The organism is Kitasatospora sp. NPDC048715 (assembly GCF_043198905.1).
Taxonomy (GTDB): Bacteria; Actinomycetota; Actinomycetes; order Streptomycetales; family Streptomycetaceae; genus Kitasatospora; species Kitasatospora lactacystinica.
This window is the reverse complement of sequence record NZ_JBICVH010000004.1, coordinates 341,658-457,000: the sequence shown is the minus strand read 5'-3', so window position 1 is coordinate 457,000 and position 115,343 is coordinate 341,658. Positions and strand designations below refer to the sequence as shown.

Genomic DNA, 115,343 nt, shown 5'->3' with positions numbered 1-115,343 from the left:
CGGCATCTCTGAGCGCCTCGAACATCACCTGAGCGCCTCGAACATCCCGGTCAGCCCCTGGTTCGCGGCCTCGACCAGCGCCTCGGCCGCGTCCAGCGCCTCGGCGTCCGGCCCGGCGAGGGCGAGGCCGACGACGGGCTCCGGGTCGTGGCAGGCGGTCGGGATCAGCGGCAGCAGGGTGACGCCGAGCCGGGCGCAGCGCGGGCGCAGCCGTTCCAGGTGGTCGTGCAGCGCGGCCGGGGCGAGCCGGGCGCCGAGCGGCATCCCGTCCAGGGTGCGCACCAGGTGGCCGGGGCCGCGCACCCGGTCGAGGCGGGCGGCCAGCACGAAGGCGACGGCCGGGCCGGTGAGCCGCAGGTTGATCTCGGTGGGGGCGAGCCGGCGCTCCCGGTCGGTGACGAAGTCGACGTCGTACCAGCCGCGGTAGCCCTCAGCGGCCAGCCGCTCCCCCACCGCCAGGGCGAACCGGCGGGCGGTGTCGGCGGCTTCCTTCGGCAGCACGCCGGGGCCGACGGTGACGCCCTGGTAGCGGGTGCCGGCCACGTCCATGGCACCGGCGCCGACCGGGTGGACGGTGCCGTCCTGGCCGACCAGGGCGTCGTAGGTGAGGTCGCGCAGCCGGGCCGCCGGGCCCGGATCGACGTACTCCTCCAGCAGCAACTCACCCTCGGGCGGCAGGACTTCGGTACGCACCAGGTGCCGCAGCAGCGCCCTGCCGCCGCCCGCCGCGAACAGCTCGGCGGGCTCCACCACCACGGTGCCGTAGCCGCCGACGCCGTACGGGCTCTTCAGTACGGTGGTCCGCCCGCGGACGGCGCGGGCGGTGAGCCGACGGGCGGCCCGGCGGCGGCCGGCCGGGCGCTCCTGGTCCGGGACCACGATCCCCGGGTGCCCGGGGGCGAGGGCGGCGAACAGCTCGTGGGCGGCGGCCTTGGACTCGTAGCGGCGCACGGCGGCCAGCTCGGGCCCCTCGCCGTGCGCGGCGTTCCGCCCCCAACTCACCACCGGGCGGCCGGAGTCGGCGATCCGGGCAGCCAGGGCGGGGCGGGCGGCGAGCGCCTCGGCCACCGTCCGGTCCGGCGCCACACCGCTGTGCACCTCGACCGGGCCCCAGGCCAACTCCCGGGCCAGCCAGTCGGTCCACTCGGGAGCGACCTCGGCGGGCAGGACCAGCAGGGCCGGTTCGGGGCTGTAGCAGACGGCCAGGCAGGCGTAGTGGTGCGCCTGCCGCAGCCGACGCAGGCGCTGGGCCTCGTCCATGCCGGGTGCGAGGAACTGCGCGTTGAAGTCCGCCACGTCGCCCACGTGGACCGCCGCCCGGCCACCGGTCCAGGCCCCCACCCATCCGTCCATGGGACGGAAGCCTAGGGCGTGTGGTCAGAGCGCCAACAGCCCCGCGTCGGTGGGGCGCAGGCCGCAGGCGTCGAGGTAGAAGGGGCGCAGGTGGGGCTCGTAGTCGACGTGCAGCCAGGTACAGCCGGCCGCGCGGGCGCCGTCGGCGGCCTCGGCGACCAGCCGGGTGGCGATGCCCTGCCGCCGGGCGTCCGGGGCGACCACGGTGTCGAGCAGGAAGGCGTGGGCGCCGCCGTCCCAGGCGAGGTTGACGAAGCCGACCAGGGCGTCGTCGGCGGTGCGCCGGGCGGTGACCCAGCCGAGGCTGTGCCGCTCCAGGCGGGCGATCCGGTCGCCCGGTTCCCCGGGGTGGCCGAAGCCTTCGGCGTGCAGGGTGTCGAGTTCGGGGTCGGTGAGCGGGCCGCGCCACAGGTAGTCGATCGTCACGACGGCACTGTAGACCCCTTGTTAAGTTCTGATCATTTTTTATCGACCAAGGACACGACTTGGCAAAGTTATGACCTTCCCCCTAGCTGAATCTGACTGACCCCGGTCAATCTCTGACGCAGCTCCTTTCCCTGCACAGCTACCCCCACTGGAGTCAGAGTGACCCCCACGCCTTCCTCCCGCCGTGCCCGCGTGGCCGGAGCCGTCGCGGTCGTCGCCGCCCTCGCCGGCGCCACCGTCCCGGCCGCCACGGCCTCCGCCGCCACCGCCCCGCGCGAGGCCGCGATATCCCAGGCCCGCGCCAACGTCACCCACAACGCGGGGGTGTTCGGCTTCGGCGCCGGCCAGGGCCTCGTGCTCAAGGACGTCGTGCTGGACGCCGACGGCGCCTCGCACGTCCGCTTCGACCGCACCTTCCAGGGCCTGCCGGTGGTCGGCGGCGACCTGGTCGTCCACCAGGACGCCAAGGGAAGGCTCAAGGACTCCTCCCGCGCGGCCGCCCACGACGCCGCCGTCAAGTCGACCGTCCCGAAGGTGACCGCGCAGTCCGGCGCGGCCGGCGCGCTCGCCGCCGCCCCGGGCGTCCAGGACGCCGTCAGCACCCCCGAGCTGGTCGTCTGGGCCGCCGACGGCACGCCCCGGCTGGCCTGGCGCACCACCGTCGAGGGCACCGGCGCGCACGGCGAGCCGGCCGGCAAGGTCGTCGTCACCGACGCCACCACCGGCGAGCAGATCGAGTCCTACGACGCCGAGCACCAGGCGACCGGCACCGGGAACTCCGAGTACACCGGCAGGATCAGCATCGACACCACCGCCAAGTCCGGCGGCGGCTACACCCTGACCGACCCGGTCCGCGGCCACGTCACCAAGGACGCCAACAACCTCTCCGCGAGTTCGATCAAGGCGACCTCCGGCACCGCGTTCACCAGCACCACCAACGTCTGGGGCGACGGGAAGAAGTTCTCCACCGACCGCTCCACCGCCGCCGTCGACGCCCACGCCAACACCGCCTGGACGTACGACTACTACAAGAACGTCCACGGCCGCAGCGGCATCAAGAACGACGGCAAGGGCGCCACCGTCTTCGTCCACGTCGGCACCAACTGGGACAACGCCCAGTGGTCCGACAGCTGCTTCTGCATGATGACCGGCGACGGCAACGGCAGCAGCGACCCGGAGCAGGTCGACCTCGACACCATGGGCCACGAGATGACCCACGGCGTCACCAGCGCCACCGCCAACCTGCGCTACAGCGGCGAGTCCGGCGGCCTCAACGAGTCCACCAGCGACATCTTCGGCACCATGGTCGAGTGGTACGCCAACAACAGCGTCGACACCGGCGACTACCTGTTCAGCGACCAGTCCACCCCGCCGTGGCTGCGCCGCTTCGACAAGCCCTCGCTGGACGGCTCCTCGGCCGACTGCTGGAGCAGCAGCGTCGGCAGGCTCGACGTGCACTACTCCTCGGGCGTCGGCAACCACTGGTTCTACCTGGCCAGCGAGGGCAGCGGCAGCAAGACCATCAACGGCGTCACCTACAACAGCCCGACCTGCAACGGCTCCACGGTGACCGGCATCGGCCACGACAAGATCGCCAAGATCTGGTACCGCGCGCTGACCGTCTACATGACCTCCACCACCAACTACAAGGGCGCCCGCGCCGCCTCCCTGAACGCGGCCCGCGACCTGTACGGCGCCTCCAGCACCGAGTACAACGCGGTCGCGGCGGCCTGGAGCGGGGTCAACGTCAGCTGAATGCCTAGTGGTTGAACCCCACGTGGCAGTGGTCGTGGTGGGTGTCGTCGGTGAAGAACCGGTTGCCGGCGCCCGGGATCGCCACCGGCCCGCCCACGTTGTACGAACCGGCGGCGGCCGCGTCCCGCATGAAGGACTCGACCAGCTGCCGGGACGTACCCGGGTCGACCACGGCCAGCCCGTCGATCCGCCAGACGTCGAAGGCCCGGCCCAGCGGATGGTCGCTGGGCCGGGTCGTCCCGAAGACGTCCAGCGGGTGGCCGGTCCGCACCACGCTCACCGAGAGCGTGTACGGGCCGGCCAGCCGCAGCATCGCCTCCAGCACGCTGTCGTGCACGGTGCCGCTGCGCAGGTCGGCGGCGGCCTCGGGCGGCAGCTCGATCCGGGGCTCGGCCAGCACCCGGGCCACCGCGGGCGGCGGTGCGGCGGCCGCCGGGCCCGCCGCTCCCGGGTGCAGCTCGGTGACCGTCCAGCGCGGCTCGGCCCGGCTCAGCCGGACGTCCACCGTGGTGCCGCCCTCGGCCACCGAACCGTCCGGACCGCGCGTCCACTGACGGCAGACCACGAGCACGCTCGCCGAGTCGTCGAGGATGCCGCCGTACTGGGCGACGATCACCTCCAGGCTCGCCTCGGCCGCCGCCGGGGCGAGCGGACCCGCGGCGTCGGCCAGCGCGGGCGGCAGGCCGAGCGCCGCCACCCGGGCACGGGCCGCCTCCGTGCCCTGCCCGCCGGGCGGCCAGGCGCCGAGCGCGGCGACCAGCTCGACGGCGCGGCGCTTGACGTCGGGCTGGATCTCGCCGGGGCCGGGCTGCCAGAGGGGCGGCCGGGGCAGCGGGGTCGGTGTCCGCGCGGGCGTTCCGGCGCTACTCGTGGCGGCGGGCGTCGTAGCGGCGGGCGTCGTAGCTACGGGCGTCGTAGCTACGGGCGTCGTAGCGGCCGGGCCGGTGCTCGCGGCCCGCGGCCTGCTCCCGCCCGTACACCCCGCCGCACCCAGCACCAGCGCCGCCGCGCCCGCCCGCAGCACCCCGCGCCGGCCCGCGGCCCGGCCGCCGTCTCCACCCGTCATGCCGTCAGTATGCGGCGGAGGAGCCCCTGGCGCAGGAGGCGTCAGCCCAGCCGACGGATCGGTTCGCCCGCCAGGAACACCGCGATGTCCTCCACCGCCTCCTCGTAGTAGCGCCGGTAGTTGTCCTGCGACACGTACCCCAGGTGCGGGGTGGCCAGCAGCCGGGGAGCGGTGCGCATCGGATGGTCGGCGGGCAGCGGTTCGATGTCGAAGACGTCGACGCCCGCGCCCGCGATCCGGCCGCCGGTGAGCGCGGTGAGCAGCGCGTCCTGGTCGACGATCGCCGCCCGGGAGGTGTTGACCAGGTACGCCCCGGGCTTCATCAGGTCCAGCTCGGCCGCGCCGATCAGCCCCCGGGTGCCCGGGTTGAGGGCGAGGTGGATCGAGACGAAGTCGCTCTCGCGGAGCAGCTCCTCCTTGTCGGCCGCGCGCCGCACGCCCGCCCCGGCGGCCCGCTCGTCGGTCAGGCTCCGGCTCCAGGCCACCACGTCCATGCCGAAGGCCAGGCCGACCCGGGCCACCCGGCCGCCGATCCGGCCGAGGCCGAGCAGCCCGAGCGTGCGGCCGTGCAGGTCGGCGCCGACGGTGCTCTGCCAGGGGCCGCCCTCGCGCAGCGCGGTGTTCTCCTGGACGATGCCGCGGGCCAGTCCGAGCAGCAGCGCCCACGTCAGCTCGACCGGCGGGGTGCCAGAGCTGGCGGTGCCGCAGACCGTCACCCCGTGCGCCTGCGCGGCCGCGAGGTCGATCGCCGCGTTGCGCATCCCGGAGGCGACCAGCAGCCGGAGCCGCGGCAGCCGGGCGAACAGCGAGGCCGGGAAGGGCACCCGCTCGCGCAGGGTGACCACGATGTCGAACCCGGCGAGCGCGGCGGCCAGCTCGTCCTCCGAGCCGAAGTGCTCGCGGAAGGCCGTCACCGAGACCCGGCCCGCCACCGGGGACCAGTCGGCGCTGCTGGTGGCGACGCCCTGGTAGTCGTCCAGGACGGCGCAGCTGAGGATCGGAGGCGTCATGCCCGCACTCTCGCAGAGGCCTCCGCCACCCGGCGCGGCGGGTCGGGCTTCGATGACGGTCCCCGTCCGGCTACGGCAGCTCGGGGGGCCGCAGGCCGTAGCCCTCCTCGGTCCGCACGATCCAGGAGGGCTCGCCGAGTTTCCACCTCAGCCGCGTCATCGGGAACGTCAGCTCGTGGGGGTGGAACGGTGCGTTGTAGACCTTCCACATGATCGAGTACGCCTGGTGCACGCCCTCGCCCAGCTCGATCAGGCCGCGCAGCAGCTTGACGTCGGCACGGTCGAGCCGCACCTCGCGGCCGTCCATGGTGACGAGCCGGGTGTCCAGGTCGACGACGAGGCGACCGTCGAAGGCGGTCAGCGAGCCCTGCGGCTCCGGGACCAGGCCGAAGTGCCTGCGGACCCACTCCTCGGCGGCCCGGTCGTCCGTCGGCCGAGCGCCCGCCCCGTTCTCCTGCTCCACGCCGGGCAGCCTAACCGGCGGCGCCCGACGCCGACCAGGCCGCGGCCCAACCGGCCAGCTCCGCCGGGCGGTTGGTGATGATCCCGTCCACGCCCGCCGTCGTGAGGGCCCTCCAGCGGGCGGGCAGGTCGACCGTCCAGACGTTGACCGCCACCCCGGCGGCATGCAGTTCCCCGACCGCGCCGGGGCGGGCGGAGAGCGCCTCGTCCGAGGGGTGGTAGGCGGCCAGGCCGAGGTCCCGGGCGGTGGCGACCGGGTCGGCGTCCAGCGTGGAGCGGAGCAGTGCGAGCGGCAGCTCGGGGGCCAGTTCGCGGGTGTGGCGCAGGGCGTCGACCTCGAAGCTCTGGACCATGACCCGGTCGGCCATGCCGTGGTCGCGCACCTCCCGGACGATCCGGGCGACCTCGTCGCGGCTGTGCGGCCCCTTGATCTCCAGCAGCAGCCGGCCACCGCGGGTGCGCAGGTCCTCCAACTGGGCGACCAGGGTCGGCAGGCGGGTGCCCGCGTAGGCCGGGGCGAACCAGGAGCCGGCGTCCAGCGCGTCCAGTTGGGCGGCGGTCAGCTCGCGGATCCGGCCGGTGCCGTCGGTGGTGCGGTCCACGGTGTCGTCGTGCAGCACGTACGGGACGCCGTCCCTGCTGGGCTGGACGTCGTTCTCGACCCACTCGGCGCCCGCCCGGCGGGCCACCTCGTCCGACACCAGGGTGTTCTCCGGCGCTGCGGAGGAGGCGCCGCGGTGCGCGTACACGGTCGGCGGTGCGCCGGCCGGGCGGAGCCGGGTGTCGGCGGCGGGTGCGGCGGAGGCCGGGGCGGCGGCGGGTGCGGCGGCCGACCGCACCGGTGCCCCGGCGAGCGCGACGGCGCCGACGGCGGCCCCGAGCAGCGCGGCGACGAGAACGGTCCGACGGCGGCGCCGCCGGGGGCGCCGGGGATGCCGGGGGCCTTGCCGGGGACCTCGATTGGGTGTCATGTCCCGCACATTACGGCCGTCCGGCGCCTGCGGCCCGACGACACCGGCATCCGGGGCGACATGCCGGCGCACGGAGCAACACCCGCTCACTCCTCCGCCGACGCCGCCCGCGCGTGCAGCGCCGACCGCCCGGCCCGGTGGGCGAGCTCACCCCCGTGGATTCACACATGGTCGAATCGTTGGCGCTCAGGCCGGTGCAGCAGTGATCATCATGGGCATGACTTCGAGCGCAGTTGCGAACACCCCCGTCACCCCCGCCGCCCCCGTCACGGCCACCACCCCCGTCACGGCCGCCGCCTCCGGTACCTGGAAGCTCGGCGACCGCACCGTCCACCGGATCGGCTTCGGCACCATGCGCCTGCCCCAGACCGGCCCGGCACTCGTCCCGCACGCCGTCCCCCGCGACCGCGAGCAGGCGCTGCGGGTGCTGCGCCGCGCGGTCGAGCTGGGCGTCAACCACATCGACACCGCCGCCTTCTACTTCTCCCCGCTGCGCTCCGCCAACGAGCTGATCAACCGGGCGCTCGCGCCGTACGCCGACGACCTGGTGATCGCCACCAAGGTCGGCCCCGGCCGCGGCCTCGACGGCGAGTGGGTCGAGCACGCCCGCACCCCCGAGCGGCTGCGCGCCCAGGTGGAGCAGAACCTGCGTCAGCTCGGCCGCGACCACCTCGACCTGGTGAACCTGCGCGTCCTCGGCACCGACTCGGTCGCCGAACGCTTCGGCGCGCTGGCCGAGTTGTGCCGGGCCGGGCTGATCCGCCGGCTGGGCCTGTCCAACATCCACCCGCACCAGCTCGCCGAGGCGCAGACCATCGCGCCGGTGGTCTGCGTGCAGAACCCGTACGGCATCGGAGCCACGCCGGCGCAGGACGAGGTGCTGCGGACCTGCGGGGAGCAGGGCATCGCCTTCGTCCCCTTCTACGCGATCGCCGGGGCCGGGCGGGAGGGCGGCGCCGGCGAGGCCGAGGCCACCCAGGTCCGGGCGGTGGCCGAGGCGCGCGGGGTGAGCACCGCGCAGGTGCGGCTGGCCTGGACCCTGCACCGCGGCCCGCACGTGCTGGCCATCCCGGGCACCGGCGACGTGGCGCACCTGGAGGACAACATCGCCGCCGGGGCGCTGCGGCTGTCGGCCGAGGAGCTGGCGCTGCTGGACGAGGCCCACGCGGGCTGAGCCAGAACCGGGCACCGGCTGAGCCGGAACGGGCGCCGCCCGAGCCGGAACGGGCACGGCCCGAGCCGGAACCGGGCACGGCCCACGTCGCGTCACTCCGGGGCGAATCGATCTTCGTCCACCGTGAGGAGCCCCCGAGCATGACCGACCGCGCCACCCGCTACCTCTACCTGGCCCGCCACGGCGAGGCCGCGTCCGAAGGCGACGGCAACGGGCTCACCGCCGCCGGACGCCGACAGGCCGCCCTGCTGGGCCGGCGGCTGGCCGGCCGTCCGGTCTCGGCGCTGCACCACGGCCCGCTACCCCGGGCCGCCGAGACCGCGCGGCTGGTCGCGGAGCAGCTGACCGGCGTGCGGCCGCAGCAGTGCGAGGAGGCCGGGGACTTCGTGCCGCACGTGCCCGAGCGGGACGAACTCCCCGAGGACAGCGCCAAGTTCCTGCTGAACTACCTCTCGTCCACCACGGCGCAGGAGCGGGAGCAGGGCGCCGCGCTGGCGCGGCGGGCCGTCGAGCGGTTCACCGGGCCGGTGCCGGGCCGGGAGGAGCGGCACGAGCTGGTCGTCACCCACGCCTTCCTGGTCGGCTGGCTGGTCCGGCACGCCCTGGACGCCCCGGCCTGGCGCTGGCTCGGTGTCAACGCAGCCAACGCGGCGCTGACCGTCCTGCGCTACACCCCCGGCCGGCCGCCCGCCGTGCTGCTGCTGAACGACCAGGGCCATCTGCCGCAGGAGCTGCACTGGACCGGCTACCCTCCCCAACTCCGGTTCTGACAAGGGCCCGAGCGCCTCTCCGAGGGGCCCCCGAGGGGCCCCCGAGGGATCGCCGGACGACGGTCGGAGCACCGCCGGAGCGGCCCCGACGGCCCGTCGACAAAAATATGCAGACCGGTCTACTATCGCCGCATGGGAGTCAAGGGCGAGGAGACCCGGGCCCGGCTGATCGCCGGCACCAGGGAACTGATCGAGGCGCAGGGCTACTTCGGGACCGGACTCAACCGGATCGTGGCCGCCACCGGCGCCCCGCGCGGCTCGCTCTACTTCCACTTCCCGGGCGGCAAGGACCAGTTGGTGGCCGCCGCGCTCACCCAGGCCGGCCAGGAGGTCGAGGCGCTGCTCACGGCCCTGGCCGGCGAGGGCGCCGACACCGCCACCCTCGCCGAGCAGCTGATCGAGGCCTTCGCCGAGCGCCTGGAGCGCTCGGACTACACCAGCGGCTGCCCGATCGCCACCGTCGCCCTGGAGGTGGCCGGCACCAACGAGACCCTGCGGACGGTCTGCGCCGGGCTGTACGCGGGCTGGCAGCAGGTCCTGGCCGACCGTCTGGAGCGCGAAGGCTTCGGCCCGGCGCAGGCCGGGGCCGCCGCCGGGCAGGCGCTCGCCCTGCTGGAGGGGGCCGTCCTGCTCGCCTCCGTCCGGCGCAGCCGCGAGCCACTGGACCACGCCCGGCACGCCGTCCGGCACCTGCTCGGCAGCCGGTAGACGGAGCGCGGGCGGCGGGCCGTTCCCGCGCCGCCGCCCGCCCGTGCCCAAAAAATATGCAGACCGGTCTACTGATTCTGGATCCCTGGAGTTCACCGTGACCCACGCCCCACCGCCCCGGACCCTCGTCCTCGGCGCCACCGGCTTCCTCGGCCGCTGGCTCGTCCTCGAACTCCTCGGCCGCGGCGAGCCGGTGGCCGCCGCCGTCCGCGACACCGCCGGCGCGGACACCCTGCGCCGGTGGCTGCACGACCACGGCGCGGACGGCACCGCGCCGACCACCGTCACCGCCGACCTCACCCGCCCAGGCCTCGGGCTCTCCCCCGCGGACGACGCCCGGCTCGGCGAGGTCCGCGACGTCCACAACCTCGCCGCCCGCTACGCCTTCGGCCTCACCCGCGCCCAGGCCGAACCCGCCAACCTCCACGGCGCGCTGCACGCCCTGCACTGGTCCGCCACCCGGCCCGGGCTGCGCCGCCTGGTCCACCTCTCCGGCTACCGCGTCGGCCGCGACCCGCGGCCGCGGTACCCCCTCGACCCCTCCGCCACCGCCACCCTCTACAGCCGCCTCGGCGCCTACGAGGCCTCCAAGCACCTCGGCGACGCCGCCGTCCGGGTCACCGCACCCCGCCTCGGCGTCCCGCTCACCACCGTCAACCCCAGCAGCGTCATCGGCCACTCCCGGACCGGCGAGGCCGGCCAGTACCTGGGCCCGGCCCAGCTCGTCCGCCAGCTCCACCGCGGGCGCCTCCCCCTGCTGCCCGGCACCCGGCGCACCTTCCTCCCCGTCGTCACCGTCGACCACCTGGCCCGCTTCCTCGCCGCCGTGCCCGAGCACGACCGCGACCCGCTCGCGGCCCACACCGTCCTCGACCCCACCACCCCCTGCCTCCCCGAGCTGATCGCCCTCCTCGCCCGCCACCTCGGCGTCCGCCCGCCCCGCGCCCTGATCCCCGTCCCCCTGGTCCGCCGCCTCCCCCGCGCCCTCACCGGCGCCGACCCGGAGACCCTCACCTTCCTCTCCGAGGACCGCTACGACACCGGCTCCGCCGATCGCCTCGCCGCCGACGCCGGCCTCACCCACCCGCCCCTCGCCCCGGCCCTGACCCGCTGGGCCACCCGCCTGATCGAGGAGGGATTCGGCGCACCGTGACACCGGCGCGGGAAGTCGGCCCGGCCGACTTCCCACGCGCCACGACGCACCCACAACTCCAACAGCCATCGATGCCACGCCGATGCGCGGCCGTCACACTGTCCCGCGCACGTCCCGTCCGGTTCCGCGCAGGGGCCACGGAGGCAGGTAGGCACGGCGATCACTCGTCCGCCGGCTGTCGGCCCTCACCCGGTGCACCCGCTGCGGGCTCCGCGCCAAAGGGGCGTCAGCTTTCCATGAGAAGGATTTCCTTCAATTCGCTCAGGCTGTCGATCCGGTAAGTTGCCCGGGAGAAGTCGTCCGCCTTCGTGAACTCGTTGTGGACGACGGCGCAGTCGATGCCGGCGGCCACCGCCGAGGCCAGTCCCCTGGCTGAATCCTCCACGACCAGGGTCTCCTGCGTGGAGGCGCCGAAGCGCTTCAGCCCGGCCAGGTACGGTTCCGGGTTCGGCTTGGCGAGTTCGTAGTCCTCGCGCACAAGGACGAAGTCCATGAACTGCCTGATCCGACGCTTCTCGTGGATGATGTCGAAGTCGGCCCGCTTCGAGGTCGTCACGATGGCCATCCGGGCAAACCTCGACAGTTCGGCGAGAGTGTCGACGACGCGGTCGATCTCGATGGCCTCGGTCCGCAAGTACTCCTGGTAGTAGCCGTCACGGGCCTCGCGAACCCGGGTGAGGGTCAGGTCGTCGATGCCGGCCGCCCTGGCCTGGACCCAAGAGCCCGCCCCCAGGGCCATGTCCCGGAGGTACTGATCCTTGTCCAGCGTGAAACCGGCCTCCGCCAGGGCGCGTTCCGCGGATCTGAAATACCAGAACTCGGTGTCGACCAGGACACCGTCATGATCGAAGAGGATGAATTTCTTCACGGCATCATTCCTTTCCGGCGGCCGCGACGGACCGGTACATCCCCGCGGATCGTACCGCCACCAGCTGGCACCGATCAGCTCGAACCGTTCGTCGGACAGCTGCATTCCTGCTCCTGCCCGGATGTGCCGGGCCCTCACCCGTGCGTGACGGGACGGCCGACATCGCCGCACTGCCCGGACCGAAGCTGTCGGGCGCTGCCGAGCGTGACGCGGCCCCGAGAAGACATCTCATGTGGGCCTGCAGGCTGCTCTCGTGACGATCGTGGAGCGGCTCGTCCCGGACGAGTTGTGGGAGCTGATCCAGTTGGTGGTGCCGGAGGCGCCGACTCGGCCGCAGGGCGGTGGCCGGCGCCGCTACGGCGACCGGGAGCCGCTGGCGGCGACCGTGCTCGCTCGCCCCTCGTGACCACCCTGGGGCGCCGCCTGGTCGCGGAGGAGTGCAGCGCGTACAGCTCCGGCCCCGGCCCGCAGTGGACCGGGGCCGACCACCGGTCGTACACGAAATGGCGGCGCAGGTGCGGCTGCAGCGGCAGCGCTGCGGACGGCATCCCCGGCCAGGGGGCGGTTGCTTGCCTCCCGCTCGTGCGGGGCGGCGGTCCCAGGGTCTGGGCATGGTCCCGCCGCCCCGAGCGCCGTCGTCGGTGCCCGGGGCGGCGGTGCGTCCCGCGCCCGGTCAGGAGACCTGGACGGTGACCTTCCAGTTGATGACCCACGGCGGGCAGACCGCGCCGCGGTCCGGCACGCAGCGGCCGATCGCGGTGATGGCGGCCGTCCCGGCGGCCGTCACCGAGAAGGTGCCGTGGGAGTCGCCGTTGGCCTCGGCGCTACCCGCCGTCTGCGAGAGCAGGGCGGGCGTCGGGGTGCCCAGGGCGTACCAGTACCAGGTCACCGTGTAGTCGCGCAGCGCGAGGAGTTCCACCTGCACGGTGTCCCCCACGTGCGCCTGGACGGTCGATCCGCCGTCCGCCCGGGAGATGGTGACGGTGCCGGGCGCGGGGTCGGGGGCCGCGGCGGCCCCGGACGCCGCAGGTGCGGCGGGTGCGGCAGTCGCGGCGCTCAGTGTCAGGGCGAGGGCGGCGGCGGGCACGGCGAGCAGTCTCAGGGCGTTCACGGCACTCCCGGTACTCGGAGGATCGGCGCTCGGAGCCTCCCGTCTACCGGTCACCCGTGCCGCCTGACAACGGTCTCCGGCCACCGCCGGACGAAGCTGCGCCGAACGGACGCCCCCGCCGACCGTCGATCGCCGTAGCGACCCTCCTCCACCGCCGGGGAACACGCCCCGGGCCGACCGCGAAACGGTCCGCCGGGCCGGTACCTGCCGGCCGTACGGGACGGGGCCGAGCCACCCGAGGCGTCGGCGCACCTCACCGAGGAGGGGTCTCCCGCCCACCGCCACTGCCGACCCGGACCGAGCGGCTACGCCTCCCGTTCGAAGAGCAGCAGCGTCCAGTGGACCTCGCCCCGGCCGTGCAGGTCCGCGCGGGTGGCGCGGTGGAGGAGGCGCAGCCCGCAGTCGGCGGCGAGGGTGACGGTGGTCTCGTCCGGGAGGTCGAACATGTGGCGGCCCGGCGGGACGGGGCCGTGGCGGACGGTGAGGGCGAGCCGGCCCGCGGGGGCGAGGAGGCGGGTGAGGGCGGCCATCGCGGGTGGGCGCTCGGCGGGGGCGAGGTGCATCCAGACGGCGGTGAGCAGGACGAGGTCGTAGCTCGCGCCCTCGGCGACGAGCGCGGGCAGTTCGGGCAGCGCGTCGGCGACCCAGCGCACGTCCGAGCCGGCGTGCAACCGCTCTCCGACGGCCCGGAGTTCGGGGGTCGGCTCGGCCGCGACCACCCGGTGGCCGAGGGCGGCGAGGGCGGCGGCGTCGCGGCCGGTGCCGGCGCCGACGTCCAGGACGGACGCGGGCGGGGCCGGGTACAGGTGGTGCAGCTCGCGGTGCACCTCGGTGAAGCTCACGCTCTCGTACTGGACGGCGAGTTGCTCGGCCGCCGCGCCGTACCCGGCGGTCCCCGCGGGCGTGTTCACTCCGCCTCCCGGACGGCTACCGCGTCCCCGGCGGCGGCCGCGCGGGCGAAGAAGTCCCGCAGCTCGCGCAGGTCGTGGACGACGAGCGTCGCCCAGGCCTCGGACCACGGCGTCGGGTAGCCGAGGTGCACGGCCGTACGGGCGAGCACGCTGTTCTGCTGGCGGACGAGTTCGCCGAGCGCCGAGTCGCGCAGGAACGCGGAGGCCGCCGCGACCTGTTCGGGGCGCAGCACGGGCACGGCACCGTCCGGCAGTGCGCCGTCCGGCTGGTGCCGGCCGCCGCCGTAGACGGGCAGTCGGGCGGCCGGGTCGGGATGCAGGCCGTTCTCGGTGAGCGCGAGTTCCATCAGGACGGCGGTGCGCCGCACGCCGAGGGCGAGGCCGGCGGCGGCCAGCCGGTCGTACCGGACGTCGCGGTCGCGGGGCACGAGTTCGCCGAGTTGCTCCGGCGAGCAGGTGCCCGCGGCCCGGCCCGGCAGGCGGTGCCAGAAGTGATCCACTCTCACCCGCTCAGCGTAACGAAGGAACGGGGCCGTCACTCCTGCACCGGGCGGTTCGGGTCGCACCGCACCGCGCCACATCCGTTCAGGCCGGGACATACCGGACCCCTCCGGACCGCCCGGAACCCGCCCGGGAACCCGCCCGGCTCGCCCGACCCGTGCGTTCGGGCGGTGCGTTCAGGCTTCGCCCGGGTGCCAGGCGGGCCACTCCCAGGGACGGTCGGCCCAGTGGACCCGTTGCGGGTCGCGCGGGTCGAGGTCCGGGAAGAGCTGGTGGACGCGCGGCTCGAACTCCTCCTGTGCGAGCGGTTCCCAGCCGTGGCCCTCGAAGTGGATGAGGCGGTAGCGGCTGTCGGTCCGGAACTCGGCCACTTCGACGAGGGGTTTGGACGTGCTGTTGGTCTCCATGCCCCCCAGCATGTGGCGCGGTGGCAATCAACGCCCGTCCAGACCCCTCTTCCGGGTCATGTCCCGGCGTCGGCGCGCTCGTTGAGCACGGAAAGGTTCTGAGGGGGGCCGCTGGAAGGACGAGCACATGACTGGGCAGCCCACCGGAGGACAGTGGCAGTGGCCGCAGAACGCTTGGCAGCCGCCGCCGGTCCCGACGGATCCGCTACCGCCGTGGTCCACCGCCACGCCGCCGCCGAGGCGTCTGTCACGCAGGGCCTGGACGGCCGCGATGGTCGGGACGGGCGCCGTGCTGGCCTCCGTCCTGGTGATGTGCGGGCCGGGGGCGGGTGACGAGCTGAGCGTGGCGGCGCTGCCGGACGCCTCGCCCTCCGTCTCGGACCCGGCGGCGCAGTTGCTGCCGGTCTCCCCGTCACCGGCCGTGCCGGCACCGTCCCCGCTGCCGCCGCCCACCCCGGGCACGGTGATCGCGGTGGGCGGGCCGGGTACGACGGCGGCCGCGCCCGGGCCGGGGGCCGGTGCGACGACGGACGCCGCGCACGCCTCGGCGAGCGCGCACCCCAAGCCGGGGCACAGCCCGCACGCCCCGGCTCCGGCCCGCGGCCAGTCGGCCGCGCCCACCCCGGCGGGTGCCGGGGCGGGCGGGGGCCGGAACAGCATCTGCGACCAGGCCGAGCGGGCGGGCCACTGGCCGGCCGGGTCGGAGTCGGCCCGGCTCTGCCACAGCATCTACGGCTGAATCCGCGGCTGAGCCGAGGGCGGCCCCGGAGCCGTGGACGCGGCCGAACCGGTCGGGCCGGTCGGAACAACCGAACCGGTCGGGCCGGCCTACCCGGTGGGGCCGGTCGACGCGGTCGATCCGGTCGGCACGGCAGAACCGGCCGGTGCGCCCGGGGCTCCCGCCGTCCCCAGCAGTCCCTTGTCCAGCCGGGGCGCCAGTACCCGCGCCAGGGTGTCGGTGATGTGCCCGGTGTCCCGGTACAGCACCACGCCCTCCAGCACCGCCGGGCAGGAGGGCCCGGCGCCGGGGCAGAGCAGCGGGCCGAGGTCGAGGGTCCGCACCCCGTACCGGGCGGCGAGCCCGCCGTCCAGCACCGGGTCGGGCTCGAAGGCGGTGTCGCGGGGGAAGAAGCAGGCGTCCGAGCGCCCGTCGGAGGCGGCCAGGCAGGTCGGGATGTCCTTGCCGGGCATCGGGGTGTCGCCGAGGTAGGCGAGCGGGGCGCCGAGCGCGGTGAGCCGGTCCAGGGTGCGGGTCCAGCCCTCGGCGCGCTCCTCCTGGCTGCCGTACCGGTTGAGCCCCGCCATCAGGACCAGGCGCGGCTTGGGGCCGGAGGTCAGCCGGGTGAGGGTGTTCTCGCGCCAGCGGTCGCACTCGTCGAAGGTGCGGCCGAGCACGTTGTTGCGCACGGTGAGGGTGGCCAGCGGGCAGCCGGGCTTGACCAGGACCTCCAGGGCCCAGTGCCGCTGCTCGGCCAGGGCGAGGCCGGCGGAGATCCACTGCCCGGCGTGGGAGTCGCCGAGCAGCACGATCCGGTCGGGGCTGTCCTCGGCGCCGAAGAGGCAGCGCGGGCTGCTGTCGGCGTTGAGCGGGATCTCGCAGCCCTTGCCGGGCGGGAAGTCCTCCCGGGCCCGGGCCAGCGACGGCGTCAGGGTGAGCACCCGGGCGCCGGGGGCGAGCAGGCTCGGGCCGTCGGCGGCTCCGGCGGGGGCCGCCACGGGCCCGGCGGAGGGGTCGCCGAGAGCCCGCACGGTGCCGCCGCCGAGGGTGAGCGCGGCGATCAGCGGGATGACCAGGGCGCTGGCGCCGACCGCGAGCCCGCGCCGGGGGGCGGGGCTGCTGCCGTAGCGCAGCGGCTGTTCGACCAGCCGCAGGGTGAGCCAGGCGGGCAGCGCGGCGGCGGCGGTGAGCGCGAGCAGGGTGGTCCAGGGCAGCGGGCCGTAGCGGGCCTGGGCGATGGTCAGCACCGGCCAGTGCCAGAGGTACCAGGCGTACGAGAGCCGTCCGGCGGCGCGCAGCGGGCGGGCGGCGAGCAGCCGTCCGGCGTCGGCGGCGCCGGGGGTGCCGTGCCCGGCGAGCAGGACGGCGGCGGTGCCGAGGACGGGCAGCAGCGCGGCGGTGCCGGGGAAGGGTGTGTTGCGGTCGTACAGGAACACCGGCGTGAGCACGGCGGCGAGGCCGAGCCAACCGAGCACCCGCAGCGTCCGCACCACCGGACGGCGCTCGGCGCGGGCGGCCAGCGCCGGGCCCGCCAGCGCCGCGCAGGCGCCGGCCGCGAACTCCCAGAGCCGGCTGCCGGTGGAGAAGTAGGCGAGCGGCGCGGAGGTGGCCGTCCAGCGCAGGCAGAGCGCGAGCGAGACCCCGCCGACGGCCACCGTGGCGAGGGTGATCGCCAGGGTGCGGCGGCGCCCGTGGAGGTAGCGGGCGAGGCCGAGCAGCAGCACGCCCCAGAGCAGGTAGAACTGGTTCTCCACGCCCAGCGACCAGAAGTGCTGCAGCGGGCTGGGGTCGCGTTCGGCGGCCAGGTAGTCGGTCTGCTCGCCGACGAAGCGCCAGTTGGCGAACTGGCCGGCGGAGGCGATCAGGTCGCGGGCGAGGTCGGTGCCGCGCAGCGGGTCGAGCAGGGCGCCGCCGGCGACGGCGGTGGCGACGAGCACGGTGGCGGCGGCGGGCAGGATGCGCCGGGCGCGGCGGGCGGCGAAGTCCCACAGGCCGAGCGGGCGTCCGACGAGCAGGCCGGTGATCAGGAAGCCGGAGACGACGAAGAAGACGTCGACGCCGACGAAACCGCCGGTCAGGCCCGGGACGGCGGAGTGGAAGGCGAGGACGGAGAGCACGGCGACGCCGCGCAGCCCCTCGATGTCGGGGCGGAAGGCGGTGCGCCGGCGGGTCTGCCCGCTCTCGGCGACGGCGGCGCCCTGCGGGGCGGCGGGTTCCCGGCCCACCCGGACGACGCCGGGCAGCAGGTCGGTGGGTGTGTCGGTCGCGGCGGGCGCGGCCGGCGGCGACGAGGCCGAGGCGGATGAGGCCGAGGCTGAGGCGGATGAGGAGGACGAGGCTGAGGCGGATGGTACGGCCGTTGACACGGCGGTGCTCCTTGCAGGGCTGGCAGCGGTTTGTCGGGCCCGCCGGGCCGATGGGGCGGCCGGGCGGTGTCCGCGCCGGTGGGGCGACGCGCAAGGAAACTCGGTGGGACAGCGGTGATGTGACGGTCTGTCAGAAGATCAGCGGGTCGGCCCAGCCGGAGGCCAGCAGCCCGCACAGCAGCAGCACGGCGGTGACGGCGACGGCCTCGGCCCGTCCGAACCCGAGGTCGGAGCGGCCCGGTGCGGGCGCGGCGACCTCGCCGACGGCGGCTCCCTTGCCGCCGCCGGTACCGTTGAGCAGCGGCCGCAGCTCCCGGATCAGCGGGATCATGGTGTAGGCGGTGAGTGCGAGCAGCCCGGCGAGCGCCCAGTACGGCCGCCAGCCGTGCAGCAGCGCGGCCCGGACCAGTCCGGCGGCGCCCGCGAGGACGACGAAGCCGAGCCAGCCGACCCCGATCCGGGCGACGGCACGGGCGAGCGAGCTGCCGCCGGACACGGCGCCGGTGGGCACCCAGTCGGCGGAGCGGCGGCGCAGCGCGTGCACGATGGCGACCACGTGGCAGAGCCCGCCGAGGAGTTGGACCCGGGTGACCTCGAAGCGCCAGCGGGTGCGGGACATCGCGGGCAGCAGCACCAGGGCGACCCAGATCGGCGGCAGGAACGGCAGCACCTGCCAGGGCTGGATCTCCTCGGGCCGGAAGAACAGCATGATCAGGGCGGGCAGCGGCACGGCGAAGACGTTCACGGCGCTGGTGACGTAGCCGAGGATGCCGTTCCAGAAGCAGAGCCGGGCGGACCGCGGGAGCGGCCCCTTGCGGAAGTCCGGGTCGCGGACCAGGGCCAGGGAGCCGAGGCACCAGCGGTACTGCTGGCTGATGAAGGCGGGCAGGCCGGTGGGCGACATGCCCTTGGCGACCAGCGCGGGGACGTAGCGGGTGGCCCATCCGGCGCGGGCGAGGGCGAGGCCGGTGTAGAGGTCCTCGCTGTGGTCGATCTCGGCGAAGCCGCCGATCCGCTTCAGCGCGGCGCGGCGGTAGAGGGCGTTGGTGCCGCAGCAGACGGTGCCGTCCTGCGCGTCCCGGGAGGGCTGGATCCAGCGGTAGAAGATCTCCTGGGTGGCTCCCGCGGCGCGTTCGAGCCAGGACATGTCGGCGTCCGTGTCGAAGCACTGCGGGCTCTGCACGATGCCGACCTCGGGGTTGTCGAGGTAGGGCACCAGGTGGTGCAGGAAGTCGGGGCGGGGGCAGAAGTCGGCGTCCAGGACGGCGACGATCTCGCCGGTGCCCTCGGCCAGGCCGTGGTTGAGGTTGCCGGCCTTCTTGAACCGGCCCCGGTCGGGCCGGGCGTGGTACCGGAAGCCGTAGGACTCGGCGAGTCGGCGCACCTCGGGGCGGCCGGCGTCGTCGAGGACCAGCACGGTCAGCTCGCCGGGCCACTGGACGGCCGCGGTGTGCCGGTAGGCGTTGTCGAGGACGGCCAGTGGTTCACCGGCGGTCGGCAGCAGCAGGTCGACGCTCGGGGCCCGGTCGGGGTTCCAGGCGCGCAGCAGCAGGTCGTGGGAGTCGCGGGTGAAGCGCCGGGCGCGCTGGCCGTCGGTGAGCGAGAGCAGCCAGGTGGCCGCGTTGAGCACGGTGAGCACCAGGAAGGGCCAGAGCAGCGGCTTGCTGAGGGCGAACAGGCCGAGCGTGGCGGTGGCTCCCGCGTAGGAGAGGGTGGCGCAGAGCAGCACCCAGCGGCGCTGCGGACCGAAGTACCAGTAGAGCTCCTCGTCGTCGGGCGGGCTGGGCAGGCGGTGGTCGTCCGGGTCCGCGGGTGTCCGGCGCGGACCGGTGTCGGATGCGGGCATGGCGGTGCCATGGAGTACGGGCATGCGGAAATGGCCCCCCTGGGCAGCGGACGGAGCGTGGCCGTTCGCGCTCAGCTTCTCACATTGGCCTAGACCAATAATGAACGAGGTATGACATCTCCGCATCGCCCCAGCTCAGTGACTTGACCGTGCGTCACCTGCGGAGATCCGGTCCAGCGGAACTGAACCGGACCCCGAGCCGGAGCCGTTCCGGGGGTCGTCAACTCCCCGGCCGGTCACGGCTCCAGCACCGCCGCAGCCGTCAACTTCCGTACACGGACGTCCATTCCGTCAGGAATCCGCCTTCAAGTCCTTGACGAGGTGGGCGAACCGGAGGTCCGGCCGGAGCGGGATGCCGAAGCGCTCGTCACCGTACGGGAACGGGCTGAAATCCCCGGTGCGCCGGTAGCCGCGCCGCTCGTACCAGGCGATCAGTTCGGCGCGCTGCTCGATCACCGTCATCTCCATCGCGCCGACGCCCCACCGCTCGACGGCCAGCCGCTCCGCCTCGGCCAGCACGGCCCGGCCGATCCCGCCGCCCTGGAGACCCGGGCGCACCGAGAACATCCCGAAGTACGCCCGCTCGCCGCGCTGTTCCAGCTGGCAGCAGGCGAGCAGCTCGCCGTCCCGCTCGGCCAGCAGCACCAGGCCATCGGAGTGGCCCACGGCCTCCGTGACGGCCTCCGGATTGGTGCGCCGGCCGTCCAGCAGGTCCGCCTCGGTGGTCCAGCCGGCCCGGCTGGAGTCGCCCCGGTAGGCGGACTCGACCAGGGCGACCAGCGCCGGGACGTCGGCGGGCGTGGCGGGCCGGAACACGGGCTCCCCGTCGGGCCGGGCGGAATCGGTGGCGGTCTCGGTCATGGCTGGTCCTCTCCTCACGTGCGGGGCCGCCCGTGGTGGCCGGCCCGCGGGCATCGTGCCACAGCGCGCCGGGCGCACCCGGAGCCGCCCCGGAGCCCCTCCGGCGCCGACCGCGGCCCGTTCCCCTCCCCGGTTCCACCCCCGCTCCCCGGCCGACCGGACCGGCAGAACCGGCAACGCCGGTTGCCGGTCGCGGTGTTCCGGCACATCCGACGTGCGTTCACCATGTGAAAAAAGCTGCCTGGTGGCGGTGCCAGGTACATGGCTACTCTGCGGTACGGCCGGTCAGGCCCCGGCCGAACCGGGTCATTTCGACCCTCCCCATGCTCGGACCAGAGGAGTGCCCATGCCCCGCTCTTCCCGCTCCGCCCGCACCACCGGCACCGACAGACCGGCCCGCCGCCGTCTGCCCGCGCTCGCCGCCCTCGCCGCCGCGACCGCCCTGGTCGCCGGGGTGGCCGCCCCCGCGTACGCGGCCGAACCCGCCCCTGTCGCCCCCGTCGCCGAAGGCCGCCCCGGCTTCCACCCCGAGCAGGACTTCGCCGGCTCCACCGTCGCCGCCCGCGAGGGCCGCGGCGCCGCCGCCCCGCTCGCCTCCCTCGCCGCCACCCAGACCCCGGGGCTGGACGTCTCCAGCTACCAGGGCAACGTCAACTGGTCCTCGGTGGCCGCCAACGGCGCCAGGTTCGCCTACGTCAAGGCCACCGAGGGCACCGGCTACACCAACCCGTCCTTCGCCCAGCAGTACAACGGCTCCTACAACGCCGGGCTGGTCCGCGGCGCCTACCACTTCGCGCTGCCGAACGCCTCCTCCGGCGCCACCCAGGCCAACTACTTCGTCAGCCACGGGGGCGGCTGGTCCGCCGACGGCAAGACCCTGCCGCCCGCGCTGGACATCGAGTACAACCCCTACGGCGCCACCTGCTACGGCCTCAGCCAGAGCGCCATGGTCAGCTGGATCCGGGACTTCAGCAACACCGTGCACTCCCGCACCGGCCGCTACCCCACCATCTACACCACCACCAACTGGTGGAGCCAGTGCACCGGCAACAACGGCGGCTTCGGCACCACCAACCCGCTCTGGATAGCCCGCTACGCCTCCTCCGTCGGCACCCTGCCGAACGGCTGGGGCTACCAGACCTTCTGGCAGTTCGCCGACTCCGGCACCTTCCCCGGTGACCAGAACTACTTCAACGGCGCGGCCGACCGCCTCCGCGCCCTCGCCCTGGGCTGACGGCCGACGGCTGGCGGCCGACAGCTTGACGGCTTGACGGCTTGACCGCCGGCGCACCCGCGCCGGTGCGGGGCGCCGCAGCGCGTCCCGCACCGGCCGGTGTCGGACCGACGGGGGTTCACAGGGCCTTGAGGCCGTCCAGCAGCCGCTGGCCGCCCGGGCTGCCGAGGCCGGTGCACGGGTCCCAGCCGGGCCCGGAGGGGTACGCCCCGTTGCTGCCGACGGTGATGTCCCGCAGGACGCCGGTCGCGAAGTGCGCGTACAGCAGCGGGTTGAGGAAGCCGACCCGGTGGCCGAGCCCCTGGTTGATCCGGGCCAACAGGGCGGCCCACATCGGGGCCGACGCGCTGGTGCCGCCGACCAGGTCGACGTGCACGCCGTCCACGTTCGGGACGACCACGCCGGTGTTCCGGGAGGCGACCGCGGCCACGTCGGGCACGCCCCGGCCCTGCACGTGCGGCGGGTTCGCGGCGACCGGCATGGCGAGGCCGACCTGGTACGGGGGCACCGGGAACATCCTGCTGATGCCGCCCCCGGTCCGCGCTCCCGGTCCGTCGTCCCAGACGATCTCCTGGTCGACCGCGCCGCCCTGGACCACCAGGTGGGTGCCGCCGACGCCGAGCACGTGCGGGCTGGACGCGGGGAAGTCGGCGTGGGCGCGCTCGCCGAAGTGGACGTCCCGGGAGCCGTCGTCGCCCGAGGCGCAGCAGATGCTGATGTCCTTGGTACCGGCGCTGATGAAGACGCCGTCGACGTTGGCGACGCCCGCGGGGGTCCAACGCGGGCCCCCGTCCTCGGTGTTGCCGTAGCTGCTGGAGATCACCGTGGGCCGGTTGACGGTGTCGGTCGCGATCTGGTTGACCAGATCGGTCCAGCCCTGTTCGGTGAACTTGCTGAAGTAGACGACGATCTTCGCCCCGGGTGCGAGGGAGCCGACCACCGCGAGGTCGAGCATGATCTCGTCGGTGCTGTCGAACGGGTCCGCGGTGGCGTCGCCCGGGCCCGGGTCGTTGCCGGGGGATCCGACGTTCTGGATCACCACGTTGGTGATGTCCGGCACGGGCAGCCCCAGTGCGGTGAAGTACGTGCTCAGCGCGTCCGGCGAGTAGCCGCCGGAGGGCACACCGGGCGAGGTCTCGCCGTTGAAGGCGAGGACGGCGACGCACTGGCCGGTGCCGTCGAGACCGGCCGGGTAGGTGTACGGCTTCGCGAGCTGGTGCGGGAAGAAGACGCCCGTCGGCAGGGCCGGTACGGCCTTCGCCGTGATCGGGAGGCTGACGTCCGTCCGGTGGATCAGCAGGTTGGCGCCGATCGGCCGGTCGTCCAGGCCGAACACGCCGGTGATGACGCCGCTAAGCTCCTCGGGGACGTGGACGGCGCCCTCGCGGCCGCGGTAGACGCGGGGGTTGTCGCGGGCGTCCTGGTAGCGGTAGCGGGCCAGGGTGACCCGGAAGGCGTCCGCGACGTCCCCGGTGGTGCCGGTCAGCTGGACGCTGCGGGCCAGCGGGTTCTCGTTGGAGACGGCGAGGCGGTGCTCGGCGGCGAAGGTCTCGACGGCCTTCAGGTCGGTGTCGCGCCAGCGGTGGACGGCGGCGTACTCGTCGTCGGTGGGGACGGTCCGGCGGGTCGGCGGCTGGAGCGCCAGCTCGTACAGGTCCGGCCGCGGGGGCGCGTCGGGGTCGCGCCGCAGGTAGACGGTGACGGTCAGGGGTGCCCGTGGGTCGGCCGGTCCGATGACCCGCGCTCCGTCGAGCGGAACGCGGGAGCTGTCCGGCAGCGCCACGTAGTGGTTGGTCGACATGATCGCTCCAGCGGTCGGGTCAGCGCCGGGAGCCTCGCGACTCTTGGTCGTGTGCTTTCGACTGTCCGTGTACGGCACACGCTTATGTCGTACACGTACAGCGTCCTCCCGGCCCCCGGCGCCGTCAAGGGATGCCGAGGGGACGCCGGGAGCCGCCGGGGGACGCGACGTGGACGCGAACAGGAACGCGACAGGACGCCGACGGGCGCCGCCCCCGGCCGGAGCCGGGGGCGGCGCCACGGGCTGCCCGGGCTCAGCCGTCGATGCGGTGCTGGCTCCAGAAGGAGGTCAGGTCCACGGTGGTGGCGGCCTGGGCCGCGGCCTTGAACTCCGCGGTGGTGGAGACGCCGTTCCAGTGCGCCTGCGCGTAGTTGCGCAGCAGCGTGGTCATCGCGGTGTCGCCGATCGTCCGGCGCAGGTCGTGCAGGGCGCACTTGCCGTAGCCGTAGACGACCGTGGAGTAGCGCGAGGAGTTGGCGTCCCAGTACGCCATCGAGTTGGTGATCCTCTCCGCCGAGGAGGCCCAGGAGACGCTGTTCCAGCAGCCGTTGCCGGTCTTGCCGAGGGCGAGGTCGGTGGCGTAGTCGGTGAAGGCCTCGTCCAGCCAGGGGGCGTTGTACTCGTCGTCGCCCACGATGCCGTACCACCACTGGTGGCCGATCTCGTGGGTGAGCGCCGTGGTGCTGACCAGGTCGAGGACGAAGCCCGGGTACTCCATGCCGCCGAACCAGAAGTTGTTGTCGATCACCGCGTCCAGTTCGCCGTACGGGTAGGCGCCGAAGCGCTGGGCGTGGGCGTCGACCGCCGAGGTCGCGGTGGAGAGCATCGACTTGGAGTCGGCCGCGCTGATCCCCGCCACCGAGTAGACGTTGACCTTCACCCCGGCCGCCGAGGTGCCGGAGATCCTGGTGAACGGTCCGGCGCCCCAGGCGAAGTCGCGCACCTTGCTCGCGGTCGCCTTGGTGACGGTCCGGCCGGTCGTGCCGGGGGTGTCCACCGAGGTGCCGGTCGCGGGCACCAGCAGGCCGGTCGGGTGGTCCAGGGTGACGGTGAAGTCCGAGGCCATCGAGTAGAAGGACTCGCCGTTGTTGGTGTACGGGTCGAGGTGCCAGCCGGCCGCGTCCCGTATCGCCAGGACGGGCAGGGCGTTGCCGAGGAAGTTGTACGCGCCGTCGTGGCCGAAGCGGTCCGCGCCGCTCGGCACGGTGATGCCGAGGTCGAAGCCGACGGTGCCGCTCTGGCCCTGGGCGAGCGGGGCCGGCAGGGTGATCTTGAGCGCGGTGCAGTTCACCGTGAGCGGGGAGGGCGTGCCGCCGGTCACGTTGGTGACCGTGATCGGGGTGCTGGGGCAGCTGCCGTGGGCGTTGTCCCACAGCCGCAGGTACACCTCGTTCAGCGCGGTGGGCGAGGCGTTGCTGAAGGTCACGCTCTCGTGTCCGGTCCAACTGCCGCCGGAGGCGTCACTGCTGAGGTCGACGGTGTACGCCGGCGCGGCCGGGGTGCGGGTCGGGTCGCCGGGCTGGGGGGTGGTCCCGCCGCCGGAGACGTCCAGGGTGACGTCGTCCAGCACGAAGCTGGTCTGCAGGCTGGCGTCCTCGACGCCGGTGAAGGCGAGCGTCGCGGTCTGGCCGGCGAAGGCGGAGACGTCGACGGTCTTGTGCACGTACCCGCTCAGGGCGTCCAGGTTGGAGTACGTGGCCACCGTGGTGGAGCCGAGTTTGACGGCGAGCTTGTCGTAGGCCGTGCCGGCGGTCGTCTCGGCGGTGTCGACGTGCAGCCAGAAGCCGAGCGTCGCGGTGCCGCACCCGGCGGGGAGGGTGACGGACTGCGAGAGGGTGTCGGTGTGGCTGGAGCCATAGCCGTCGAGCCAGGCGTAGGAGCTGCCGGAGTGCGCGCTCTGGCCGCTGTCGGCGGTGATCGCGCCGCTCGGCGCTGTCCAGGACGAACTGCCGGACTCGAAGCCGCCGTTGGCCACGACCTGGGCGGGTGTGCAGTCCGCGGCGCTCGCCACGGTGGGGGTGGCGAGCGCCGCGAGGCCGGTCGCCGCGAACAGCGCGGCGCCGGTCAGGGCAGGCAGGAGTCTTTTCATCGGAGCCTCTCGTGGGGATCGGGCCGGGAGCAGCAGAGTGACAGCAAACCCGCACCTTTGAAAGGCTCATGACATGAGACGCATACGCCTCACCGTCGGCCGGCCCCTCGGGGACCGGCCCGGCGCCCTACCGGACCACCGGCAGCACCGCCGCCGCGCCGCGGCCGGTCGCCGCCTCGATGAAGTCCACCGGGTCGGCGACCCGCGCCAGCAGCGCACGGGTGAAGTCCAGCGCCCCCTCGGCGGGCGGCGGGCCGCCGACGGCCGCGATCAGGTCGAGCAGGTGGACGGTCGCCTCCATCAGCGCCACCTCGCCGAGCGCGCCGACCGTCACGCTGCCGAGCAACGGGTGCGCCACCGCGGTGCCCGGCGGAAGGTCCGCGAGGCCGTCCAGCGCGGCCGGCCCCTCGACGCCGAACCGGGCGATCAGCACGGCGGGTTCGGCCACCTCGGCGACCTGCTTCGCCGCCTCGGCGACCTGGTCGGCGGCGGTGTGGGCGATGCCGCCGGGCCGGTTGTAGACACGCAGGATGCCGGCCCCGTCCACCACCTCGGGCCGCCCGTCCAGGACGGCCGCGCGCAGCCCGGTGAACATCTCCGGCACCGGCGCCACGTGCGCGTACAACTCCCGTACGGTCCACCCGGGCAGCCGGGTGGACCGCTCCCAGTCCTCGGCGGCCAGGGACGCGCCCCGCTCCGCCCAGGACACCCAGGCCTCCGCCAACAGCGCTCGCACCGGGTCGTTCTGACTGCTCATCGGCTCTCCTCAGGACGGTGATCACGGGGCTCCCCACGCTATCCCGGGCTCCCGGAAAACCGTTTGCCGCCCCCTCCCCCGAGCCGTCACCATCGGCCCATGACCGACTCCGCCGCCCGCCCGCTGCCCGCGCCCGCCGCCCACCCGGCCCCGGGCCGACAGCAGCCCGGCCGTCCCCGGAGGCCCGACGCCGCCCGCCCATGAGGGCCGCGCTGGTCGCCGGGCTGCTCGCCGGGCTCGGCGTGGCCGTCCCGGTGGGGGCCGTCGGGGCCTACCTGGTGTCGCTCACCGCGCGCACCTCGCTGCGCACCGGCGCCTGCGCCGCGCTCGGGGTGGCCACCGCGGACGGGCTCTACGCGCTGCTCGCCGCGGCCGGCGGCACCGGCCTCGCGCCGCTGCTCGAACCGGTCGCCCGGCCGCTGCGGATCGTCTCCGCCCTGGTGCTGCTGGCCCTGGCCGCCCGGACGGCCTTCACCGCGGTGCGCGGCCGTCCCGGCACCACCGCCGGACCGCGGGCCGCGCCGCCCACCCCCGCCCGGGCCTTCCTCGCCCTGCTGGGCATCACCCTGCTGAACCCGCTCACCGTGCTCTACTTCGCCGCCCTGGTGCTCGGCGGCGGCAGCCAGGAGGGCGCGCCGGCCCGGGCCGCCTTCACCGTCGGCGCCTTCACGGCCTCCGCCTGCTGGCAGCTGCTGCTGGCCTCCGGCGGCGCACTGCTCGGCCGGGCGCTGACCGGCCCGCGCGGCCGGCTGCTCACCGCGCTCGGCTCGGCCGCCCTCGTCGCCGCCCTCGCCGTCCGGCTGCTGCTCGACTGAGTCCCGGGGCTGAATCCGGCGCTGAGACCGGAGCTGAAACCGGGGCTGAATCCGGGGTGCGGGTCCCGGGGCGGCGGCCGGCACCCCGCCCCACCCGCCACCGCGCGCCCGGCACCACTCCCCCACCGGCCGCCACCCGCCTCCCGACTACGCACCGCACCCGGCTCGGCCGTCCTGGTCACCGGGCCGCCACCCGATGCCCCGCCCCATGCCTGGTCACCGCCGTTCACCGAACTCCGCGGGGCCGGTCCGCCGCCGCCGCGTCGGCCACCCTCCGCAACCGGCCCCGCCGCCCCGGTCGCCGCGCCGGTCGCCACCCCCGCTCCGCCACCCGTCGGCTGACCAGCGGGATCGGCGAACCGACCGGCAAATCCCGTTGACCCGTTTACGTCTGATTCCTACCTTGTATCCTGGTTCTGTATCCGCTGAGTGACATCCGCCGAAAACGCCGAACCCCCAGCCCAGGCAGCGGGCCCCGCGCCACGGCCGGTCCGCCGAACCGTCCGAACCGTCCGAACGGCCCGGGCGCGACCGGGAACGCTGCCACCGACCCGGAGGAGCGCGGAGATGGCCGAGCAGGACGCCCCCGAGAAGCGGGGCCGGCTGAGCCGCCCGCTGGTGCTGGGCGCCGCCGTGGCCCTGGTCGACCGCGAGGGCCTGGCCGCGCTGACCATGCGCAGGCTCGCGGCCGAGCTCGGCGTGGAGTCGATGGCCCTGTACCGCTACACCCCGGGCAAGGAGGCCCTGATCGACGGCCTGGTCGAGGCCTACTTCGACGAGATCAACGCCCGGCTGCGGGCCGGCTCCGCCGGCGGTTCCCACCCGGACGGCTGGCGCGCCGAACTGCGCCGGATCGCCCGGGCGTTCGCCGCCACCGCGCACGCCCACCCCGAGATCCTGCCGCTGGTCGCGACCCGCCCGCTGGCCGTCCCGGTGGCCCGCCGCCCGGCCTCGGTGCTGGACCTCACCGAGCACATCCTGGCCGTGCTCGGCCGGGCCGGCTTCGACGACGCCGGCGCGCTGACCGTCTACCGCACCTTCGTCGCCTGGAACCTCGGCTGCCTGCTGGTGGACAAGCGCCAGGTGGTCGACAACCCGAGCGAGCCGGACCCGGCCCTGCGGCTCGGCCTGCACCGGCTGCCCGCCGCCGACTACCCCAGGCTGCGCGCCCTGGTGCCCCGGTTCGCCGACTTCGACCACGAGGCCGAGATGCTGAGCGGCCTGGACAGCCTGCTCGACGGGATGCCCGAGCCGCCCCTTGACGACTTCTACCGTGACGGCGGATCCTGAGGATACGAGGTACACGTCGGACATATCCGCTCCTATCGGCGCCGCCGCGCCGCCCGGCACCACCGCGGCAGCGCGCTGACGGCGCCCGGAAGAAGTCCCCATGTCCTCCGCACCCGACACATCACCCCCTGACGACATCCTGCGCCTCCGCGTCACCGCCAAGGACCCGGAGACCCTGCGCGCGCTGCTGCGCGACACCCGCCCCGACGTCGGCGGACGCCCGCACGTCGAGGAGGACGGCCGCATCGGCATCGACGTCTACGTCCCGGCCGACCGGATCCCGGCCCTCGAACGCGAGGGCGTCACGGTCACCATGACCGGCAACGCCAGCGAGGCCGGGCGCGCCGCCCAGGCCGAGGTCGGCAGCGGCGACCGCTTCGCCCCCGCCGACGCCGTCCCGCGCGGCCTGGCCGCCAAGCTCTCCGGCTGACCCGGGAGGCCCCCCATGCCGTACCTGAACGTCACCGAGGTCGAGTCCGCCGTGACCAGCCTGGCCACCGCCTTCCCCGACCTGACCCAACTCGTCACCCTGCCCGAGCCCTCGTTCGAGGGCCGCACCGCCCACGCCCTGCTGATCAGCGAACCCGCGGCGGCCCCCAAGCCGTGCGTCATGATGATCGGGGGTGTCCACGCCCGTGAATGGGGCAGCTGCGAGATCCTCGTCCACCTCGCCGCCGACCTGCTGGAAGCCCACCGGGACGGCACCGGCCTCGGCTACGGCGGCACCGCCTTCACCGCCGGTCAGGTCAGCGGCCTGCTCCAGCGGCTCGACCTGGTGCTCTACCCGCTGGTCAACCCCGACGGCCGGCACTACAGCCAGACCGTCAGGCCCATGTGGCGCAAGAACCGCAACCCGGCGAACGCCGGCGGCAACCCGGCCCCGGACTGCGTCGGCGTCGACCTCAACCGCAACTACGACTTCCTCTTCGACTTCGTCACCGCCTTCGCCCCGGGCGCCAACCCCCAGGTGTCGAACGACCCGTGCGACCAGCAGGTCTACGCCGGCCCGAGCCCGTTCTCCGAGCCGGAGACCCGCAACGTCCAGTGGCTGCTGGACCAGCTCCCGCTGACCCGGTGGTTCGTCGACGTGCACAGCTACTCGCAGGACATGCTCTACAACTGGGGCGACGACGAGAACCAGTCGGTCGACCCCGACATGAACTTCCGCAACTCCGACTACGACGGCAAGCGCGGCCTGCCCGGCGACCTCACGTACGCCGAGTACATCCCCAAGGACGACGAGGACACCGCCGTGCTGCTCGCCGAGGCGTTCTGCAAGGGCGTCAACGGCGTGCGCGGCCTGTCGTACAAGCCGATGAGCGGCTTCCACCTGTACCCGACCAGCGGGACCAGCGACGACTACGTCTACTCCCGCAACTTCGCCGACCCCGACCAGGGCAAGGTGCTCGGCTTCACCGTCGAGTGGGGCACCGAGTTCCACCCGCGGTGGGCGGAGATGGAACAGATCATCCGCGACGTGGACGCCGGGCTGGTGCAGCTCTGCCTGGCCACCGCCTGAACAACCCCCGAACCACAGTGCCCGACAGCGGGGCGCCCGCCACGACCCTTCGTGGCGGGCGCTCCGGGTGCGCGCTCGGGCGGCCCGGTGGAACGTTCAGGCGGCCCGGTGGAAGAAGAACGGGTCGATGGACGGCGGCACCCGGGTCACGCCGTCGGTGCTGAGCAGCTGGTGGACGGTGAAGTTGGCGTTGCGCTGGTACGTCACGCCCACCGGGAAGTTGGCCCGGTCCGGCGTGTTGTTGCCGGCGAAGACGCCGTAGAAGTCCTTCCCGACCGCGAGCATCCGGATGTAGTCACCGAGGAAGGGCAGTCCCGCGGCACGGGGCACGTTCGCGGGTGCCTGGTGCAGGACGTCGGACTCCGGCGCGGTGCTCCAGTTGTCGGCGGTGACCTCCAGGATCGTCGTCCACTGATTGGCGGCGAACCGCTGGTAGACCAAGCCCACCAGACCGTCCTCGTTGACGGCCAGCGACGGGTTCTTGGCGTCGGTGACGTCGTCGCGCACCTTCCGCCAGGTCTGGCCGCGGTCCTGCGAGTGCCGGACGTGCAGGGTGTTGTCGACACCGCCCGGGCCGCCCACGCGGTCGCACCAGGCGATCCAGACGCGGTCGGCGTCGGTCGGGTCCACCGCGATCGTCAGGTCGCCGCCGAGCCGTTCCTGCCCCATGGTCGAGTTGAACGCGACGAAGCGGTCGGTCGCGACCCGCTGCCCGGGGACGCTGTCGGTGGCGTCCTTGAGGTCCTGGAACGGGTGGGCGCCGACGCCCCCGTCGTCGTCCCGGCTCACCACGACGTCGAAGGTGACGTTGGTGATCGGGTCGCCCTGGTCATTGGTCCGCCAGCTCTCGAACGCCGCGTAGACGGTGCCGTCGGGGTGCACGGCGAGGCGCACCGGCGGCCCGTCCTGACTCGCCGGGTCACGGTTCTCGATCACCGTGGGCACGAATCCGGCCGGTGCGGGCGCCGTCCGCGCGTCGCCCGAGACGTCCACGACGGCGGTCCGCGGGCCCGGACCGTTGTTGCCGACGTAGACCCGGTCCCGGTCGGCGCCGCCGGCCGTCACGGTGTCGGCGACGACCCACGGCTGGTCCTCCTGGTCCCGGCTCACCAGGATCTCCATGGGCGCGGTCGAGGCGATGCCCGGCGTTCGAAGGATCTGCATCCTGGTGATCGGCCTGGGCCGGTGCAGTGCGGCCAGGCCGTTCAGTATGCCCGCGTACAGGGCACCGCCCCGGGCCGCGAAGGCCACCGTGATGTCGGCGGTACCGAGATCCGGCGCGGCGCCGGGGACGACGGCGTGCAGCACCCAGCTGTCGCCGCCGTCCGTGGACACGTAGACCGGGGCGAGCGGACCGCCCATCGGGTCGGGGGTGAAGGCGGTCGCGACCATCTCGGTGGGCGTCTCGGGGTTGACCGCGAGAAACGGCTCGGAGTCCTGGGTCGCGGTGCCGCTCAGCGCCTTCGGGGTGATGTTGACGACCTTGAGGGTGGGCATGTCGGCTCACCTCCGTTCGCGCAGCACGGCGAGCGTGTGCACGGGCTGGTAGTCCTCGGGGTGGATCAGTTCGTACGGGGCGAGCTCGCGCTGGTCGTCCTGGGTGGCGTGCAGGAGCCACAGCCCCTCCTGGCCGGCCTTGGGCTTGGGCACCCGGTAGTAGTGGGCGTCGCGGCTGTTGGGGTACAGCACGGCGAGGGTCGCGTCGTTCACCCGGCCGCTCTCGACCCGGGTGACGGCGATCGCCGCCCGCCACCAGTCCGGCGAGTGCTCGGACCGGCGGTCGGCGCGGTCGGCACCGCTGGCCCGTTCCAGGCCGACCACCGTGCCGACGACCACGGCGTCCGCCTCCGCGGCGTGCGCGGCCAGATCCTGGTGGCGGATCTCCCGCTGCACCGAGCTGAACGGCTGTTCGTCGGCCGTGGTGGCGGCGAGCGACACGTGGTGCTGGACGGCCTCGGCGGGCAGCCGGCCCACCTCGGTGACGCCCAGGCCCTCCCCGTACACCATGCCCTGGGTGAAGAACGCGGCCCGGTCGCCGACGCCCATCGGACCCGCGTCGGGCGACAGTTGGACGGTGACCTCATTTCCCGCGAGCTGCCGGAACGCTTCCGGCGCGTGCAGCACCTGGTCCACTCTGACCACGGCCGTCCGGTCGTTCCTGGCCTCGGCCGGAACGGCCGCGAGCGAGGTGCCGCCGACCCGGGTGACCGTGCCGACGAAGCTCAGCGGCGCCCGCCGGACGAGTTCGGTGAGCTCCTCGTGCGCGACGGGTGGCATGTCGGTCATGACGGTCCTCCTCTCCGCTCACCGCACCGCGCGGGCCGAGGAAGGGTGCGCCCGACGCCACTCGATCCGCGCGCCGAGCAGGCAGGCGGCGGTGACGGCGGCCGCCAGTGCGACCACGAGCCACTCCGCCGCACCGCTGCCGGCGTCCGGGTCGATGCCGAGGAGCGTCTCGATCCACTGCGGCCACACCAGGGTGAGCAGGAACAGTAGTCCGGACAGTCCGCCGAGGGCCGTCTCCAGCCAGAAGCGGGGCCGGACCGGATTCGTTTGCCGGAAGGGCATCACTGCGCCTCCCCTTCTCCAACCGCCCGGGCCGCGCCGCGACGCGGCGCGCGCCGTTCCCGTGCCGCCGCGCGTGGCGGCGGCACGACCCGGCCGGGCCGGCCCGGGTCGGGGTCTGGTCTGCTCCCTTCGGCACCGCCGGTCGGGGGCGGGATCGCCGCGGGAGGTGATCTGCTTCGATCCGCAGTGTCGGAGCTGCGGTGGGAGTGCGGCCGGGAGGGGATCGCGGGTCGTCCGCATCCCGTCCCTGCGCTGTACGCCTACGAGGCACACGTACTTCGTATACGAGTCTGCTCGCACTCCGTGAGCAGGTCAAGGGCGGACCGGGCCGCCTCCCCCGTCAGACCCGGGCGCCGAGCATCCGCAGCACCAACTCGCCGTAGCGGCGCCCGAGTTCCTCCGGCGTCTCGGTCGAGTTGTCGGTGTACCAGCGGGAGACGTCGATGCCCAGCGAGGTGACCGCGCGAGCCGCCGTGCGCACCTCCGCCACCTGGAAGTCCCCCGCCGCCACGCCGGCCCCGATCAGCGCGCTGACCTCGCGCTCGATGTCCAGGCGCAGCGCCGCGACCACCGCGTAGGCGTCCTCGGGCAGCGCGTGCAGCTCGTAGTTGACCACCCGGCCGACCGTCCGGGCCCGGGCGTGCCAGGCGGTGAACTGCTCGACCAGCCGCCGCATCCGTTCGGCCGGGCCGCCCTCGCCGGCCGCCGCGTTCCGGACCAGGGTCAGCGTGGCGGCGTGCCCGGCCCGGCTGATCTCGGCCAGCAGTGCGGCCTTCGACTGGTAGTGGATGTACAGCGCCGCCGGGCTCATCCCCGCCGCGGTGGCGATGTCCCGGGTCGTGGTGGCGTGGAAGCCGCGCTCCGCGAACGACTCGACGGCGGCCTGGAGCAGCCGGTACGCCGCTTCGGGGCGGGCGTCGGCGCCGGGCAGGGTCGGCCAGAGGTCGGCGAGCGGGGTGCTGGTCATGGCGTCATCCTCCCAGAGAACTCGTACACGCTTTCCCTCCGACCGCCCGCCCGGGCCGACCGTCGGCCACCGTTCGGGCCGGGGGTGGGCGGTCGCCGGAGTGTTGACAGGCTCCCGCACCGACAGCATGCTGAGCAAGCGCTTAGTCAGGTGGTGGCAGAGATCCTCGCACGAAAGGCAGGACGCTCCGTGGTGCACTCCTTCAAGGGCCGGGTGGCCGTCGTCACCGGGTCGAGCCGGGGCATCGGCCTCGGCATCGCCCGCGAGCTGGTCGACCGCGGGGCCAAGGTCTGCCTCACCGCCCGCAACCCGGAACCGCTCGCCGAGGCCGTCCGCGAGCTGGGCGGCCCGGACAACGCGATCGCCGTCGCGGGCAGGGCCGACGACCCGGCGCACCAGGAGGAGGCCGTCACCCGCACCCTGGAGGCCTTCGGGCGGCTCGACCACCTGGTCAACAACACCGGCATCAACCCGGTGTACGGGCCGGTCCTGGACACCGACGAGGCCGCCGCCGCCAAGATCCTCGCCGTCAACGTGCTCGCCCCGCTGGCCTGGACCCGCCGCGCGCACGCCGCCTGGATGGGCGAGCACGGCGGCTCCGTCGTCAACCTCGCCTCCATCGCCGGCATCCGCTCCTCGCTCGGGATCGGCATGTACGGCGTCAGCAAGGCCGCGCTGATCCGGCTCACCACCGAACTCGCCGCCGAACTGGGCCCGCAGGGCATCCGGGTCAACGCCGTCGCCCCCGCCGTGGTCAAGACCAGATTCGCCGAGGCCCTGTACGAGGGCCGCGAGGAGAAGGTCGCCAGGGCCTACCCGCTCGGCCGCCTCGGCGTCCCCGAGGACATCGCCGGCGCCGTCGCCTTCCTGCTCTCCCCGGACGCCGGCTGGATCACCGGCCAGACCCTGGTCGTGGACGGCGGGGTCACCCTCGGCGGTGGGATGTGACCCCCGGGGACGTCGACGGCCGGACATCCGACAGCGGGACGTCCGACAGCCGGGCGTTCGACGGCCGGGGCGTGGTGGTGACCGGCGGCGGCCGGGGCATCGGCGCCGCGCTGGCCCGGGCCTTCGCCGCGGCCGGCGCCCGGGTGGCAGTCAACGACCTGGACGCCGGGGCCGCCCACGCCGTCGCGAAGGAGTGCGCGGGCACCGCACTGCCCGGGGACGCCGCCTCCGCCGAGGGGATCGCCGACCTGGTCGGCCGGGCCCGCGCCGAACTCGGCGAGATCGACGTGTGGTGCGCCAACGCGGGCGTCGCCCCGGTGGGCGGCGCGGACGCGCCCGCCGCGGCCTGGACGAGCGCCTGGGAGGTCAACGTCATGGCCCACGTCCGGGCCGCCGAACTGCTGCTCCCCCGCTGGCTGGAGCGCGGCGAGGGCCGGTTCCTGGCCACCGTCTCCGCCGCCGGGCTGCTCACCATGCTGGGCTCGGCCCCGTACTCGGTGACCAAGCACGGCGCGCTGGCCTTCGCCGAGTGGCTCTCCGCGACCTACCGCCACCGGGGCCTGCGGGTGCACGCGCTCTGCCCGCAGGGCGTGCGCACCGATCTGCTCGCCTCCACCGGCGCGGTCGGCGAGGCGCTGCTGGCCCCGACCGCGCTCGACCCGGCGGACGTCGCCGAGGCGGCCCTGGACGGGATGCGCGCGGAGCGCTTCCTGCTCCTGCCGCACCCCGAGGTCGCCGACTACTGCCGCGCCCGGGCCACCGCGCCGGACCGCTGGCTCACCGGGATGAACCGGCTCCAGCAGGGGCTGGAGAGGAGTGAACTGCTGTGAGGGCCTGGCAGGTCGACGAGCTCGGTGAGCCCGGCGAGGTGATGCGGCTGGTCGAGGACCTCGCGCGGCCGGTACCCGGCCCGGGGCAGCTGCTGGTGCGGGTACGGGCGGCGGCCGTCAACTTCCCGGACGCGCTGATGGTGCGCGGGCAGTACCAGGTCCGCCCGCCGCTGCCGTTCACGCCCGGCGTGGAACTGTGCGGCGAGGTGGTGGACGGCGCCCGGCGGGGCGAGCGGCTGATCGGCAACCCGGTGCTGCCGCACGGCGCCTTCGCCGAGTACGCGCTGCTGGACGCCGCCGCCGCGTTCCCGGCGCCCGAGGTGCTGGACGACGCCGAGGCCGCCGCCCTGCACATCGGCTACCAGACCGCCTGGTTCGCGCTGCACCGCCGGGCCCGGCTGCGGGCCGGCGAGACCCTGCTGGTGCACGCGGCCGCCGGCGGCGTCGGCAGCGCGGCGGTCCAGCTCGGCCGGGCCGCCGGGGCACGGGTGATCGCCGTGGTCGGCGGGCCGTCGAAGGCGGAGGCGGCGCGGGCGCTCGGCGCGGACCTGGTGGTGGACCGCCGGGAGCGGGACTTCGTCGCCGCCGTCAAGGAGGCCACCGGCGGACGCGGCGCGGACGTGGTCTTCGACCCGGTCGGCGGCGAGGCCTACACCGGCTCCACCCGGTGCATCGCCTTCGAGGGCCGGATCGTGGTCGTCGGCTTCGCCGCCGGGCAGATCCCCGCCCCGGCGCTCAACCACGCCCTGGTGAAGAACTACTCGATCCTGGGCCTGCACTGGGGCCTCTACAACACCCACGACCCGCGCGCCGTCCGCGCCGCCCACGACGAGCTCGGCAGGCTCGCCGAGCAGGGCGCCGTCCGCCCCCTGGTGAGCGCCCGGGTGCCGCTGGCCGCCGCCCCGGACGCCGTCCGGCTCGTCGCCTCCGGGCACAGCACCGGCCGGATCGCCGTCCTCGGCGACTGACCCGCCGCGCGGCCCGGACCGCGACACGGGGCGAGGCCACAACCCGTTGGCTGTGGCCTCGCCCCGCTCGACGCCGCGCGCTCCTAGCTGTTGCCCCCGCTGCTGCCGCCGCCGTTGTTGCCGCCCCCGCCGCCGTTGTTGCCGCCGCCGTTGTTGCCACCGCCGTTGTTGCCGCCGCCCCCGCCGCCGCCCGCCGGGTTGAGCAGGCCGACGACGTCGATGGAGTTGCCGCAGACGTTGGCCTCGAGGTTGACGGGGATCTGGATCAGGTTGCCGGACAGCACACCCGGCGATGCCGCGGCGATGCCGTCGGCGTCGGCGTCGCCGTGCGCGTTGAAGCACGCGCCCGAGGGCAGGGTGTATCCGGACTCGCCGTGTTCGGCCCCCTCGTCGTGGCCCGCGGCCGCGGGACCCGTGGAGAGGACGGCCAGCGCGACCGTGAGGCCGCCGGCGAGCAGGTACTTGCTGGTGTTGGTCATGGCGGAAGGGGTAGCCGGTCGGCCCGGGCGTCACGGGGCAGCCCCGCCCGCGCGGTCACCCGGTTGCAGGCCCGATCTACCACCGATGCAGGAGCCCCACCCCGATCGGACCGGAACCGGACGGTCCCCGCGGTCCGAACCGGGTGAGACCGGCGCCCCGGGAGCACGGCCCGCCTGCGGGACCTCGGCCGGAGAGGTGACGTACGGCAACCGATCAGGTGCCTTTCGGGCGTTTCACGGTGCCGCGCGGCACTGCCCGGGGCGATAACCGGCCTTGCATGTCCGCTGCCGAGGCGGCAGGCGTGCGGTGACATGGTGCGCAGTCGTTCGACCGGGTCGGCCCGGGTGCCTCCGGCGAACGGATGCGCGGCTCGCGTTTCACACCGTCAAAGCCGTCCCACCCGCCGCGCCAGTGTTCGGGCGCCGGTGCCCGAGTCGACCTGGGAGTACCCGCATGAGAGTCCGCACAACCCGGCCGCCGCACGACTCGGGGGAGTCCGGACCGCCTTCGGGGGCGCCGAGGGCCCGGCGGGTCCTCCGCCGGACCCTGATGGCGTTGACGACCGCGGCGGCCGTGGCGACCGTGTCCGTCACCGGCTTCCCCCTGGCCGGGAAGGCCGCGGCGCAGTCGCCCTCGCTGTCGCTCTCCCAGTCGGTCTCCCCGACGACCGTCAACACGGTCGGCGAGAACGCGACCTTCTCCTTCGTGGTCACGAACAACGGTGACGAGCCGCTCACCGGAGTCACGGTCACCACCACGTCCTTCAGCGGCACCGCGGGCCCGCTGGTGGTCTCGTGCCAGGGGACCGACCTCGCCCCCGGCTCCGCGACGACCTGCACCGCCCCGTACACCGTGACCCAGGCGGACATCGACGCGGGCGGCGTCACGAGCATCGGCACCGCCACCGGTCGGACGTCCACCGGATCCACGGTCACCGCGCCCGGCGCCACCGCCACCCTGGCCGCCATCCAGAGCGCGGCGATCTCCCTGCAGAAGGCCGGGGCACCGTCCGGAGGCAACGGCGGGGGCGGGAACAACGGCGGCGGCGGGAACAACGGGGGTGGGAACAACGGCGGCGGCACCAACAGCCGACGCTCGACCTCCGTGACCACGTTGACGGTCGGTCAGACGATCTCCTACACGTACGACGTGATGAACACCGGGAACGTCACGCTGACGGGGGTGTCGGTGACGGACACCTCCTTCTCCGGCACGGGCACCCCGCCCGCGATCTCCTGCCCGGCGACCACGCTGCCGCCGGGCGAGTCGATGACCTGCACCGGCTCGTACACGGTGACGCAGGCCGACGTGGCCGCCGGGTCGATCACCAACACCGCCACCGCGACCGGCACCCCGCCCTCCGGGCCCCCGGTCACGTCAGGGCCCGCCACAGCGACGGTGACCTCGCCGCAGAACCAGGCCGGCCTGGCCCTCGACAAGATCGCCATCACCTCCGGCGGGGGCGGCAGCGGCGGCAACAGCCGGCGCAACACCCTGATGACCACCATCGCCGTCGGCGAGCCCCTCATCTACTACTTCACGGTGACCAACACCGGGAACGTCGACCTGACGGACATCAACGTCACCGACACCTCGTTCTCCGGCACGGGAACCCCGCCCGCGATCTCCTGCCCGTCGGCCATCCTGCCCGTCGGCGCGAGTTTCACCTGCTCGGCCACCTACACCGTCACCCAGGCCGACGTCACCGCCGGGACGATCACCAACACCGCCACCGCGACCGGCACCCCGCCCTACGGGCCCCCGGTCACCTCACCGCCCGCCACCGCCACCGTGACCGGCCCTCCGGCCGCGCTCACCCTCGACAAGATCGTGTCCGTCGCCGGCGGCGGCGGGGGCGGGGGCCACAACGGCGGGGGCAACAACGGCGGCGGCGGCAACAACCGGCGCAACACCGTGGTCGCCACCCTCACCCCCGGCCAGGTCCTCGACTACTCCTACGTCGTGACCAACACCGGCAACGTCACCCTGACGGGCCTGTCGGTGACGGACACCTCCTTCTCCGGCAAGGGCACCCCGCCCGTGATCACCTGCCCGTCGACGCCCCTGGAGCCGGGAGCGTCGATCACCTGCACGGCCACCTACACCGTCACCCAGGCCGACATCGACGCCGGGACGATCACCAACACCGCCACCGCGACCGGCACCCCGCCCTCCGGGCCCCCGGTCACCTCGCCCCCCGCCACCGCCACCGTGACGCTGACCCGGTCCCCGGCCCTCACCCTCGCCAAGTCCGCGTCCCCGGCCACGGTGACCGCCGCCGGCCAGACCGTCACCTACACCCTGGTGGCCACCAACAGCGGCAACGTCACCCTCACCGGCATCACCGTCGCCGACACCGCGTTCTCCGGCTCCGGCACCGCCCCCACCATCAGCTGCCCCACCGGGCCGCTGGCGCCCGGCGGGTCGACGACCTGCACGGGCACCTACACCGTCACCGCGGCCGACCTGCGCCAGGGGCACATCGACAACACCGCGGTGGCCACCGCCACCGGGCCCGGCTCCACCACGGTCACGTCGGGCCCCGCCACGGCGCGGGTCGCGGCCACGCCGCCCCAGTCGGCCCCGTCCCCGTCCCCCTCGCCCTCCCCCTCGCACATTCCTTCTCCGTCGCCCTCGCACCACCCCTCCGGCCAGCCCCACCCGCCGCACGGCCAACTGCCCGAGACCGGTGCCGGAAACCTGACCCTCATCGGCGCGGCGGGCGCGCTCCTGCTCGCCGCGGGCGTCCCCGTGCTCCTCACCGCCAACCGCAGACGCCGCCCGCAGGCCGGCAGCGCGGACCAGGGCACCCGGCCCATGGAGTGACACAGCACCCCCCGGATGACGGCACCGGCCCGCGCGGAGCGCGCGGGCCGGTGTCGTGCGTCGGGGCTCGCACAACCGGCGGTCACCCGCGCCGTGGTCACCGCCCCTCGGTGATGACCTCCAGGGCCGGACGGGGCTCGCGGCCGAGCAGGGCCGCGAGATCACCCGGTCCGCCCGGGCCCGCGAGGAAGCCGTGGGCGATCGCCGAGTAGGTGCCGACCACCATCGGCACCTGGAAGTCCCGCGCGTCCGAGGCCGCCACCGCCGCCCGGGCCTCGGTCAGCCGTCCCGGGCGGTACTCGGCGCCGAGCGCCTCGGCCACCTCCGCGCCGCCCACCGCCCGCTCCCCCACCAGCTCGTAGGTGCGGCCCGCGTGCCGGGCCGGCGCCAGGGCGACGTTCACCGCCACCTCCGCGAGGTCCGCCCGGGCCACCGCCGCGAGCTTCCCGTCCCCGAGCGGAGCGCCGATCACCCCGTCCGGGCCGGGCGCGGTGATCGCCCCCAGCAACTCGGCGTACAGGCCGTTGCGCAGCACCGTCCAGCGCAGCGTGGCGGACGCGCGCAGCCGCCGCTCCGTCCAGCGGTGGGCGAGGGCGTAGGGCAGGTGGTCGCCGTCGCCGGAGAGGCTGGTGTAGACGAGGTGCTCGACGCCCGCCCGCTCCGCCGCCTCGATCGCGGCGCCGTGCCGGGCGATCACCACGTCATCCTCGGCGGCGCCGGCCGAGATCAGCAGCAGGGTCCGCACCCCGGCGAAGGCCTCCGCCAGGGTGTCCGGCCGGTCGAAGTCCACCAGCCGGGCCGGGACGCCGTGCGGCACCTCCCCGGGCGTGCGCGAGCCGGCGACGACGCCCTCCCGGCCGGCGAGCCGCGCCAGGACGAGCGCGCCCAGGCCTCCGTTGACTCCGGTGACGAGCAGCATGGGTTCCTCCAGGGGTGATCGGTCGTCGGCTGCACGACCATCCTCGATAGCCTGGGCGTCCGGCGTAAGGAGGCACATTCATGTCAGCAGGGCACACCGCGGTAACCACGTCCCGCCCGGTGGTCTGGTGCGAGGACGGCGTGGACTGCGGGATCCGCGACCTGCTGGACCGCCTGGGCGACAAGTGGTCGGTCCTCACCGTCGTCGAACTCGCCCAGGGCGTACGGCGGTTCCGCGAACTGCAGCGCGCCCTGCCGGGCATCTCGCAGCGGATGCTCACCCTGACCGTGCGCCGCCTGGAGCGCGACGGCCTGGTCTCGCGGACCGTCCACCCGACCGTCCCGCCGCAGGTGGAGTACGAGCTGACGCCGCTCGGGCACAGCCTGACCCACCTGGTGCGGGCGATGGCGGACTGGTCGTACGGCCACCACGACGCGATCGTCGACTCCCGGCGGCAGTGGGACGAGGCCAACCCCGGCTCGGAGATCCGCTAGGGGTCGGGTCTCACCCGGTGACCTCGACGGTGACGTCGTAGCCGCGCTGCTCGGGCGGGCAGTTGAGGGCCTCGCCGCAGCTGGTGCGGGTCGCGGTGAGGCGGGCGGTGCCGGGGGCGCGGGCGGTGAAGGAGGCGGTGACGGTGCCGCAGCCGCCGCCGGGGCGGCAGGACGGGGACGGGGCGGTGGTCGGGGAGCCTTCCGGCGCGAGGACGTCGGGGGCGGAACTGGTCGCGGCCGACCAGTAGGTGCTGTGGAGGGCGAGCGTGACGGTCGTGCCGACGGCGGCCTTCAGGGTGGTGCGGTCGGCGTGCTCGTCCACCGTGACCGTCGCCGGGCTCGGCGCGGTCGACGCGGTCGACGCGGCGGTGGGCGTCGACGGGCCCGTTCCGGTGGAGGCGCAGCCGGCCAGGGCGAGCAGGGCGGCGGCGAGTACCGGGGCGGCGGATCTTCTCGGGTTCACGGCGGTTCCTCCTGCTGTTGTTCCGGGGGTACCGGTTCGACGCCCCGGCGGCCGGTTCGGATCCCGCCGGACGGCGCTCGGACCGGAAACGGCACCGGGGCGGGCGCTGGGCCCACCCCGGTGCGTTCGGCGCGGCGGTCGTCAGGAGACGGTCACGTCGTCGTAGTAGGTGTAGGTCGGGTCACCCGGGTAGTTGTCGTCGTGGTTGCTCAGGGTGAGGGTGTAGGAGTGGCCCGGGGTGACGGTCGCCGCCTTGTTGGTCCAGGTGCCGGTGGTGGTGCAGGTCTTGGCCAGGACCGTGGTCGTCGTGCCGGTGGTGTTGTCCTTCAGGGTGGCGGTGGCCCAGTCGTAGGTGACGGTGTCGTCACAGGTGTTGCTGTACCAGAAGGACAGCTTGCTGGAGCCGGTCGGCGCGGTGAAGGTCTGGGCGATCGAGGAGTCCCCGGTCGGGCCGGTGGAGCCGACCATGGCGCCGTAGCCGCCGCTGTGGGCGGCGGAGGCGGTGGCGGAGGTGCTGCCGGCGGTGGTCCAGCCGGTCAGGCTGCCGGTCTCCAGTCCACCGTTGGTGACGGCGTTGCCACCGCCCCCGCCGGTGGACTCGGTCCAGGTGAAGGTGGTGCTGCCGGCGGCGCCGGTGGTGTCGGTGGCGGTGACCGTGACGCTGGAGGTGCCGGCGGCGGTCGGGGTGCCGGAGATCAGGCCGGTCGAGGCGTTGATCGACAGGCCGGCCGGCAGGCCGGTGGCCGAGTAGCCCAGGGTCTGGCCGGTGGCCGAGTCGGTGGCGTTGATCTGCAGGCCGACCGCGGTGCCGACGGTGCCGCTCTGGTTGCCCGGGTTGGTGACGGTGACCGAGTTGCCGTGGGTCAGGATGGCGTGCGAGATCGCGCAGGAGTTGGTGTCGTTGGACCAGCTGGCCTGCTCGGCGTAGCTGCCGAATGCCCCGAAGGAGATGTTGGCGGCGCCGCCGGTGCTGCCGGGCTGGATCCAGGCGCACTCGTCGGAGTTCTCCTGGCCGTTGTAGCTGCTGCCGGAGACGTGGTTGGTCCAGCCTCCGGCCGGGTTCTGGTCGGACATCATCTCGTGCCACTCGTGGCCGAGGGTCATCGTCCAGCCGTCCAGCGTGCCGGGCGAGTTGACGAAGCCGACGCCGCAGTTGGAGCCCGCGTCGATGTTGTACGGCTGGTTGGAGAAGGCGATGTCGCCGTAGGGCGAGCTCGCCGCACCGCCGGTGAGGGTGGTGTCACCGTTCCAGTCGTGCCAGGCGCAGTACCCGGTGGTCGGGTTCTGGTAGTCGTCCGGGTTGGTGCCGTGCGGCGACAGGACGATGTAGTACGCGTCCCGGTTGGCGGCGGCGGTGGTGTTGCCGAAGTGTCCGGCGGCCTTGACGGCCTCCTGGGCGAGCTGGTTGCCGCTGGCCTGGCTCGGCGAGGCGGCCGCGTTGTCGTACCAGACGCCGGACAGGACGCCGCCGCTCTGGTACGGGATGAAGTTGGCGCCGGACGGGCAGCTCACGGCACCGGTGGCGACGGTGGGGCCGTCGCACCACTGGGTCAGGTCGGCCGACCAGGTCTCGCCGTTGGTGCCGATGCCCTTGAACATCTGCTGGGTGGCACCGGCGGCACCGGCCGAGTCGTTGGAGAACTTCGCGTTGCCGCCGGCGTCGGTGGTCTGGGTGCCCCACTGGTTGCCGTAGAAGACCAGGTAGACCTTGGAGTGCCCGCTCTGCACGCCGATCCCGTCGACGCCGCCGCCGTACGACAGCGTCTGCTGACCGGTCGCCGCGGCCTGGTCGTGGGCGGCGAGCCACTTCTTGTAGTTCTCGTGCTGGGACATGCCGGGGACCGCGCCGTGCCGGTAGGGGTGGCCGTTCTGCGGGCTCCAGGGGTTGAACTCGTTGGTGGTGCTGCCCTGCGAGCCGGAGATGTCCTGCGCGGAGGCCGGACCGGCCGCGCCGGCCAAGCCGGCGGCGGCGAGCGCGAGCGACGCTATTCCGGTGAGCGCCGCGTACCTCGCGCGTCCTGTCCTGGGGGAGTGACCCATGGGTGAGGGTGCCTCTCTTCTGCCGATCGTCCGCGGCCTCGGGAGCCGGGAACGATCCCTTTGTGGGGGAAGGGCCGGCGGCGGATTCCGTCGGGCCGGGTTCCGGTCGAATTCATTCGCACACCCGGAATTGACGGTCCGTCGGCATTTGCCGCCTGCGTGGCAAGAAGGAAAGCAGAGCTGATGAACACCGGTCAACGGCGCGGGGTAAGGATCGATTAAGAAGCGCGTCCAAGCAGGTCAAGCAACGTTGATGAAAGGGGATCAACGCGCGTAGTCATTCACTGAATAGGACAGGAAATACCGTTTCGAAATCCGCGAGCGGCCGTGCGGCGAGGCCCCCTGACGGCAATTCGGCGCCGTGCGGAACCTCCCCCTCGGCCCCTCCGGAAGGGGGCGGCGCGGGAATCCGCCCGCCGCCCCGGCCCGCTACCGCTCGTACGCCACCTCGGGGAAGCGCGCCGAGGGCCCGTCCAGCAGGTGGTCGTCCTGGCCGCGCAGCCAGCGGTCGAAGAAGGACGCCACGTAGGAGCGGGTGGCGAGTTCGGCGCGGCCGGGGCGGATGTCGCCGACGTCCTTGCGCAGCCGCTCGGCGCTGAGCACGCCCTGGCGGGCGAGCTGCGGCAGCAGCGGCTGGGCGTCGGTGTACGAGCCGTGGCGGGAGCCGGTGAGGGTGACGTCGGCGTGCCAGCCGGTGCTGTGCTGCCACAGGGCGTTCCAGCCGGGCTGGTCGCGGTAGCCGCCGGAGTCCTCGCCGCCGGTGCCCATCAGCAGGAACGGCCGGTTCAGGCCGTCCTCGGCGACGCTGGGCAGGAGGACGCCGGTGTGGCCGTCGGGGCCGGGGAAGTGCATCTGCCCGTCCATGTTGATCCCGGCCGCGATCCGCGGGTCGTCGTGCATGGCCTGGAGCGCGGTGAAGCCGCCCGCCGACTGGCCGACCATGCCGATCCGGCCGAGGTCGAGGGCCCCGGCCACCCCGGCGGGCAGGCCCGACCGCGTGCCCAGGCCGGCGAGCCGGTCCAGGACGAAGCGGGTGTCGGCGACCCGGGTGTCCATCGCTTTGCGCAGCACCGCGCCGATGTCCAGGCCGGGCCGACCGAGCATGCCGGGGAGCACCGAGGTGGCCAGGTCGCCGCCGGGGAAGGCGACTTCGGAGGCCTCGTAGGTGTGGTCGACGGTGACCACCACGTAGCCGCGCGAGGCGAGGTCCTCGACCAGCGCCGTCCCCCAGGTGCGCGGGTCGCCGAGGCCGGGCGAGTACAGCACGACCGGGCGCGGGCCGCCGGGCAGCGCCGGGGCGTCCTTGCGCGCGTGGGTGCGGATGGCCGACCAGTCGGTGCGGCCGGGCTCGGTGCCGTAGTTGAGCAGGCCGACACCGTCCGGGCCGTCGAAGTGCCGGCCGGCGGCGGGCTCCATGTACGGGGCCCGCTCGTCGCCGGAGGCCGGGTGGGAGGTCGGGTACCAGAGGCTGATCATCAGCTCGCGCCGCTGCCCGGGGTGCCAGGGGTCCTCCCGTCCGGTGTCGGTGAGGTGCAGCGCGGTGGTCCCGATCGGGTACGGCCCGCTGGGCTCGGGCAGCCAGGCCCGGGCCTGCCGCCCGGGGCCCGCGTCCCCCGGCGCGACCGCCCCCACGGCCGTACCGATCGTGCCCACCGCCGTTGCCGCCGCCAGCACCACCGCCGCCACGGCCCGTCCCGGAATGCCCATGATGTCCTCCGTGCTCCGATCGATCGAACACGCAGGACACTACGGTCGGGGACGGGCCGCGGCCGTCATACCAGAGGGCCAACACGTCCCTGAATACCCGGGTATGACACCCCTACGGGTCAGCGCCGGTACTTGCGCAGTTCCCTCCGGGCCAGCGAGCGCTTGTGCACCTCGTCGGGGCCGTCCGCCAGCCGCAGGGTGCGGTTGCCGGCCCACAGCTGGGCGAGCGGGGTGTCCTGGCTGACGCCGGCGGCGCCGTGGGCCTGGACGGCCTTGTCGAGGATCCACTCGACGGTGCGCGGGGTGGCGATCTTGATCGCCTGGATCTCGGTGTGCGCACCGCGGTTGCCGACGGTGTCCATCAGCCAGGCGGTCTTCAGCACCAGCAGCCGCAACTGCTCGATCCGCACCCGGGACTCGGCGATCCAGTCCTGCACCACGCCCTGCTCGGCCAGCGGTTTCCCGAACGCCACCCGCTCGTCGGCCCGGCGGCACATCAGTTCCAGCGCCCGCTCGGCGATGCCGATGGCGCGCATGCAGTGGTGGATGCGGCCGGGGCCGAGCCGGGCCTGGGCGATGGCGAAGCCCGTGCCCTCCTCGCCGATCAGGTTCTCCACCGGGACGCGGACGTCCTCGAACAGCACCTCGGCGTGGCCGCCGTGATCGGCGTCGTCGTACCCGAAGACCGTCATGCCGCGCCGCACGGTCACGCCCGGGGTGTCGCGCGGGACGAGCACCATGCTCTGCTGCCGGTGGGGTTCGGCGGCCGGGTCGGTCCTGCCCATCACGATGAGGATCCGGCAGTCGGGGTTCATCGCCCCGGTGATGTACCACTTGCGGCCGTTGACGACGTACTCCTCGCCGTCCCGCTCGATCCGGGTGGCGATGTTGGTGGCGTCCGAGGAGGCCACCTCGGGCTCGGTCATCGCGAAGGCCGAACGGATCGCGCCGTCCAGCAGCGGGCGCAGCCAGCGCTCGCGCTGCTCGGCGCTGCCGAACTGGGCGAGCAGCTCCATGTTGCCGGTGTCGGGCGCCGCGCAGTTGAGCGCGGGTGGGGCCAACTGGATGCTGCGGCCGGTGATTTCGGCGAGCGGGGCGTACTGGAGGTTGGTCAGGCCGGCACCGGGCTCGCCGGGGAGGCTGTGCTTGTCCACAAAGAAGAGATTCCAGAGCCCCTGCTTGCGGGCCTCGGTCTGGAGGTCGGCGACGACCGGGGGGACGGCCCACCGGTCGCGGGCCGGGTCGGCGGGTCGGGCCGCGAGCTGGGCGGCGAGGACGGGCTCGGCGGGGTACACGTGCTCGTCCATGAACGCGAGCAGCTGCTCGCGGAGCTCGTTCGTCCGGGCGTCGTAGGCGAAGTCCATCGGGTTCTCGGCTCTCCTTGAGGGTGCTCAGGCCTTGAGGGTGCTCAGGCCGTGCCGGGCGAGGATCGGGGCCATCTCGCCGGCGCGCTCGAAGCCGGCGCCCAGGGTGCGGCCCTGCCGGAAGCGGAAGTGGATGCCCTCGGCGACGGCGGCGAGCTTGAACGAGGCGAAGGCGACGTACCAGTCGAGGTCCTCCGCCCGGCGCCCGGTCGCGTCGGCGTAGGAGGAGACGATCTCGTCGGGCTTCGGGAAGCCGGGGGCGGTCATGGCGGAGGGGATGATGCCGCCGCCGACGCCGGCGAGTTCGGTGTACATCACCAGCAGGCCGACATCGGTGAGCGGGTCGCCGAGGGTGGACATCTCCCAGTCCAGGACGGCGGCGATGGTGTCGTCCGCGTCGACCAGGACGTTGTCGAGCCGGTAGTCGCCGTGCACCAGCGCGGGCGCGGGCGAGACCGGCAGCCGCTCGGCGAGCCCGGCGCGCAGGCGGTCGAGGTCCGGCAGGTCGCGGCTGCGGGAGGCTTCCAGCTGCTTCGACCAGCGGCGCAGCTGGCGCTCCAGGTAGCCCTCCGGGCGGCCGAAGTCGGCGAGGCCGACGGCGGCCGGGTCGATCCCGTGCAGGGTGGCGAGGGTGTCGACCAGCCTGCGCCCGAGCGCGTGCACCCGCTGTTCGCCGAGGGCGGCCAGCGGGGCGGCGTCCCGGTGGGCGGTGCCGGGGACGTACTCCATCAGGTACCAGGGGGCGCCGAGGGTGTCGGTGTCCGGGTCGAGCAGCAGGGTGCGGGGGACGGGGACCCCGGTGTCGCGCAGCGCGGTCATCACCCGGTACTCGCGGCCCATGTCGTGCGCGGTGGCGAGGACGTGCCCGAGCGGCGGTCGCCGGAGGACCGCGCGGGAGGCGCCGTCGCTCAGCACGTACGTGAGGTTCGAGCGGCCGCCTTCGATGAGGTCGGCCCGCAACGGCCCCCGCCCCCGGCCCTCTCCCTGGCCCTGGCCCTGGCCCTGGAGGATGCCGGGCAGCTCGCGGTCCAGGTGGGCCCGGAGGCGGGCCAGGTCCAGGCCTGGCGGGTCGACGGGGGTCTCGGCCATCGGGCGGCTCCTCGGGGAAGCGGATCATTGACTAAGCGCTTGCTTAGCATTCAACCGCAGGAGGCCCCCTGTCAATGCCGCGAACCCCCGCGCCGCACGGCTCGGGGGTTCGATCGATGCGGGGGCCGCCGGCGAGGCCTGCTCATCACGCCATCCGCCGTGCGACACAAGGGAGTTGCTTGCCGACCCCGCCCCCACCGCGGTCGCACCGGCCCCGCCTCGACAGAGGTCGATCAAAAGTGTTCTGATGATCACTTCCATCGATCGTCTTCTGAACACCGCCTGATCGAAGATCAGAGAAATGGGGTCCGGTGAGGACTGCTCGCGGCTCGGCCATCCTGCTGGCGATGGGGGTCCTCGGGACCTCCGCCCTGGCGACGGGATGCTCCGGCACGCAGAGCAGACCCACGGCCGCCACCGGCACCACCCCGTCCACCCCGGCCCCGAGTGCCACGACCGACACCCCCGCCCCGCCACCCCCCGCCCCCACGCCCACCCCCACCTGGGACGGCCAGGTCAAGGTGCTCGGCGACGGCTCCACCTCCTACACCGGCCCGCAGCCCAAGCAGCCCACGCCCGAGAAGCTCAAGCCCGGCGAGAAGCCGCCGCAGTTCGTCGTCTTCTCCTGGGACGGCGCGCTGGAGGGCGACGATCGCATGTTCTCCCGCTTCCGCAAACTCGGCGTCGAGAACAACGCCCAGATGACCTTCTTCCTGAGCGGCCTCTACACCCTCCCCAAGTCCAGGAGCACGCTCTACAAGCCACCGCAGCACAAGCCCGGCGACGCCTCCATCGACTACGCCACCGACCCCCACATCAAGGACACCCTGGAACAGCTGCGCCTCGCCTGGCAGGACGGCAACGAGGTCGGCACCCACTTCAACGGGCACTTCTGCAACGCCAAGGGCGGCGGCGAGTGGAGCACCGAGGAGTGGAAGAGCGAGCTCGACCAGGCCGTCTCCTTCGTCACCAACTGGAAGACCAACACCGGCTTCAAGGACGTCCCGCCCCTCCCCTTCGACTACACCAAGGAACTGGTCGGCGGCCGCGCCCCCTGCCTGGAGGGCCAGAAGAACCTGCTGCCGGCCGAGAAGGCGGCGGGCTTCCGCTACGACGCCAGCTCCCCGGGCGAGTTCCAGGTCTGGCCGGTGAAGAAGGAGGGCATCTGGAACTTCCCGCTCCAGATGCTCCCCTACCCCGGCAGGTCGACCCAGAGCCTCTCGATGGACTTCAACTTCCTGGCCAACCAGTCCGGGAACACCACCACCGGCGATCCCAAGAAGTACGACACCTGGGAGAAGGAGACCCGCGAGAGCTACCTGGCCGGCTTCGAACGCGTCTACAACGGCAGCCGCGCCCCGCTCTTCATCGGCAACCACTTCGAGTCCTGGAACGGCGGCATCTACATGCAGGCCATCGAGGACGTGATGAAGAACGTCTGCAAGCGCGAGGGCGTCCGCTGCGTCTCCTTCCGCCAGGTCGCCGACTGGCTCGACGCCCAGGACCCGAAGGTCCTCGACCAGCTCCGCCAACTCGACCCCGCCCAACCGGCCGACTGGTCCCGCCTGGTCAGGTGACCGGACGGGACCGCCGGGCCTCAGACAGGAGGAGGCGCACCCCCGCCGTTCGGGGCGTCGGGGCGGGGGCCGGGTGCGTGTCAGCTTCGCCGGATGGGGCGGCGCGGGGCGGCGGGTCGGGCGGGGCGGAGGCGTCAGCCCCAGTTGCCCACCAGCGGGACGTCGCCCGGGTTGCCGAACTTCTTGCTGTAGATCACCAGGTCGGAGTTCTCGGCGGCCCCGTAGAAGCTCTGGTCGCCGGGCCGGTAGACGCCGATGGTCTCCTTGCCGGTGCCGTCCCAGTCGCCCTTGATCGGGCGGTCGCCGGGGTTGCCGAACCTGACGCCCGGGCGCGGGTGCTCCGTCCGGTTGGAGTCGTTCAGGTAGAAGGTCTGGGTCTGCGGGTCGTAGACGGCGACGGTGGTGGTGCCGTTGCCGTCCCAGTCGCCGACCAGCGGCTTCCAGCCCTCGTTGCCCAGCTTGATCCGGTACGTGATGGTGGAGTTGTCGTCGGACAGGTAGAAGTACTGGTCGCTGGGCCGGTAGACGCCGACCGTCGTCCGTCCCTGTCCGCTCCAGTCGCCGACCAGCGGGATGTCGCCGGGGACGCCGAACGGGAAGGTGGCGGCCACGGTGGCGTTGTCGTTCGACAGCTGGAAGGTCGAGGTGTCGGGGTGGTAGACGCCGATGGTGTCGGTGCCGGGACCGTTCCAGTGGCCGGTCAGCGGGACGGCGTCGCCGCCGCCGCCGAACCCGGTCCGGCCGGTGTACCAGCCGTTGTGGGCGGCCTCGGCGAAGCCGGCGTCCGACGGCCGGTACACGCCCACCGAAGCGGGTGCCGGTGTGGGCGTGGCGTTGACCACGGCGCTGCCGATCCGCTGCTGGGCCGCGACGGTCAGCGGCACCTTGGTCGGCTGGTCCGGGCCGAGCCAGCGGAAGTTCTGCAGGTAGACGACCCGGGGGTCCTGCGCGGCGATCGCGCGGTACTCGTCGTTGTACGCCGCGACGTCCGCGTCGGTCTTACCGGAGTAGCAGCCGTCGGCGACGCCCTGCTCGTTGGTGGACTCCGGGAAGAGCATCAGGTGCTGGTCGGGCGAGGAGAGGAAGGTCTTCAGGTTCGCCAGCCGCCACTGGATCTCGCCGCGGCCCACGCAGTAGTAGTCGAAGCCGACGATGTCGACCTCGGGCGGGATCGGCGCGGTCTGCTCGGCGTTCCAGCGGTCGAGGCTCATGATCAGCGTCTTGTCCGGGAACGCGGCCCTGATCTGCTGGGCCTGCGCCTTGACCTGGTCGCCGTTCAGGCCGTGGGAGTAGGCCTCGTCCGTCATGTCGACGGCGCCGATCTTGTCGATGTTCGGTCCGATGCGCCGCACCAGATCGAGCAGGTTCTGCGCGGCGTTCGGGTTCGGGGTGACCTGCCAGTCACCCGGCGAGCGCGGGATCACCGTCTCCTGGTTGAGGTCGATCACGCAGGAGGCCGGCAGGCACTGGTCCAGGAACTCCAGGCGGGGGTCCTGGTCGCGCAGGTAGTTGTTGAAGTTGGTCCACTGCGCCACCTCCGGCGCGTGGTTGGCGCCGTAGTTCGGCTCGTTCGGGTCCCGGATGTCGAAGAACCCGTAGTAGCCGAGCCCGCCCAGCGTGGAGACCCGCAGGTCGTCCACCGTGGTGACCCGGCCGGCCGCCGAGTGGTGGGCGCCGAGCGAGACGTAGCCGTCGCGGGGCAGCCGGGCGTCGGTGCGGCCGGAGAAGACCGTCGCGCCGTTGACCCGCACGGTCGCCTGCTGCTTGTCGCCGGTCGCCAGCGCGACCGACACCTCGTAGGAGCCCGCAGCGGGTACGGCGGTCAGGGCGGTCGGCGTGCCGCCCTGGAAGAGCGTCAGCCCGCCGTCGGCCTGGACGCGCAGGCCGAGCGCGACGTCCTCGGCGTCCACGGCGCCCGTGCCGCCCGAGGCGTTACTGACGGCGAGGGAGGCCCAGTCCTGGCCGGTGGTGGCGCCGACGACCGGGGTCAGGACGGCGTGCACCGTGTAGGCGCCGCTCTGGACGTCCGAGGTGGCCGGCTTGTTCAGGCGCACCGCCGAGGTGCCCTTGGGGAACGACAGCACGTTCGGCTGGGCCGGGCTGTTGACCTGCACCGAGCCCGCCGGCGGGTCGAGCGCCAGGCCCTTGACGCCGGAGACCGCGGTGTAGTCGGCGGAGATCAGGCTCGGCTGGCGGGCGCCGAGGTCCTGGTTGAGCCCGAAGTCGGCGGTGGCGTTGGGCGCGCCGTCGAAGGTGTCGACGAGCGGCTTGGCGCTGCGGGTGGCGCTGGTGTCGATCCGGCTGACGTTCAGGCCGTGGCCGGCGCCGTCGCCGAAGGTGGTGACGCGGTTCGGGTCGGAGAGGTAGGCGCCGAGGTAGAGGAACTCGCTGCCCGGCCAGCGGGTCACCCCGGCCGGCGCGGAGACGGTGAACGGGGTGCCGTTCACCGTCAGGGTGACGGCGCGGTCGGCGCCGGTGGAGACGGTGAGCGCGACGGCGTACTGCGCCGTGGGCGCGACCGAACCGGTCCAGAAGGGCGTCTCGCCGCCCCCGCCGTGGAAGAGGGCGAGCTCGCCGCGCGAGTTGACGGTCAGGCCGAGGTCGACGTCGCCGCCGGTGACGTAGCCGTTGCCGCGGTGGCTGCGGCTCAGCACGATCGAGCCCCAGTCCTTGCCGGTGGTGTCGCCGACGACCGGGTCGATCACCGTCGAGACGGTGTAGTGGCCGGTGCCGTCCGCGACGGCCGGCGCGCCCAGCATGACCGCGGAGACGCCCTTGGCGAACAGCAGCTTGTTCGGGTGGTCCGGGTGGCTGGTCTGGACGAACCACTGGTCGGGCGCGACCGAGGTGTCCCAGCGGCCGGAGACCCGGGTGTAGGAGATGCCGTGCTGCTTCTCCGGGGGCGACTGCCGGGCGTCGATCCCGACGTTCAGCCCGTACATCGGGTCGGTGTCCTGGGACGGGTCCAGCCGGAAGGTGTCCGCGAAGGCGCGCGTGGTGTTGAGGTCCACCGGCGTCGGCCCGGACCCGTCACCGGCCGGTGCGGCAGCGGCCGGTGCGGCAGCGGCCGTGGTGGCGTCCGCCGTGGTGGCGCCTGCCGTGGTGGGGGCGAGGCCCGCGGGCAGCAGCGCCAGCGCGAGCGCCGAGGCGCCGGCCAGCAGCCCGCGGCGCAGGCGTTGAGTGAGTATCACCGAGTCTTCGTCTCCCGGTCGTCGAATCGGCGGCGCGGGCGTGCGTCGCCGAAGGGAGCGGACACGGCTGTGTCGCACCAGCTCGGCGTACTTCCCCCCGGGCTGGGATCATAGGGGGTGGATACGAACGGCCGTGCCACAACCCCGCGCCGGCGGGCGGTCGTTCGCCCCCGACGTCACGGGAGGACGGCGGCGGCCGGCGGCAGGTGGCCGGCGGGCAGGCGGGGGTCGGCGCGCAGCCAGTGCGGGCCCGTCGTCCAGCCGAGGAGCACCCGGCCCGCCCCCTCGTCCGCCGAGCCCCCGGCGGCGGCCTGGCGCAGGCCGGTCAGGGCCGGGGCGAGGCGGGCGGCGACGTGTGCGGGATGGCGGGCGGCCTCCGCGTCCAGGCCGGCGATGGTCCGGGCCCGCTCCTCCGGTGCGCACAGCGAGAGGTGGAGGACCATCTGCCGCCACGCGTACGCCGCGTCCTTGATCGCGGCGAGCGGGCGCGGGTTGCCGTGGACGCGGGCCGTCCGGCGGCAGACGGTGGTGAAGGCGCGGCGGGCGAGGTCGTCCCAGCCGGGGCTCGGGCGGATGCCGACGCGGGCCACCAGGACGGCGAGGTTGTGGGTGGTGAGGATCTGGGCCTGCTCGACGACCTTGCCGTTGGCGGCGACCGACCGGGCCGGACCCGGCCCGGCGCGCCCGGTGCACAGCTCGGCGAACCGCGCCGTCCCCGCGTCCGTCCCCGTGTCCGCCGTCGCGTCCGCCGTCGCGAGCCCGCGCAGCGCCGCGTAGTCGATGCCGTAGTAGCGCTCGTACAGCGTGCCGCCGAGCAGTTCCGCGGCGACGCCCGCCGCCGCGAGGAACTTCGGGGTGAACCTGCCGACGAAGATGTCCGCCGCCAACTCCTCCACCAGCGGCGCGTCGAGCCCCGACTGGCGGGCGAGCACCGCGAGTTCGCGGACCAGCGCGTTGGGCAGCAGCGTGCCGGGGAACGCCTGGACAGCCAGTTCGCCGAGCCGGCGCAGGGCGGTGAGCGCGGGCCCGCGGCCGTCCTCGTCGGAGCGGTGCGCCGCCACCGCCCGTACCCAGGGCAGTTCCTCGACCCGCACCTGTGCGGCGAGGTTCAGCAGGAGCAGCGAGCGGCGGTTGCGGAACGCCCGGTAGTTCGCGGCGGCGAGGGTGCGCAACGCCGCGTCCGGACAGGCCTCGACGCCGGTGGCGGCGACGAGTTGCGGGACGAGTTCGGCCAGGACTTCGGCCGAGGGCACGACGCCGCGCTCCACCAGGGTGCCGATCGGGGCGCTCAGGGTGGCTTCCACGAGGTGGCGGACCGGCGCGGGCACCGGGGTGCCCGCGGGCAGTCCGGTCTCCGCCGCCTCGGCGGCGGAGACGTCGGCGACCAGCGGTCCGACCTCGGCGGCGCCCGTCTCCTGGGGCTGTACGGCGAGCCGGCGCAGCACGAGCTGGGCGAGGTCGTGGTACGAGGGCCGCGCCGCCTGGACGGCCTGACGGGCGCGCAGTTCGGTGTGCGCGGCCGATCCCGGCCGGCCGCGGCGGCGCACCATGGAGTCCACCGCGTGCCGCAGCAGTCCCAGCCGGCGGGCGTCCAGCGGCCGGCCGGCGACGGCCTCCTCCAGGGCGCCGCGCAGGATGCCGAGGTTCTCCTTCAGGTCGCGGTGCTTGGTGCAGCGGGTGTGGGCCGCGGCGAGTTCCCGGTACTGGCGCAGCAGCAGCGCGCCGCGCTCCCGCCAGGGGCCGTCGGGTACGCCCGCCGGTATCCGTCCGGCATCGCCGGTGGTCTTCCGGTCGACGGCCTCCGGTTCGACTGCCTGCGGATCGACGGCCTCCACGCCGGTGGCCTCCGGGCCGACGGCCTCCAGCCAGTGGGCGAGCAGCCGGTCGCCGAAGGGCTGCCAGACGGCGAGGGCCTCGCGCTGCGCCTCCACGGCGGCGTTCGGCCGGCGGCCGACGAGGGAGTCGACGGCGTCGCCGACGGTGTGCCGGTGCACCGCCTCGGGGTCCGGTGCGGGCAGCGCGGAGGGCCGGGGCGTGAAGCGCAGCCGGGAGGCGAACGGTTCGAGGGTGTCGACGAGGTCGAGCGCGGCGGCCGTGTCCCCGGCCCGGACCAGCCAGGCGACCGTCAGCAGCGCCGCCTCCTCGGGCACCGCGACCTCGTAGCGGCCGCTGTCGAGCAGCTCGTACAGCCGCGCCAGGCCGGGCTCGGTGAGGCAGTGGGCGAAGAGGGCCCGGCGGTCGGCCGGTACCCCGGCGAGGGCCGCGGCCTCGCGCTCGTACGGCTGGAGCGGCCCCTCGGCGCTCGCGGCGGAGGTGGCGAAGCCGCCGCGGACGACCTCGGGCGTCACCCAGGCGGGAAGCCCGGGGAGCGGGGTGCGCGAGCCGACGGCCGACCGCCCGGCGGCGGCACCGTCGAGCACGGCGCGCCAGCGGTCGGCGCGGGCCGCGGCACGGCGGCGGGTCTCGCCGTCGGAGTGGGTCAGCGCGGTGAGCAGCGCACGGGCCAACTGGTGCTGCGGGTACGGCACGGACACCCCGGCCCCGGTGGAGTGCTGCTGATCAGCGTCGTCGTCCATAAGCCGACGTGGCAGGTTCCGCCCCTGCGCCCTCCGGGTCTCAAGCCCGGTGCTCTCCTGCTGAGCTACACGCCGTCGGGCGTGACACTAGACGCTCGGCCCGCGCGGACACAACGCGCTTTCCGTCACCGCCGACACGTCCACCGCCGGCACGTCCACCGCCTCCGACGCCAGTGCTTCGTGGACATGATTGTTCACGGCTGCATCACGACTTGACCACGGGACCGGTATCCCTCGGAGCCGATCGCTACGGTTCCCCTGCCACAACTGTCACGTCATGGGGGGACCATGCGTCGTACCGTCACTGCCCTGCTGGCCATCACGGCCGCTCTCGGCCTCACCGCCTGCGACCCGAAGGACTCCACCGGGAGCGGCGCCGGCGCCACGGCGGGCCCGTCGGCGGCCGGCGCCCCTTCGCAGACCGCATCCGCAGCTGCACCCACAGCCGCGCCCACAGCCGATGCACCCGCAGCCCCCGCACCCGCTCCCGCAACGGGCGCACCTGCGGCCGCCGCCGCCGGAACGGCCGTGCTCCCGAACTTCGTCGGCATGGGGCTGCAGTCCGCCCAGGACACCGCGCAGAGCGCCGGGTTCTTCCTCCTGACCAGTCACGACGCGCTCGGTCGCGACCGCAACCAGATCCTGGACCGCAACTGGAAGGTCTGCGCGCAGAACCCGGCCCCGGGCAGCCACCCCACCGGCACAAAAATCGACATGGCGGCGGTGAAGCTGGAGGAGAACTGCCCCGCCCAGGACCAGGGCGCCAACGGGCCCGCCAAGGCCGGATCCACCATGCCCGACTTCAAGGGCAAGGCCGTCTCGGTGGTACGGGATTCACTGCCGGGCAACACGTCCCTCAGCACCAAGGACGCCGGCCCGAAGAACCGCGCCGTCCTGGTTCAGTCGAACTGGCAGGTGTGCGGCCAGGATCCGGCTCCGGGCGCCGCCCTCACCGGTCAGCCGGTCAGTGTGACGGCCGTGAAGTTCGGCGAGACCTGCCCGTAGCGGCCGGGCCCACCGGAATGCGATCGATCGTTTTCGGTCAGGTACAGAAATCCACCGATGAGGATCTATCAGCGGCCTGATCACCGCCACTAGGGTGCGGCGCATCCCCGTTGTTACGCCCTCCCGCGCCGTGCCCACGGCGGGGAGACGACCGATCGGAACGGTGTCGCCGTGACCAGGATCCTCCGCAAGCTGATGACCCGCACGGGACGGGCCGCCGCCACGGTCGCCGTCCTCGCGGCCGCGCTCACCGGCACGACGGCCGCCGGCACGGCCTCCGCGGCCGGCGGCTGGAGCTGCTCCGGGGCGCCCGTCCCGGCCGGCTACGTCATCACCATGTACAACGCCGGCGGCTGCAACAACCACGGCTCGTGGTACCAGCAGCCCGCCCAGAACCGGCTGTGGACCTGCTCCGGCTCGCCCATCGTCTCCGGCTACGTGCTGACGAACTACGACGTCAAGGGCTGCAGCGGCGTCGGCGCCTGGTTCCACGAGCAGGTCCGCAACGGCATCTGGACCTGCCCGTACTCGCCGATCCCGGCCGGCTACCGCAGCACCACCTACGACGCCCGCGGCTGCAGCGGCCTCGGCGCCTGGCTCACCGTCAAGATCTGAGCACACCCGTACGGCGGCGCCCCCTCCACCGCGAGGGGGCGCCGCCGCACGAAGCCGCCGTACGAAGCCGCCGTACGAACCCGTCGGCGGCCGAGGAGTCCGCCGGCTCCGGCCCGCACCAGCGAGTGCAGGCCGAAGCAGGCCGAACACGCCTTCAGGTCCGGGGTGCGACGCGGTCTCGGCCGACGACGCCGCGCAGCCTCGACCGTCAGGCGGCGAAGGCGGCGAGGAGCTTGTCGGTGAGGCGGTCGAGGTAGTCGGGGGCGGTCGCCGTGCGGACGACCGCGAGGCGCCAGTACAGCGGGCCGGCGAGGAAGTCGAGTGCGAGCTCGCGGTCCACATCGGCGGGGAGTTCGCCGCGGTCGACCGCCCGTTCCAGCAGGCCGGTGGCCTTTCCGCGGCGGGTGTCGCGGACGGCGGTCATCAGCACCTGCGCCAGCTCGGGGTTGCGACCGCTTTCGGCGAGCAGATCGGGGATGATCTTCGACGGGAGCCGGTGACGCAGCGCCCCGTCGATCTCGGTGAGGAAGGCGAGGACGTCGCCGCGCAGGGTGCCGGTGTCCTCGATCTCGGAGGCGTCCACGGCCACGGCCCGGATCAGGGCGACGGTCATGTCGAGCTTCGACGGCCAGCGGCGATAGATGGCGGCCTTGCCCGCCCCGGCGCGCTTGGCGACCGCCTCCAGGGAGAGCCGGGCGTAGCCGACGTCTGCCAGTTCCTCGAAGAAGGCGGCCGCGATCGCCTCGGTCACGGAGTCCTGGAGCACCGGCCCGCCGGGTGTCCGGCGCACGGGCTGCTCGGAGGGGCCGGGGGTCGCGGGCCGGGGCGCGGGCGTGTTGGGCATTCCCCGAACCTACACCAGGCGGAACGCTTGCGTCTCGACTAGGCGGGGGCTAGCGTTTAGACGAGACGGAACCGTTCCGTCTCAGCAATGTCGGGAGCACCCATGCGATTCCTCTTCGAGGACGAGTCGTTCTCCTTCGAAACACTCCGGGCGGCCGGATTCGCCAACTACGGCGGCGCCGACCTGGGCGAGGTCGTGGCCACCGCCCGGAACATCGGCGAAGGCGACGAGGCGGCCTGGCTGCGCGCGTGGAAGGCCACCGCCGAGCGCGTCCACGACATCGGCGACCGCGCCCTGGCGGCCGGGCACCGGGTCAGCGCCCGCGAAGCCCTGCTTCGCGCGTCGAACTACTACCGCACCGCCGAGTTCTACCGCCGCGACGACCCCGCGAACGACCCCGAGGCCAAGAGCCTCTCCGCGCTCTCCCGGGAGACCTTCGCCGCCGCGGCGGCCCTGATGGACACCCCCGTCGAGGCCGTGACCATCCCCTACCAGGACACCGGCCTGCCCGGCTACCTGTTCCTCGTCGACGACTCCGGCGCCCGGCGCCCCACCGTCCTGTTCACCAGCGGCTTCGACTCCACGCTGGAGGAGGCGTACTTCGCCGTCGCCGCGGCCGCGCTGCGCCGCGGCTACAACGTCCTCGCCTACGACGGTCCGGGCCAGGGCGCGGCGCTGCGCGAACAGCGGCTCGCCTTCCGCCCGGACTGGGAGGCCGTGGTGACCCCGGTGGTCGACTACGCGCTGACCCGCCCCGAGATCGCCGCCGACGGGCTGGTCCTGTTCGGCTACAGCCTCGGCGGCTACCTGGCCGCCCGCGCCGCCGCCCACGAACACCGCCCGGCCGCCCTGGTGCTGGACGACGGCCTGTACAGCTTCGGGGAGGCCCACGACCGGTTCATGCCGCCGTTCCTGCGCGAGTGGATCGAGGCCGGCCGGGACGACCTCGTGGAGCCGGTCATGGCTCTGCTCATGCAGGCGAGCACCCAGTTGCGGTGGGCCCTGCGCAACGGGGTGTGGACGTTCGGCGCCGCATCGGTGGCGGACTACATCCGCCGCACCGCCGACTACACCCTCGACGGCGTCGCCCGGCTCATCGACTGCCCCACCCTCGTCCTGGACGCCGAGAACGACCAGTTCTTCCGCGGCCAGCCCCAGCGGGTCCGGGCCGCGCTGACCTGCCCCCACACGCTCGTCACCCTGACCGAGGCCGAGGGCGCGGGCGAACACTGCCACATGGGCGCCATGTTCCGCTTCCACCAGACGGTCTTCGACTGGCTGGACACCACCCTGGCGCGGGCGGCCGGGCCCGCGAGCTGACGGGCGCGCCCGCCGGCCGACCACTCCGCGCCGGCCCGACCTTCGCCGGCCCGACCACGCCCGCGGGACACCCCCGCGGATGCGCCTCCGGCCGGGTCCGTCCCCTGCGCGAACCCGACCGGCTGCCCGTGCGGCGCGTACGGGACGGGCGCGTCGACCAGGCCTGCGGCCGGATACGGGTGCGTCTGTCCTGTACGTGGAGATCGATCGTAGGCAACCGGGCCTTACCGATCGCTTACCGATCCCTGGCCGCTCGCCATCGCCGCCCCGCACCGCCTCGCGCCTCCCCGTGCTGCCCCCTGCTGCCCCCTGCTGCCCCGGGCCGCCCCACGCCGCCTACCGGATGTCGCTCAGCTCCCGCGCCTCCTCCAGCACCCGCGCGGCCGACTCCGGCAGCCCGGCCGCCTGGTACGCCCGGCCGAGCGCGCGCAGCGCCTCCGCCAGGAAGGAGCGCCAACCGCGGGCCCGCCACACCAGCACCGACTCCTCCAGGTGCGCGACCGCCGAGGCGTGGTCGCCCGCCGCCAGGTCCAGCTCCCCCAGGATGCCGAGGGCCTGGGCGAGGTGGTGCCCCAGGTCGAACCGGCGGGCGATGGCCAGTGCGGCCTCCGCCGTCTCCCGGGCGCGGCCGTCGCCGGTGGCCGCGTACAGCATGGCCAGGTAGAGCAGCGAGAACGCCTCCACGTAGCGGTCCTTGAGGCAGCGGGCCATGGCGAGCGAGTGGAGGAGCAGCTCGCCGGCCCGCTCCACCTGGCCGGCCCGGCCGTGGGCGGCTCCGAGGAACTGGATGGCGGTCGCCTCGAAGCGGGTGTTGCCGATCAGCCGGGCCAGCCGCAGCGTCTCGGTGAGGTGCTCGATCGTGCGGTCGAGGTCCGTCTCCCCGTGGGCGATGGCGATGATCTGGTGCGCCCGGGCCTCGCCGCCCGGGTGGTCGTGGGCGGTGGCGAGGTCCAGGGCGCGGTGGCCGGCCTCCAGCGCCTCCTGTTCGCGGCCCTGGGCCACCAGGCTCCAGGCCGTCAGGACGAGGGCGTCGGCGGTCCCGCGTTCCTCCCCGACCTGCTCGAACAGCCGCTGCAGGTGCCGGGCGCGGTCCTCCAGCGCGACCATCGTCTCGGTGCCGTCCGCCAGGTCGACGGTCGTCCCGGAGCCGTCCGCCGGGGTGGTCCAGGTCGTCACCTCGATCAGGCCGCGGGTGAGCACGGCCGTGCCCAGCGCGTCGCCGGCGGTCCGGCAGGTCTGGAGGACGGTCAGGTGGGTGGTGCGCCAGTCGTCGTACAGGCCCCGCACGTCGCAGTACTTCTCCTGGCAGGCGGCGAGGTCCCACGCCACCGACACCATGCGCAGCGCGGCGGCCTGCCGGGCGCTCGTGTTCAGGGCCGGCTGCTCGGCGTCGAACCAGGCCATCGGGTCGTCCAGCAGTGCCGCCGCGACGCCGGACGGCATCGGGTGGCGGGGTGCGGTGCCGTGGATCGGCGCGAAGCACGGCCCGGGCACCTGGTCGGCCGCCTGCTCGGCCAGCCAGAGCCAGGCGCCGAAGGCCCGTTCGAGCGCGGCGGTGCGCGCGGCCGGTTCGTCCGCGGCCTCGGCGTGCTCGCGCGCGTACAGCCGGACGAGGTCGTGGAAGCGGTAGCGCAGATGCGGCTCCGTGCCGGTCTCCTGCAGGAGTTGGGCGTCGATCAGCTCCTCCAGCTGCCGCTCGGCCTGCTCCGGCGGGATGTCGGCCATCGCCGCCGCGGCCCACGGCGCGAAGTCGGGCGCGTCGAGCAGTCCGAGCAGCCGGAACGTGCGTCGGGTCGGCTCCGACAGCCTGGCATAGCCGACGGCGAAGCCCGCCCGTACGGCCAGGTTCCCCGCGGCCAGCTCGTCGAGCCGTCGCCGTTCGTCGCGCAGCAGGTGGGCGAGCCGGGCCAGGGTCCAGCGCGGCCGGGCGGCGAGGCGGGCCCCGGCGATGCGGACCGCCAGCGGCATGCCGCCGCACAGCTCGACGATCTGGGCGGCGGCCACCGGTTCGGCGGCGACCCGCTCGTCCCCGAGGATGCGGCGCAGCAGCGTCCGGGCGTGGGGGGCGTCGAGTTCGTGGAGGTCGACGAGCCGGGAGCCGGGCAGGGCGGTGAGCGCGGCGCGGCTGGTGACGAGGACGGCCGGTCGGGCACCGGGCCGGTTGCCGGTTCGGCCGCCTGACCCGTCGCCCGGCCGTTCGCCGGACCCGTCGCCCGGCGGTTCGTCCGCGGCCGCCGGTGTGCCCGGGAGCAGCGGGACGATCTGCTGCTCCCCCGCGGCGTTGTCGAGGAGGACGAGCGTGCGGCGGCCGGCGAGCAGGGTGCGGTACAGCGCGGAACGCTCCTCCAGGGAGGCCGGGATCTCCCGGGGGTCGGCGCCGAGGGCGCGCAGGAACGCGGCCAGGACGCCGGCCGGGTCGGCGGGCGTCTCGTCGGCCCCGCGCAGGTCCGCGTAGAGCCGGCCGTCCGGGTAGTCGACGGCGGCGAGGTGGGCGGTGCGGACGGCCAGCGCGGTCTTGCCGATGCCGCCCATGCCCGCGATCACCGGCACCCGGCCGGTCGCCAGGGCGTCCAGCACGATCCGCACCTGCTCGTCGCGTCCGGTGAAGTCCGGGACGTCCCGGGGGAGTTGGGAGGGCACGCGGGCGGGACCGCGGTCCGGCCGGGCACCCTCCCGGTCCTGCGCCAGCAGCGCCAGGAAGACGTTCCGCACCTGCTCGCCCGGCTCGATCCCGAGCTCCTCGGACAGCCGCCGGCGCAGCGCCTGGAAGCGGCGCAGCGCCTCGGCCGCCCGACCGTCCGCCGCCAGCAGCTCCAGCAGGGCGGCCTGCAGGGGCTCGTCGAACGGGTACTCCTCGGCGAGCGCCGTCAGGGCGGGGACGGCGGTCCGGGACGCTCCGGCGGCCGTCGCGGCCCGGGCCAGCGCCAGGGCGGTGGCGCGCACTTCGTGCTCCACGGTCGTGACCAGCGGGTCCTCGCGGTTCACCCGTTCCAGCCCGGCCAGCACCGGGCCGCGCCGAAGGCCGATCGCCCCGGCCGGGTCCCCGTCGGCGGCGAGCCTGCGGAACCGTCCGAGGTCCACCGCGTCCGGCCCGGTCACCAGCCGGTAGCCCTGCCCGTCGGACTCCAGCGCCACCGCCTCGTCCCCGAACCGCCCGAGCCAGGTGCGCAGCCGCGACATCCCGGTGTGCACCGCGCCCCGGCCGACCCGGTCCGACTGCTCCGCCCACACGAGGTCCAGCAGCCGCCCCACGGGCAGCCGTTCCCCCTCCGCGAGCAGCAGGGCCCCCAGCAGCCCCCGCAGCACGGTGGCCCGCGGCAGCGCCTGCGGCACGGCGTCCACATCGACCGTCAGGGGCCCCAGCAGCCCGAACGTCATCTTCATCCGCTTCAGTCCCTCGATGCTCACGACCGCACCGAGGCCCGCCCGGCCGCCCGATCGGGTGGCGCCCGCCGACCTCGGCACGACCCTGACACTAGTCCGGGCACTGATCAACAGCGGCCACCGGCCCTGCGGTCCGCCGCCCGGCACCGCACCCCGGCGGTACCGCAGCTCGTCAGTACCGCACCTCGACGGTCGCTCCGGCGGCCCGCAGCTCGGCCGCCACGGCCTCGGCGAGGTCCGAGGTCACGTCATCGAGGACAACCGCGGGCAGCCGACCGAGCAGGGCCTTGCCGTGCCACAGGCTGAGCCCGGTCCGACGCCTGACGGCCTTCGCGACCTCCAGCACGCGCGGCCCCGCACCGGTCACCACGACGCGGATGGGCCCCCCGTCACAGACCAACTCGAAGTACCCGTCCGCCGCCACCACTCCCCCACCCCCAGCCGTTGCCCGGAGGACAGACACTGCCGCAACGCCCGGTCGACCGAGAAACACACCCGGCCCGGGGGCCCGCCCGACCGGACGTCGGTTGCGGGGACCGTGCAGCACGGTCCCCGCGGCGGCCCGGCCTACTGTCCGGTGGCCGTCTTCATGTAGGCGGTCCAGATCCGGGCCGGCACGGTGGCGTCGGAGGTGTCCGGGGTGGCGCCGCCCAGGCCTTCGAGGGAGAGGAGCTTCATGTCCTTCAGGTCCGCGCGGAACACGGTGACCGCCGTCGACAACTGCCCGTTGTAGCCGACGAACCAGCCCGCCGTGCGGTCCGCGGTGGTGCCGGGTTTGGCGGCCAGGTTCGGGCCGGCCTCCGCCGCCGGCTTGGCGGCCCCGTCGCGGACGGAGCCCTTGAGTGCCGCGTCCACCTCGCCCGCGACCGCCGGGGTGAGCGCCTGGGTGGCGGCGGGCAGGCGCAGGGGGAGCTGGACGCCGTTGCGGGAGATCCTGAGCACCGAGTACGGGTCGGTGTGGGAGCCGCCGGCCGCGAAGGCGGCGTACGCGTCGGCGGTGCGCAGGGCACTGGGGGTGGAGTTGCCGACGCCGAGGGCCGGGACGAGTTCGCCGAGGCTGTTGGGGAGCAGGCCGAGGTCGGTGGCGGTCTTCTGCACCTTGTCCAGGCCGACGTCCATGCCGAGCTGCATCAGCGGCCCGTTGACGGACTGCTCGACCGCGTTCCGCAGGGTGACGCTGCCCCAGTTCCGCTTGCCGTCGTTGGCGGTCTTGACGATCTTCCCGTCCCGTCCCCAGTACGGTCCTTCCGGGGTCATCACGTTCACCCCGTCGTCGCCGTTGTAGGTGGTGGTGGGCGCGACCGGGGTGCGGTCGCCGCCGCGCCGGCGCTGCACTCCCTCGCCGAGCCCGGCGGCGTACACCACCGGGGTGAAGGCCGAACCGATCGGCACCGTCGTGGTGTTGGCGTTGTTGAAGCCCTGCTTCAGGTAGTCGGGGCCGCCGTAGAGCGCGACGACCCGGCCGTCCGGGGCCAGCGAGGCGGCGCCGACCTTCAGGAGCTTGTCGGACTCCCGGTTGTCCGGGTCGATCCCCGCGGTGCCCTGCTGGACGGCGGCGACCAGGGCGTCGACCTTCGGCTTCTCGAAGGTGGTGCGGATCTGGTGGCCGCCGAGGTCGAACTGGGCCGGGGTGATGTCGCTGTGGCTCTCCACGTAGGCGCGGGCCGTGTCCACCAGGTACCCGATCTGGCCGCTCAGCCCCGCCGACTTCGGCTGCGGCTTGGGCTCGGGGAACACCGTGTACCGGGCGCGCTCGGCGGCGGACAGCTTGCCCACCTCCACCATCCGGTCCAGGATCCAGGACCAGCGCTCCTCGGCCCGTTCCCGGTTCCCCGCGCTGATCGCCGGGTCGTACTGCCCGGCGCCCTTCAACAGGGCGGCCAGGAAGGCGCCTTCGCTCGGGTCGAGCTGGGAGACGTCCTTGCCGTAGTAGGCGGCCGCGGCGCGCTCGATGCCGTAACTGCCGCGCCCGAACCAGCTGGTGTTCAGGTAGCCGGCCAGGATGTCCTGCTTGCTCATCCGGTCGTCCAGCTTGATCGCGATGGCGATCTCGCTGAGTTTGCGGGACATGTCCTGACGCTGGTTCAGGTAGATGTTCTTGACGTACTGCTGGGTGATGGTGGAGCCGCCCTGGGTGTCGCCGCCGGTGACCATCTGGACGACGGCACGGCCGATGCCGGTCACGGAGATGCCCGGGTCGGTGTAGAAGGTCTCGTTCTCGGCGGCCAGCACCGCCCACTGCACCGGCTCCGGCACCTGGGCGAGCGGCACCTCCTGCCGGTTGGTCGGGCCGATCCGCGCCATCTCGGTGCCGTCCGCCCAGTAGTAGACGTTGTTCTGCTGGGTGGCGAAGGAGTTGAGGTCCTCCGGGACGGCGGTGTTCGTGTAGAACCAGGCCAGCCAGCCCGTCAGTGCCGCCGCCCCGGTCCCGGCCACCAGCATGTGCTGCCGCCAGGAGGGGAGCCAGCGGCGGACTCCGCGCCGTGCGCGGCGCGGGTAGTCGATCCGCAGGAACCGGCGCAGGGGTGAGCGCGGGGAGGCGCCCGGGTCCGGGGACCGGCACGGGTCCGTTGACGGGCTCGGGGACGGGCTCGGGGACGGGCTCGGGGAGGCATCCGTTGGCGGGCTCGGGGACGGACCCGGGGACGGGCGCCGACCCCGGAGCGGGCGCCACGCCCGTAACGGCCTCCGACGCGGTGGGAAGCGCCACCGTCGCCGCCCGGGCTTCTCCTCTTCGGCGGCGCTGTCTTGCTGGGCACGCACAGTCCGGTCTCCGATTCGCTCGTGGGCGTGATCCTCCGTACACATAGACGCGGTGGGAACATCAGTACGTATGCCTCGCCTTGGTGTGATCATGGTCATACTCGGTGCGGTGAACCGGGGCGCCCCGGCCACGGACGGCGGGCGGACGGCAGGTGGACGGACGGCCGACGGCCGACCCGCGCGGGCACCGGTCCGCGACAGCCCCGGCGTACCGCCAGAATGACGCCATGAGGATGATCCAGACCGCCCTCGGCGCGATGCTGCTCCTGCTGATCGTCGGCAGCATCCTGCGCACGCTGGTCGTTCCGCGCGGGCTCTACTCGTCGCTGGTGATGCGGCTCTGGCGGATGCTGCGCGGGCTGCTGCGGCTGGCCGCCGGACCGGGCCGCGGCTACCACGCGCAGGACCGGGCGCTCACCTGGCTGGCGCCGCTGGTGCTGCTGGGCATGCTCGGGGTGTGGCTCAGCTGCATGCTCACCGCCTACACCCTGCTGCTGCACGGCACCTCGGAGCTCAGCTGGTCGGTGGCCGTGCGCGAGGCCGGGTCCAGTCTGTTCACCCTCGGCTTCGCCAGCGGCGACCGGCTGCACCTCTCCGCGATCGACTTCCTGGCCGCCGCCAGCGGCCCGCTGGTGATCGCCCTCCAGATCTCCTACCTGCCGACCCTCTACGCCGCCTACCAGCGCCGCGAGACAGAGGTGACGCTGCTGCAGTCCCGGGCCGGCGAGCCCGCCTGGGGCCCCGAGCTGCTGGCCCGCCAGTCCCTGGTGGACACCGAGACCGCGCTCCCCCAGCTCTACCGGGACTGGGAGCGGCTGGCCGCCGACATCGGCGAGAGCCACTCCAACTACCCGGTGCTGCTCTCCTTCCGCTCCCCGCAGCCCAACCGCAGCTGGGTGGTCGGACTGATCGCCGTGATGGACGCCGCCGCCCTGCACCTGGCGCTCTGCCCGCGTTCGGCCCCGCCCGAGGCCCGGCTGGTGCTCCGGGCCGGCTTCACCGCGCTGCGCGACATCGCCCGCTCGCTGCGGATCGACTTCGACACGGACCCGGACCCGGACGTCCCGATCCGGCTGACCTACGCCGAGTACCTGGGCGCCGTCGCGATGATCACCGCGGCCGGCTTCCCGCGCGAGCGCCCGGTCGAGGAGGCCTGGGCGCACTTCCACGGCTGGCGGGTCAACTACGAGGCCCTGGCGTACGAACTGGCCCGCCGCAGCGACGCCGTCCCCGCGCTGTGGACCGGCCCGCGCGACTTCCGCGCCCCGGTCATCCCGCCGGCCCGCCCCGCCGACCGCCGGCCGTCCTCGGCCCCGCCGCCGGCCGGGCCGTCGCTGCCGCCGGTGCCGCCGGTCTGAGCGGTCCACTGCGCGCCGACGCCTCCTGGATCGAGGGCCTGTCCCTCGTCGCCGCCGACGAGCACGGCACCGCCGTCGGCCACGCCCTGCTGACCCGCTGCCACATCGGCGACGTCCCGGCCCTGTGCCTGGCCCCGTGCGCCGTGCTCCCCGCGTACCAGCGCACCGGCGCCGGCTCCGCCGCCGTCCGCGCCGCCCTCGACGCGGCACGGGGCCTGGGCGAACGCCACGTCGTCGTCCTGGGCCACCCGGACTACTACCCGCGGTTCGGCTTCACCCGCGCCGGCGCCCACGGCATCGGCCTGACCATCGACGTCCCGGACGAGGCGCTGATGGCCCTCTCCCTGGACGCCGACCACCCGCTGCCCGCGGGCACCGTCCGCTACGCCGCGCCGTTCGGCATCTGACGGACGGCGCCGGGCGGGGCACCCACGTGCCCCGCCCGGCGCCCTTTCGAACCATCGGTCCGTACCCGACGTCCGTCCGAACCGCCGGGCCCTACCCGGCGTCCGTCCGAACCGCCGGGCCCCGCCCGGGCCCGGCCGCGTCGACCGCTCAGACCTCCACCGGGCCGCCGCTCGCCAGCGAACGCTCGGCGCCGACCAGGATCTCGACCACCCGCAGCCCGAAGTCCGCCCCGCAGGGGTGCGGCTCGCCGGAGGCGGCCGAGGCCCGCAGCGCGTCCAGCGCCCGGTGCAGCGCCGCGACCGGGCCCTCGCCGCGCGGGGGCAGCTGCACCACGCCGTGCTCACCGCGCAGCTCCATGCCCGTCCCGCCCGCCGCGAGCGGCGCGGTCAGGCTGAGCGCGAGCGTGCTGGAGGCGCCGCCGGCGTGCCGCACCACCAGGTGCACGGTGTCCAGCGGGCCGGCCGCCGCCGTCACCTGCGTCGCGTCGCCCAGCACCGGCAGCAGCACGGACAGCGCGTGCGGGCCGACGTCCCACAGCGCGCCCTTCTCCACCCGCCACGGCGAGGCAGCGTACGGGCTGGTGCTGCCGGGCGCGAACACCGAGCCGAGCCAGTCCGAGCGGCCGGTGAACCAGCCGCCCAGCTCCGCCTGCCGCTCGATCCACGGGATCTGCTCGCCGCCGAAGCGCACGGTGAAGAAGACCACCGAGGCGACCTTGTGCTCGCGCACCGCCTCGGCCACGGCCCGGGCGTCCGGCACGGTCAGCGCGACCGGCTTGTCCAGCAGCAGGTGGCAGCCGGCCTCGGCGGCCCGTACCGCGAGACCCGCCTGCACGGTCGGGGGCAGCGCGATGGAGACCGCGTCCACTTCGGCCAGCAGCCGGTCGAGGTCCGCGTACCCGGGCACGCCGTGGGCGGCGCCCAGTGCCTCGGCCGCCTCCGGTCGGCGGCCCCAGACGCCGGTGAACTCCAGCCCGGGGTGCTCGGCCAGGACGGGCGCGTGCACCCGCTCCGCCCAGGGGCCGGTTCCCAGCAGTCCGATCCGCACGATGTCTCCGTTCTCCGGTCAGCGCGGGTGAGCGCGCGTGGTACAGGTGGGTGTGAGTGGTACAGGTGGGTGTGAGTGGTACAGGTGGGCGCGAACGGGCGCCGGTGGTACGGGTGGGCCCGCGGACGCCCTGGCGGCGCGGGTCTCGGCCCTGGACTTTCGGCCCCGGACGTTCGGCCCCGGACTTTCAGCGCTGGACTTTCAGCCCTGGACGCGGGCCAGGGTGAAGCCGTCGTAGCCCTTGCTGCCGACCGTCTGCACCGAGGTCGCGGTGACGCTCGGCTCGGCCGCGATCAGGTCGTGCAGCGCCCGGGTGCCGACCACCGCCGGGTCGGTGCCGGCCGGGTCGGCGACCGCGCCGCCGCGCACCACGTTGTCGACGATGATCAGCGAGCCCGGTCGGGTCAGTTGGAGCGCCCGGCGGAAGTACTCCGGGTTGCTCGGCTTGTCGGCGTCGATGAAGACCAGGTCGAAGGGGTCCGCGCCCTGCTCCACCAGTTCGGCCAGCGAGTCCGCGGCCCGGCCCACCCGCACCTCGGCGACCCCCGCCAGCCCGGCGGCCGCCAGGTTCCCCCGGGCGACCTCGGCGTGCCGGGGGTCGAGCTCCAGGGTGATCAGGGTGCCGTCCGCGGGCAGCGCCCGGGCCAGCCAGATGGCGCTGTAGCCGCCGAGCGTGCCGACCTCCAGGATCCGCTTCGCACCCAGGGTCAGCGCCAGCAGGTGCAGCAGCTTGCCCTGGTTGGGGGCCACCGCGATGTTCGGCAGTCCGGCCGCGCGGGCGGCGGCCGTGGCCTGCTCCAGCACCGGGTCGTGTCCGACCAGCCGCTCGGAGAAGTAGGCGTCCACGGCGTCCCAGGTCGGCTGCGAAGACATCGGGCCCTCCGGAGTGCAAGATCGGCAGTACCCGACCGATGCTACTCCGAGGGCCCGAGGGCACCACGACGGTGGTGGTGGACGACCGGTCCGGGACCGGTCGGACGATCGACCGGGACCCTGCCGGGGGGCCGACCGGGGGGCCGGTCGGCGGGGTGGTCAGTCGGCGACCGGCTCCTTCGCCGCGGCGGCGGCCTTGGCCGCCTCCTCCGCCTCGATCCTGGCGTGCGTCTTGGCGGCGCGGCGCTTCATGATCCAGGCCGACAGCAGGCCGATCACCAGCGCCGCCCCCAGGCCCGCCCACGAGAACCGGGCCAGCCAGGGCTCGATGCTCTTGCCGACCTTGTAGACCAGCAGCGTCGTACCGCCGGCCCAGACCACGCCGCCCAGCACGTTGGCGATCAGGAACTTCCAGTACGGCATCTTCAGCGCGCCCGCGAGCGGACCGGCGAAGATGCGCAGCAGGGCGATGAAGCGGCCGAAGAAGACCGCCCACATGCCCCACTTCTGGAACGAGCGCTCGGCGGTGGCCAGGTGGGAGGGCCCGAAGTGCTTGGGGAACCTGCGTCCCAGCTTCTCGAAGAGCGGCTTGCCGCCCTTGCGCCCGATCGAGTAGCCGATCGAGTCGCCGATGATCGCGCCGGCGATCGCGCAGATGGCGACGCCCCACGGGCTCACCACACCCTTGACCGCCATGAGGGACGCCGTGACCAGGGCGATCTCGCCGGGCAGCGGAATGCCCAGCGACTCCAGCCCGATGATCAGACCGACAACGGCGTACACCGCCGTCGGCGGAATCCCCTCGATCCAGGCGTCGATGTGCAAGGCCAGTCCCTCCGTGGCAGGACGGGACCGGCCGCCCTCCCCCTGGAGCAGCGTGCCCGTCCCGGCAAATTCGTCCGATGGCGGCACCCAGGCCGCTCCCCCAGAGCGAGCCTAACGTGCCGGGCGGCCTGTCCCCCCGGCCGATCACCCGTGGTTACGACGTACGCCCCGACACCATGGTTCCAGGTTGACCAGCGTTTCTTCAAGATTAGGCAAAACGCAGCGCGACCACGGACGGACGCTGCTTGATCCGGCGCACGAGCGGCAGCAGGGTGCTCAGCGGCGGGCGCCCGCCCTCCGGGTACACCTCCCGCACGTCGACGACCCCCGGGTGCGCGGTGGCCAGCAGGCCGCACTCGTCCGCGTCCATCCCGAACGGCATCGGCGGCGCCTGGTAGTACCGGTCCCGCAGCTTGCCCTCGACGGCCCGCCGGCTGAACCAGCGCGGCACCGCGTCCAGCACCATGGCCCCGCCGGGGAAGCGCTCGGCGCAGGCCGCGATCAGGCCGCGGACCTCCTGCGGCCGCAGGTACATCAGCACCCCCTCGGCGCTGATCAGCACCCCGTTCGCCGGGTCCACCGCGTCCATCCAGCCCGGGTCGGTGGCCGAGTGGGCCACGATCCGGTGCCGCTCGTCCGGCGGCAGCAGCTGCCGACGCAGCGCGGCGGTCTCCGCCAGGTCCACCGACAGCCAGTCCGCCCGGCCGTTGTCGACCCGCCAGGCCTGGGTCTCCAGGCCGTCCCCGAGCCCGACCACGGTGCCGCGCGGGCAGCGGGTCAGGAAGTCGGACACCTCGCGGTCGAAGCAGGCCGCCCGCAGCGCCTGGAGCTGGCTCACCAAGGCGTTCTCCCCGAACCGCGTCGCGAACGGGTAGTCGATCCGGCCCACCAGCTCGACCGCCTTCGGGTCCGGCAGCACGGTGTCCGGCCGCCGCGCCTCCACCGCCCGGTGCCACAGCGTCCACAGCGCCGTCTCCGACACCTGTCCCAGCTCCGGCCGCACCCCGCCACTCATCGCTCGCTCCTTCGGACCTGGTCCCGTCGCGTCTCCGCCGTGGTCCCGCCGCGTTCCGGCCGGTGTTCCGGCCGCGTTCCCGTCATGGGCATGAACCCGCCGATTCTGACACCCCGTCCGTCCCTCCCGTCCCGTCGACGCGCCGACGCAACGGCGCAACGGCGCAACGGCGCAACGGACCGGGACGGGACGGTCGAGGCCCGGGTACGGTCCGCCTCCGTGCTCAACCTCGTCGGCCCGGGCGAACAGCCGGGAGCGGGCGCCGGAGCGACCGGCGGCGGCGCGGGCAGGGCGGGCGGTCCACCGCCGGGGTGGGCGGTCCGCGGGATCGCCCCGGGCAGCCACCGGTCCACCGTGGAGGCCGAGTTGTTCCACGCGGGGTACAGGCCGCGGAGCGGGCCCGGCCGCCGAAGAGGCGGCCGTACGGCTGGCAGCCGAGGTCCCGGCAGAGCATGATTGAATCATGTTCAGCTCGAAGCCAAACAGGAACCGGCATGAGCTACAAACCGATTGAGAGTTACGGGCTGATCGGGGACATGCACACGGCGGCCCTGGTCGGTACGGACGGTTCCATCGACTGGTGCTGCCTTCCCAGATTCGATTCACCGAGCGTGTTCGCCCGCCTGGTCGACGACCGGCGGGGAGGATATTTCAAAATATCGCCGACACTGCCGGGGCGTCGCCAGCAGATGTACATGCCCGACACCGCCGTCCTGATCACGCGTTTCCTGAGCACGGAAGGCGTGGGCGAATTGGTCGACTTCATGCCGGTCAAACGCTCGGATTCCGACGTGAAGTCTCATCAGATCGTCCGCATAGCCAAGGCGGTGCGCGGCAGCATGTCCTTCCGCCTCGATTGCCTGCCTGCCTTCGATTTCGCCCGAAAGGGACATGAAATCACCCAGGAGGGACGCGGAGCCGTTTTCCACGGCGGCGATTTCTCCATCGCCCTCACCAGCAGGTTCCCGCTCGCCACCGTGGACGACGGGGTCTGCGTCGAGTTCACCCTGCACGAGGGCGAGGAGGCCACCTTCCTCCTGCGCCAGGTGGAGGGCGCCGGCGGTGCGGGCGACCTGCTCGAAGCGCGGCTGACGGGGCAGGACCTCCTGCACCGCACCATCGACTACTGGAAGGCCTGGCTCGGCCAGTGCACCTACACCGGCCGGTGGCGGGAGATGGTGTGGCGCTCCGCCCTCACCTTGAAGCTCCTGACCCACGACCCGACCGGCGCGATCGTCGCGGCCCCGACCACCAGCATTCCCGAGGAGGTGGGAGGGGACCGGAACTGGGACTACCGCTTCACCTGGATACGGGACGCGGCCCTGACCCTCTCGGCGTTCATGCAACTCGGGTTCACCGAGGAGACCATCCGTTTCATGGGGTGGCTGGAGGAACGCGCGAAGGAGACCGGGGAGGGAAGTCCGCTGAAACTCATGTACCGGGTCGACGGGAGTTCCCGGCTCGACGAAATCGTCCTCGACCACCTTCAGGGATACCGGGATTCGCGGCCGGTGCGCATCGGGAACGGGGCGTCGCAGCAGCTCCAGCTGGACATCTACGGCGAGTTGCTCACGGCGATCGAGATCTTCGACGCACGCGTCTGCCACATCTCCTACGATCTGTGGCGGCACCTGGAACGCATGGCCGAGTGGGTCGCGTCCAACTGGCACCGGCCTGACGAAGGAATATGGGAGATCCGGGGCCGGAAACAGCACTTCGTCCATTCGAAGCTGCAGTGCTGGGCGGCCCTGGACCGGACCTTGCGGATTTCCACGCGCCGCGGTTTCCCGCTGGACAGCGGTCGCATGACGGCCGCTCGCGACGAGATCTTCAGGACGATCATGCGGGAGGGCTACGACGCCGAACGCGGCACCTTCGTGCAGTGCTTCGGGGCGAGCGCCCTGGACGCCAGCATCCTCACCATGCCGATGGTCGGCTTCATTTCACCGAAGGACCCGAGAATGCTGGGCACCCTGAGCAGCATCGTGGAGGACCTCTCGTCGGACAGCCTGGTGTACCGGTACGAGGTGAGCACGGCCGCGGGTGACGGCCTTCAGGGGAACGAAGGGACGTTCAACATCTGCACGTTCTGGCTCGTCGAAGCGATGGCTCTCGCCGGCCAGGTCGAACAGGCGAGGTTCCTGTTCGAGAAGATGCTCACCCACGCCAATCACCTCGGCCTCTTCGCGGAGGAGACCTCGGAAACCGGAGAGGGCGCCGGCAACTATCCACAGGCACTCACCCACCTGAGCCTGATCAGCGCCGCCTGCACCCTCGACCGGGCCCTGGGCGGAGGCACGGTATGAACGGGGACGAGCGTTCGGGGAGCGGCGAGTACCTGGGCCGGCCGACCGCCTCCTGGGCGGCCCTCGCCCGGAGCGACGATCCGACCGAACGTCGGCTGGGCGTGTACGCGTTGGGAGAGACCGGTTCGGCCGACGCGGTGCCCCTGCTGGAGGCGGCACTGGGCGACCCGCTCAGCTTCGTCCGGGTGTGGGCGGCGGCGGCTCTCGCGCGGGCGGATCCCGAACGGGAGGAGGACGTCGTCCGCGCCCTTTCGGCGGAGAGCTCCGACCCCGCCGGCTTCGTTCGCAGCCTGGTGGCCTGGTCCCTGGGCCGCCTCGACTATCAGCGGGCGGACAGCTCGGCAGCCGTTCGGACCCTTCGGCTCCTGCTCGACGATCCGGATGCCAGCGTCCGCGCCGAGGCCGAGCTCGCCCTGCACCATCTCGTCCGAAGTGCCGGCCGAGCGGATTCGGCCGACTGACGGCCGTCCGTCCCCCTCGCCCCGGGAACACCGAACCGGCCCGAACCGGCCAGGCCCACCGGCTCTGGCTTTGCGGAGGATTTCCGCAACAATGGTGATGGCAGGTTCATTTCGCACGACGACGAAACGGAACCGCCATCCGGCACCCGAGCCGCGCGGCGGATCGCAGGGCCTGCGATTCAGCGAAACGAGCACGGTGGCGGGCTATTGACCGGGCACTCGTACGCCCGGATCCTGCGGGGTGCCGAAATCCTTGCAGGGAGGCTTCGACATGAAATTTGACCAGCCATGCGTCCTGGTGGTGGACGACGATCCCGTCAACCGGATGCTCCTCACCAGGCTCGTCGAAATGGAAGGGTATCTGGCGATCACCGCGGAGGACGGCCAGGCGGCCTGCGACCTCCTGTCGACGAAAGACGTGGATGCCGTTCTGCTGGACATCGAAATGCCCGGGATGGACGGTTTCAGTGTGCTGGAGCACGTCCAGAAGGACGTCGCGACGCGCGATATTCCGGTCATCATGATTTCGGGGGTCGAAGACATGGACAGCATCGTCAAGGCGATCAGCCTCGGTGCGGCCGACTACATTCCGAAACCGGCCAACAAGGTCCTTCTCCGAGCGCGCATCGACGCGAGCCTCAACCGGAAGCGGCTGCACGACCTGGAGCAGGACCGGATCCGCGGGATGTTCGCCCGGTTCATCCCCCCGCCCATCGTCGACAAGGTCCTCCTGCAGGTCGACGAGGACCTCAGGCTGAAGGGGGAAAAGCGCACCGCGACGATCATGTTCGCCGACCTCCGCGGCTTCACCTCCTGGGCCGAGGACAGCGCTCCGGACCTGGTCATCAGCACCCTCAACCAGTACCTCGGCTCGATGAGCGACGTCATTCTCGACCACGGCGGAACCCTGGTGTCCTATCTGGGCGACGGGATCATGGCCGCCTTCGGGGCACCGATCGAGCAGGAGTTCCACGCCGACCTCGCCCTGGCGGCGGCCAGGACGATGGACCGGGACGCCCTGCCCGCCTTCAACGCGTGGCTGCGGCAGGAGGGACTGGGCACGGGGTTCCGCATCGGGATCGGCCTGAACAGCGGGCCGGTGATGTCCGGCACGGTCGGATCCGCCCGCCGCCTGGAGTACGCGGCGGTCGGCGACACCACGAACACGGCCTCGCGTCTCGAACAGATGACGAAGGATGCCTCGCACGCGATTCTGCTGTCCGGCGAGACCTACTCGATGCTGAGCAGCCCTCCGGACGACCTCGTCTTCGTCGGGGACCTGCCGCTCCGCGGGAAGCGGTCGACCGTCGGGGTCTGGGGCTGCCGCCGGAAAGAGGATTTCGGCCAGGACTCCTGAGGCACGGCGCCCCAGAACGGCCGCCGGATGACAGAAGGAGAACACCTCCCCCCCCTGGCCCGCCGCGAGCAACCCCGAATGATCGTGTATTTTTCATCCATAAAACTTTCCATCAACCCCGGGCCCGGAACTTCTTGCACCGACAGATCAGGCGTGCTGTACTTGTGACATATCGAGCAGTTTCCGAAGATTTGGTGCGTCAGCAGAACGCAAAATCATGACCGAGGGTATCCACCGAGCCCGACCGGGCCCGGGAAACCCGGTCGGAGAACCTGGAGCGATAACTCTTCGCAATCACTCGCCCTTGTCGGTCCAACATCCAGGGTGGCCACAGAATGTCCATGCGAATTCATGTCACAGATTCCGGCGGAGCCGAGCGCGACGTCGTCCTGGAAGGGCGGCCGGAGATCCTGCCCAACGCCTCGTCAGATCATTCGACGGCCATGTCCGGCGCCCAGGTGGTCGTGACCCGTTACGGGCAGCACCACCACTTCGAGCAGAACGGCGGAACCGAGTACGTCGACGGCCGGCTGCTGCCGGTGTTCAGCTGGACCTACAGCACGTCGATAGCCGAGTAGCACACCGACCGTCACACCGCGGCCGCGCGCCCGGGATCGACCCGTGCGGCATCCGTCGACCGCGGCACCCGTCGGCCCGATCCGGTGCGCCCCGGTGCGACCCGATGCGCCGCGGGTGGAGGAGCGTGATGTCCGTGGACGACAGAATCGCCGTCGTCGGGATGAGCTGCCGTTTCCCCTCGGCACCCGATGTCCGGTCCTACTGGTCCCTCCTGACCGTTGGCGCCAGTGCGATCTCCGCACCGCCCGACGATTCCCGGGCGCGGCTCCCGAACCGCCCCCGCTCCGGTGGATTCATCGAGAATCCGGCGGAGTTCGATGCCGACTTCTTCGGGATCTCGCCGAAGGAGGCGGCCGCGCTCGATCCGCAGCAGCGGCTGGCCCTCGAAGTGGCCTGGGAGAGCATCGAGGACGCCGGAATCCGGCCGTCCGCACTGAGCGGGCTCGACACCGGCGTCTACTTCGGGGCCATGCGCGACGACTACGCCGTGATCACACGGCGTCAGGGCGCGGGCGGCTACGGTCTGCACACCTTCACGGGGCTCCAGCGCAGCATGATCGCCAACCGGGTGTCCTACGCGCTGCGGCTCGGCGGTCCGAGCATGACGGTGGACACCGGGCAGTCGTCGTCCCTGGTGGCCCTTCACCTGGCCTGCGAGTCCCTCCTGAACGGAGACTCCGAAGCCGCCCTGGCGGGCGGCGTCAGTCTGCTGCTCGATCAGGACGGGGCAGCGGGAGCCGGGCAGTTCGGCGCCCTCTCACCCGACGGCCGCTGCCGGCCGTTGGACAAGGATGCCAACGGTTTCGTGCCCGGCGAGGGCGCGGGGGTCGTCCTGCTCAAACCCCTGTCCGCGGCACTGGCGGACGGAGACCGGATCTACTGCGTCGTCCGGGGCAGCGGCGTCAACAACGACGGCGGCGGGCCGGGTCTGACGCACCCCAGCGTCGTGGCGCAGCAGGAGCTGCTGCGCCGGGTGAACGACCGCGCCGGGACCCTCGACTCGGTGCAGTTCGTGGAACTCCACGCCACCGGGACGCCGACCGGCGACGTGGTGGAGGCGCGGTCCGTGGGCGGCACGCTGGGCGCCGCCCACGACAGCGGACACCCGGTGGCGGTCGGCTCGGTCAAGGCCGCCATCGGTCACCTGGAGGCCGCGGCGGGGATCGCGGGCTTCATCAAGGCCGCTCTCTCGGTCTGGCACCGGGCGATCGTCCCGCAGCCGAACTACCGGGAGCCGTCCCGGCTCATCCGGCTGGGGGACCTGAACCTGCGGGTTCCGCTCGCCCTGGAGGACTGGTCGCCCCGGCGGGTGCCGCTGGTCGCCGCCGTCGACTCCTTCGGGCTCGGCGGCACCAACTGCCACGTGGTGGTGTCCGAGGCCCCGGGGACGGACGGAACGGAGCCGCGGGCGGACCGGGTGCGCTCGGAGCACGTCCATGTGCTGTCCGGGCGGACGCGGGAGGCCCTGCAGGCCCAGGCCCGCACGCTGCTCGGCCAGTTGACCTCGGCGGTCCGGGCCACCGAGGGCGTCGAGGCCACCGACGGCGTCAAGGGCGTCAAGGGCGTCGAGGATCCGGCCCCGGCTGCTCCGGGCGCCTTGTGGGGCACGCCGCCGGAATCGCTCGACGTCGCGTACTCGCTGGCGACGACCCGGACCCACTTCGACTGGCGCGCGGCCGTCGTCGCCGATGGGCAGGACGCGCTGCGGGAGGGACTGTCCCACGTCGCCGCGGGGAGCCCCTCGCCCCTCGTCCGCACCGGCGAGACGTGCGGTCGGCAGGGCGTCGCCTTCGTCTTCACGGGACAGGGCAGCCAGCGTCCCGCGATGGGCCGCGGACTGCACCGGCACCAGCCGGTGTTCGCGGCGGCCTTCGACGAGGTGGCCGCGGCGTTGGACGCTCACCTCCCCCGCCCGCTGGCGTCCGTGGTGTTCGCCGACCCGGGTGGCGACGAGGCGGCGCTGCTGGACGACACCGCCTACACCCAGCCAGCGCTCTTCGCGTTCGAGGTCGCGCTCCACCGGCTGCTGACCAGCTGGGGGATCCACCCGGACGTCCTGCTCGGCCACTCGATCGGGGAGCTGTCCGCGGCGTTCGTCGCGGGCGTGTTCTCCCTGCCGGACGCGGCGTTGCTGGTGGCGCAGCGCGGTCGGTTGATGAGCGCGCTCCCGGAGGGGGCGATGGCGGCGATCGAGGCCACCGAGGAGGAGATCGCCCCGCTGCTGGACGAGTGGAGCGGTCGGGTTTCGCTCGCCGCCGTGAACGGCCCCCGGGCCGTCGTCGTGTCGGGGGAGGCGAGCGGTGTGCGCGCGACGGCCGAGGCGTTCGGGCGCCGCGGAGCGCGCACCAGGATCCTCCGGGTGGCCAAGGGCTTCCACTCGCCCCAGGTCGACGAGGTGCTGGACGAGTTCGCGGAGGTCGTCGCGTCGATCCGGTTCCGGCCGCCGGAGGTGCCGGTGGTCTCCTCGCTGACCGGCGCCCCGGCGCGCGGGGAGGACCTGTGCACGGCCGGGTACTGGGTCGATCAACTGCGGGGAACCGTACGGTTCTGCGACGCCGTCCGCGCCGCCGCCCGGAGCGGGGCCGCCCACTTCCTGGAGCTCGGACCCGACGCCACCCTGACCACGATGGCGGGGCGCTGCCTGGAGGCGGAGGGAGCGGACCACCGCGGCACGATCGCGCTGCTCAGCGACACGGTCCCGGAACCGGCCGCGCTGTCGGGGGCGTTGGCGGAGCTGTACGTCCACGGGGTCCCGGTCGACTGGTCCGCGGTCTTCGGGCACCTGCCCGCACGGCGGATCGCGTTGCCGACGTACGCCTTCCAGCGCAGGGAGCACTGGCTGACGCCCGAGGGGGCCGCGGACGCCGCCGTTCCCGCGGAGACCGGCCGCCCGCCCGCCGCAGCACCGACCGCACCGACCGCACCGACCGCACCGACCGAGCCTGCGGCCTCGCCCACGGACCCGACGCACCTGTCACCGGGCCTCGCCGCCCTCGCCGGCCCGGATCCCGAACGGGCCGTCCTGGACCTGCTCCTGAGCCGCACCGGCGCCCTGCTCGGCTACCCGGCCGGCGAACGGATCGATCCGCGCCGCTCCTTCGCGGACCTCGGGATGAACTCCCTCACCGCCGTGCAGCTTTCCGTGGAACTCGGTACGGCCGTCGGGCGGACGCTACCGGACACCCTGACGTACGACCACCCGACCCCGCGCGCCGCGGCGACCGAGGTGGTCCGGCTGCTGGCCGCCGGGGACGGGCGGACCTCCCGGGCCGAGGATCCGTCCGCCGGTCTCCCGGAGCAGGGCCGTGATCCGGTGGCCGTCGTCGCGCTCGGCTGCCGGCTGCCCGGCGGCGTCGGGTCCCCGCAGGAGCTGTGGGACCTGGTGCGCGAGGGCCGGGACGCCGTCGCGGACTTCCCCCGTGACCGGGGCTGGGACCTCGACGGGCTGTTCTCCGACGACCCCGACGCGTCCGGGAGGACGTACGTGCGCCAGGGCTGCTTCCTGTACGACGCCGCGCAGTTCGACGCCGGCCTGTTCGGCATCTCCCCGCGCGAGGCGCTGGCGATGGACCCCCAGCAGCGCCTGCTGCTGGAGACCGCCTGGGAGACGTTCGAGCGCGCCGGCATCCCCGCCGATTCGCTGCGGGGCAGCGACACCGGCGTGTTCATCGGTGCGACCGCCCAGGAGTACGGCCCGCGGATGCAGCAGGCGTCCGGCGAGGGCGCCGGCTACGCCCTGACCGGGACCACCACCAGCGTGGCCTCCGGTCGGCTGGCGTACGCCTTCGGTCTCCACGGGCCCGCGCTGACCGTCGACACCGCGTGCTCCTCCTCGCTCGCGGCCGTCCACCTGGCCTGCCGGTCGCTGCGCTCCGGCGAGTGCGGGCTGGCGCTGGCCGGTGGGGTGGCCGTGCTCTCCTCGCCGGGCATGTGGATCGAGTTCTCCCGCCAACGCGGGCTGGCGCCCGACGGCCGGTGCAAGCCGTTCGCCGACGCGGCCGACGGCACGGCGTGGAGCGAGGGCGCGGCCCTGGTCCTGCTGGAACGGCTCTCCGACGCGCGCCGCCACGGCCATCCGGTCCTGGGGGTCCTGCTCGGCAGCGCCGTCAACCAGGACGGTGCGAGCAGCGGTCTCAGTGCTCCCAGCGGGCCCGCGCAGGAGCGGGTCGTCCGGCGCGCGCTCGCGCAGGCGGGTGTGGGTCCCGCCTCCGTGGACGCGGTCGAGGCCCACGGCACCGGGACGACGCTCGGCGACCCGATCGAGGCCCAGGCGCTGGGCCGGGCCTACGGCGAGGGCCGGGACGCCGGCCGCCCCCTGCTGCTGGGCTCGCTCAAGTCGAACATCGGCCATGCGCAGGCCGCCGCCGGAGTCGCCGGTCTGGTGAAGATGGTGCTCGCGCTCCAGCACGAGGAGTTGCCCGCCAGCCTGCACATCGACGCGCCCTCGACCCGCGTCGACTGGGAGGCGGCGCGGGTGCGGCTGCTGACCGAGCGCGTCCGCTGGCCGCGGGGGCCGGTCCCCCGGCGGGCGGGCGTCTCCTCCTTCGGGATCAGCGGCACCAACGTCCACGTCGTCCTCGAAGAGGCTCCGGACGGCGTTCCGGCGGCACCCGACGACCGCTCCGACGACCACCGCCCCGACGGCCGCCCCGACAACGGCCCCGGCGACCGCCCTGGCGACCGCCCCGGCGCGAAGTGGGGCGCGTCCGCCCTCCCGTGGGCGCTCAGCGCCGCCGATCCGCGGGCGCTGCGCGCCCAGGCCGGGCGGCTGGCCGAGTTCCTGCGGGACGACCCGGGGGCGGACCCCCGGGACATCGGCTGGTCCCTGCTCACCACCCGGACCGCGCTCGACCACCGGGCGGCCGTGGTCGGCGACGACGCGCAGGCCCTGTCTGCGGCCCTGGACGCCCTGGCCCGCTCGGCCGACGCCGACGGCGCCGCCTCCCGGGAGGCCGTCGAGGCCGAGGCCCGGCCCGGTCACCGGACGGTCTTCGTCTTCCCCGGCCAGGGTTCGCAGTGGGCCGGCATGGCGCGCGGCCTGCTGGCCGCCTCGCCGGTGTTCCGCGCGCACGTCGACGCCTGCGACCGGGCCCTGTCCGCGCACTGCGACTGGTCGCTGCGGTCGGTGCTGGCACAGGAGCCGACGGCCCCGTCCCTGGAGCGCGACGACGTGGTGCAGCCCGCCCTGTTCACCGTCATGACCGGGCTCGCCGAGGTCTGGCGCGCGCACGGGGTGGCTCCGGACGCCGTGGTCGGGCACTCCCAGGGCGAGCTGGCCGCCGCCTGGGTGGCCGGTGCGCTGACCCTGGAGGACGCCGTCCTGGCCACCGTGACCCGGAGCCGGCTGGTCGGCACGCTGGCCACCGACGGGGCGATGGCCTCCCTGAGGCTGTCGGCCGCCGAGGTCGAGGAGCGGCTGCGGGACGGCTGTCCCGGCCTCGGCATCGCGGTGTACAACGGCCCCACGTCCACCGTGGTCTCCGGACCGCGCGACGAGCTGGAGCGCCTCCTCGCCCGGTGCGACGAGGAGGGCGTGCGCATCGCCCGGATCGCGGTCGACTACGCCTCGCACTGCGCCGACGTCGACGTCCTGCACGAGCCCCTGACCAGGGCCCTGGCCGCGATCGTCCCGCGGCCCGCGCGGATCCCGTTCTACTCGACCGTCACCGCGGACACGGACCCGGCCCGCCTGCTGGACGCCGCGTACTGGTTCACCAACCTGCGCAGCCCGGTCCGCTTCGAGTCCACCGTCCGGGCCCTGCTCGCCGCGGGGCACGACACCTTCGTCGAAATGAGTCCGCACCCCCTGCTGGCGGTCGGCGTCCAGGAGACCGCCGACAGCGCCGAGCCGCCGCCGGACGTCACCGTGCTCCCCTCGCTGCACCGGGACGCCGGGGAACCCGCCGACCTGCTGCTGGCCCTCGCACGGGCCTGGTGCCACGGCCTGCCGGTGGACTGGGCTCCGGTGCTCGGCGGGGCCCGACGGGTCGCGCTGCCCACCTACGCCTTCCAGCGGGAGCGCTACTGGCTGCCCGCCGTGCCGGAGGCCGCCGACGGCGCCCGGCCGGACGGGGACGGGGAGGAACGGTCGCTGTGGGAGGCCGTGGAGCGCCGGGACACCACCGCGGTGGCCGCCCTGCTGGGGCTGGCCGACGAGGCCCCGGTCCACGACGTCCTCCCGGCGCTCGCCGCCTGGCACGGCTCCCGGAACTCCCGGGCCCGCCTGGGCGATTCGTGCTTCACCGGCTCCTGGGTGCCGATGGCCGCCCAGCCCGCGTCGACCGCCCGGGGCGACTGGCTGCTGGTCACCCCGGGCCCGGACGCGGGGCCCTGGCCGCGGGCCCTGGCCACCGCCCTGGCCTCCGACGGCGCCGACATCCGCACCGTGGTGCTGCCGCCGGGCACCGACCGCGCCGGGGCGGCCCGCCTGCTGGACGGCGGGGCGGACGCCCCGCGGCCGGGCACCGTCGTCTCGTTCCTCTCCCACCGGCCGCCCGAACAGTCGCGACCGAGCCGTCTGCTGGCCGACACCGCCGCCCTGCTCCAGGCCCTGGACGACCTGGGCGCGGAAGCCCCCGTGTGGTGCGCCACCCGCGAGGCCGTCCGCGTCGACGAGTGCGACCGCGTGGTCGACCCCGCCCAGGCGGCGCTCTGGGGGTTCGGCCGCGCCGCCGCCCAGGAGTATCCCGACCGCTGGGCCGGCCTGCTGGACCTCCCGCTCGGACCGGATCCGGAGAGCCTGCGCCGGGCCTGCGCCGTCCTGGCCGTGGCGGGCCCGGAGGACCAGGTCGCGGTCCGGTCCCGGGGCGGCTGCGTCTGGCGGCTGCGGCAGGCCGCACTCCCGCCGGGCCCCGGCTGGCAGCCCCGGGGAACGGTCCTCATCACCGGCGGGACGGGCTTCCTCGGCTCCCACGCGGCCCGGGCCCTGGCCGCCGCCGGCGCCCCGCACCTGCTGCTGCTCAGCCGGCACGGCGCGGACGCCGCGGGCGCGGGCGAGCTCACGGCCGAACTGACCGCCCTGGGAAGCCGGGTGAGCGTGACCGCCTGCGACGTCCGCGACCGGGACGCGCTCGCCGCCGTCCTCGACGCCGTCCCACCGGACGAGCCGTTGACGGGCGTCGTGCACACCTCGGGCGTGCTGTCGACCGCCATGATCGACCAACTGACGCAGGATCACCTGGAGCAGGTGCTGGCCGTCAAGGCCCAGGGGGCGCAGCACCTGCACGACCTCACCGAAGGCCTCGACCTCGATGCCTTCGTCCTCTACTCCTCGGTCCTCGGCACCGTCGGCATGGGCGGCCACAGCGGGTACGGCGCGGCCAACGCGTACCTCGACGCGCTCGCCGAGGCCCGTCGGGCCCAGGGCCTGGCGGCCACCTCCATCGCCTGGGGCTACGCCCCCGGCGGCCTCGGTGCCGGACACGGCGACTGGATGACCGAGCGCGGGCTGCTCTCGCTCACCCCCGAGTCGACCGCCGCCGAGCTGACCGCCCTGGCCGCCGGACGCGAACCACGGATCACCCTGGCCCGCTTCGACTGGCCGGTGTTCCTGGCCGCCCGGGCGGCCGACCGTCCCAACCCGTTCCTGGACGACCTCGCACCCGTCCAGCGGGCCCGGCAGGAGCGGAGCGAGGACTCCGGCCGCGCCGCCGCGGGGCTGCCCGCCGACTATCCGCAGCTGCCGTCCGCCCGTCAGCGGCAGGTGCTGGCCGACCTCGTGCGCTCCACCACCGCGGCCGTCCTCGGCCACCGCACGCCCGACTCGATCGCCCCGAACCGGCCGTTCAAGGAGCTCGGCCTGGACTCCCTGGCCGCCGTCCAGCTGCGCAACCGCCTGGCCCGCTCGACCGGCCTGCGCCTGCCGACCGGCCTGGCGTTCAGCCATCCGACGCCCGCCGCCCTGGCCTCCCACCTGCACGCCCGGCTGGACGGTGGCGAGGCACCGGGGAAGGCCGCGGACCGGACGGCCCGGCAGGTCCCGGTGGCGGTCACCGAGCCCCGCTCCGCCGTCGAGCCGATCGCCGTCATCGGCATGGCCTGCCGGCTGCCCGGCGGGGTCGACACCCCGCAGGAGCTGTGGACGCTGCTGGAGGCCGGCACCGACGCCATCTCCTCGTTCCCCGACGACCGCGGCTGGGACCTCGCCGGACTGTACGACGCCGACCCCGCCGCGCACGGCAAGAGCTACGTCACCACGGGCGGGTTCCTCACCGGCGCGGCCGACTTCGACGCCGAGTTCTTCGGCGTTTCGCCCCGCGAGGCCCTCTCCATGGACCCCCAGCAGCGGCTGCTGCTCGAAACGTCCTGGGAGGCGCTGGAGCGGGCCGGGATCGATCCCTGGTCGCTGCGCGGAAGCTCCACCGGGGTGTTCGCCGGCGCCGTCTACCAGGACTACGGCTCCCGCTCGCACGAGGCGCCCAAGGAGATGCAGGGCTACCTCACCACCGGCAAACCGCTGAGCGTGATCTCGGGGCGGGTCGCCTACGTCCTCGGGCTCGAAGGGCCCGCCGTCTCGGTCGACACCGCCTGCTCCTCGTCCCTGGTGGCCGTGCACCTGGCCTGCCAGTCGCTGCTCCTGGGCGACAGCGCCCTGGCCCTGGCCGGCGGGGTCACCGTGATCGCCTCGCCCGGGCTGTTCATCGAGTTCTCCCGGCAGCGGGCGCTGTCCCCCGACGGTCGCTGCCGCTCCTTCGCGGCCGAGGCCGACGGCACCGGGTTCGCCGAGGGCGCGGGAACGGTCGTCCTGGAACGGCTCTCCGACGCCCGCCGCAACGGCCACCCGGTCCTGGCGGTGATCCGCGCGGGTGCCGTCAACCAGGACGGCGCCAGCAACGGCCTGACCGCGCCCAACGGGAAGTCCCAGGAGCGCGTCATCCGCCAGGCCCTGGAACGGGCCGGGCTGAGCAGCGGGGACGTCGACCTGATCGAGGCCCACGGCACCGGCACCACCCTGGGCGACCCGATCGAGGCCGAGGCCCTGCTGGCCACCTACGGTCGCGACCGCGCCGCCGACCGGCCGGCCCACCTGGGCTCCCTCAAGTCCAACGTCGGCCACACCCAGGCCGCCGCCGGCGTCGCCGGGCTGATCAAGAGCGTCCTGGCGCTGCAGCACGCCGTCCTGCCCAGGACCCTGCACGCCGCGACCCCGACCCCGCACGTCGACTGGGGCACCGGCGCCGTGCGGATCCTCTCCGAGAGCGTTCCCTGGCCGGACACCGGCCGACCGCGCCGCGCCGCCGTCTCGGCCTTCGGGGTGAGCGGCACCAACGCCCACCTGATCGTCGAACAGGCCCCGGCGGAACCGGAACCGGCCGCCGTCCCGACCGCCGCCCCGACCGTCCGGCCGCCCGTCCTGGCGCCACCCGTCTGGCTGGTCAGCGGGCACAGCGAAGCCGCCCTCAGGGCCCAGGCGGAGAAGCTGCGCCGCCACCTCGACGCCTTCCCGCCCTCCTCCGCCGAAGCCGTCGGCCACGCCCTGGCCACCGGCCGCGCCCGCCTGGCCCACCGGGCCGCGATCACCGCCCCCGACCTGGACGGCTGCCTGCGGGCGCTCGGCGCGCTCGCGAGCGGGGACACCGACCCGGACCTGGTCACCGGACGGGCCGCCGAGGGCCGGACGGTGTTCGTGTTCGCCGGCCAGGGCTCGCAGTGGCCCGGCATGGCGGCCCGGCTGATCGAGGAGAGCCAGGTCTTCGCCGACAGCATCGCCCAGTGCGCCGACGCCCTGGCTCCGTACACCGACTGGTCGCTGCGGCACGCGCTCTCGCCGGGGGCCGGCGCCGAACTGCTGGACCGGGTGGACGTGGTCCAGCCCGCGCTCTTCGCCGTCCAGCTCTCCCTCGCCCGGCTCTGGCACGCCGCCGGGGTCAGGCCGAACGCCGTGGTCGGGCACTCCCAGGGCGAGATCGCCGCCGCCTGCTTCGCCGGTGTCCTCTCGCCGACCGACGCCGCCCGGGTGGTCGCCCAGCGCAGCAGCGCCCTGACCCGTCTGGAGGGCGACCACGGCCTGCTCGCCCTCCAGCTCTCCCACGAGGAGGCGCTGCAGCGGCTGGAACCGTACCCCGGGCTCACCGTCGCCACGGTCAACAGCCCCCGGGCCGTGGTGGTCGCGGGCCCGGCGGACGAGCTGGAGGCCCTGCGGGAGGAGTGCGCCGCCGACCGGGTCAGGGCGCGCCGGATCCCGGTCAGCTACGCCGCCCACTCCCCCCAGGTCGACGAACTGCGCACCGAGCTGGTGGAGTTGCTGGCCCCGGTGGCCCCCGCCGCCGGGGAGCTGGACTTCTACTCCTCGGTCACCGGCGCCGCGGTGGACGCGGCCGAACTGGACGCCGCCTACTGGTACCGCAACCTCCGCGAACCGGTCCGGTTCGACCTGGCCGCCCGGGCCCTCCTCCAGGACGGCTACCGGTTCTTCGTCGAACCCAGCGCCCACCCGCTGCTGTCCAGCGCGGTGCTGGAGATCGCGGACGAGGCGGACCGGCCGGCCACGGCCCTGCCCACTCTGCACCGCGGCGAGGGCACGCTGCGCCACGTCACGGCGGCCGTCGCCCGAGCCCACGTCGAGGGGGTCGCCGTCGAGACCGCCGCGCTCAACCCGCACCACCCCGGGCAGCCGTCGGACCTGCCGACCTACGCCTTCCAGCGGCGGCGCTTCTGGGTCGACACCTCGGGCGGCGACACCCGGCAGGAACGCGCGGCCACCCTCGGCGCGGCCTCCACCGACCACCCGGTCCTGGACATCAGCCTGCCCGACCCGGAGAACGACGGCCTGGTCCTGACCGGCCGGGCCGGCCCGGCCACCCACCCCTGGCTGCGCGACCACGCCCTCCACGGCGCCCCGATCCTGCCCGGCACGGCCTTCGTCGACCTCGCCCTGCACGCGGGCCGGGAGTCCGGCTGCCCGCACCTGACCGAACTGACCCTCCTCGCCCCGCTCCACCTGGGCGAGGAGGACGGCACTCAGCTCCACCTCACCGTCGGCGGCCCGGACCCCACCGGCCGGCGGAGCGTCACCGTCCACTCCCGGCCGCACACCGCCGTCACCGGCGAACCCTGGACCCTGCACGCGCGAGGCGTCCTCGCCGCCTCCGCTTCGCCGCCCGACGCGCCGGCGCCCGAGTCCTGGCCCCCCGACCACAGCGTTCCGCTGGACGTGGACGAGTTCTACGCCGGCGTCGGCCTGCGCGGCTACGACTACGGCCCGGCCTTCCGGGCGCTGACCGGGATCTGGCGGCGCGGCCAGGACATCTTCACCGAGGCCCGGCTCCCCGACGCCCTGGCCGCCGAGGACCCCGCCTTCGCCCTGCACCCGGCCCTGCTCGACGCGGCCCTCCAGGGCCTGCTGGTCCGCCGCCCGGCCGGCGTCGAACTCCCCTTCCACTGGGGCGGTGTCCAGCTCCACCGGCCCGGCGCGCGAACACTGCGCACCCGCATCCGGCCGCTGGACGAGCGGAGCGTCACCGTCGACATCCGCGACGGTGACGGCAACCCGGTGCTGCGGATCGAACGCCTGGTCATGCGGCCGGCCGGCGCCCGGGCTCCGCGCCGACGTCTCGGCGGCGAGGGGCTGTACCGCCTCTCCTGGAAGCCCGTGGCCTCCGCCACCCCGTCCGGCCGGCAGCCGGGCGCGGTGTGGCTCGGCGCCGCTCCCGGGCCCCGGCCGGACGGCGGCTGGCCCCCGCCGCTCCACCCGGACCCGGCGGCCCTCGTGGCGGACCTCGGCTCCGCCCGGCCCGCCCCCGACCTGGTGCTGCACCCCCTGCCGACCGGCGACCCGGGGCCGGAGGGCCTCGCCCCCGCCGTCCACGCCGCCGTCCGGCGGACGCTGGAGCTGCTGCAGAGCTGGCTCGCCCAGGAGAGCCTGGCCACCGGCCGGCTGGTCGTGCTCACCCACCGGGCCGTCGCGACCGTCCCCGGTGAGACGCCCGACCCGGTCGCCGCCGCGGTCTGGGGCCTGGTCCGCTCCGCGCAGAACGAGGCTCCGGGGCAGTTCACCCTCTTCGACGTCGACGACTTCGGCCGCGTCGTCGACCCCGCGACCGGACAGCCCGACGCATCGGCGCTGGCCACGCTCCCGCTCGACACCGAGCCGCAACTCGCCCTGTGCGAAGGCGTGGTGTACGCACCCCGGCTCACCCGGGCCGCCGTCCCGCCGCCCACGCCACTGCCGTACGGCCCGGACGGCACCGTCCTGATCTCCGGCGGCACCGGCACCCTCGGCCGGCTGCTCGCCCGCCATCTGGTCGCCGAGCAGGGCGTGCGCCACCTGCTCCTGCTCAGCCGGGGCGGCGAGGCCGCCGCCGGCGCCGACACCCTGCGGGCCGAGCTCACCGACCTGGGCGCGGACTGCACCATCGCCGCGTGCGACACCGCCGACCGCGCGCAGCTGGACGCCGTCCTCGCCGCCCGTCTCGGCGACCAGCCCCTCACCGCCGTCGTCCACGCCGCGGGCACCCTGAACGACAGCACCGTGGCCAAGCTGACGGACGAGCAGGTGACCGCGGTGCTGCGGCCCAAGGTCGAGGGCGCGATCAACCTCCACCTGGCCACCCTGGCGCACGCCCCGGCCGCCTTCGTCCTGTTCTCCGGCGCGGCCGGGGTCTTCGGGACCCCCGGGCAGGCCCACTACGCGGCGGCCAACTCCTTCCTCGACGCGTTCGCCGAGTACCGGCGCGGCCTGCACCTGCCGGCCCTGTCCCTGCCGTGGGGCCTGTGGGCGGAGCGCAGCGCCATGACCGGCCACCTGGACGCCACCGCGCTGCGACGGCTGGAGCACCTGGGCATCGCCGAACTGCCCGCCGCCCACAACCTCGCGCTCCTCGACGAGGCACAGCGCCTCGACGAGGCCGTCCTGCTGCCCCTGCGGCTGAGCGGCGTGGCCCTGCACCACGACGGCGCCGCGTCACCGCTGTTGCGCGACCTCGTCCGGCCCCGGCAGCAGAGCACGCAGGCCGTCGAGGCCACCGAGGCCGATGAGCGGACCCTGCCCCGCCGGCTCGCCGACGCCGACCCGAAGGAGGCCGGGAGGATCCTCACCGACCTGGTGCGCAGCGAGGTCGTCCAGGTCCTCGGCCATTCCTCGACGGACGACATCGACGCCGACGCGCCCTTCGCCGACCTGGGCTTCGACTCGCTCACCGCCGTCGAACTGCGCAACCGGGTCAACCGGGCCACCGGGGCCGCGCTGCCGATCACGGCGGTCTTCGACCACCCCACGCCCGGGGCGCTCGCCGCCCGCCTCCTGGCGGACCTGCGGCCCGTCTCCGCCGCCGAGCCGGCGGAAGGGGCCACCGAACCGGAGCCGGCGACCCACTGGGCCGAGACCGCCGAGGACGCCGCGCTCTTCGCCGCCATCGACGGGATCCAGGAATGACTGCCACCGCCCCCCGCACCCTGCCGTTCAACGGCCTCGTCCGGGCCACTGCCCGCCGGGACGGCGCCCCGGGCCGCGAACCGTCCTTCGCGCAGATCCGCTGGGACCCCGCCCCGGCCGCCGCCGCCCCCTCCGCCTGGGCGGTGCTGTCCCCGACCGCCCGGCCCTCGGCGGCCGCCGAGGAGGTGCGCGCGGCCCACCCGGACGTCCCGCTGCTGACCCCCGGTCCGCGGGCCGGGCTGCCGACGGGGGTCCTGGTGGTACCGGCGGCCGGCGCGGCCGACCGGACGCTGGCCCTCGTCGAGGCCGCCCTCGCCCTGCCGCAGGAACGGGCGCCCCGCCTGGTCGTCCTCACCCGGGGCGCCGTCCTGGCCCGCGACACCGACCGGGTGACGGATCCGCGGCAGGGCGTCCTGCGGGAGCGCGTGCTGGCCTCGGCCGGCGCACGGCCCGGCCGGTTCGCGCTGGTCGACCTCGACGGGCACCCGGCCTCCCTCCGGGCCCTCGCCGCGGCGCTCGGCTCCCCGCGTTCCCAGCTGGCGATCAGAGCCGGCGAGGTCCTCGCGCCGGAGTCCGTTCCGGCCGCGCTCCTGCCCCTCCCCCCGGGACACGTCCGGCTCGCGCTGCCCGGCCCACCGCCCTGGCGGCTGAGCCTGATCGGCAAGGGGACCCTGGACTGCCTCGCCCTCGACTCCTGCGAGGAGGTCGGCGCACCCCTCGTGGGCAGCCAGGTGCGGGTGGCGGTGCAGGCCGCCGGGATCAACTTCCGCGACGTCCTGGACGCGCTCGGCCTCTACCCCGGCGACCCGGGACCGCTGGGCGCCGAGGGGGCCGGCACGGTGCTCGACACCGGCCCGGACGTCACCCGGCTGAAGCCCGGCGACCGGGTGATGGGCCTGCTCACCGGTGCGTTCGGCCCCGTCGCCGTGACCGACGAGCCGCTGCTCGTCCCGGTGCCCCCGGGCTGGCCGGCCGCCCGCGCCGCCGCCGTCCCGGTGGCCTTCGCCACCGCCTCCTACGGGCTGTTCGACCTCGGCCAGCTGACGGCCGGAGAACGCGTCCTGGTCCACTGCGCCTCCGGTGGCGTCGGCAGTGCCGCCGTCCGGCTCGCCCGCCACGCGGGCGCCGAGGTGTTCGGCACGGCGAGCCCGCCCAAGCACCCGGCCCTGCGGTGGCTGGGCCTGGACGACGACCACATCGCCTCCTCCCGGGACACCGGCTTCGAGCGGGAGTTCCTGGACGCCACCTCCGGCCGGGGCGTCGACGTCGTCCTCAACGCCCTCGCCCGCGAGGCGACCGACGCCTCCCTGCGTCTGCTGCGTCCGGGAGGCCGGTTCGTGGAGATGGGCAAGACCGACCCGCGCGACCCCGACGACATCGCCCGGGACCACCCCGGCGTCTCCTACCTGCCCTTCGACCTCCGGGAGGCGGCCGGACCGCCGCAACTCGCCGGAATCCTGCACGACCTGCGGGAGCTCTTCGCCACCGGAGTGCTCCACCCGCCCACCGTCCACGTCTTCGACGTCCAGGACGCCATCGCCGCCTTCCACCACATGAGCCGGGCGCGGCACACCGGCAAGCTGGTGCTGCGGATCCCGCCGCCCGAGGACGCGCGGGACGGCGTCCTGCTGGTCGGCCCGCTCGCCGACACCGTGCCGCTGGCCGACCACCTCGCCACCGGCCGGGGCTCCCGGCACATCTGGCTCCTCGCGCCCCACGACGAGGACGACGAGGGCCTCGCCCGGCTCCGGTCGCGGCTGGCCGGCCGGCCGGCCGAGCTCCATCCGGTGAACGCCGATCCCACCGACCCGGACGCCGTGCGGCAGGTCCTGGCCGACGCCTCGGCCGTGGCCCCGCTGACCGCCGTCGTGCACACCGCCGCCGACGACCGGACGGCGCCGGACGGCGACGGACCGGACGGCGACGAACGGGCGAGTGGCGAACCGGCGAGTGGCGAACCGGCGGCTGGCGAACCGGCGGCTGGCGAACCGGCCGGCGCGGCCGCGATCCTGCACCGGTCGACCCTCGAACTCCCCCTGGAAACCTTCCTGTTGATCGCCACCTCGGGCCCGAACGGCCCGGCCCGCGCCCCGGACGACCCGGTACGGGGCCTCGCCGCGCTGGAATCGCTGGTCGCGCACCGACACTCGCTGGGGCTCGCCGCCACGCTGGTGGTGCTGCCGTCGGCCCCCGAACCGCACCGCGCCGCCCTCCTCGCCCGCCTCTACGAGACGTCCCGCCACACGGACGCCCCCGTCCTGACCGCGGCCGAGGCCGCGCCGGACGCCGGACCCGCCGAGGCCGCGCCGGACACCGGACCCGCCGCCGAGGGCGGCTGAGCCCCTTGCCGTGCCGTCACCGCCCGTGCCGTCACCGCCCGTACCGGCGGCGGGCCCGGGCTCCGGCCGGCCCGGCGCACCCCCGGCCCCTCCCCCCACCCACGCGAAAGGCAGGACCGAACCATGGCGGAACAGGAGGAGATCCGCACCTACCTCAAGCGCGCCGTCGCCGAGATCGACAGGCTCCGTGACCGCCTGAAGGCCGCCGAGGCGGGCTCCGGCGATCCGGTGGCCGTCACCGGGTGCGGGTGCCGGCTGCCCGGCGGGGTCGACTCGCCCGCCGGGCTGTGGCGGCTCGTCGACGAGGGCCGCGACGCCGTCGGCGCGTTCCCCGACGACCGGGGCTGGCCGCTGGACGAGCTGTACTCCCCGGACCCCGACCGCTCGGGCACCTCCACCACCACGCGCGGCGGGTTCCTCTCCCGCCCGCAGGACTTCGACGCCGGGTTCTTCGGCATCACCCCGCGCGAAGCCCTCGCGATGGACCCCCAGCAGCGCGTCCTGCTCGAAGTGGCCTGGGAGGCCCTCGAACGCTCCCGCATCGACCCCGCCGCACTGCGCGGCACCGACACCGGCGTCTACGCCGGGGTGTCCTGGCAGGACTACGGGGAGGCCTGGTGGGACGACAGCCGGGTCGAGGGCCACCTCGTCACCGGAAGCGCCACCAGCGTCGTCTCCGGCCGCATCGCCTACCTGCTCGGGCTGGAGGGCCCCACGCTCTCCGTCGACACCGCCTGCTCGTCCTCGCTGGTCGCGATCCACCTCGCCCGTCAGGCCCTGCGCACGGGCGAGTGCGACCTGGCGCTCGCCGGCGGCGTCACGGTGATGGCGACACCGCGTCCCTTCATCGGGTTCTCCCGCCAGCGCGGCCTGGCCGCCGACGGCCGGTGCAAGGCGTTCGCCGACACCGCCGACGGCATGGGCATGGCCGAGGGCGCCGGCCTGCTGGTCCTGGAACGCCTCTCCGACGCCCGCCGCCACGGCCACCCCGTACGCGCCGTGCTCCGGGGCAGCGCCGTCAACCAGGACGGCGCCAGCAACGGCCTCACCGCGCCCAGCGGTCCGGCCCAGCAGAAGGTCATCCGACGGGCCCTGGCGGACGCCGGGCTCACCCCCGCGGACGTCGACGTCCTGGAGGCGCACGGGACGGGCACCAGACTGGGCGACCCGATCGAGGCCCAGGCCGTACTCGCCACGTACGGCCGCGGCCGCCCGCCGGACCGGCCGCTGCTGCTCGGCTCGCTCAAGTCCAACATCGGCCACACCCAGGCCGCCGCCGGCGTCGCCTCCGTCATCAAGATGCTCCTCGCGATCCAGCACGGCACCGTCCCCCGCACCCTCCACGTCGACCGGCCGAGCAGCTACGTCGACTGGGACTCCGGCGCCGTCGAGCTCCTCACCGGCCCGCAACCGTGGCCCGACACCGGACGGCCCGCGCGCGCGGCGGTGTCCTCCTTCGGCATCAGCGGCACCAACGCCCACCTCGTCCTCGAAGCGGCTCCCCCCGCCGGGAGCCCGCCCGCCGAACCGCCCCACCGCGACGGTGCGGTCCCCTGGCTGATCTCCGCCAGGAACGCCGCCGCCCTCGAAGCCCAGGGCGCGGTCCTGGCGGCGTACACCGAGGCCCACCCGGGGCTGCACCCCGCCGACGCCGCCCACGACCTCGCCACGACCCGCGCCCGGCTGCGCCACCGGGCGGCCGTCGTCGCCGCCGACCGCACCCGGCTCCTCGACGCCCTGCGCGCGCTCGCCGAGGACCGCCCGCACCGGCACCTGGTGTCCGGCACGGCCGCCCGCAAACCCGGTGGCACGGTCTTCGTCTTCCCCGGCCAGGGCGCCCAGTCGTCGACCGCGGGACGGCAGTTGCTCCACGACTCGGCCGTCTTCCGCGAGGCGTTCGAGGCCTGCGACCGGGCCATGCGCCCGCACACCGGGCGCAGCCTGTCCGACCTGTTCGGCGACGCGGCCACCACGGCGGAGCTGGAGCGCCCGGAGCTCGTCCAGCCGCTGTTCTTCGCGACCTCGGTCGCCCTCGCGGCACTCTGGCGCCACCACGGCGTCGAACCGGATCTCGTCATCGGGCACTCCCAGGGGGAGATCGCCGCCGCCCACGTCGCCGGCGCCCTCACCCTCGACGACGCGGCCTCCCTGGTCGCCCTGCGCGACCGGGCCCTCGGCCGGATCGCGGGCACCGGGGGCATGGTGACCCTCCCGCTGTCCGCCGAGCGCGCCGCGGAACTGCTCTCGGCGCTGCACGCCGCGCTGTCCGTCGCCGCCGTCAACAGCCCCTCCTCCGTGGTGGTCGCGGGCCCCGACGACGCCCTGGAGCAGCTGCTCGACCACTGCCGGACGGAGCGGATCGCCGCGCACCGGCTGCCCATCCGCGTCGCCGCGCACACCGGGGCCGTCGAGGCCGTCCGCTCCGACCTGCTGGCCGCCACCGACCTCCGCCCCCGCAAGGGCCGCATCCCGCTGCACTCGACCGTCACCGGCGAGCTGATCGACCACCAGCTCCTGGACGCCGGCTACTGGTACGCCAACGTGCGGGAGCCGGTCCGGTTCGACGAGTGCGTCCGCTCGTTGCTGGCGGCGGGATACCGGCACTTCGTCGACCTCGGCCCGCAGCCCGTCCTGGTCCCGGCCATCACCGAGAACCACCAGGCGTACCGCGGCGGCGCGCCGTCGCCGGGCGAGGCGTCCCCGGGCGCGCCGTCGCCGGGCCAGGCGGCCACCGTCACCGTCACCGGAACGCTCGGCCTCGACGCCGACGAGCCCACCTCGTTCCTGCTGTCCCTCGCCGCCCTCTGGGTGGCCGGGGCCCCGGTCGACTGGGCGCCCGCGCTCCCCGGCACGTCCGCGCTCCCGGCGGACCTCCCGACCTATCCGTTCCAGCGCCGCGGCTACTGGCTCGCTCCCGGGCCGGGGCCCGCACGCCCCTCCGCTCCCACCCCGCCGGACGGCGGCGCACCACCGTCCCCCGATCCCACCGGATGACGACCATGAACCAGGAATCCGCCACCGCTTCCCCCGCGTCCCCCGCCTCCGCTCCCCCTCGGCTCGAACCGATGATCGCGCTGGTGAAGGAACACGCCGCCGCGATCTCGGACCTGCCGGTCGAGGAGATCGACGACGACCAGCTCTTCCAGGAGCTCGGCTTCGACTCACTGATGACCGTCCGACTGGTCAACGGCCTCGAAAAGGCGACCGGCCTCGAATTCGAACTCGGCGTGGTCGGCGAGAACCCCACCCCGGCCGACCTCGCCGCCTTCCTCTGCGCCTCGCTCGCCCGGCAGGACCAGGAGGCGCCGTCCACCGCCCCGCCCGCGGCCGACGGCATCGGCGACATCTTCCGCAGGACCGTCGAGGAGGGCAGAGCCGTCGAAGCACTCGACTTCCTGGCCGCCGCGGCCCGCCTGCGCCCCCGCTACAGCGGCGCCGAAGACGCCGGCCCGCCACCGCCCCCGGCCCGCCTCTCCCGCGGACCGGAGAGCAGGAAGATCATCTGCCTGGACTCGCTGGGGCCGTTCCTCGGCAACTTCACCTACAGCCGCTTCGCCAAGCGCTTCCTCGGCCTCCACGACGTCCACGCGCTGCGCTACCCCGGCTACGCCCGCCCCGACGCCGTCCCGGAGTCGCCCGCGGCCCTGGGCCGGGCCATGGCCCCCGCGGTGGAGCGCTGCGCCGACGGGGCCCCGTTCGTGCTCGTGGGGTACTGCTCCGGCGGCTGGGCCTCCCGGCTGGTGGCCGCCGAACTGGAGTCCCGCGGCGCGGGGCCGGAGGCCGTCCTGCTGATCGACACCCCCGTCCCCGAGGACCTGTCCGACGAGGTCTTCAACGGCGGCACGAAGTCCCTGCTGGAGTCCTGGCCCGACATCGTCTCGCTGGAGACCCCCGCGCTCACCGCCTTCGGCTGGCACTACAGCATGCTGCGGGGCCACCCGCTCCCCGGCACGGCCGCCCCCACCTACTCCATCCGCGCCACCGAACCGCTCCCGTACACCGACGGCGTCCGGCTGAACAACCACTGGCCCGACAGCGTCGAGAGCGCCGACCTGGCGGCCGACCACTACTCGGTCATGGTGGCCCACGCGGCCGAGGCCGCGGACATCGCCGCCCGCTGGATCTGACCACCGCCCACGAACCCGGAGGGAACCCCGATGACGGACACCAAGGTATTCGCGCGACTGATCGACGCCGTCAACCGGAAGGACGTCGACGGAGCGGCCGGCTGCTACAGCCGGGACGTGCACTACGCCGAGCCCGGCATCAACTGCGAACTCCACGGCCGCGATCAGGTCCACGAGCTGTACAAGTCCTGGATGACCGACGCGGACCTGACCGCCCGCCTCGACGACACGTTCTCCGCCGGCGACCGCGGCGCGTTCGTCTTCACCATGACCGGCACCGTCGTGAACGAGGTCGCCGGCATGTGGAACGCCGACGCCGTCGGCCGGACGTTCTCGGTGGCCATCGCGGTCATCGCCAGGCTGGACGCGGACGGACTCATGTCCGAGGCCGTCTACTACTGGGACGTCATGACGATGCTCTCCCAGCTCGGGCAGATCCAGGGCCGACCGGAGAGCGGAGGTGAGGCAGCATGAAGGGCGTCGTTTTCGACCTCCTCAACGAGGTGGTCTCCCGGCAGTACGGGCTGCTGGCCTGGGGGGAACTGATCGACGCCTCCGGCGTCGACGGAACGTACACCTCGCTCGGCAACTACCCCGACGAGGAGTTCATGAGCATCGTGGCCGCCGCGGCGCCCATGTTCGGGAAGTCGGAGACGGAGGTCGTCCGCTGGCTGGGCCGCGAAGCCCTGCCGATTTTCGCCGAACGGTACCCGATGTTCTTCGCCGGGCACAGCTCCGCCCGGACGTTCCTGCTGACCCTGGAGGACATCATCCACCCGGAGGTGCGGCGCCTGTATCCGGGAGCCGCCGTGCCCAGCTTCAGGTTCGAGACACCCGCCAGCGGTGTCCTCGTCATGAGCTACAGCTCGCAACGGCAGCTGTGCGCGTTCGGCGAAGGACTCATCGAAGGGGCGGCCGAGCACTTCGGGGAGGACGTCAGGATCGACCAGTCCAGCTGCACCGGACGAGGAGACCCGGAGTGCGTCTTCGAGGTCACCCTCACGCGACAGGGGTGAGTGCGCAGTGGAGCAGCAGCGGGATGCGGATCGGCACGTGACCCTCCTGGAGGACCTGCTCCGGAAGGAACGCGACGCCCGGCGGCAGGCCGAGCTGATATCGGAGGAGATGATTCGCAAGCTGCACGACGCGAAGGAACAGGAGCTCAGGAAGCAGCGCGGCCTGGAGCTGCTCGAATCCGTCGCCGCGGCCTGCAACAACGCGGTCGACATGAACGGCCCGCTCCTCGCCGCCGTGAAGGGCGTCTGCGTCTTCGCGGGATTCCCGGTCGGCCACGCGCTGTCGCTCGTCCCGGACCACGGGGTGCTCGCCTCGCATCCCCAGCACTGGTGGGCGGCCGACCCCTGGCAGCTGGGCTCCCTCCGGGAGACCGGCACCCCCACCGTCCCGCCGGGACACGGGCCCGCGGGCCGCGCCCTGCTGACCCGTGACATCGCGGCGGGCGAGATCGGCGCCGGGGACGACGGAGTCGACTACCTGGCAGCCTGCCGCGGTCTCGGCATGACCCGCTTCCTCACGCTTCCGGTGTCCGACGAATCGGACGTCCTCTTCGTGCTCGAATTCCTCTCGCCACCGGGAACGGCCGGTCAGGACGACATCCTGCCGGCCCTGCTGAGCCAGGTCGGCGCCCAGGTGTCACGGGTGGCCGCACGCCTGCGGGCGGAGCAGGAACTGCAGAACGCCCGCCTGGTCGCCGAGACCGCGGCCCGCAGCAAGACCGAGTTCCTCGCCACCATGAGCCATGAGATCAGAACCCCGATGAACGCCGTCATCGGCATGACGGAACTGCTGCTGGCCACCGCGCTGACGCCCGAGCAGCGGAACTTCGCCGAGATCATCAACTCCAGCGGCGAAGCCCTCCTCGGCATCATCAACGACGTCCTGGACTTCTCCAAGATCGACGCCGGCGGTCTGGAACTGGAGAGCAGGCAGTTCTCGCTCCGCGACACCGTCGAGTCCGCGATCGACGTCATCGCGGCCCGCGCCGCGGAGAAGGGCCTCGATCTCGCCTGCCTGGTGGCCCCCGACATTCCGGACTGCGTGGTCGGCGACGGGATGCGCCTGCGGCAGATCGTGACCAACCTCCTCTCCAACGCGGTCAAGTTCACGGAATCCGGCCATGTCGTCCTCACCGTCAAGACCGCCGAGGACCGACCGGGAGACCCGACCGTGGCGAGGCTGCACTTCGCCGTCTCGGACACCGGCATCGGGATCCCCGAGGACCGCATGGGCCGGCTCTTCAGGAACTTCAGCCAGGTCGATTCCTCCACCACGCGCAAGTACGGGGGCACCGGGCTGGGCCTGGCCATCAGCAAACGCCTCGTGGAGATGATGAACGGGAACATGGAGGTGAAGAGCGAGGTCGGGGTGGGATCGGTCTTCGGCTTCACCATCGACCTGGGCGTCGGCGCGGTCGACCGGCCGCCCTCCGTCGAGGAGCCCCTGCGGCTGAAGCGCCTGCTGATCGTCGACGACACCGACCTGAACCGCGAGGTGATCCGGCGGCACGCCGACTCCTGGAACATGATCTCCACCGAAGCGTCCGCCCCCGAGGAGTCACTGCGGATCCTCACCTCGAACGACCCGTTCGACGTCGCCGTCCTCGACATGATGATGCCGAACATGGACGGCGTCGAACTGGCCGCCCGGATCCACCGGATCCCCGGCCGTCAGCGGCTGCCGCTCATCCTGGCGACCTCGCTGGCGACCTCCCGGCACGCGATCGACGACCGGGAGTTCTCGGCGGTCCTGACCAAGCCCCTCAGGGCCTCGCAACTGCACGACACGCTCCTGTCCGTGGTCGTGGGAGAGCGGGCGGCCCGTAACGCGCCGCCCTCCCCGGTGAACGGGGAGCCGACCGATCTGCGGATCCTGCTCGCCGAGGACAACGCGGTGAACCAGCAGCTCGCCGTACTGCTGCTCAAGAAACTCGGCTACGTCGCCGAGATCGTCGAGGACGGCAGCCAGGCCGTCGACGCCGTCCGGGACGGCGACTACGACGTGGTGCTCATGGACGTCCAGATGCCAGTCATGGACGGCCTCGAAGCGTCACGGAAGATCAATCAGGTGATCGAACCCGGTCGCCGCCCCTACATCATCGCCATGACGGCGAACGCCATGCAGGGCGACCGCGAAGCCTGCCTCGCCGCGGGAATGGACGACTACCTGGCGAAGCCGATCAAGAGCGACGGCCTGGCCGCGGCCCTGGGCCGCGCACCCGCCGCCGGAGGGACGGCGGTCGCCCCCGCCGAAGCCGCCCCGCCGGCCGCCTCCGTCATTCCGGACGTCCTGGCGAGACTGTGCGACGAGATCGGCGGGACGTCATCGGTCGTGGAGCTCGCCCAGCTGTTCGTCGACGACGCCCCGGGGCTGATCTCCACCATCGCGCACGGGCTCCCGAACGAAGCCCTGCGGGCCGCCCACACGCTCAAGTCCAGTGCCCGGGCCCTGGGAGCCGGACCCCTGTCCGGCCTGGCGGAGGACATCGAGAAGAGGGCCCGCGCGGGAACCACCGAGAGCTTCGACGTGCAGGACGTCAACGACGAGTTCCTACGGGCGAAGAGCCAGCTGTTCGGCGTCCTCGCCGACCTGGAGGGCCGGTCCGGCAGCGCGGACCGGGACACCCGGCCGGTGGAGTGACGGGAGGGCCCCGCGCACCGGCCCGCGAAGCCGGTAACGGCCCCCGCACACCGCACCGGCCCGCGAACCCGCGCACCGGCCCGCGCTCACCGCGCGGGCCGGTGCCGCGCGATCAGGCTCGCCCAGCCGCTGACCGCTGGCCGTCGTCGTCCTGACGGCGTGTCGTCGGGCGCGTGTCCCGATCGTTCGGTCCCGCCGTGCTCCACGCCCCGCCTCGCACGCCCTGCCGGCACACCGACTGCCCGGACGATCCTGGACCCGCCGTCACCACCGGGTTCGAGGAGGAGTCCCATGGCGCAGCGTCCCCGGCGCGGTCGAACGCATCGCCGGCGCGGGTGCGAGGACCGGCCGCGCTCCGTGTCGGCCGGCCGACGACTCGCAAGGAGGTCCCCGATGTCACCTTCCGTCCCCGTCCCCGTCCCCGTCCGTGGCCGTGGCCGTGGCCGTGGCCGTGGCCGTGGCCGTGGCCGTGTGGCGGCCCTGGTGTGCGCCCCGCTCCTCGCGCTCGGCGCGCTGCTGGCGGCCGCCGCCCCGGGGTGGGCGGCGGCTGCCGGGCCGCCGGCCGCGACCCACCGCGCCCTGCTCAACTTCGGCACCGTGAAGTGGTTCAACGCCGAGAAGGGGTACGGCTTCATCGTGCCGGACGTTCCCGGTCCTGACGTGTTCGTCCACTACTCGGCCATCGTCGGGACCGGGTACCGCACGTTGCGGGAGGGCGAGCGGGTCGAGTACCAGGTCGAGCAGACCCCCAAAGGCCCGCAGGCCGTCCTCGTCATCCCGCTCGACTGAGGAGTTGCCGATCCGGCGGGTGTCCGGGGCACGCTCGACCAAGATCGCTCCGTAGCCCTGTCCTGGCGCGATGCCCGACACCACGAGCCCGACCCTGCTCTTCGTCATCGGGCCCGCCGCGGTCGGGAAGATGACCGTGGGCGAGGCCGTGGCCGCGCGCACGGGGTACAAGCTCTTCCACAACCACCTGACCATCGAACCGCTGCTGCGGCTGTTCCCCTACGGGTCGCCGCAGTTCCAGCGCCTCAACCACGACTTCCGTGAGCAGATCTTCGCCGAGGCCGCTGCCAGCGACCTGCCCGGCCTGGTGTTCACCCTGGTCTGGGACTTCGACGACCCGGACGACGCCGCACTCGTCGAGCGCTACGCGGCCCCGTTCCGCGAACGCGGCTCGCGCGTGCTGTTCCTGGAGCTGTCCGCCGACCAGAGCGTGCGGCTGGAGCGCAACGCCGGGGAGACCCGCCTGGCGGAGAAGCCGTCCAAGCGCGACCTGGACTGGTCCAACGGCAATCTGCTCGACATGGACGCCAGGTACCGGCTCAACTCGGTCGACGACTTCGCGCACGTCCCGGGTGCGCACCTGCTGATCGACAACACCCGCCTGGAGCCCGACGAGGTCGCCGAACGGGCCGTCGAGCACTTCGGACTCTGACCAGCCGGGGCCGGCTCACGGCGGCCCCGGCTCACGGCGGCCCCGGCCCCGGCCCCGCGGAACTCACCTGTCCGGGCGGCGGGTTCGGCGGGCCGGCCCGGGCCGGCGATCAGCGAACGAGCGCGCGCAGCAACCGTACGTACGGGCTCCACCGCGCCGGGCGGGCCACCGTGCCCGTGCAGGCCTTCTCCGCGCGATCCAGGCTGTCCTCCAGAAGCGCGTCGTGGAGCGGCCGCCAGGCGAGCGGCCAGCCGAGTCGTGCCGGGCCGCGGGCGGTCAGGACGAGCGTGTGGCGCAGCAGGGTGTACCGCTCGTCGACGGCCGTGGCGGTGAACTCGTGGAAGCCGTGGAAGCCGCGCGGCCCGGTGAAGCCGAAGCGCACCCATGCCGCGGGGACGTACGCGTCGACGGTGTAGCGGACCGGGCCGTGCCCACCGACGGCGCCCACGGCGAGTGGACGGTCGAAGCGCATCGGGGGCCACGTGTCCTGCGGCCACAGCAGGTCGCCGGTGCCGGCCAGGGTGTCGATCAGCGCCCCCACCTCGGTCTCCTTCGCGGGCAGCAGGCGTTCGTGCACGTTGTGGACAGCCATCGGCTCACCTTCCGGGCAGTTATAGAGACTGCTCTCTAATTATTGTGGAGAGTACTCTCCAACTCATGGCGAGACCACCCCGCTTCGACTCCGACCAGCTTCTCGACGCCGCCGTCCGGCTGGCCGCCGAGTCCGGCCCGGCCGCGGTGACCATGGCCGCGGTCGCGGGAGAGGTCGGAGCCCCGAGCGGCTCGGTGTACTACCGCTTCCCGGGACGGAGCGCGCTGCTCGCCGAACTCTGGCTGCGGACCGTCGACCGGTTCCAGCAGGGCTACCTCGCGGCCTTCGGCACGGTACTCGGCAAGGACCTCGACCCCGTGCCGCTCGCCACGACCGCCGACGCGCGGCAGACCGCGCGGGCGGCGGCCCGCCAGGTGGTCGCATGGGCCCGGGCCCACCCGCAGGAGGCGGCCCTGCTCCTCTACGGCCCCGACGACTTCGGGCGCGCGGACTGGTCGGAGGAACACCGGCTGCGCGCGGATCTCGGCAACCGGAGCGTGCACGGCGCGCTCGCCGCCCTCGCCGCGCTGCTGGGGGCCGGGTCGCCCACCGAGGACCCCCGGTCCGTCGAACGCGTGGTGCTCGCCCTGATCGAGCTGCCGCTCTCGCTGGTCCGACGCCACCTGCGGGCCGGCGCGCAACTCCCCGAACACGCCGAGGAACTCGCCGAGGAGTGCGCCGACGACCTCCTCGCCCGGCTCGGCCCCCACCGTCCTTGACGCTCGGTGAGACGAACACCGCATAGACTCCCGGGGATCGAGCGGGCCGCCCGGCAACGGCCGGGCCGGGCGAGGAGGGGGCGTCATGGGGCCCGTACCGGGCGCACGGGAAGAGCTGGACCGGCTGGGCCGGGCCCTGCGGTCACAACTGGTCGAGCTGATCGACGACTTGGCCCCCGACAGCGATCCCGGCCTGCCGCTGCTCGACACGCCACAGGTCGTCGACTGGCACGAACCGCTCCGCTACCGGTACTCGGTCAGCAGCAGCACGGGGAAGCGCCCCGCGAATGCCGGCGCCGCCGACACCGCCGCTCGCGCGGCCGCGCTGCTCCACTCCGCGGGCTGGACGGTCGCGACCTCGCAGGAGGACGCCAAGGGAACGCCCCGCATCGTGGTCACCGGCCACCGCGACGGCTGCACCATCGAGATCCGTACGGTCGACCACACGTCCACCGTGTGGTTCAGCGGGCAGACACCGGCGATGGCCCTGTACGAGCCGGAGGAGTTCCACCGGCCCGAGCCGGTGCGCACGGCCGAGACCGTCACGGCCGGATTCGTGCTCTGCTACGAGTGCGAAGGCCTGGGCTGGTGCTACGACTGCGGGGGACGCGGCTGGCGGCCCGACGCGACCCGCGGGCGGGTCAACTGCCCCGCATGCCACCGGCACCGCGTCTGCGTGATCTGCCGGGGCGAGGCAGAGCTCGCCGTCTCCCAGCTGTCGACGTACCAGCTCGGCTACTACCCCGAATTGAATGAATGAGTGCGGGCCATGGCCAGGTCCACGGTTTTGAGAATCCACCAGGATCCGCGAATGACAGGTACCGCTTGATGCACACGACAGAGCCGACGGAAGCCCGCATCGAGGATGCGGGCAACATCCTGGTCGCACCTTCGATGTCGCAGGACAACGACGTGATCAGGGACTTCTTCGGGTCCACGATCACGCCGGAGGAGCTTGCTTCCGGCTCGCCCGACCTCGCCCGGAGGACGGTCTACCTGTGTGGCGACATATCCGGGATCAGCGGCCGTCAACTGCACGCGGCTGCGCGGGTATTCGTCGTCCGGGAGCTGTCGCACGGCTACCGCGAGGACGTCGACGAGCCCTGGACCCTCGTCGACCTCGGCCGGGTCCCCGTCCGCGTACACGGCGTCGGCGTGTACTACCGCCGCTTTTTCGGACTCGGCGACGATCATTTCGGGCGGATCCGTACGGAGCACGCGTTCCAGTCCCTGACGGAGTCCACCAAGCCCGGCGCGGCCCATCGCAGCGGAATCTATCTGACGCCCGTCACGCGCAACGGTGACGAACTGCATTTCCGCCTGCTCCGGTGCTCCACGAATCTCTCGGGACCGACCGAGAGCTTCCGCCCGACCGACACGCACATCGTCGAAGCGCTGAACCGCGAGGCCGCCGCCGTCTTCCGGAACCAGGCGCCGCTGAATCACGTCCTCGCGCAGATCTACCACAACACCCTTGCCACGGCCGAGCGCAAGCAGTCCAAGGCGAAGATCTCGGCCCATGCCGACAAGACCAAGGACATGCCCGCCAACGGCATCATGGCCTTCTGCACCTTCTACGACCGGCTCGACAAGCTGCGGCCCCTGGCCGAGGACGCCTACGACTTCGGCGTGAAGGGCGCCAGCGGGCTGACCAGGCTCCACTTCCGCCTCAAGGAGCGGACCGCGGAACTCGACGGGATCGCACTCCCCCCGCAGTTCACCGTCACCCTCCACCCCGGCTCCGTGTTCTTCATGCCGCTGTCCACCAACCGCCTCTACACCCACGAGATCCGGCCCTCGTCACTGGACGCCGAGCTGCTCCCGACCCGCCTGGGCTACGTGGTGCGCTGTTCCAACACCGAAGCCGTCCACAAGGACGGCCGCACGTTCCTCGAACGGGACGGAGAACCGGTGGAACTGGAGCCGCCCACACCGGCCGGCATGGACGAGCTGCGCAGGCTGTACGCCGAGGAGAACAGGACCTCGTCCTTCATGGACTACGGCGACGAATTCCTCTTCAGCATGAACACGGGAGACTACCTTGCCCCCCGCGTCTAGGATCTCGGACGAGATCCTCTCGTGCACACTGCCCACCGAGGAGAACCTCTTCGCGGAACTGTCCGCGTCGGCCCGTCTGGAAGACGTGGGAAAGGGCCGGCGGGGCGCCGTGCTCGCCAGGATCGACGAGTCGGGTGATGCGCCCCTTGTACGGACCACCACTCGCTACAGCAGCCCGACGCAGCGCTTCCGGGCGGTGCACGAACGGCTGGCACGGCAGGTTCAAGAACGTGCGGCGCTTTCGGTCGGCTTCAACAACGCTCTCATCGAGAGCTGCACGAACGCCTACGCGACCATGGGCAGCCACTCCGACCAGGCCCTCGATCTGGCCGACGATTCGTTCATCGCCGTCTTCTCCTGCTACCAGCATCCCGATGCGAGCCCGCCGAGAAAGCTGATCTTCGAATCGAAGGGGCCCGACGGCGAGAAGTTCGAGATCCCCCTCGCCCACCACAGTGTCGTCGCGTTTTCTGTCGGCTCGAACCGGCGACTCAGGCACAAGATCGTCCTGGACCCGCCCGCCCGCACGGCGGACAACCAATGGCTGGGCGTAACCTTTCGAACGTCAAAAACACTCGTCCGGTTTCGCGACGGACAGGCGTACCTCCCCCAGGGCGCACGCCTCGTGCCGGCCGACGAGGAGCAGAGGCACGAGTTCTACCGACTGCGGCGCCGTGAGAACACGGAAACGGACTTCGTCTACCCCCCGCTCACGTACACCATCAGCGAGAGCGACCTGACGCCGCCCGTCTGACCTCGAAGGCTCGGCTCGCTCGTGCGGTCAGCCGAGCGCGTTGGACCAGTCCGTCAGTCGGGCGAAGTCCTGGACCGTCAGGCCGACCTTCGGGTCGACGTGGTGGAGCAGTGCCTGGCCCGGGTGGTGGGCTTCCACCCAGGCCCGGTCGGCGTCCGTGATCAGGTCGTCGACCCAGGCGAACGGGCGGCCCTTCGCCCAGGCGACGATCTGCGGGGTCTTCCAGAACACCCCGCCGCCCGGCTCGGGCCGCGGCTCGGACCAGGGGATGTACGGCAGGCCGGGCAGCCCCAGCAAGGGACCGATGAAGGCATTGGCCTCCTCCTGCCACGTCGTCGCCCACGCCAGGTCGAAGGGCAGCGCCACGAGGGCCGGGCCGTGGGCCGGGTTGAGCCAGACCCGCAGGGGCTTCGGCGCCTTGTGGGGAAGGCCCCAGGCCGTGAGCCGACGGCGCTCGGCCGCCACCCAGCGCGGCGTCATCAACCGGTGGGTCTCGAAGCCCTCGGGCCGCCGGTAGGGCTTCGCCGCGCACGGGTTCAGCGGTCCGTCGACGTCCAGCAGCAGCAACGGCCGCATCGCCTCGCCTCCTCCGGGATCGTCCCCGCACGCTACCCGGGCGGAAGGAGGTGGCCCACCGGATTTCCGACCGCCGAGCGTGCGGGGCCTGGGCTCAGCCGATGCTGAACGCGCCGTCCGGTGGGGGCGGGGAGTCGGTGGCCTCGGCGTCGGTGACCGGGGCGGTCCGGCCGACCAGGTCCGCCAGGTCGTCCCCGTCGGTGAGCCGGGCCGGGAAGATGTCGCCCGCGAGCAGCCGGGTCAGCTCGGCCACCGGCAGGGGCGCCGTCGAGCCCGCCAGCAGGATGTTGCCGTACCGGCGGCCGCGCAGCACCGGCGCCTCCGCCACCAGGCAGACGTACGGGAACACCGCCCGCACCGTCGCCGCCTGGGCCTTGGCGAAGGCCAGCGGCGGGCCGTCCGCCAGGTTCGCCGCGTAGCAGCCGCCGGGGCGCAGCGCGGCGGCGGCCAGTCGCAGGAACTCCACGGAGGTGAGGTGGGCGGGGGTGCGCGAGCCGTGGAAGACGTCGGCGATCACCAGGTCCTGCGAGCCGGCCGGGGTCTCGGCGAGGGCCTCCCGGGCGTCGCCGACGGTCGCGGTGATGTCCGCGCCGGGGCCCTGCCAGGGCAGCTGTTCGGCGACCAGTTCCAGCAGCGGTCCGTCCACCTCCGCGACCCGTTGCCGGGAGCCGGGTCGGGTGGCGGCCAGGTAGCGGGGCAGGGTGAGGGCGCCGCCGCCGAGGTGCAGCGCGTCGAGCGGCTGTCCGGCGGGGGCGAGGGCGTCGGCGAGGTGGCCGAGGCGCCGGGTGTACTCGAACTCCAGGTGGGTCGGGTCGGCGAGGTCGACGTAGGACTGGGGGGTGCCGTCCAGGGTGAGCAGCCAGCCGCCGTCCCGGTCGAGGTCGGGCATGAGCTTGGCGAAGCCCAGGTCGGTCCGCCGCCCGACGGGCACCGGCTCGCCGTGCTCGTCGTCCTCGGCCTGCTCGGCACCGTCGTGCTGCGGGAAGGTCACGCGTGCTCCCCGACGGGCTCGACGTCGAGGTAGGCGGCGAGCCAGCGGTCCAGTTCGGCGAACACCTCGGCGCGGGCCTCCGCACCGGACAGCACCAGGTCGTGCATGCCGCCCTTGATCCGCACGACGGTGACGTGCCGGCCCAGCCGCGGCCCCTGCGCGGCGATGTCGTCGGCGCGCAGCACGGCGTCGGCGTGGTGCAGCGCGTTGTGCCACTTGGTGGTGGAGATGGACCGGGTCGAGGCCATCAGCAGCACCGGCACGTCGATGCCCAGTCCCCGGTGCAGCCGCCGGTGGCCCTGGTGGATCGCCGACAGCCAGCCCGCGTACAGCGGGAAGCTCTCGGGGCGCTTGAGGGTGAGGTCGAAGTCCCACTCGCCCTGGTGGTCCTTGTGCAGGCTGTGGGTGTAGTGCGGGTTGAGCGCGGACGGCAGGACGCGGGTCGGCGCCAGCCGCCCGACCGCCGTCACGGCGGGCCCGCCGAGTGTGCGGACCGCGGGCCCGACCGGCATCGACAGGAACGGACTGTTGAGGAACAGGCCGTCCACCACCCCTCGCCCGGCCCGCCGGCCGGCCCACAGGGCCCCGATCAGCCCGCCGGTGGAGTGCCCGTTCAGCAGCAGCTGCCGGTGCCCGTCCACCTCGCGGATGATCCGGACGGCCTCGTCGATCTCCTCGTCGTACTCGGTGAGGTCGCGGACGAAGTTCGGCGACTGGTGGGGGCGCAGCGAGCGGCCGTACTTGCGCAGGTCGAGGGCGTAGAAGGAGAAGCCGAGCGCGGTGTAGTGGTCCGCGAGGTTGGTCTGGAAGAAGTAGTCGTTGTACCCGTGGATGTACAGCACGGCCCGGTCCGCCCCGGGCACCGGCCTGCGGACGAGCGTCGCGCACACCGCCCCCTCGTCGTCCGGCCGCAGCGTCAGCTCGGCGGCCTCGTAGGGGGCACCCAGGATGTCTTCACGGAACTCCATGAGGGTGACTGTACTGGCTCAGCCGTTGTCGACCCCGGCATCTCCGACCTGGCGCGATGTGATGATCGCAATGCTTTCGGAGAGCGCTGCGTGGGCGTCGTCGATGGCACGATCGGCCTGCCGACGGGCCTCCTCGGCTTCCTCGTGCCGGCCGAGGTCCTTGAACACGGCTTGGAGAGCGATCCAGGTGCTGCCCTCACCGGTGCGGTCGCCGAGTTCCTGACAGACGGCCAGGGACCGCCGGTGGGCGGCCAGGGCTTCGTCCGCCCTCCCGGCACGCCGCAGAGCGATGCCGAGGTTGCGCAGGCTCAGGCTCTCCCCCTGGCGGTCACCGGTCTCCCGCAGCAGGCGGCCGGCCCGCTCGTGGGCCTCCACCGCTTCCCCGACCCGGCCCGCACCGACGAGGGTGACGCCGAGATCGCCCAGCACCAGCGCTTCGTTGTACCGGTCACCGGCCTCCTGGCAGACGGTCCGCGCCCGCTGGTGGACCTCGATCGCCTCGTCGTAACGACCCCGGCGGCTGAGGATCTGGGCGACGCAGCCCCAGGACATCCCTTCGCCGCTCCGGTCACCGAGGTCCCGGAAGACCGTTGCCGTCCGCCGGAACGTCTCGTCGGCCTCGTCCAACCGTTCCGCGTCGATCAGCAGGATGCCGAGGTTGAACGACAGCCGGGCCTCCCACCGCGAGTCGTCCCGGCCGTGCACCAGGGTGAGGGCGTACCGGATCGCGTCGATGGCCGCCTGCCGCTGGTGCAGGCTCGCCAGGATCTCGGCGAGGTTCGCGTGGGCCGAGGCCTCCCCTTTCCGGTCGCCGACCTCCTGGAAGATCTCGCCGGCGGTCAGCAGGGCCTCCATCGCCTCCTCGAACCGGCGGGCCCGGCCCTGCGCGAAGCCGAGGTTGTGCCGTGCCGTCGCCTCCTCGGACCTGATCCCGACGGCGAGGGCGGCGGACAGCGCCGCCGTCGTCATCGCGACGGCGTCGTCGTTCCGGCACCACCGGACCAGATGGCCGACCAGCGCCGAGGACAGCGGTACGGCCACCAGGGGAAGGCCGATCGCCGCCGCCAGACGCACGGTCACGACCAGGTTGGCCCGCTCGCACTCCAGCCACCCCAGGGCCTCGCCCCGGTCGCGGAACCGACCGGGGCCCCGCCTTCCGGGAAGCGCCTCGATCTCCTCGTCGGCGGCCACGGCCGTCTCCGCGTAGTGCACCAGCAGGCGCTGCAGGGCGCTGCCGCCGGCCGCCCGGTGGCGACCGGCCTGTTCCAGCGCGTAGTCCCGGACCAGGTCGTGGAGGTACCAGCGGCCGCCCGCCGTCTGTTCGACCAGGGCGCTGCCGACGAGCCGGGCGAGCCGGGAGCGGGCCTCGCGGACCTTGGCGTCGGCCAGTGCGGCGGCGGCGTCGGTCGAGATGTCGGGGCCGGGGTTGAGGGCCAGCAGCCGGAACAGCTCCGCCTGCGGCTCGGTGAGTCTCCGGTACGAGCGGTCGAGCACGATCCGGACGCCGACCTCGCCGTCGTCCAGGAGGTCGAGCCGGGCGGCGTGATCGGCCAGGTCCGTGGCGAGCTCGTCGGAGCGAAAGTGCGGGTCCAGGACGAGCTGGGCGGCGGCGAGCCGCAGGGCGAGCGGGAGGTGGCTGCACAGTTTCGCGATGCGCCGGGCGGCTGCCGGGTCGGCCGTGACGCGCGCGTCGTCCGGGCGGGCGGCGCGGACGACGGTGTCGAGGAGGGCGACGGCCGCCTCAGGGCCGAGGACGCCGAGGCGGTGGAGGCGGGCGCCGAGGCCGGGGAGGGTCTCCCGGGAGGTGACCAGGAGGCGGTGGCGGGTGGACGGCGGCTGGAGGAGGCGGACCTGGTCGGCGGCGGAGGCGTTGTCGGCGACGACCAGGACGCCTCCGCCGTGCTGCTCCAGCCGGGCGCGGTAGAGGGCGGCCCGGGTCTCCGGGTCCGGGGGGATGTGCTCCGCCGGGACGCCGAGGGCGCGCAGCAGGGTGTCGAGGGCCTGCCCGGCCTCGACCGGGGTCCCGTCGTAGCCCCGGAGGTCGACGAGGAAGGCCGCGGAGAAGTGCTCGGCGTCCAGGAGGGCATGGCCGACGGCGGTCGCCAGCGTCGTCTTGCCGATGCCGCCGAGGCCGGTGACCGTCACCGTCGACGGGCCGTCCGTGGTCAGCAGGGCCCGGAGCTCGGCGAGGTCCTGCTCCCGTCCGGTGAAGGCGGAGGTGAGTGGCGGGAGGCCGGCGATGGTGGGCGGCCGGGGGGTGACCGTCACGTGCGCGGTGTGCGCCTGGACGACCGGGCCGTGGAAGTTGCCCCCGCGAATGCTGTTGTGCACCCGGTCAGGGTAGCCGCCCGCGCCTCCCGGCCGCTTCTCGTGCGCCTCCTGTGCGCCGGTGGTTCTGTGGAACGCTTCCCGGACAGACCAGGCGAGTTGGGGAGTTTGCATGCAGCACGGGCATACCGATCCGTCGCTCTACCGTTCGGCCGCGGAGGCGATCGCCGCTCCGCCGGAGAAGCTGGCGTACGTGGCCGGGTTCGACCGGTCGGGGCAGCAGCCGGACGCACTGCTGAGCGTCGACACCGATCCGGACTCGGCGAGCTACGGGAAGGTTCTGAACTTCGCCGAACTGCCCACGCTCGGCGACGAGTTGCACCACTTCGGCTGGAACGCCTGCTCCAGCGCCCTCGCCCACGCCTGCCACGAGAACCCCGAGCGGCGCTACCTGCTGCTGCCCGGGCTGCGCTCCTCCCGGCTGCACGTCATGGACACCCGGCCCGACCCGGTCCGCCCGCGCCTGGTGAAGACGATCGAGGCCGAGGAACTGGCCGCCAAGGCCGGCTACTCGCGCCCGCACACCCTGCACTGCGGCCCCGACGGCGTCTTCCTCTCCTGCCTCGGCGGCGCCGACGGCGAGGACGGGCCGGGCGGGGTGGCGCTGCTCGACCACACCACCTTCGAGGTGCTGCGCCCCTGGGAGACCGAGCGCGGTCCGCAGCACTTCGCGTACGACGTCTGGTGGCACCTGGGCACCAACGTGGGCATCACCAGCGAGTGGGGCACCCCGTCGATGGTCGAGGACGGGGTGGTGCCGGACCTCCTGCTCGGGCGCAAGTACGGCCACGCGCTGCACTTCTGGGAGCTGGACTCCGGGCGCCACCTCCAGCGGGTGGACCTCGGCGACCAGTACCAGATGGTGCTGGAGCTGCGCCCGGCGCACGATCCGCAGGCGGAGTGGGGCTTCGTCGGCGTGGTCACCAACGTCGAGGACCTCTCCTCCTCGGTGTGGCTCTGGTACCGGGACGGGCCGGCGTTCACCGCGCGCAAGGTGATCGAGATTCCCGCCGAGCCGGCCAAGGCCGAGGACCTGCCGCCCGCGCTGCAGCCGTTCGGCGCGGTGCCGCCGCTGGTCACGGACATCAACCTGTCGGTGGACGACCGCTGGCTGTTCGTCTCGGCGTGGGGCACCGGGGAGTTGTTCCAGTACGACGTCTCGGACCCGTTCCACCCCCGCCTGGCGGGCTCGGTGCGGCTCGGCGGGATCGCCGCCCGCACCCCGCACCCGGCGGAGCCCGGCCGTCCGCTGAGCGGGGCGCCGCAGATGGTGGAGATCAGCCGGGACGGCCGGCGGCTGTACCTCACCAACTCGCTCTACGGCGCCTGGGACGACCAGTTCTACCCGGAGGGCATCGAGCCCTGGATGGTCAAGCTGGACGCCGACCCGGAGGCCGGCGGGCTGAGCATCGACGAGCGCTTCTTCCCGCACGGCGCCGACTTCCGGGGCCTGCGCGTCCACCAGACCCACCTGGCGGGCGGCGACGCCTCCTCCGACTCCTACTGCTTCCGCTGACCCGCCGACGGAGCGGACGGCCGCCCGGTCGGCGGCCGCCGGTCCGACGGCCGTCCGGCCGGCGTCACCGGTACAGCGCCTGGTCGAACCGCACCTGCGTGGACGGCAGCCCGGCCGCCGCCAGCCGGGTGCGGACGGAGCCGACCATGCCGATCGGCCCGGTGACGCAGGCCAGGTGCTCGCGCCAGTCGCCGGCCGAGGCGACGGTGTCGGCGAGCTCGCCGACGGTGACCGGGGTGACGGTCAACCACGGCTTGTGCAGGCCGAGTTCGGCCAGCGAATGCCAGTCGTAGAGGTCCGCGCGCTCCCGGGCGCCGACGAACAGGTGGACCCGGCGGCCGGTCGGCCGGCGGGTGGTCTGCTGCTCGATGATCGCCTTCATCGGGGCGAGGCCGGTGCCTCCCGCGACCAGCAGCAGGTCGCGGGCGTCGTCGTCGGGCAGCAGGCTGCCGCGCGGCGGGCCGAGGCGCAGCCGGTCGCCGACGGCGATGTGCTCGACCAGGGCGGCGCTGACCCCGCCGGGGCCGGTGCGGCGGACGTGGAACTCCAGCTCGTTGTCGGCGCGCGGGGCGCAGCCCATCGAGTACTGCCGCCAGGTGTGCGGCAGCGCCGGGTGCTCGACGGTGCCGTACTGCCCGGCCCGGTACGGGTACGGCTCGCCGGTGCGCACCCGCAGCACGGCGAGGTCGGGGCGGCGGCGTTCGTGGCCGGTCACCACGGCGTGCCAGTACGGGGGTTCGGTGAGCGCGGAGTCGGCGCCGGCCACCATCGCGCCGACGGCGAAGCGCAGCATCCGCACCCAGGCGCCCTCCAGGTCGTCGGTCCAGCGCTCGCCGGCCCGGTGCCGGACGGCCGCGCACAGGGCCTCCTCGAAGGCCTCGTAGTGCACCGGTCGGACGCCCAGCTTCCGGTGGTCGCGGCCGAGTTGGCGGAGTGTCTGCTCCAGTTCGGCCGGGCGGTCGAGGTTGTCGATCAGGTGGTGGAAGATCCGTTCCAGGTGGAGCTGCTGGAACTCCATCGAGGCGGGGAAGAGCGGTCGCAGATACGGGCGATGGCTGAACATCACCGCGTAGAGGTGGTCGATCAGGTCCGCGAGCGGGGAGATCAGGTCGAGGTCGCGCCGGATCAGGTGCTGGTCGGCGGCGCCGTCGTAGCCGCCGTCCTCGCCGTACGCGCCGTACCCGAAGTCGCCGCCGCCCGAGGAGGACGGGGCGAGGAGTTGGCGTCGCAGGCGCATCGCGTGATGGCGGGCGATCAGGCGGTCGTACTCGGCGGTGGCGGTGGCGGTGGCGGTGCCAATGCTCATGCTGCTGTTGTCCATGTCCCGTCCAGTCAACTGCCGGGCCGCCGAGCGCGAGAAGGGCCGATCGCCCCGGAGGAACCCGGGACCATCGACCCCTTGCCTTGGTACGTGTGGACCGGGATGGTTCTCGGCCACCACGGACCGGACCGCCCGGAAGGGCCGGTACGGCCCCGGACGGGCGGCCCCGGACGAGCGGCCCCGGAAGGACAGGCCCGGAAGGGCGGGCACGACCCCCACGGCCCCGGAAGGACGGCCGCCGAAGGACACCCGCGGCAGGACCCCGCGAAGGAACGGGTGCGACGGGCAGGTGCCCCACGCCCCGGTGCTCTCCCACCACCAGGACCCGGGGCACCGCCGTCGTCAGACCCCTGCCCGGTGCGTCTCCCGGCGCTCCAGCCGCCGCTGCCGGCCCTGGCGCAGCGGCTGTTCGGGCAGCCACCCGAAGGTGAGGCAGGCGCCGACCACTCCGAGCAGCATCCCGATCACGAAGCCGCCCAGGTTGGAGGTGAGCCAGCTGGCCAGCGAGGCCAGCACGGCGAGGATGGAGTAGAACAGCCGCTGCGCCGGATTGAACAGGATCAGCAGGCCGCACAGCATCATCACCGCCGGCACCAGGTACCCGGCCAGCCCCTGCATCCCGATGTGCAGGATGACGGGCAGCGGGGCCTTCAGGGTGAACAGGATCTCGGCGCCGCCGAGCGTCACCAGCAGCCCGCCCCAGAACGGTCGCTTGCCCCGCCAGTCGCGCTTGGTCGGGCGCGCGGTCGGCTCGGCGGCGGTGGCCGCCGCGGCCTGGGCGGGTGCGGCCGCCGTCCCCTCGGCGGCCACCCCCTCGGCCCGTGCCGCGGTGCCCTCGCCGGTGCCGGCCGGCTCCGGTACGGACTCCGTCATGGTCAGCAGCCCGTGGAGCTGAAGCTCAGCCGCAGGTTGGGCAGCTTGAACCCGACGGCGGTGCTCGCGTAGTTGTGCTGGTTCAGGTGGGTCAGGGTGACGTGGTCGGCCTGCTGGCCGAAGACACCGGCGCCGCCCTTGCCGACCGGACCGGCCTTGGTGTAGGTGCTGGCGTCGCCGCCGATCTCGATGTTCTTGAACTCCGCGTCGCCGGAGAGCAGGTCGGAGTCGGTGGTGAGGTCGGAGGCGGTGACGGGGGTGCCGCCGTCGCCCGCGTGGATCACCAGGTTGATGCCGCCGAGGTCGACGCTCTGGCACAGGTTGGTGATCTCGGCCTTCTTGATCGCCGACACCGCGACCAGCACCTGACCGCCGGTGGAGCCGGCGTTGGGGCTGTCGGGGATCATCGAGTCCAGCGCGCCGAACTGGGCGAAGCCCTCGCCGTCCAGCTTGTCCGCGGTGATGGTGAACGGCATTCCGGAGATGGAGAACTGGGCGGCGAGCACGCCCTGGGCGGTGAGCGCCATCAGGACGCCCCCGGCGGCGACGGCCGGGACGGCCATCAGGGCGGTGCGCTTCAGCCGGACCCGTCCTCTTCTCGGCCCGCTCGGCGTCTGCGGGGTCTCGGCCGCCGTGGCGGCGTCCTCGGACATGGCCATGTGTGTGCTCCCTGTGGGTGGATGGGTCTGCAGGCACTTGGCACGTTGTCCTGGCGCGGACAGCGTTCCCCGGGCGCGACCGGGCCGTCCGCCCCTCGGCAGCGGGGCGGGTCCGGTCAGCACGCGGTAAGTAACTGGGAAGCTACTGCCCGGTATTGGCCGGGTCAATACGGGTGCACGAAGGGATCTTCACCAATCGGCGACCCGCTTCGGCCAGTCCCGCACCCCCATCCTCTCGGCCGCTTCCGCCGGACCGAGGAACGGCGACAGGCAGAACATGCTCAACACCGGTAGCAGTTCCATCAGTTGTTCGGTACGGCCGGAGTCGATCCACCGGTAGATCGCGCTGTAGACACCGCCCACCACCGAGTCCACCATCTCCTTCGAGTCGACCCCGCCCGGCAGTTGGGGCACCTCGTCGAAGAACGCCCGGAACCTGGTCAGCAGTTGGGCCCGCTCCCGTCGGCCCGCCGGGCCGACCGCCTCGACCTCGATCACCGCCATCGTGGCGAACGCCGGTGTTCCGGCGAGAAGTTGGAGCATCGCGCCGAGCGCCTTCCGGATGCCCCGGCACCAGTCGGATTCAGCCGTGAAGGCCGCCGCCATCCGCCGGATCACCACACCGGTGCCGTGCCGGTGCGCGGCCAGGAAGGCGTCCTCCTTGCCGCTGAACAGCTCGTAGAAGACCGGCCTGGTCACGCCCGCCGCGCGGCAGATGTCGCTGATCGTCGCGTGCTGGTAGCCGCGCTCGGCGACGGTCCGCACCAGGCCGTCCAGCAGCCGCTCGCGCTGGGTCGCGGCGACCACGCCGGCGGGCAGCCGGCGCGGCCCGGGCTTGATCGAGCGGGCCGGATCGCGGCCGGTCCGGGCGCCCGGCAGCAGGACCACGTCGGCTCCACGGAGGTTCTTCCGATCCATCACCAACTCCTGTGTCCTGTATTGACATTGATGGAACACCGGGTTTACAACACTGACAGGTTTCCAACCGGTGGGCCAGCAGGCCCCCACCGGCCGGACCTCCGGGGGCTCCGGGGAGCCCGGGCGAACGCCCGGGCCACGGGACCACGGCGGAGACGGGGCGCGACGGCGGCAGCCGTCGACGTGCCCCACGGCACCACACGTCCCCGACCGAACGGCGCGGTGCCGTTGGTGTTCCACGCCGCCGTCCGTACGCACGACCGTGCCACCGCAACGCCGCACCACCACCGCACGACCGTGCCACCGCAATGCCGTACCACCGCACCGCCGTACGCCCACCCTTGCGTACGTCCGCACCGCCGTACCGAGCGGGCGGGCCCGTGGCGCCGGGCCCGCCCGCACGCCGGCCGGTGCCGAAGCCCGCGGGACGTCGCCCCGGCACCGGGCCACCGGCGCCGAACCACCGGTACGAAGCCCTCCGGTACGAAGCACTCCGGTACGCCATGCACCTCCCCCGTCGTGCACACCACCACACCCGCACGCGGGGATTCCCCCACCCGTCCGTCGGACGGAGAGAGGCACCCTCATGCGCATCAGCCGCACCCTCGCCACCGCCGCCCTCGCCGCACTCGCCCTCACCGGCGCGGCCGTCGCCCCCGCCCAGGCCGCCGGCGCGGTCCTCACCACCGGCAGCCCGACCGGCCCGGCCGTCGCCGTCGGCGACGTACTGACCGCCAACCTGGTCTCCGGCACCTCCGCGACCTTCTACAACAGCGCCACCGGGACGACCGGCGTCAAGTGTGCCGCCTCCTCCTTCTCGGCGACGGTGACCTCCAACCCGGCCGCGCCGGGCAGCGCCACCGAGCAGCTCAACACCCAGACCTTCGGCTCCTGCACCTCCAACGTCATCGGCGTCACCGGCGTCAAGAGCGTCACGGTCACCAGCCTGCCGTTCACCAACACCGTCAGCGACGGCCCCGGCAACCCGGTCAAGCTCACCCCCGGCGCGGCCGGCGTGATGGGCA

The 115,343-nt window shown here is 73.8% G+C and carries 89 protein-coding genes, 1 tRNA gene and 1 pseudogene (2 of these 91 cut by a window edge); 43 read left to right on the top strand and 48 right to left on the bottom strand.

Annotation, left to right across the window (positions count from 1 at the left end; all coding sequences use genetic code 11):
* Positions 1-12, top strand: partial view of an amino acid adenylation domain-containing protein gene (locus ACGFSC_RS10980; RefSeq protein WP_359911015.1) — the end only. Its footprint begins 2,163 nt before the window's first position; 12 of the gene's 2,175 nt are visible here — the last part of the coding sequence; its start codon lies off the left edge, out of view; the stop codon is at positions 10-12.
* A gap of 12 nt (positions 13-24) precedes the next feature.
* Here the strand turns inward: ACGFSC_RS10980 and ACGFSC_RS10975 are convergent, their stop codons facing one another.
* Together ACGFSC_RS10975 and ACGFSC_RS10970 are read right to left on the bottom strand one after the other, a co-directional pair.
* On the bottom strand, positions 25-1,353 hold the full coding sequence (locus ACGFSC_RS10975) for a hypothetical protein (protein WP_359911018.1): 1,329 nt from the start codon (positions 1,351-1,353) through the stop codon (positions 25-27).
* 24 nt (positions 1,354-1,377) lie between these two features.
* Complete coding sequence (locus tag ACGFSC_RS10970; RefSeq protein ID WP_359911020.1) at positions 1,378-1,779, bottom strand: GNAT family N-acetyltransferase; 402 nt, start codon at positions 1,777-1,779, stop codon at positions 1,378-1,380.
* A gap of 159 nt (positions 1,780-1,938) precedes the next feature.
* Between ACGFSC_RS10970 and ACGFSC_RS10965 the strand changes: the two genes are divergently transcribed.
* Positions 1,939-3,534, top strand: a complete 1,596-nt coding sequence (locus tag ACGFSC_RS10965; protein ID WP_359911023.1) for a M4 family metallopeptidase — start codon at positions 1,939-1,941, stop codon at positions 3,532-3,534.
* A 4-nt stretch (positions 3,535-3,538) separates the two neighbouring features.
* On the opposite strand, the gene ACGFSC_RS10960 is transcribed toward ACGFSC_RS10965, so the two are convergent.
* The 4 genes from ACGFSC_RS10960 to ACGFSC_RS10945 all read right to left on the bottom strand — a co-directional run bounded on the left by ACGFSC_RS10960 (position 3,539) and on the right by ACGFSC_RS10945 (position 7,043).
* Positions 3,539-4,600 carry a hypothetical protein gene (locus ACGFSC_RS10960; RefSeq protein WP_359911025.1) on the bottom strand — a complete coding sequence of 354 codons (1,062 nt, stop codon included), beginning with the start codon at positions 4,598-4,600 and terminating at the stop codon, positions 3,539-3,541.
* A gap of 41 nt (positions 4,601-4,641) precedes the next feature.
* Positions 4,642-5,610 (bottom strand): D-2-hydroxyacid dehydrogenase family protein, encoded by a 969-nt coding sequence (locus ACGFSC_RS10955; protein ID WP_359911028.1) that lies wholly within the window; start codon positions 5,608-5,610, stop codon positions 4,642-4,644.
* A gap of 70 nt (positions 5,611-5,680) precedes the next feature.
* Positions 5,681-6,073: a hypothetical protein gene (locus tag ACGFSC_RS10950; protein WP_359911030.1), complete on the bottom strand. Its 393-nt coding sequence runs from the start codon at positions 6,071-6,073 to the stop codon at positions 5,681-5,683.
* A gap of 10 nt (positions 6,074-6,083) precedes the next feature.
* Positions 6,084-7,043 (bottom strand): glycerophosphodiester phosphodiesterase family protein, encoded by a 960-nt coding sequence (locus ACGFSC_RS10945; protein ID WP_359911033.1) that lies wholly within the window; start codon positions 7,041-7,043, stop codon positions 6,084-6,086.
* 217 nt (positions 7,044-7,260) lie between these two features.
* Here ACGFSC_RS10945 and ACGFSC_RS10940 point away from each other — a divergent pair, with 217 nt between their 5' ends.
* From ACGFSC_RS10940 to ACGFSC_RS10925, 4 genes are all read left to right on the top strand, one after another.
* Entirely contained in the window at positions 7,261-8,217 is a 957-nt protein-coding gene (locus tag ACGFSC_RS10940; RefSeq protein WP_359911036.1) for an aldo/keto reductase, read from the top strand.
* Between the two features lie 140 nt (positions 8,218-8,357).
* Entirely contained in the window at positions 8,358-8,987 is a 630-nt protein-coding gene (locus ACGFSC_RS10935) for a histidine phosphatase family protein (RefSeq protein ID WP_359911039.1), read from the top strand.
* Positions 8,988-9,119: 132 nt separating this feature from the next.
* Complete coding sequence (locus ACGFSC_RS10930) at positions 9,120-9,695, top strand: TetR family transcriptional regulator (protein ID WP_359911042.1); 576 nt, start codon at positions 9,120-9,122, stop codon at positions 9,693-9,695.
* Between the two features lie 97 nt (positions 9,696-9,792).
* On the top strand, positions 9,793-10,848 hold the full coding sequence (locus tag ACGFSC_RS10925; RefSeq protein ID WP_359911044.1) for an SDR family oxidoreductase: 1,056 nt from the start codon (positions 9,793-9,795) through the stop codon (positions 10,846-10,848).
* A 226-nt stretch (positions 10,849-11,074) separates the two neighbouring features.
* On the opposite strand, the gene ACGFSC_RS10920 is transcribed toward ACGFSC_RS10925, so the two are convergent.
* Positions 11,075-11,821 carry an HAD-IA family hydrolase gene (locus tag ACGFSC_RS10920; RefSeq protein WP_359911047.1) on the bottom strand — a complete coding sequence of 249 codons (747 nt, stop codon included), beginning with the start codon at positions 11,819-11,821 and terminating at the stop codon, positions 11,075-11,077.
* Positions 11,822-11,969: 148 nt separating this feature from the next.
* Between ACGFSC_RS10920 and ACGFSC_RS10915 the strand changes: the two genes are divergently transcribed.
* Together ACGFSC_RS10915 and ACGFSC_RS10910 are read left to right on the top strand one after the other, a co-directional pair.
* Positions 11,970-12,122: a hypothetical protein gene (locus ACGFSC_RS10915; RefSeq protein WP_392862973.1), complete on the top strand. Its 153-nt coding sequence runs from the start codon at positions 11,970-11,972 to the stop codon at positions 12,120-12,122.
* Positions 12,119-12,409, top strand: a complete 291-nt coding sequence (locus ACGFSC_RS10910) for a peptidoglycan-binding protein (protein ID WP_392862971.1) — start codon at positions 12,119-12,121, stop codon at positions 12,407-12,409. The genes ACGFSC_RS10915 and ACGFSC_RS10910 overlap by 4 nt, the downstream gene beginning before the upstream one ends.
* Here ACGFSC_RS10910 and ACGFSC_RS10905 read toward each other — a convergent pair.
* The 4 genes from ACGFSC_RS10905 to ACGFSC_RS10890 form a co-directional block, all read right to left on the bottom strand.
* Positions 12,390-12,827, bottom strand: a complete 438-nt coding sequence (locus ACGFSC_RS10905; RefSeq protein WP_359911050.1) for a hypothetical protein — start codon at positions 12,825-12,827, stop codon at positions 12,390-12,392. The two genes, ACGFSC_RS10910 and ACGFSC_RS10905, sit on opposite strands and share 20 nt — an antisense overlap.
* 305 nt (positions 12,828-13,132) lie before the next feature.
* Complete coding sequence (locus ACGFSC_RS10900) at positions 13,133-13,738, bottom strand: class I SAM-dependent methyltransferase (RefSeq protein WP_359911053.1); 606 nt, start codon at positions 13,736-13,738, stop codon at positions 13,133-13,135.
* A complete protein-coding gene (locus ACGFSC_RS10895; RefSeq protein WP_359911056.1) occupies positions 13,735-14,244 on the bottom strand; it encodes a DUF1877 family protein in 510 nt (169 codons plus the stop codon). Before ACGFSC_RS10895 ends, ACGFSC_RS10900 begins: the two co-directional genes overlap by 4 nt.
* A gap of 171 nt (positions 14,245-14,415) precedes the next feature.
* Positions 14,416-14,646 carry a hypothetical protein gene (locus ACGFSC_RS10890; RefSeq protein ID WP_359911059.1) on the bottom strand — a complete coding sequence of 77 codons (231 nt, stop codon included), beginning with the start codon at positions 14,644-14,646 and terminating at the stop codon, positions 14,416-14,418.
* 271 nt (positions 14,647-14,917) lie between these two features.
* On the opposite strand from ACGFSC_RS10890, the gene ACGFSC_RS10885 reads away from it, so the two are divergent.
* Entirely contained in the window at positions 14,918-15,385 is a 468-nt protein-coding gene (locus ACGFSC_RS10885) for a hypothetical protein (protein ID WP_359911062.1), read from the top strand.
* Between the two features lie 89 nt (positions 15,386-15,474).
* Here ACGFSC_RS10885 and ACGFSC_RS10880 read toward each other — a convergent pair whose 3' ends face one another.
* From ACGFSC_RS10880 to ACGFSC_RS10870, 3 genes are all read right to left on the bottom strand, one after another.
* Positions 15,475-17,589, bottom strand: a complete 2,115-nt coding sequence (locus tag ACGFSC_RS10880) for an acyltransferase family protein (RefSeq protein ID WP_359911065.1) — start codon at positions 17,587-17,589, stop codon at positions 15,475-15,477.
* A gap of 271 nt (positions 17,590-17,860) precedes the next feature.
* Complete coding sequence (locus ACGFSC_RS10875; protein ID WP_359911068.1) at positions 17,861-19,600, bottom strand: cellulose synthase catalytic subunit; 1,740 nt, start codon at positions 19,598-19,600, stop codon at positions 17,861-17,863.
* Between the two features lie 267 nt (positions 19,601-19,867).
* On the bottom strand, positions 19,868-20,437 hold the full coding sequence (locus tag ACGFSC_RS10870; RefSeq protein WP_359911071.1) for a GNAT family N-acetyltransferase: 570 nt from the start codon (positions 20,435-20,437) through the stop codon (positions 19,868-19,870).
* 346 nt (positions 20,438-20,783) lie between these two features.
* Here ACGFSC_RS10870 and ACGFSC_RS10865 point away from each other — a divergent pair, with 346 nt between their 5' ends.
* A complete protein-coding gene (locus ACGFSC_RS10865) occupies positions 20,784-21,671 on the top strand; it encodes a lysozyme (protein ID WP_359911074.1) in 888 nt (295 codons plus the stop codon).
* Positions 21,672-21,789: 118 nt separating this feature from the next.
* On the opposite strand, the gene ACGFSC_RS10860 is transcribed toward ACGFSC_RS10865, so the two are convergent.
* The 3 genes from ACGFSC_RS10860 to ACGFSC_RS10850 all read right to left on the bottom strand — a co-directional run bounded on the left by ACGFSC_RS10860 (position 21,790) and on the right by ACGFSC_RS10850 (position 26,318).
* Entirely contained in the window at positions 21,790-23,472 is a 1,683-nt protein-coding gene (locus tag ACGFSC_RS10860; protein ID WP_359911077.1) for a S53 family peptidase, read from the bottom strand.
* Positions 23,473-23,725: 253 nt separating this feature from the next.
* Positions 23,726-25,561: a M1 family aminopeptidase gene (locus tag ACGFSC_RS10855; RefSeq protein WP_392862963.1), complete on the bottom strand. Its 1,836-nt coding sequence runs from the start codon at positions 25,559-25,561 to the stop codon at positions 23,726-23,728.
* Between the two features lie 127 nt (positions 25,562-25,688).
* A complete protein-coding gene (locus tag ACGFSC_RS10850; RefSeq protein ID WP_359909230.1) occupies positions 25,689-26,318 on the bottom strand; it encodes a maleylpyruvate isomerase N-terminal domain-containing protein in 630 nt (209 codons plus the stop codon).
* A gap of 200 nt (positions 26,319-26,518) precedes the next feature.
* Between ACGFSC_RS10850 and ACGFSC_RS10845 the strand changes: the two genes are divergently transcribed.
* The 4 genes from ACGFSC_RS10845 to ACGFSC_RS10830 all read left to right on the top strand — a co-directional run bounded on the left by ACGFSC_RS10845 (position 26,519) and on the right by ACGFSC_RS10830 (position 29,942).
* Positions 26,519-27,133: a LysE family transporter gene (locus ACGFSC_RS10845; protein WP_359909233.1), complete on the top strand. Its 615-nt coding sequence runs from the start codon at positions 26,519-26,521 to the stop codon at positions 27,131-27,133.
* A gap of 567 nt (positions 27,134-27,700) precedes the next feature.
* Entirely contained in the window at positions 27,701-28,423 is a 723-nt protein-coding gene (locus ACGFSC_RS10840) for a TetR/AcrR family transcriptional regulator (RefSeq protein ID WP_359909236.1), read from the top strand.
* A gap of 100 nt (positions 28,424-28,523) precedes the next feature.
* Entirely contained in the window at positions 28,524-28,853 is a 330-nt protein-coding gene (locus tag ACGFSC_RS10835) for a hypothetical protein (protein WP_359909239.1), read from the top strand.
* A 15-nt stretch (positions 28,854-28,868) separates the two neighbouring features.
* On the top strand, positions 28,869-29,942 hold the full coding sequence (locus ACGFSC_RS10830) for a M14 family metallopeptidase (protein WP_359909242.1): 1,074 nt from the start codon (positions 28,869-28,871) through the stop codon (positions 29,940-29,942).
* A gap of 96 nt (positions 29,943-30,038) precedes the next feature.
* On the opposite strand, the gene ACGFSC_RS10825 is transcribed toward ACGFSC_RS10830, so the two are convergent.
* The 4 genes from ACGFSC_RS10825 to ACGFSC_RS10810 form a co-directional block, all read right to left on the bottom strand.
* On the bottom strand, positions 30,039-31,439 hold the full coding sequence (locus ACGFSC_RS10825; RefSeq protein WP_359909245.1) for a hypothetical protein: 1,401 nt from the start codon (positions 31,437-31,439) through the stop codon (positions 30,039-30,041).
* Between the two features lie 6 nt (positions 31,440-31,445).
* Positions 31,446-32,228 (bottom strand): hypothetical protein, encoded by a 783-nt coding sequence (locus tag ACGFSC_RS10820; RefSeq protein ID WP_359909248.1) that lies wholly within the window; start codon positions 32,226-32,228, stop codon positions 31,446-31,448.
* A gap of 18 nt (positions 32,229-32,246) precedes the next feature.
* The gene (locus ACGFSC_RS10815) at positions 32,247-32,510 is read right to left on the bottom strand and encodes an ABC transporter permease (RefSeq protein ID WP_359909251.1); all 264 of its coding nucleotides are present in this window, start codon (positions 32,508-32,510) and stop codon (positions 32,247-32,249) included.
* Between the two features lie 340 nt (positions 32,511-32,850).
* Positions 32,851-33,477, bottom strand: coding sequence for a TetR/AcrR family transcriptional regulator (locus ACGFSC_RS10810; RefSeq protein ID WP_359909254.1), 627 nt, complete (start codon positions 33,475-33,477; stop codon positions 32,851-32,853).
* A gap of 189 nt (positions 33,478-33,666) precedes the next feature.
* On the opposite strand from ACGFSC_RS10810, the gene ACGFSC_RS10805 reads away from it, so the two are divergent.
* From ACGFSC_RS10805 to ACGFSC_RS10795, 3 genes are read left to right on the top strand one after another with little or no spacing between them, the layout of a single operon-like run.
* The gene (locus tag ACGFSC_RS10805; protein WP_359909257.1) at positions 33,667-34,425 is read left to right on the top strand and encodes an SDR family oxidoreductase; all 759 of its coding nucleotides are present in this window, start codon (positions 33,667-33,669) and stop codon (positions 34,423-34,425) included.
* Positions 34,422-35,255 carry an SDR family oxidoreductase gene (locus tag ACGFSC_RS10800; RefSeq protein ID WP_380551177.1) on the top strand — a complete coding sequence of 278 codons (834 nt, stop codon included), beginning with the start codon at positions 34,422-34,424 and terminating at the stop codon, positions 35,253-35,255. Before ACGFSC_RS10805 ends, ACGFSC_RS10800 begins: the two co-directional genes overlap by 4 nt.
* Positions 35,252-36,223 carry an NADPH:quinone oxidoreductase family protein gene (locus ACGFSC_RS10795; RefSeq protein WP_359909259.1) on the top strand — a complete coding sequence of 324 codons (972 nt, stop codon included), beginning with the start codon at positions 35,252-35,254 and terminating at the stop codon, positions 36,221-36,223. Before ACGFSC_RS10800 ends, ACGFSC_RS10795 begins: the two co-directional genes overlap by 4 nt.
* A gap of 83 nt (positions 36,224-36,306) precedes the next feature.
* Here the strand turns inward: ACGFSC_RS10795 and ACGFSC_RS10790 are convergent, their stop codons facing one another.
* Complete coding sequence (locus ACGFSC_RS10790) at positions 36,307-36,702, bottom strand: chaplin (protein WP_359909262.1); 396 nt, start codon at positions 36,700-36,702, stop codon at positions 36,307-36,309.
* Between the two features lie 556 nt (positions 36,703-37,258).
* On the opposite strand from ACGFSC_RS10790, the gene ACGFSC_RS10785 reads away from it, so the two are divergent.
* Positions 37,259-39,529 carry a hypothetical protein gene (locus ACGFSC_RS10785; protein ID WP_359909265.1) on the top strand — a complete coding sequence of 757 codons (2,271 nt, stop codon included), beginning with the start codon at positions 37,259-37,261 and terminating at the stop codon, positions 39,527-39,529.
* 97 nt (positions 39,530-39,626) lie between these two features.
* On the opposite strand, the gene ACGFSC_RS10780 is transcribed toward ACGFSC_RS10785, so the two are convergent.
* On the bottom strand, positions 39,627-40,448 hold the full coding sequence (locus ACGFSC_RS10780; RefSeq protein WP_359909268.1) for an NAD(P)H-binding protein: 822 nt from the start codon (positions 40,446-40,448) through the stop codon (positions 39,627-39,629).
* An 80-nt stretch (positions 40,449-40,528) separates the two neighbouring features.
* Here ACGFSC_RS10780 and ACGFSC_RS10775 point away from each other — a divergent pair, with 80 nt between their 5' ends.
* Positions 40,529-40,942, top strand: coding sequence for a helix-turn-helix domain-containing protein (locus ACGFSC_RS10775; protein WP_359909271.1), 414 nt, complete (start codon positions 40,529-40,531; stop codon positions 40,940-40,942).
* 10 nt (positions 40,943-40,952) lie between these two features.
* Here the strand turns inward: ACGFSC_RS10775 and ACGFSC_RS10770 are convergent, their stop codons facing one another.
* The 5 genes from ACGFSC_RS10770 to ACGFSC_RS10750 all read right to left on the bottom strand — a co-directional run bounded on the left by ACGFSC_RS10770 (position 40,953) and on the right by ACGFSC_RS10750 (position 47,605).
* Positions 40,953-41,405, bottom strand: a complete 453-nt coding sequence (locus ACGFSC_RS10770; protein WP_359909274.1) for a hypothetical protein — start codon at positions 41,403-41,405, stop codon at positions 40,953-40,955.
* Between the two features lie 141 nt (positions 41,406-41,546).
* Positions 41,547-43,445: a putative Ig domain-containing protein gene (locus tag ACGFSC_RS10765; protein WP_359909277.1), complete on the bottom strand. Its 1,899-nt coding sequence runs from the start codon at positions 43,443-43,445 to the stop codon at positions 41,547-41,549.
* Positions 43,446-43,874: 429 nt separating this feature from the next.
* Positions 43,875-45,152 carry an esterase gene (locus tag ACGFSC_RS10760; protein WP_359909280.1) on the bottom strand — a complete coding sequence of 426 codons (1,278 nt, stop codon included), beginning with the start codon at positions 45,150-45,152 and terminating at the stop codon, positions 43,875-43,877.
* 119 nt (positions 45,153-45,271) lie between these two features.
* Positions 45,272-46,516 (bottom strand): acyl-CoA dehydrogenase family protein, encoded by a 1,245-nt coding sequence (locus ACGFSC_RS10755; protein ID WP_359909282.1) that lies wholly within the window; start codon positions 46,514-46,516, stop codon positions 45,272-45,274.
* Positions 46,517-46,543: 27 nt separating this feature from the next.
* Positions 46,544-47,605 carry a phosphotransferase family protein gene (locus ACGFSC_RS10750; RefSeq protein WP_359909285.1) on the bottom strand — a complete coding sequence of 354 codons (1,062 nt, stop codon included), beginning with the start codon at positions 47,603-47,605 and terminating at the stop codon, positions 46,544-46,546.
* 347 nt (positions 47,606-47,952) lie between these two features.
* On the opposite strand from ACGFSC_RS10750, the gene ACGFSC_RS10745 reads away from it, so the two are divergent.
* Positions 47,953-49,182, top strand: coding sequence for a hypothetical protein (locus ACGFSC_RS10745; RefSeq protein ID WP_392862992.1), 1,230 nt, complete (start codon positions 47,953-47,955; stop codon positions 49,180-49,182).
* 134 nt (positions 49,183-49,316) lie between these two features.
* Here ACGFSC_RS10745 and ACGFSC_RS10740 read toward each other — a convergent pair whose 3' ends face one another.
* From ACGFSC_RS10740 to ACGFSC_RS10730, 3 genes are all read right to left on the bottom strand, one after another.
* Positions 49,317-52,373 carry a hypothetical protein gene (locus ACGFSC_RS10740; protein ID WP_359909291.1) on the bottom strand — a complete coding sequence of 1,019 codons (3,057 nt, stop codon included), beginning with the start codon at positions 52,371-52,373 and terminating at the stop codon, positions 49,317-49,319.
* 176 nt (positions 52,374-52,549) lie between these two features.
* On the bottom strand, positions 52,550-54,949 hold the full coding sequence (locus tag ACGFSC_RS10735) for a hypothetical protein (protein WP_359909294.1): 2,400 nt from the start codon (positions 54,947-54,949) through the stop codon (positions 52,550-52,552).
* 3 nt (positions 54,950-54,952) lie between these two features.
* Positions 54,953-55,024, bottom strand: a tRNA-Ser gene (locus tag ACGFSC_RS10730).
* 453 nt (positions 55,025-55,477) lie between these two features.
* Here ACGFSC_RS10730 and ACGFSC_RS10725 point away from each other — a divergent pair.
* A complete protein-coding gene (locus ACGFSC_RS10725) occupies positions 55,478-55,954 on the top strand; it encodes a hypothetical protein (protein WP_359909297.1) in 477 nt (158 codons plus the stop codon).
* Between the two features lie 171 nt (positions 55,955-56,125).
* Positions 56,126-56,569, top strand: coding sequence for a hypothetical protein (locus ACGFSC_RS10720; protein WP_359909300.1), 444 nt, complete (start codon positions 56,126-56,128; stop codon positions 56,567-56,569).
* A gap of 208 nt (positions 56,570-56,777) precedes the next feature.
* On the opposite strand, the gene ACGFSC_RS10715 is transcribed toward ACGFSC_RS10720, so the two are convergent.
* Positions 56,778-57,413: a TetR-like C-terminal domain-containing protein gene (locus ACGFSC_RS10715; RefSeq protein ID WP_359909303.1), complete on the bottom strand. Its 636-nt coding sequence runs from the start codon at positions 57,411-57,413 to the stop codon at positions 56,778-56,780.
* Positions 57,414-57,515: 102 nt separating this feature from the next.
* On the opposite strand from ACGFSC_RS10715, the gene ACGFSC_RS10710 reads away from it, so the two are divergent.
* On the top strand, positions 57,516-58,733 hold the full coding sequence (locus ACGFSC_RS10710) for an alpha/beta hydrolase (protein WP_359909306.1): 1,218 nt from the start codon (positions 57,516-57,518) through the stop codon (positions 58,731-58,733).
* A gap of 336 nt (positions 58,734-59,069) precedes the next feature.
* Here the strand turns inward: ACGFSC_RS10710 and ACGFSC_RS10705 are convergent, their stop codons facing one another.
* The 3 genes from ACGFSC_RS10705 to ACGFSC_RS10695 all read right to left on the bottom strand — a co-directional run bounded on the left by ACGFSC_RS10705 (position 59,070) and on the right by ACGFSC_RS10695 (position 64,559).
* Positions 59,070-62,141: a BTAD domain-containing putative transcriptional regulator gene (locus ACGFSC_RS10705; RefSeq protein ID WP_359909309.1), complete on the bottom strand. Its 3,072-nt coding sequence runs from the start codon at positions 62,139-62,141 to the stop codon at positions 59,070-59,072.
* 148 nt (positions 62,142-62,289) lie between these two features.
* The gene (locus tag ACGFSC_RS10700; protein ID WP_380633043.1) at positions 62,290-62,484 is read right to left on the bottom strand and encodes a ribosomal protein L7/L12; all 195 of its coding nucleotides are present in this window, start codon (positions 62,482-62,484) and stop codon (positions 62,290-62,292) included.
* A gap of 200 nt (positions 62,485-62,684) precedes the next feature.
* Positions 62,685-64,559: a transglycosylase domain-containing protein gene (locus ACGFSC_RS10695; protein ID WP_359909315.1), complete on the bottom strand. Its 1,875-nt coding sequence runs from the start codon at positions 64,557-64,559 to the stop codon at positions 62,685-62,687.
* A 1,558-nt stretch (positions 64,560-66,117) separates the two neighbouring features.
* On the opposite strand from ACGFSC_RS10695, the gene ACGFSC_RS10690 reads away from it, so the two are divergent.
* A complete protein-coding gene (locus ACGFSC_RS10690; RefSeq protein ID WP_359909318.1) occupies positions 66,118-66,645 on the top strand; it encodes an N-acetyltransferase in 528 nt (175 codons plus the stop codon).
* Between the two features lie 148 nt (positions 66,646-66,793).
* Here ACGFSC_RS10690 and ACGFSC_RS10685 read toward each other — a convergent pair whose 3' ends face one another.
* The 4 genes from ACGFSC_RS10685 to ACGFSC_RS10670 form a co-directional block, all read right to left on the bottom strand.
* Positions 66,794-67,693, bottom strand: a complete 900-nt coding sequence (locus tag ACGFSC_RS10685; RefSeq protein WP_359901043.1) for a Gfo/Idh/MocA family oxidoreductase — start codon at positions 67,691-67,693, stop codon at positions 66,794-66,796.
* A 201-nt stretch (positions 67,694-67,894) separates the two neighbouring features.
* Positions 67,895-68,566, bottom strand: a complete 672-nt coding sequence (locus ACGFSC_RS10680) for an O-methyltransferase (protein WP_359901040.1) — start codon at positions 68,564-68,566, stop codon at positions 67,895-67,897.
* A gap of 159 nt (positions 68,567-68,725) precedes the next feature.
* Entirely contained in the window at positions 68,726-69,391 is a 666-nt protein-coding gene (locus ACGFSC_RS10675; protein WP_359901037.1) for a DedA family protein, read from the bottom strand.
* A gap of 208 nt (positions 69,392-69,599) precedes the next feature.
* Positions 69,600-70,406 (bottom strand): class I SAM-dependent methyltransferase, encoded by an 807-nt coding sequence (locus tag ACGFSC_RS10670; RefSeq protein ID WP_359901034.1) that lies wholly within the window; start codon positions 70,404-70,406, stop codon positions 69,600-69,602.
* A gap of 494 nt (positions 70,407-70,900) precedes the next feature.
* Here ACGFSC_RS10670 and ACGFSC_RS10665 point away from each other — a divergent pair, with 494 nt between their 5' ends.
* The 13 genes and pseudogenes from ACGFSC_RS10665 (at position 70,901) to ACGFSC_RS10605 (ending at position 100,045) form a co-directional block, all read left to right on the top strand.
* Positions 70,901-72,712, top strand: a complete 1,812-nt coding sequence (locus ACGFSC_RS10665) for a glycoside hydrolase family 15 protein (protein WP_359901031.1) — start codon at positions 70,901-70,903, stop codon at positions 72,710-72,712.
* Entirely contained in the window at positions 72,709-73,173 is a 465-nt protein-coding gene (locus tag ACGFSC_RS10660) for a HEAT repeat domain-containing protein (protein ID WP_359901028.1), read from the top strand. The genes ACGFSC_RS10665 and ACGFSC_RS10660 overlap by 4 nt, the downstream gene beginning before the upstream one ends.
* A 271-nt stretch (positions 73,174-73,444) precedes the next feature.
* A complete protein-coding gene (locus tag ACGFSC_RS10655; protein WP_359901025.1) occupies positions 73,445-74,530 on the top strand; it encodes a response regulator in 1,086 nt (361 codons plus the stop codon).
* Positions 74,531-74,871: 341 nt separating this feature from the next.
* The gene (locus ACGFSC_RS10650) at positions 74,872-75,108 is read left to right on the top strand and encodes a DUF5988 family protein (protein ID WP_359901022.1); all 237 of its coding nucleotides are present in this window, start codon (positions 74,872-74,874) and stop codon (positions 75,106-75,108) included.
* Positions 75,109-75,242: 134 nt separating this feature from the next.
* Positions 75,243-88,481, top strand: coding sequence for a type I polyketide synthase (locus ACGFSC_RS10645; protein WP_359901020.1), 13,239 nt, complete (start codon positions 75,243-75,245; stop codon positions 88,479-88,481).
* Positions 88,478-90,820 (top strand): zinc-binding dehydrogenase, encoded by a 2,343-nt coding sequence (locus ACGFSC_RS10640; protein ID WP_359901017.1) that lies wholly within the window; start codon positions 88,478-88,480, stop codon positions 90,818-90,820. Before ACGFSC_RS10645 ends, ACGFSC_RS10640 begins: the two co-directional genes overlap by 4 nt.
* 210 nt (positions 90,821-91,030) lie before the next feature.
* Positions 91,031-93,814 (top strand): annotated as a pseudogene (locus tag ACGFSC_RS10635) (type I polyketide synthase); the annotation flags it as partial.
* Between the two features lie 5 nt (positions 93,815-93,819).
* Positions 93,820-94,947 carry a phosphopantetheine-binding protein gene (locus ACGFSC_RS10630; RefSeq protein ID WP_359901012.1) on the top strand — a complete coding sequence of 376 codons (1,128 nt, stop codon included), beginning with the start codon at positions 93,820-93,822 and terminating at the stop codon, positions 94,945-94,947.
* 30 nt (positions 94,948-94,977) lie between these two features.
* Positions 94,978-95,421: a nuclear transport factor 2 family protein gene (locus ACGFSC_RS10625; RefSeq protein ID WP_359901009.1), complete on the top strand. Its 444-nt coding sequence runs from the start codon at positions 94,978-94,980 to the stop codon at positions 95,419-95,421.
* Entirely contained in the window at positions 95,418-95,963 is a 546-nt protein-coding gene (locus ACGFSC_RS10620) for a heme NO-binding domain-containing protein (protein WP_359901007.1), read from the top strand. The genes ACGFSC_RS10625 and ACGFSC_RS10620 overlap by 4 nt, the downstream gene beginning before the upstream one ends.
* A 37-nt stretch (positions 95,964-96,000) precedes the next feature.
* Entirely contained in the window at positions 96,001-98,604 is a 2,604-nt protein-coding gene (locus ACGFSC_RS10615) for a response regulator (RefSeq protein ID WP_359901004.1), read from the top strand.
* A gap of 579 nt (positions 98,605-99,183) precedes the next feature.
* Positions 99,184-99,393 carry a cold-shock protein gene (locus ACGFSC_RS10610; RefSeq protein WP_359901063.1) on the top strand — a complete coding sequence of 70 codons (210 nt, stop codon included), beginning with the start codon at positions 99,184-99,186 and terminating at the stop codon, positions 99,391-99,393.
* 70 nt (positions 99,394-99,463) lie between these two features.
* The gene (locus ACGFSC_RS10605; protein ID WP_359901001.1) at positions 99,464-100,045 is read left to right on the top strand and encodes an AAA family ATPase; all 582 of its coding nucleotides are present in this window, start codon (positions 99,464-99,466) and stop codon (positions 100,043-100,045) included.
* Positions 100,046-100,154: 109 nt separating this feature from the next.
* Here the strand turns inward: ACGFSC_RS10605 and ACGFSC_RS10600 are convergent, their stop codons facing one another.
* Positions 100,155-100,637, bottom strand: a complete 483-nt coding sequence (locus tag ACGFSC_RS10600; protein ID WP_359900998.1) for an SRPBCC family protein — start codon at positions 100,635-100,637, stop codon at positions 100,155-100,157.
* Between the two features lie 65 nt (positions 100,638-100,702).
* Here ACGFSC_RS10600 and ACGFSC_RS10595 point away from each other — a divergent pair, with 65 nt between their 5' ends.
* The 4 genes from ACGFSC_RS10595 to ACGFSC_RS10580 all read left to right on the top strand — a co-directional run bounded on the left by ACGFSC_RS10595 (position 100,703) and on the right by ACGFSC_RS10580 (position 104,168).
* Positions 100,703-101,356, top strand: coding sequence for a helix-turn-helix domain-containing protein (locus tag ACGFSC_RS10595; RefSeq protein WP_359900995.1), 654 nt, complete (start codon positions 100,703-100,705; stop codon positions 101,354-101,356).
* Positions 101,357-101,441: 85 nt separating this feature from the next.
* On the top strand, positions 101,442-102,116 hold the full coding sequence (locus ACGFSC_RS10590; protein ID WP_359900992.1) for a hypothetical protein: 675 nt from the start codon (positions 101,442-101,444) through the stop codon (positions 102,114-102,116).
* 68 nt (positions 102,117-102,184) lie between these two features.
* On the top strand, positions 102,185-103,414 hold the full coding sequence (locus ACGFSC_RS10585; RefSeq protein ID WP_359901060.1) for a hypothetical protein: 1,230 nt from the start codon (positions 102,185-102,187) through the stop codon (positions 103,412-103,414).
* Positions 103,398-104,168 carry a hypothetical protein gene (locus ACGFSC_RS10580; RefSeq protein ID WP_359900990.1) on the top strand — a complete coding sequence of 257 codons (771 nt, stop codon included), beginning with the start codon at positions 103,398-103,400 and terminating at the stop codon, positions 104,166-104,168. The genes ACGFSC_RS10585 and ACGFSC_RS10580 overlap by 17 nt, the downstream gene beginning before the upstream one ends.
* A gap of 27 nt (positions 104,169-104,195) precedes the next feature.
* Here the strand turns inward: ACGFSC_RS10580 and ACGFSC_RS10575 are convergent, their stop codons facing one another.
* The 4 genes from ACGFSC_RS10575 to ACGFSC_RS10560 form a co-directional block, all read right to left on the bottom strand.
* Positions 104,196-104,744: a hypothetical protein gene (locus ACGFSC_RS10575; RefSeq protein WP_359900987.1), complete on the bottom strand. Its 549-nt coding sequence runs from the start codon at positions 104,742-104,744 to the stop codon at positions 104,196-104,198.
* Between the two features lie 94 nt (positions 104,745-104,838).
* The gene (locus tag ACGFSC_RS10570; RefSeq protein WP_359901057.1) at positions 104,839-105,633 is read right to left on the bottom strand and encodes a fused MFS/spermidine synthase; all 795 of its coding nucleotides are present in this window, start codon (positions 105,631-105,633) and stop codon (positions 104,839-104,841) included.
* 98 nt (positions 105,634-105,731) lie between these two features.
* Positions 105,732-106,703 (bottom strand): alpha/beta hydrolase, encoded by a 972-nt coding sequence (locus ACGFSC_RS10565; protein ID WP_359900984.1) that lies wholly within the window; start codon positions 106,701-106,703, stop codon positions 105,732-105,734.
* Positions 106,704-106,721: 18 nt separating this feature from the next.
* The gene (locus ACGFSC_RS10560; RefSeq protein WP_359900982.1) at positions 106,722-109,034 is read right to left on the bottom strand and encodes a tetratricopeptide repeat protein; all 2,313 of its coding nucleotides are present in this window, start codon (positions 109,032-109,034) and stop codon (positions 106,722-106,724) included.
* Positions 109,035-109,143: 109 nt separating this feature from the next.
* On the opposite strand from ACGFSC_RS10560, the gene ACGFSC_RS10555 reads away from it, so the two are divergent.
* Positions 109,144-110,547, top strand: a complete 1,404-nt coding sequence (locus ACGFSC_RS10555; RefSeq protein ID WP_359900980.1) for a selenium-binding protein SBP56-related protein — start codon at positions 109,144-109,146, stop codon at positions 110,545-110,547.
* A gap of 64 nt (positions 110,548-110,611) precedes the next feature.
* On the opposite strand, the gene ACGFSC_RS10550 is transcribed toward ACGFSC_RS10555, so the two are convergent.
* The 4 genes from ACGFSC_RS10550 to ACGFSC_RS10535 form a co-directional block, all read right to left on the bottom strand.
* Complete coding sequence (locus ACGFSC_RS10550; protein WP_359900978.1) at positions 110,612-111,853, bottom strand: globin domain-containing protein; 1,242 nt, start codon at positions 111,851-111,853, stop codon at positions 110,612-110,614.
* 357 nt (positions 111,854-112,210) lie between these two features.
* A complete protein-coding gene (locus tag ACGFSC_RS10545) occupies positions 112,211-112,741 on the bottom strand; it encodes a DUF6114 domain-containing protein (RefSeq protein WP_359900976.1) in 531 nt (176 codons plus the stop codon).
* 2 nt (positions 112,742-112,743) lie between these two features.
* A complete protein-coding gene (locus tag ACGFSC_RS10540) occupies positions 112,744-113,400 on the bottom strand; it encodes a DUF6230 family protein (protein WP_359900974.1) in 657 nt (218 codons plus the stop codon).
* 189 nt (positions 113,401-113,589) lie between these two features.
* Positions 113,590-114,318 carry a TetR/AcrR family transcriptional regulator gene (locus ACGFSC_RS10535; RefSeq protein WP_359900973.1) on the bottom strand — a complete coding sequence of 243 codons (729 nt, stop codon included), beginning with the start codon at positions 114,316-114,318 and terminating at the stop codon, positions 113,590-113,592.
* Between the two features lie 586 nt (positions 114,319-114,904).
* On the opposite strand from ACGFSC_RS10535, the gene ACGFSC_RS10530 reads away from it, so the two are divergent.
* A protein-coding gene (locus ACGFSC_RS10530) for a Tat pathway signal sequence domain protein (protein WP_359900971.1) crosses the window boundary here: on the top strand, positions 114,905-115,343 show its 5' portion. Its footprint extends 230 nt past the window's final position; the window shows 439 of its 669 coding nt (coding positions 1-439); its start codon is at positions 114,905-114,907; its stop codon lies off the right edge, out of view.

Excerpts from the sequence above, each read along its gene's own strand:
- ACGFSC_RS10850 (WP_359909230.1), bottom strand. The coding sequence starts at position 26,318 with ATGAGCAGTCAGAACGACCCGGTGCGAGCGCTGTTGGCGGAGGCCTGG.
- ACGFSC_RS10955 (WP_359911028.1), bottom strand. The coding sequence starts at position 5,610 with ATGACGCCTCCGATCCTCAGCTGCGCCGTCCTGGACGACTACCAGGGC.
- ACGFSC_RS10680 (WP_359901040.1), bottom strand. The coding sequence starts at position 68,566 with ATGTCTTCGCAGCCGACCTGGGACGCCGTGGACGCCTACTTCTCCGAG.
- ACGFSC_RS10815 (WP_359909251.1), bottom strand. The coding sequence starts at position 32,510 with ATGCCCTTCCGGCAAACGAATCCGGTCCGGCCCCGCTTCTGGCTGGAG.
- ACGFSC_RS10960 (WP_359911025.1), bottom strand. The coding sequence starts at position 4,600 with ATGACGGGTGGAGACGGCGGCCGGGCCGCGGGCCGGCGCGGGGTGCTG.
- ACGFSC_RS10605 (WP_359901001.1), top strand. The coding sequence starts at position 99,464 with ATGCCCGACACCACGAGCCCGACCCTGCTCTTCGTCATCGGGCCCGCC.
- ACGFSC_RS10930 (WP_359911042.1), top strand. The coding sequence starts at position 9,120 with ATGGGAGTCAAGGGCGAGGAGACCCGGGCCCGGCTGATCGCCGGCACC.
- ACGFSC_RS10790 (WP_359909262.1), bottom strand. The coding sequence starts at position 36,702 with ATGACCAACACCAGCAAGTACCTGCTCGCCGGCGGCCTCACGGTCGCG.
- ACGFSC_RS10810 (WP_359909254.1), bottom strand. The coding sequence starts at position 33,477 with ATGACCAGCACCCCGCTCGCCGACCTCTGGCCGACCCTGCCCGGCGCC.
- ACGFSC_RS10565 (WP_359900984.1), bottom strand. The coding sequence starts at position 106,703 with ATGGAGTTCCGTGAAGACATCCTGGGTGCCCCCTACGAGGCCGCCGAG.
- ACGFSC_RS10660 (WP_359901028.1), top strand. The coding sequence starts at position 72,709 with ATGAACGGGGACGAGCGTTCGGGGAGCGGCGAGTACCTGGGCCGGCCG.
- ACGFSC_RS10655 (WP_359901025.1), top strand. The coding sequence starts at position 73,445 with ATGAAATTTGACCAGCCATGCGTCCTGGTGGTGGACGACGATCCCGTC.
- ACGFSC_RS10710 (WP_359909306.1), top strand. The coding sequence starts at position 57,516 with ATGCGATTCCTCTTCGAGGACGAGTCGTTCTCCTTCGAAACACTCCGG.
- ACGFSC_RS10600 (WP_359900998.1), bottom strand. The coding sequence starts at position 100,637 with ATGGCTGTCCACAACGTGCACGAACGCCTGCTGCCCGCGAAGGAGACC.
- ACGFSC_RS10835 (WP_359909239.1), top strand. The coding sequence starts at position 28,524 with ATGTCCTCCGCACCCGACACATCACCCCCTGACGACATCCTGCGCCTC.
- ACGFSC_RS10575 (WP_359900987.1), bottom strand. The coding sequence starts at position 104,744 with ATGCGGCCGTTGCTGCTGCTGGACGTCGACGGACCGCTGAACCCGTGC.
- ACGFSC_RS10665 (WP_359901031.1), top strand. The coding sequence starts at position 70,901 with ATGAGCTACAAACCGATTGAGAGTTACGGGCTGATCGGGGACATGCAC.
- ACGFSC_RS10585 (WP_359901060.1), top strand. The coding sequence starts at position 102,185 with ATGCACACGACAGAGCCGACGGAAGCCCGCATCGAGGATGCGGGCAAC.
- ACGFSC_RS10750 (WP_359909285.1), bottom strand. The coding sequence starts at position 47,605 with ATGGCCGAGACCCCCGTCGACCCGCCAGGCCTGGACCTGGCCCGCCTC.
- ACGFSC_RS10670 (WP_359901034.1), bottom strand. The coding sequence starts at position 70,406 with ATGAGTGGCGGGGTGCGGCCGGAGCTGGGACAGGTGTCGGAGACGGCG.
- ACGFSC_RS10775 (WP_359909271.1), top strand. The coding sequence starts at position 40,529 with ATGTCAGCAGGGCACACCGCGGTAACCACGTCCCGCCCGGTGGTCTGG.
- ACGFSC_RS10735 (WP_359909294.1), bottom strand. The coding sequence starts at position 54,949 with ATGGACGACGACGCTGATCAGCAGCACTCCACCGGGGCCGGGGTGTCC.
- ACGFSC_RS10625 (WP_359901009.1), top strand. The coding sequence starts at position 94,978 with ATGACGGACACCAAGGTATTCGCGCGACTGATCGACGCCGTCAACCGG.
- ACGFSC_RS10765 (WP_359909277.1), bottom strand. The coding sequence starts at position 43,445 with ATGGGTCACTCCCCCAGGACAGGACGCGCGAGGTACGCGGCGCTCACC.
- ACGFSC_RS10855 (WP_392862963.1), bottom strand. The coding sequence starts at position 25,561 with ATGAAAAGACTCCTGCCTGCCCTGACCGGCGCCGCGCTGTTCGCGGCG.
- ACGFSC_RS10595 (WP_359900995.1), top strand. The coding sequence starts at position 100,703 with ATGGCGAGACCACCCCGCTTCGACTCCGACCAGCTTCTCGACGCCGCC.
- ACGFSC_RS10545 (WP_359900976.1), bottom strand. The coding sequence starts at position 112,741 with ATGACGGAGTCCGTACCGGAGCCGGCCGGCACCGGCGAGGGCACCGCG.
- ACGFSC_RS10590 (WP_359900992.1), top strand. The coding sequence starts at position 101,442 with ATGGGGCCCGTACCGGGCGCACGGGAAGAGCTGGACCGGCTGGGCCGG.
- ACGFSC_RS10975 (WP_359911018.1), bottom strand. The coding sequence starts at position 1,353 with ATGGACGGATGGGTGGGGGCCTGGACCGGTGGCCGGGCGGCGGTCCAC.
- ACGFSC_RS10945 (WP_359911033.1), bottom strand. The coding sequence starts at position 7,043 with ATGACACCCAATCGAGGTCCCCGGCAAGGCCCCCGGCATCCCCGGCGC.
- ACGFSC_RS10860 (WP_359911077.1), bottom strand. The coding sequence starts at position 23,472 with ATGTCGACCAACCACTACGTGGCGCTGCCGGACAGCTCCCGCGTTCCG.
- ACGFSC_RS10755 (WP_359909282.1), bottom strand. The coding sequence starts at position 46,516 with ATGGACTTCGCCTACGACGCCCGGACGAACGAGCTCCGCGAGCAGCTG.
- ACGFSC_RS10630 (WP_359901012.1), top strand. The coding sequence starts at position 93,820 with ATGAACCAGGAATCCGCCACCGCTTCCCCCGCGTCCCCCGCCTCCGCT.
- ACGFSC_RS10535 (WP_359900973.1), bottom strand. The coding sequence starts at position 114,318 with ATGGATCGGAAGAACCTCCGTGGAGCCGACGTGGTCCTGCTGCCGGGC.
- ACGFSC_RS10940 (WP_359911036.1), top strand. The coding sequence starts at position 7,261 with ATGACTTCGAGCGCAGTTGCGAACACCCCCGTCACCCCCGCCGCCCCC.
- ACGFSC_RS10570 (WP_359901057.1), bottom strand. The coding sequence starts at position 105,633 with ATGCCCGACCTCGACCGGGACGGCGGCTGGCTGCTCACCCTGGACGGC.
- ACGFSC_RS10920 (WP_359911047.1), bottom strand. The coding sequence starts at position 11,821 with ATGCAGCTGTCCGACGAACGGTTCGAGCTGATCGGTGCCAGCTGGTGG.
- ACGFSC_RS10555 (WP_359900980.1), top strand. The coding sequence starts at position 109,144 with ATGCAGCACGGGCATACCGATCCGTCGCTCTACCGTTCGGCCGCGGAG.
- ACGFSC_RS10885 (WP_359911062.1), top strand. The coding sequence starts at position 14,918 with ATGGTCGGGACGGGCGCCGTGCTGGCCTCCGTCCTGGTGATGTGCGGG.
- ACGFSC_RS10640 (WP_359901017.1), top strand. The coding sequence starts at position 88,478 with ATGACTGCCACCGCCCCCCGCACCCTGCCGTTCAACGGCCTCGTCCGG.
- ACGFSC_RS10620 (WP_359901007.1), top strand. The coding sequence starts at position 95,418 with ATGAAGGGCGTCGTTTTCGACCTCCTCAACGAGGTGGTCTCCCGGCAG.
- ACGFSC_RS10890 (WP_359911059.1), bottom strand. The coding sequence starts at position 14,646 with ATGGAGACCAACAGCACGTCCAAACCCCTCGTCGAAGTGGCCGAGTTC.
- ACGFSC_RS10745 (WP_392862992.1), top strand. The coding sequence starts at position 47,953 with ATGGGGGTCCTCGGGACCTCCGCCCTGGCGACGGGATGCTCCGGCACG.
- ACGFSC_RS10695 (WP_359909315.1), bottom strand. The coding sequence starts at position 64,559 with ATGCTGGTGGCCGGGACCGGGGCGGCGGCACTGACGGGCTGGCTGGCC.
- ACGFSC_RS10870 (WP_359911071.1), bottom strand. The coding sequence starts at position 20,437 with ATGACCGAGACCGCCACCGATTCCGCCCGGCCCGACGGGGAGCCCGTG.
- ACGFSC_RS10540 (WP_359900974.1), bottom strand. The coding sequence starts at position 113,400 with ATGGCCATGTCCGAGGACGCCGCCACGGCGGCCGAGACCCCGCAGACG.
- ACGFSC_RS10760 (WP_359909280.1), bottom strand. The coding sequence starts at position 45,152 with ATGGGCATTCCGGGACGGGCCGTGGCGGCGGTGGTGCTGGCGGCGGCA.
- ACGFSC_RS10820 (WP_359909248.1), bottom strand. The coding sequence starts at position 32,228 with ATGACCGACATGCCACCCGTCGCGCACGAGGAGCTCACCGAACTCGTC.
- ACGFSC_RS10865 (WP_359911074.1), top strand. The coding sequence starts at position 20,784 with ATGCCCCGCTCTTCCCGCTCCGCCCGCACCACCGGCACCGACAGACCG.
- ACGFSC_RS10875 (WP_359911068.1), bottom strand. The coding sequence starts at position 19,600 with ATGCCCGTACTCCATGGCACCGCCATGCCCGCATCCGACACCGGTCCG.
- ACGFSC_RS10715 (WP_359909303.1), bottom strand. The coding sequence starts at position 57,413 with ATGCCCAACACGCCCGCGCCCCGGCCCGCGACCCCCGGCCCCTCCGAG.
- ACGFSC_RS10840 (WP_359909236.1), top strand. The coding sequence starts at position 27,701 with ATGGCCGAGCAGGACGCCCCCGAGAAGCGGGGCCGGCTGAGCCGCCCG.
- ACGFSC_RS10935 (WP_359911039.1), top strand. The coding sequence starts at position 8,358 with ATGACCGACCGCGCCACCCGCTACCTCTACCTGGCCCGCCACGGCGAG.
- ACGFSC_RS10825 (WP_359909245.1), bottom strand. The coding sequence starts at position 31,439 with ATGCCCACCCTCAAGGTCGTCAACATCACCCCGAAGGCGCTGAGCGGC.
- ACGFSC_RS10550 (WP_359900978.1), bottom strand. The coding sequence starts at position 111,853 with ATGAGCATTGGCACCGCCACCGCCACCGCCACCGCCGAGTACGACCGC.
- ACGFSC_RS10650 (WP_359901022.1), top strand. The coding sequence starts at position 74,872 with ATGCGAATTCATGTCACAGATTCCGGCGGAGCCGAGCGCGACGTCGTC.
- ACGFSC_RS10780 (WP_359909268.1), bottom strand. The coding sequence starts at position 40,448 with ATGCTGCTCGTCACCGGAGTCAACGGAGGCCTGGGCGCGCTCGTCCTG.
- ACGFSC_RS10830 (WP_359909242.1), top strand. The coding sequence starts at position 28,869 with ATGCCGTACCTGAACGTCACCGAGGTCGAGTCCGCCGTGACCAGCCTG.
- ACGFSC_RS10845 (WP_359909233.1), top strand. The coding sequence starts at position 26,519 with ATGAGGGCCGCGCTGGTCGCCGGGCTGCTCGCCGGGCTCGGCGTGGCC.